90 protein-coding genes and 3 tRNA genes (1 of these 93 running past the window's edge) are annotated in these 102,201 nt (G+C 64.8%); 53 read left to right on the top strand and 40 right to left on the bottom strand.

Annotated elements, in window-relative coordinates:
• Positions 1-308: 308 nt before the first annotated feature.
• Complete coding sequence (locus ACFV4R_RS10685; protein ID WP_377202499.1) at positions 309-1,103, bottom strand: LysR family transcriptional regulator substrate-binding protein; 795 nt, start codon at positions 1,101-1,103, stop codon at positions 309-311.
• On the opposite strand from ACFV4R_RS10685, the gene ACFV4R_RS10680 reads away from it, so the two are divergent.
• Positions 1,102-1,500 (top strand): DUF5997 family protein, encoded by a 399-nt coding sequence (locus ACFV4R_RS10680; RefSeq protein WP_043793645.1) that lies wholly within the window; start codon positions 1,102-1,104, stop codon positions 1,498-1,500. The two genes, ACFV4R_RS10685 and ACFV4R_RS10680, sit on opposite strands and share 2 nt — an antisense overlap.
• 111 nt (positions 1,501-1,611) lie before the next feature.
• Here ACFV4R_RS10680 and ACFV4R_RS10675 read toward each other — a convergent pair whose 3' ends face one another.
• From ACFV4R_RS10675 to ACFV4R_RS10665, 3 genes are read right to left on the bottom strand one after another with little or no spacing between them, the layout of a single operon-like run.
• Positions 1,612-1,992 carry a VOC family protein gene (locus tag ACFV4R_RS10675; RefSeq protein ID WP_377202489.1) on the bottom strand — a complete coding sequence of 127 codons (381 nt, stop codon included), beginning with the start codon at positions 1,990-1,992 and terminating at the stop codon, positions 1,612-1,614.
• Between the two features lie 27 nt (positions 1,993-2,019).
• Positions 2,020-2,502, bottom strand: a complete 483-nt coding sequence (locus ACFV4R_RS10670) for a hypothetical protein (RefSeq protein WP_377202488.1) — start codon at positions 2,500-2,502, stop codon at positions 2,020-2,022.
• A complete protein-coding gene (locus ACFV4R_RS10665) occupies positions 2,499-5,012 on the bottom strand; it encodes a molybdopterin oxidoreductase family protein (RefSeq protein ID WP_377202487.1) in 2,514 nt (837 codons plus the stop codon). The genes ACFV4R_RS10670 and ACFV4R_RS10665 overlap by 4 nt, the downstream gene beginning before the upstream one ends.
• A 236-nt stretch (positions 5,013-5,248) precedes the next feature.
• Between ACFV4R_RS10665 and ACFV4R_RS10660 the strand changes: the two genes are divergently transcribed.
• From ACFV4R_RS10660 to ACFV4R_RS10650, 3 genes are all read left to right on the top strand, one after another.
• On the top strand, positions 5,249-5,887 hold the full coding sequence (locus ACFV4R_RS10660) for a hypothetical protein (RefSeq protein WP_377202486.1): 639 nt from the start codon (positions 5,249-5,251) through the stop codon (positions 5,885-5,887).
• 54 nt (positions 5,888-5,941) lie between these two features.
• Positions 5,942-6,544: a DUF6919 domain-containing protein gene (locus tag ACFV4R_RS10655; RefSeq protein WP_377202485.1), complete on the top strand. Its 603-nt coding sequence runs from the start codon at positions 5,942-5,944 to the stop codon at positions 6,542-6,544.
• Between the two features lie 347 nt (positions 6,545-6,891).
• Entirely contained in the window at positions 6,892-7,365 is a 474-nt protein-coding gene (locus ACFV4R_RS10650) for a hypothetical protein (protein WP_377202484.1), read from the top strand.
• Positions 7,366-7,376: 11 nt separating this feature from the next.
• Here ACFV4R_RS10650 and ACFV4R_RS10645 read toward each other — a convergent pair whose 3' ends face one another.
• The 3 genes from ACFV4R_RS10645 to ACFV4R_RS10635 all read right to left on the bottom strand — a co-directional run bounded on the left by ACFV4R_RS10645 (position 7,377) and on the right by ACFV4R_RS10635 (position 10,268).
• Positions 7,377-8,090 carry a hypothetical protein gene (locus ACFV4R_RS10645; protein ID WP_377202483.1) on the bottom strand — a complete coding sequence of 238 codons (714 nt, stop codon included), beginning with the start codon at positions 8,088-8,090 and terminating at the stop codon, positions 7,377-7,379.
• Positions 8,091-8,261: 171 nt separating this feature from the next.
• Positions 8,262-8,744: a pyridoxamine 5'-phosphate oxidase family protein gene (locus ACFV4R_RS10640; RefSeq protein ID WP_377202482.1), complete on the bottom strand. Its 483-nt coding sequence runs from the start codon at positions 8,742-8,744 to the stop codon at positions 8,262-8,264.
• A 78-nt stretch (positions 8,745-8,822) separates the two neighbouring features.
• Positions 8,823-10,268 carry a flavin monoamine oxidase family protein gene (locus ACFV4R_RS10635; RefSeq protein ID WP_377202481.1) on the bottom strand — a complete coding sequence of 482 codons (1,446 nt, stop codon included), beginning with the start codon at positions 10,266-10,268 and terminating at the stop codon, positions 8,823-8,825.
• An 82-nt stretch (positions 10,269-10,350) separates the two neighbouring features.
• Between ACFV4R_RS10635 and ACFV4R_RS10630 the strand changes: the two genes are divergently transcribed.
• The 3 genes from ACFV4R_RS10630 to ACFV4R_RS10620 all read left to right on the top strand — a co-directional run bounded on the left by ACFV4R_RS10630 (position 10,351) and on the right by ACFV4R_RS10620 (position 13,083).
• Positions 10,351-11,094, top strand: a complete 744-nt coding sequence (locus tag ACFV4R_RS10630) for a TetR/AcrR family transcriptional regulator (protein ID WP_377202480.1) — start codon at positions 10,351-10,353, stop codon at positions 11,092-11,094.
• 109 nt (positions 11,095-11,203) lie between these two features.
• Complete coding sequence (locus ACFV4R_RS10625) at positions 11,204-12,331, top strand: mandelate racemase/muconate lactonizing enzyme family protein (RefSeq protein WP_377202479.1); 1,128 nt, start codon at positions 11,204-11,206, stop codon at positions 12,329-12,331.
• Between the two features lie 23 nt (positions 12,332-12,354).
• Positions 12,355-13,083, top strand: a complete 729-nt coding sequence (locus ACFV4R_RS10620; protein WP_091716990.1) for a FadR/GntR family transcriptional regulator — start codon at positions 12,355-12,357, stop codon at positions 13,081-13,083.
• 64 nt (positions 13,084-13,147) lie between these two features.
• Here the strand turns inward: ACFV4R_RS10620 and ACFV4R_RS10615 are convergent, their stop codons facing one another.
• On the bottom strand, positions 13,148-14,086 hold the full coding sequence (locus ACFV4R_RS10615) for a LysR family transcriptional regulator (RefSeq protein ID WP_377202478.1): 939 nt from the start codon (positions 14,084-14,086) through the stop codon (positions 13,148-13,150).
• 131 nt (positions 14,087-14,217) lie between these two features.
• Here ACFV4R_RS10615 and ACFV4R_RS10610 point away from each other — a divergent pair, with 131 nt between their 5' ends.
• Both ACFV4R_RS10610 and ACFV4R_RS10605 read left to right on the top strand, forming a co-directional pair.
• Positions 14,218-15,519, top strand: coding sequence for a glucarate dehydratase family protein (locus ACFV4R_RS10610; protein ID WP_377202477.1), 1,302 nt, complete (start codon positions 14,218-14,220; stop codon positions 15,517-15,519).
• Positions 15,516-16,544, top strand: a complete 1,029-nt coding sequence (locus ACFV4R_RS10605) for a 2-hydroxyacid dehydrogenase (protein ID WP_377202476.1) — start codon at positions 15,516-15,518, stop codon at positions 16,542-16,544. The genes ACFV4R_RS10610 and ACFV4R_RS10605 overlap by 4 nt, the downstream gene beginning before the upstream one ends.
• On the opposite strand, the gene ACFV4R_RS10600 is transcribed toward ACFV4R_RS10605, so the two are convergent.
• The 6 genes from ACFV4R_RS10600 to ACFV4R_RS10575 are packed head-to-tail and all read right to left on the bottom strand — an operon-like array spanning position 16,516 to position 22,935.
• Positions 16,516-17,241 carry a sulfite exporter TauE/SafE family protein gene (locus tag ACFV4R_RS10600; protein WP_377202475.1) on the bottom strand — a complete coding sequence of 242 codons (726 nt, stop codon included), beginning with the start codon at positions 17,239-17,241 and terminating at the stop codon, positions 16,516-16,518. The genes ACFV4R_RS10605 and ACFV4R_RS10600 overlap by 29 nt on opposite strands.
• Positions 17,238-18,278, bottom strand: a complete 1,041-nt coding sequence (locus ACFV4R_RS10595; protein WP_377202474.1) for an ABC transporter ATP-binding protein — start codon at positions 18,276-18,278, stop codon at positions 17,238-17,240. The genes ACFV4R_RS10600 and ACFV4R_RS10595 overlap by 4 nt, the downstream gene beginning before the upstream one ends.
• Positions 18,271-19,404: an ABC transporter ATP-binding protein gene (locus ACFV4R_RS10590; RefSeq protein WP_377202473.1), complete on the bottom strand. Its 1,134-nt coding sequence runs from the start codon at positions 19,402-19,404 to the stop codon at positions 18,271-18,273. Before ACFV4R_RS10590 ends, ACFV4R_RS10595 begins: the two co-directional genes overlap by 8 nt.
• The gene (locus tag ACFV4R_RS10585; RefSeq protein WP_377202472.1) at positions 19,401-20,408 is read right to left on the bottom strand and encodes an ABC transporter permease; all 1,008 of its coding nucleotides are present in this window, start codon (positions 20,406-20,408) and stop codon (positions 19,401-19,403) included. Before ACFV4R_RS10585 ends, ACFV4R_RS10590 begins: the two co-directional genes overlap by 4 nt.
• An 8-nt stretch (positions 20,409-20,416) precedes the next feature.
• Complete coding sequence (locus ACFV4R_RS10580) at positions 20,417-21,346, bottom strand: ABC transporter permease (RefSeq protein WP_056080190.1); 930 nt, start codon at positions 21,344-21,346, stop codon at positions 20,417-20,419.
• A gap of 26 nt (positions 21,347-21,372) precedes the next feature.
• Entirely contained in the window at positions 21,373-22,935 is a 1,563-nt protein-coding gene (locus ACFV4R_RS10575; RefSeq protein ID WP_377202471.1) for an ABC transporter substrate-binding protein, read from the bottom strand.
• 307 nt (positions 22,936-23,242) lie between these two features.
• Between ACFV4R_RS10575 and ACFV4R_RS10570 the strand changes: the two genes are divergently transcribed.
• On the top strand, positions 23,243-24,193 hold the full coding sequence (locus ACFV4R_RS10570; RefSeq protein ID WP_377202470.1) for a 2-hydroxyacid dehydrogenase: 951 nt from the start codon (positions 23,243-23,245) through the stop codon (positions 24,191-24,193).
• 76 nt (positions 24,194-24,269) lie between these two features.
• Here ACFV4R_RS10570 and ACFV4R_RS10565 read toward each other — a convergent pair.
• Positions 24,270-24,352, bottom strand: a tRNA-Leu gene (locus ACFV4R_RS10565).
• A 374-nt stretch (positions 24,353-24,726) separates the two neighbouring features.
• Between ACFV4R_RS10565 and ACFV4R_RS10560 the strand changes: the two genes are divergently transcribed.
• Genes ACFV4R_RS10560 through pknB form a run of 7 tightly spaced genes read left to right on the top strand, consistent with a single transcriptional unit; the run spans position 24,727 to position 34,198 of the window.
• A complete protein-coding gene (locus ACFV4R_RS10560; RefSeq protein ID WP_377202469.1) occupies positions 24,727-25,470 on the top strand; it encodes an FhaA domain-containing protein in 744 nt (247 codons plus the stop codon).
• Positions 25,467-25,949, top strand: coding sequence for an FHA domain-containing protein (locus tag ACFV4R_RS10555; RefSeq protein WP_045731270.1), 483 nt, complete (start codon positions 25,467-25,469; stop codon positions 25,947-25,949). Before ACFV4R_RS10560 ends, ACFV4R_RS10555 begins: the two co-directional genes overlap by 4 nt.
• Before the next feature lie 2 nt (positions 25,950-25,951).
• Positions 25,952-27,655, top strand: coding sequence for a PP2C family protein-serine/threonine phosphatase (locus ACFV4R_RS10550; protein ID WP_377202468.1), 1,704 nt, complete (start codon positions 25,952-25,954; stop codon positions 27,653-27,655).
• Complete coding sequence (locus ACFV4R_RS10545; protein ID WP_045731268.1) at positions 27,652-29,040, top strand: FtsW/RodA/SpoVE family cell cycle protein; 1,389 nt, start codon at positions 27,652-27,654, stop codon at positions 29,038-29,040. The genes ACFV4R_RS10550 and ACFV4R_RS10545 overlap by 4 nt, the downstream gene beginning before the upstream one ends.
• A complete protein-coding gene (locus tag ACFV4R_RS10540) occupies positions 29,037-30,497 on the top strand; it encodes a peptidoglycan D,D-transpeptidase FtsI family protein (protein ID WP_377202467.1) in 1,461 nt (486 codons plus the stop codon). The genes ACFV4R_RS10545 and ACFV4R_RS10540 overlap by 4 nt, the downstream gene beginning before the upstream one ends.
• Positions 30,494-32,233: a protein kinase gene (locus ACFV4R_RS10535; protein ID WP_377202466.1), complete on the top strand. Its 1,740-nt coding sequence runs from the start codon at positions 30,494-30,496 to the stop codon at positions 32,231-32,233. Before ACFV4R_RS10540 ends, ACFV4R_RS10535 begins: the two co-directional genes overlap by 4 nt.
• Before the next feature lie 12 nt (positions 32,234-32,245).
• Positions 32,246-34,198 carry a Stk1 family PASTA domain-containing Ser/Thr kinase gene (gene pknB / locus ACFV4R_RS10530; RefSeq protein WP_377202465.1) on the top strand — a complete coding sequence of 651 codons (1,953 nt, stop codon included), beginning with the start codon at positions 32,246-32,248 and terminating at the stop codon, positions 34,196-34,198.
• 55 nt (positions 34,199-34,253) lie between these two features.
• Here pknB and ACFV4R_RS10525 read toward each other — a convergent pair whose 3' ends face one another.
• Both ACFV4R_RS10525 and ACFV4R_RS10520 read right to left on the bottom strand, forming a co-directional pair.
• On the bottom strand, positions 34,254-34,895 hold the full coding sequence (locus ACFV4R_RS10525) for an aminodeoxychorismate/anthranilate synthase component II (RefSeq protein ID WP_377202464.1): 642 nt from the start codon (positions 34,893-34,895) through the stop codon (positions 34,254-34,256).
• Positions 34,896-35,064: 169 nt separating this feature from the next.
• Positions 35,065-35,847: a class E sortase gene (locus ACFV4R_RS10520; RefSeq protein WP_377202463.1), complete on the bottom strand. Its 783-nt coding sequence runs from the start codon at positions 35,845-35,847 to the stop codon at positions 35,065-35,067.
• Positions 35,848-36,012: 165 nt separating this feature from the next.
• On the opposite strand from ACFV4R_RS10520, the gene ACFV4R_RS10515 reads away from it, so the two are divergent.
• A complete protein-coding gene (locus ACFV4R_RS10515; RefSeq protein ID WP_091716962.1) occupies positions 36,013-36,264 on the top strand; it encodes a cell division protein CrgA in 252 nt (83 codons plus the stop codon).
• A gap of 48 nt (positions 36,265-36,312) precedes the next feature.
• Entirely contained in the window at positions 36,313-36,921 is a 609-nt protein-coding gene (locus ACFV4R_RS10510) for a DNA-3-methyladenine glycosylase I (RefSeq protein WP_377202462.1), read from the top strand.
• A gap of 794 nt (positions 36,922-37,715) precedes the next feature.
• Here ACFV4R_RS10510 and ACFV4R_RS10505 read toward each other — a convergent pair.
• Positions 37,716-38,594 (bottom strand): rhomboid family intramembrane serine protease, encoded by an 879-nt coding sequence (locus ACFV4R_RS10505; protein ID WP_377202461.1) that lies wholly within the window; start codon positions 38,592-38,594, stop codon positions 37,716-37,718.
• A gap of 9 nt (positions 38,595-38,603) precedes the next feature.
• Positions 38,604-39,149: a peptidylprolyl isomerase gene (locus tag ACFV4R_RS10500; RefSeq protein ID WP_377202460.1), complete on the bottom strand. Its 546-nt coding sequence runs from the start codon at positions 39,147-39,149 to the stop codon at positions 38,604-38,606.
• A gap of 155 nt (positions 39,150-39,304) precedes the next feature.
• Here ACFV4R_RS10500 and ACFV4R_RS10495 point away from each other — a divergent pair, with 155 nt between their 5' ends.
• Positions 39,305-40,291: a hypothetical protein gene (locus ACFV4R_RS10495; protein WP_377202459.1), complete on the top strand. Its 987-nt coding sequence runs from the start codon at positions 39,305-39,307 to the stop codon at positions 40,289-40,291.
• Between the two features lie 138 nt (positions 40,292-40,429).
• On the top strand, positions 40,430-41,305 hold the full coding sequence (locus tag ACFV4R_RS10490; protein WP_377202458.1) for a glycosyltransferase: 876 nt from the start codon (positions 40,430-40,432) through the stop codon (positions 41,303-41,305).
• A gap of 19 nt (positions 41,306-41,324) precedes the next feature.
• Here ACFV4R_RS10490 and ACFV4R_RS10485 read toward each other — a convergent pair whose 3' ends face one another.
• The 12 genes from ACFV4R_RS10485 to dnaA form a co-directional block, all read right to left on the bottom strand.
• The gene (locus ACFV4R_RS10485) at positions 41,325-42,263 is read right to left on the bottom strand and encodes a DMT family transporter (RefSeq protein ID WP_377202457.1); all 939 of its coding nucleotides are present in this window, start codon (positions 42,261-42,263) and stop codon (positions 41,325-41,327) included.
• Between the two features lie 86 nt (positions 42,264-42,349).
• A tRNA-Ala gene (locus ACFV4R_RS10480) sits at positions 42,350-42,425 on the bottom strand.
• 72 nt (positions 42,426-42,497) lie between these two features.
• Complete coding sequence (locus tag ACFV4R_RS10475) at positions 42,498-42,614, bottom strand: DLW-39 family protein (protein ID WP_208858419.1); 117 nt, start codon at positions 42,612-42,614, stop codon at positions 42,498-42,500.
• Positions 42,615-42,682: 68 nt separating this feature from the next.
• Positions 42,683-42,756 (bottom strand) — tRNA-Ile (locus tag ACFV4R_RS10470).
• 98 nt (positions 42,757-42,854) lie between these two features.
• Positions 42,855-43,523 (bottom strand): DUF3566 domain-containing protein, encoded by a 669-nt coding sequence (locus tag ACFV4R_RS10465; protein WP_377202456.1) that lies wholly within the window; start codon positions 43,521-43,523, stop codon positions 42,855-42,857.
• Entirely contained in the window at positions 43,520-46,150 is a 2,631-nt protein-coding gene (gene gyrA / locus ACFV4R_RS10460; protein ID WP_377202455.1) for a DNA gyrase subunit A, read from the bottom strand. Before gyrA ends, ACFV4R_RS10465 begins: the two co-directional genes overlap by 4 nt.
• A gap of 53 nt (positions 46,151-46,203) precedes the next feature.
• On the bottom strand, positions 46,204-48,291 hold the full coding sequence (gene gyrB / locus ACFV4R_RS10455; RefSeq protein ID WP_377202454.1) for a DNA topoisomerase (ATP-hydrolyzing) subunit B: 2,088 nt from the start codon (positions 48,289-48,291) through the stop codon (positions 46,204-46,206).
• 382 nt (positions 48,292-48,673) lie between these two features.
• Positions 48,674-49,231, bottom strand: a complete 558-nt coding sequence (locus tag ACFV4R_RS10450; protein ID WP_056080245.1) for a DUF721 domain-containing protein — start codon at positions 49,229-49,231, stop codon at positions 48,674-48,676.
• Positions 49,215-50,423, bottom strand: a complete 1,209-nt coding sequence (gene recF, locus ACFV4R_RS10445) for a DNA replication/repair protein RecF (protein WP_314212640.1) — start codon at positions 50,421-50,423, stop codon at positions 49,215-49,217. Before recF ends, ACFV4R_RS10450 begins: the two co-directional genes overlap by 17 nt.
• Before the next feature lie 44 nt (positions 50,424-50,467).
• A complete protein-coding gene (gene gnd / locus ACFV4R_RS10440; protein ID WP_377202453.1) occupies positions 50,468-51,352 on the bottom strand; it encodes a phosphogluconate dehydrogenase (NAD(+)-dependent, decarboxylating) in 885 nt (294 codons plus the stop codon).
• 96 nt (positions 51,353-51,448) lie between these two features.
• Complete coding sequence (dnaN, locus tag ACFV4R_RS10435) at positions 51,449-52,573, bottom strand: DNA polymerase III subunit beta (RefSeq protein ID WP_045731249.1); 1,125 nt, start codon at positions 52,571-52,573, stop codon at positions 51,449-51,451.
• A 528-nt stretch (positions 52,574-53,101) separates the two neighbouring features.
• Complete coding sequence (gene dnaA, locus ACFV4R_RS10430) at positions 53,102-54,523, bottom strand: chromosomal replication initiator protein DnaA (RefSeq protein ID WP_056080258.1); 1,422 nt, start codon at positions 54,521-54,523, stop codon at positions 53,102-53,104.
• A gap of 470 nt (positions 54,524-54,993) precedes the next feature.
• On the opposite strand from dnaA, the gene rpmH reads away from it, so the two are divergent.
• The 9 genes from rpmH to ACFV4R_RS10385 all read left to right on the top strand — a co-directional run bounded on the left by rpmH (position 54,994) and on the right by ACFV4R_RS10385 (position 62,447).
• Positions 54,994-55,131 (top strand): 50S ribosomal protein L34, encoded by a 138-nt coding sequence (rpmH, locus tag ACFV4R_RS10425; protein WP_003800212.1) that lies wholly within the window; start codon positions 54,994-54,996, stop codon positions 55,129-55,131.
• 41 nt (positions 55,132-55,172) lie between these two features.
• Positions 55,173-55,583, top strand: a complete 411-nt coding sequence (rnpA, locus tag ACFV4R_RS10420; protein WP_377202452.1) for a ribonuclease P protein component — start codon at positions 55,173-55,175, stop codon at positions 55,581-55,583.
• Positions 55,576-55,968, top strand: a complete 393-nt coding sequence (yidD, locus tag ACFV4R_RS10415; RefSeq protein ID WP_377202451.1) for a membrane protein insertion efficiency factor YidD — start codon at positions 55,576-55,578, stop codon at positions 55,966-55,968. Before rnpA ends, yidD begins: the two co-directional genes overlap by 8 nt.
• Before the next feature lie 15 nt (positions 55,969-55,983).
• Positions 55,984-56,964, top strand: coding sequence for a membrane protein insertase YidC (yidC, locus tag ACFV4R_RS10410; protein WP_377202450.1), 981 nt, complete (start codon positions 55,984-55,986; stop codon positions 56,962-56,964).
• Positions 56,965-57,531, top strand: coding sequence for a protein jag (locus tag ACFV4R_RS10405; protein ID WP_377202449.1), 567 nt, complete (start codon positions 56,965-56,967; stop codon positions 57,529-57,531).
• A 19-nt stretch (positions 57,532-57,550) separates the two neighbouring features.
• Positions 57,551-58,201, top strand: a complete 651-nt coding sequence (rsmG, locus tag ACFV4R_RS10400; RefSeq protein ID WP_377202448.1) for a 16S rRNA (guanine(527)-N(7))-methyltransferase RsmG — start codon at positions 57,551-57,553, stop codon at positions 58,199-58,201.
• A gap of 88 nt (positions 58,202-58,289) precedes the next feature.
• Entirely contained in the window at positions 58,290-59,357 is a 1,068-nt protein-coding gene (locus ACFV4R_RS10395; protein ID WP_377202447.1) for a ParA family protein, read from the top strand.
• Between the two features lie 59 nt (positions 59,358-59,416).
• Positions 59,417-60,733, top strand: a complete 1,317-nt coding sequence (locus tag ACFV4R_RS10390; protein WP_377202446.1) for a ParB/RepB/Spo0J family partition protein — start codon at positions 59,417-59,419, stop codon at positions 60,731-60,733.
• A gap of 1,585 nt (positions 60,734-62,318) precedes the next feature.
• Complete coding sequence (locus tag ACFV4R_RS10385) at positions 62,319-62,447, top strand: hypothetical protein (protein ID WP_377227108.1); 129 nt, start codon at positions 62,319-62,321, stop codon at positions 62,445-62,447.
• A 3,744-nt stretch (positions 62,448-66,191) separates the two neighbouring features.
• Here the strand turns inward: ACFV4R_RS10385 and trxA are convergent.
• The 5 genes from trxA to ACFV4R_RS10360 form a co-directional block, all read right to left on the bottom strand.
• Positions 66,192-66,518 (bottom strand): thioredoxin, encoded by a 327-nt coding sequence (gene trxA / locus ACFV4R_RS10380; RefSeq protein WP_015939073.1) that lies wholly within the window; start codon positions 66,516-66,518, stop codon positions 66,192-66,194.
• Between the two features lie 37 nt (positions 66,519-66,555).
• Positions 66,556-67,512, bottom strand: a complete 957-nt coding sequence (gene trxB / locus ACFV4R_RS10375; protein WP_377202445.1) for a thioredoxin-disulfide reductase — start codon at positions 67,510-67,512, stop codon at positions 66,556-66,558.
• 198 nt (positions 67,513-67,710) lie between these two features.
• Positions 67,711-69,360 carry an ABC transporter substrate-binding protein gene (locus tag ACFV4R_RS10370; RefSeq protein ID WP_377202444.1) on the bottom strand — a complete coding sequence of 550 codons (1,650 nt, stop codon included), beginning with the start codon at positions 69,358-69,360 and terminating at the stop codon, positions 67,711-67,713.
• Between the two features lie 163 nt (positions 69,361-69,523).
• Positions 69,524-71,671: a murein biosynthesis integral membrane protein MurJ gene (murJ, locus tag ACFV4R_RS10365; RefSeq protein WP_377202443.1), complete on the bottom strand. Its 2,148-nt coding sequence runs from the start codon at positions 71,669-71,671 to the stop codon at positions 69,524-69,526.
• Between the two features lie 67 nt (positions 71,672-71,738).
• Positions 71,739-72,287 carry an NUDIX hydrolase gene (locus tag ACFV4R_RS10360; RefSeq protein WP_377202442.1) on the bottom strand — a complete coding sequence of 183 codons (549 nt, stop codon included), beginning with the start codon at positions 72,285-72,287 and terminating at the stop codon, positions 71,739-71,741.
• 159 nt (positions 72,288-72,446) lie between these two features.
• On the opposite strand from ACFV4R_RS10360, the gene ACFV4R_RS10355 reads away from it, so the two are divergent.
• From ACFV4R_RS10355 to ACFV4R_RS10285, 15 genes are all read left to right on the top strand, one after another.
• Complete coding sequence (locus ACFV4R_RS10355) at positions 72,447-73,955, top strand: CCA tRNA nucleotidyltransferase (protein WP_314212664.1); 1,509 nt, start codon at positions 72,447-72,449, stop codon at positions 73,953-73,955.
• Positions 73,952-74,536 (top strand): histidine phosphatase family protein, encoded by a 585-nt coding sequence (locus ACFV4R_RS10350; RefSeq protein ID WP_377202441.1) that lies wholly within the window; start codon positions 73,952-73,954, stop codon positions 74,534-74,536. The genes ACFV4R_RS10355 and ACFV4R_RS10350 overlap by 4 nt, the downstream gene beginning before the upstream one ends.
• A 597-nt stretch (positions 74,537-75,133) precedes the next feature.
• Positions 75,134-75,280, top strand: coding sequence for a hypothetical protein (locus tag ACFV4R_RS10345; protein ID WP_377202440.1), 147 nt, complete (start codon positions 75,134-75,136; stop codon positions 75,278-75,280).
• Between the two features lie 50 nt (positions 75,281-75,330).
• Complete coding sequence (locus ACFV4R_RS10340; RefSeq protein ID WP_377202439.1) at positions 75,331-76,791, top strand: glycosyltransferase family 87 protein; 1,461 nt, start codon at positions 75,331-75,333, stop codon at positions 76,789-76,791.
• Positions 76,784-78,232: a phytoene desaturase family protein gene (locus ACFV4R_RS10335; protein ID WP_377202438.1), complete on the top strand. Its 1,449-nt coding sequence runs from the start codon at positions 76,784-76,786 to the stop codon at positions 78,230-78,232. The genes ACFV4R_RS10340 and ACFV4R_RS10335 overlap by 8 nt, the downstream gene beginning before the upstream one ends.
• An 83-nt stretch (positions 78,233-78,315) precedes the next feature.
• Positions 78,316-80,304, top strand: coding sequence for a penicillin-binding transpeptidase domain-containing protein (locus ACFV4R_RS10330; RefSeq protein WP_377202437.1), 1,989 nt, complete (start codon positions 78,316-78,318; stop codon positions 80,302-80,304).
• Between the two features lie 89 nt (positions 80,305-80,393).
• Positions 80,394-82,076, top strand: a complete 1,683-nt coding sequence (locus tag ACFV4R_RS10325) for an ABC-F family ATP-binding cassette domain-containing protein (protein WP_377202436.1) — start codon at positions 80,394-80,396, stop codon at positions 82,074-82,076.
• 87 nt (positions 82,077-82,163) lie between these two features.
• The gene (locus tag ACFV4R_RS10320; RefSeq protein ID WP_377202435.1) at positions 82,164-83,357 is read left to right on the top strand and encodes an MFS transporter; all 1,194 of its coding nucleotides are present in this window, start codon (positions 82,164-82,166) and stop codon (positions 83,355-83,357) included.
• 36 nt (positions 83,358-83,393) lie between these two features.
• On the top strand, positions 83,394-84,890 hold the full coding sequence (locus ACFV4R_RS10315; RefSeq protein WP_377202434.1) for a bifunctional phosphatase PAP2/diacylglycerol kinase family protein: 1,497 nt from the start codon (positions 83,394-83,396) through the stop codon (positions 84,888-84,890).
• A 193-nt stretch (positions 84,891-85,083) separates the two neighbouring features.
• The gene (locus tag ACFV4R_RS10310) at positions 85,084-86,043 is read left to right on the top strand and encodes an ABC transporter ATP-binding protein (RefSeq protein WP_377202433.1); all 960 of its coding nucleotides are present in this window, start codon (positions 85,084-85,086) and stop codon (positions 86,041-86,043) included.
• A gap of 5 nt (positions 86,044-86,048) precedes the next feature.
• Positions 86,049-86,945 (top strand): ABC transporter permease, encoded by an 897-nt coding sequence (locus ACFV4R_RS10305; protein ID WP_377202432.1) that lies wholly within the window; start codon positions 86,049-86,051, stop codon positions 86,943-86,945.
• A 13-nt stretch (positions 86,946-86,958) separates the two neighbouring features.
• On the top strand, positions 86,959-88,332 hold the full coding sequence (locus ACFV4R_RS10300; protein ID WP_377202431.1) for a sensor histidine kinase: 1,374 nt from the start codon (positions 86,959-86,961) through the stop codon (positions 88,330-88,332).
• A complete protein-coding gene (locus tag ACFV4R_RS10295) occupies positions 88,329-89,021 on the top strand; it encodes a response regulator (RefSeq protein WP_377202430.1) in 693 nt (230 codons plus the stop codon). Before ACFV4R_RS10300 ends, ACFV4R_RS10295 begins: the two co-directional genes overlap by 4 nt.
• A gap of 58 nt (positions 89,022-89,079) precedes the next feature.
• Entirely contained in the window at positions 89,080-90,006 is a 927-nt protein-coding gene (locus tag ACFV4R_RS10290; RefSeq protein ID WP_377202429.1) for an intradiol ring-cleavage dioxygenase, read from the top strand.
• Positions 90,007-90,016: 10 nt separating this feature from the next.
• On the top strand, positions 90,017-91,324 hold the full coding sequence (locus tag ACFV4R_RS10285) for a M18 family aminopeptidase (protein WP_377202428.1): 1,308 nt from the start codon (positions 90,017-90,019) through the stop codon (positions 91,322-91,324).
• On the opposite strand, the gene ACFV4R_RS10280 is transcribed toward ACFV4R_RS10285, so the two are convergent.
• Positions 91,321-91,992 (bottom strand): NeuD/PglB/VioB family sugar acetyltransferase, encoded by a 672-nt coding sequence (locus ACFV4R_RS10280; RefSeq protein ID WP_377202427.1) that lies wholly within the window; start codon positions 91,990-91,992, stop codon positions 91,321-91,323. The two genes, ACFV4R_RS10285 and ACFV4R_RS10280, sit on opposite strands and share 4 nt — an antisense overlap.
• 14 nt (positions 91,993-92,006) lie before the next feature.
• Positions 92,007-94,694 (bottom strand): AAA family ATPase, encoded by a 2,688-nt coding sequence (locus ACFV4R_RS10275; RefSeq protein ID WP_377202426.1) that lies wholly within the window; start codon positions 94,692-94,694, stop codon positions 92,007-92,009.
• Positions 94,695-95,141: 447 nt separating this feature from the next.
• Between ACFV4R_RS10275 and ACFV4R_RS10270 the strand changes: the two genes are divergently transcribed.
• The 5 genes from ACFV4R_RS10270 to rplI all read left to right on the top strand — a co-directional run bounded on the left by ACFV4R_RS10270 (position 95,142) and on the right by rplI (position 98,578).
• Complete coding sequence (locus ACFV4R_RS10270; protein WP_377202425.1) at positions 95,142-96,560, top strand: amino acid permease; 1,419 nt, start codon at positions 95,142-95,144, stop codon at positions 96,558-96,560.
• A gap of 220 nt (positions 96,561-96,780) precedes the next feature.
• The gene (gene rpsF, locus ACFV4R_RS10265; RefSeq protein WP_013602900.1) at positions 96,781-97,086 is read left to right on the top strand and encodes a 30S ribosomal protein S6; all 306 of its coding nucleotides are present in this window, start codon (positions 96,781-96,783) and stop codon (positions 97,084-97,086) included.
• 73 nt (positions 97,087-97,159) lie between these two features.
• Entirely contained in the window at positions 97,160-97,741 is a 582-nt protein-coding gene (locus tag ACFV4R_RS10260; RefSeq protein WP_015939035.1) for a single-stranded DNA-binding protein, read from the top strand.
• 127 nt (positions 97,742-97,868) lie between these two features.
• Entirely contained in the window at positions 97,869-98,108 is a 240-nt protein-coding gene (gene rpsR / locus ACFV4R_RS10255) for a 30S ribosomal protein S18 (RefSeq protein WP_003800144.1), read from the top strand.
• Positions 98,109-98,125: 17 nt separating this feature from the next.
• Positions 98,126-98,578, top strand: coding sequence for a 50S ribosomal protein L9 (rplI, locus tag ACFV4R_RS10250; protein ID WP_015939034.1), 453 nt, complete (start codon positions 98,126-98,128; stop codon positions 98,576-98,578).
• 64 nt (positions 98,579-98,642) lie between these two features.
• On the opposite strand, the gene ACFV4R_RS10245 is transcribed toward rplI, so the two are convergent.
• Positions 98,643-99,065 (bottom strand): DUF1801 domain-containing protein, encoded by a 423-nt coding sequence (locus tag ACFV4R_RS10245; RefSeq protein ID WP_377202424.1) that lies wholly within the window; start codon positions 99,063-99,065, stop codon positions 98,643-98,645.
• 72 nt (positions 99,066-99,137) lie between these two features.
• On the opposite strand from ACFV4R_RS10245, the gene ACFV4R_RS10240 reads away from it, so the two are divergent.
• Both ACFV4R_RS10240 and ACFV4R_RS10235 read left to right on the top strand, forming a co-directional pair.
• On the top strand, positions 99,138-99,974 hold the full coding sequence (locus tag ACFV4R_RS10240; RefSeq protein WP_377202498.1) for a PhzF family phenazine biosynthesis protein: 837 nt from the start codon (positions 99,138-99,140) through the stop codon (positions 99,972-99,974).
• Between the two features lie 137 nt (positions 99,975-100,111).
• A complete protein-coding gene (locus tag ACFV4R_RS10235; protein ID WP_377202497.1) occupies positions 100,112-100,738 on the top strand; it encodes an FMN reductase in 627 nt (208 codons plus the stop codon).
• 46 nt (positions 100,739-100,784) lie between these two features.
• On the opposite strand, the gene ACFV4R_RS10230 is transcribed toward ACFV4R_RS10235, so the two are convergent.
• Positions 100,785-101,357 (bottom strand): hypothetical protein, encoded by a 573-nt coding sequence (locus ACFV4R_RS10230; protein WP_377202423.1) that lies wholly within the window; start codon positions 101,355-101,357, stop codon positions 100,785-100,787.
• A gap of 806 nt (positions 101,358-102,163) precedes the next feature.
• Here ACFV4R_RS10230 and dnaB point away from each other — a divergent pair.
• Positions 102,164-102,201, top strand: the 5' portion of a protein-coding gene (dnaB, locus tag ACFV4R_RS10225; protein WP_015939029.1) for a replicative DNA helicase. The gene runs 1,348 nt beyond the window's last position; only the first 38 of its 1,386 coding nucleotides appear in the window; the start codon lies at positions 102,164-102,166; its stop codon lies beyond the right edge, outside the window.

Below are 102,201 nucleotides of genomic sequence, written 5' to 3'. Positions count from 1 at the left end.
GAACACGTCAAAACCGACAGCCAAGACGCCGCCACCGACGTCAAAGACCGCGCCACCAACGCCAAAGACACCATCCAAAACACCTAGGCAGGCGCAACACAGCACCGGGGCCGTCTTTCCTCTTCGGAAGGGCGGCCCCGGTGTCTCCATCCGCTACAGCAAAGGAACTGCCATGAAGAAGTTGCTCTTCGCCTTTTTGCCCGCCATCATCGGGCGCATCCTGCGGGCCAGGAAAGCCCGGCAAACGGGCGCCGGCCAGGTCCCGCCGAGGAACCGGTACTGACAGCAGGCCGTTACGAAGGGTGCGCCTAGCGCTTGCCCTTCTTGCGGGAGCCCTTGCCCCTGCCCTTGTCCGGGTTGGGGGCGTACCTCTGGGCCACCTTGGGTGCGGCCTTCTTCCCGCCGGAACCGCGGCGGTCGGGTTTCGGGGCCTTCTTTTCCTTGACCGGCTGCGCGGAGGGCTGCCGTGAGCTCTGCGCCGTCCGGCCGCGGACGATGCCGATGAACTCTTCCAAAACCTCGTCTGTACTGTCCGTGGCCCAAACCAGGGCGATCTCAGTACCGGGCGCATCGGTGGCGCGGCGGGCCACAGTGTCCTTGACGTTGAAGTGGCGGGCCACGGACATGGGCAGGATCACCAGTCCGGCGCCGGAGGCCACCACCTGCAGGGCCGGCTCAGGGCCGCCGAGAGCCGCCACGTCCAGGAAGGACTCCTGGTCCAGGTCCGCCAGCGCCACTTCCTCGAACACCGAAATTTCGTGGCCCTTGGGAGCGACCACCACGGCCTGCTCCTCGTAGAGGGGAATGACGCTGAGTCCTTCACGCCCGATCGGGAGCCGGACGAAGGCCATGTCCGCGGAACCGCCGCGGACCGCCTCAGCCGGCCCGCCGCCGTCGTGCATCTCCGCGTGAAGGGGAATGTGCGGCATGCGCTCTTCCCAGCGGCGGATCCATTTGCCCGGCGTCACGCCCGGAACATACGCGATGCGCAGCTCGCGCGGCGCTTCGGCGGGAATGTCACCGGTGGAAACGGCGTCGTCTGGGGAGGAGGTTGTGGAGGGCACGTCTTCACAGTACCCGCCGCCCGGATACCCTTGAAGCATGACCTCTGCAAACTCCCAGTCCATGAAGCCGGCCACCGTTGCCAAGAAACTTGGCATCTACCTGCCCGCAACACCGCAGGAGTTCCAGGATTCGACCATCACCCGCGAGGAATTCGCCGAACTCCAGGCGAACCCGCCGGAGTGGCTCGCCGAGTTGCGCCGCAACGGTCCGCACCCCCGCCCCGTGGTGGCGCAGAAGCTGAACGTCTCAATCAGCGGCCTGGCCCGCGGCGGCGTCGAGGATGCGCTGACGACGGCGGAAATCACCGCTCTGCTGCAGGCTCCGCCGCAGTGGCTGGTCACCGAGCGCTCCACCCACGCAGCAGTCCGCGCGGAGGCGCAGCGGGTGAAGGACGAGGCCGCAAAGAAGGAAGCCAAGCGGGCCCGCGCCAACTGACGCCACCGCTCGATGGCAATCAGAAGCTTGTCCGCAGATCCGAACCCTGAAGGGCCCGGATCTGCGGACAGGCTTCTGTTGTTTCCGGTGTGCTCCCCTTGTAAGGGCGGCTCAGTCCTGGTGCAGCTGGATGTAGTTGCCGCAGCCGTCGTCGAAGACGGCACTGATGCCGGACGGGTCCTCGGCCGGCGGGCTCTTGAAGCTGACGCCCGCGGCCACCAGGCGGTCATATTCGGCCTGGACATCCGGTACGCCAAACACGATGGCCGGAAGCCCTGCCTCATGGACCGCGTTCATGTAGTCGGCCCCGATGGGGTTGTCACTGGGCTCCAGGAGAAGTCCCGCTGAGTTGTCCGAGGCACCCGGGTCCTTGATGATGTACAGGTTGTACTCCGGCATGGCCATGAGGGTGTCAAAGCCCAGCGTCTTGGTGTAGAAGTCATGCGCGAAGGCCGGGTCCTTGACGTGGATACTGCACATTTTGATTCGCATGGACCCCAACTTACCCTCGCTGCGCGCTTAGCTGACAAGGATCTGGGTGGCGGATTCTTTGAGCTTTCCGTTGGCCCATTTCATCTGCCGGATGTTCTGCGCGTGGCAGCGCTCTGCCACCTCCAGCAGGTCCTTGTGTTTGATGCCCTGGGCTGCCTGCGCCACGAGCTCCCAATCTGCGGAGACGCCGCAGGCCTTGATGTAGGCCTCCCGGAGGTCGCGCAGGAGCAGCAGGCCCGCCTCGGCGTCTCGGCCCACCAGTTCGCTGCCCTTCTCGCGGATCTTCTCGAGGAGCGTGTTCTCGCCCTTGGGTTCGGGATCCAGTTCCTGGCCGTAGCGGCCGGCGATGGCGGCGATCTCGCGGACGTGCTGCTGGGACCATTTCGCAAGGTCGCGGGCCAGGTGGTAAATCTCGTGGTCCACTTTGTGCCGCTCCGAGACGCGGAGAAGGTGTTGGGCGAGGTCGTTCTCGTCGCGGTGGAGCTGTGCCAGTACCAGTCCAATTTTCACAACGATGCCTCCCTTTCGTGGGTGCCACTGCCATCGTGGCCGTCCTCGGGACCGGCGCCGTTCCCGGAGATTTCCTCGTCGGCCAGGGCGGACGGAATGCCCCTGGTCCGAGCCTCTGCCGGGAAATCGCCGGCAGGGGCGGAGGCTGTGTTGGTGGGTGCAGGGGCGGGTCCGTCGCCAGACCGAACCTTTAAAATCCGGGCAGCCGCGGTCTTGAAGATGGGCTGCTTGGAGGCGGCGTCCCAGTCCGTGATGGTCAGCTCGTTGGCGGCGCGTCCTGCGCCGTCAGGTTCGTGCCCGCCCGGCGTATCCCAGTAGCCGTAGTGGAACGGCAGGAACACCACGCCGTCCCTGATGCCGCCGATCCGCACCTTCGCCTGCACGGACCCGCGCGGAGTGGCCACCTCTGCAAGGTCCCCTTCGGCAAAGCCGTACGTGCCGGCGTCGTGCGCGGACAACTCAACCCAGACGTCCGGCGCCGCTGCCTGGAGTTCCGGCGCCCGCGCAGTCTTAGTCCGGGTGTGGAAATGGAACAGGGTGCGGCCGGTGATCAGCTGCAGCGGGAACTCCTGGCTGGGGAGCTCGTGCGGCGGCACGTATTCGGCGGCTTTGATGATGGCACGGCCCTCCGGATTCAGGGCCTTGTACTCGGTGGGGTCCACGGGGGCGCCGGTGATGAGGTCGCGGCCGTAGGTCTCGCAGTAGTCCGGGTGGGCCCAGAACTTCCCGTCTGCGTAAATGCGTTCGGTGCCGTCCGGGTTCTCCTCGTTGCACGGCCACTGGATGCCTGAGCCGCCGCGCAGCTTGCCGTAGGTGATGCCGGTGTAGTCGCACGGCCGCCCGCGGGTGCACTCCTTCCATGCCTCGAACGCGGACTCGGGGCTGTCCCACTTGATAAGTGGCTGGCCGTCCTTGTCCTTCAGCCCCATCCGGTGGGCGTATTCAATGAAGATGTCCAGGTCCGTGCGGGCCTCCCCCGGCGGGTCCACCGCCTTCTCGGACAGGTGCACCGTGCGGTCCACGTTGGTGAACGTCCCGGTCTTTTCACCCCATGTGGCGGCGGGGAGCACCACGTCTGCCAACTGGGCCGTCTCGGTCAGGAAGATGTCCTGCACCACCAGAAACAGCCGGTCCTGCTCCAGGATGGAGCGGATCCGCCGCAGTTCCGGGAGCGAGACGGCAGGGTTGGTGCCGCTGACCCACAGCAGCCGGATGGAGCCGTCCTCCGCGTAGCGCATCATCTGCATCAGGTGGGTGGGCGGAGAGTAGTGCGGGATGGACATGGGGTCCACGTTCCATACGCGCGCCAGGTCCTTGATGTGGGCATCGTTGGACCAGTTCCGGAACGCTGCGAGGTCGCCGTCCGCCCCGCATTCGCGGGTGTTTTCGGCCGTCGGCTGGCCGTTCATCTGCAGGATCCCGCACCCCGGCTTGCCCAGCATGCCGCGGATGATGTTGATGTTGTTGACCTGGACGGCGGCGGCGGTGCCCTGGTTGGACTGGTAGAAACCCTGCAGCGCTGTGGACAGGAGCCGCTCCGCGTGGCCAAGGATCCGCGCCGCTTCCTCGATTTTTCCAGCCGGAACACCCGTAATTTCGGCAGCAAGCGCGGGCGGGTACTTCGCCACCTCCTTCGCCAAATCCTGGTAGCCCACCGTGTGCGCCTTGATGTAGTCCTGGTCCACCCAGCCGTTGGCGATGATGTGGTGGAGGATGGCGTTCATGAGGGCCACGTTGGTGCCGGGCCGGGGCGCCAGGTGCACCGTTGCGGCCTTGGCAACCTCGGTGAGGCGCGGATCCACGCAGATGATTTTGGGCGGAGTGGGCCCGGCCAGGCGGTCCAGCATCCGGGTCCACAGGACGGTCTGCGTTTCGGCCACGTTGTGGCCGTAGAGGGCGATGACATCAGCGTGGTCCACGTCCGTGTATGAGCCCGGCTGGCCGTCGCAGCCGAAGGATTCCTTCAGTGCTTCCGCCGCCGTGGCGGTGCAGAGCCGGGTGTTGCCGTCCACGTGGTTGGTCCCGATCCCGCCGTGGGCAATGGTCCCCAGGGTGTAGTACTCCTCGGCGAACAGCTGGCCCGTGGTGTAGAAGCCAAGGGCGCTGGGGCCCTGCTCCGCCAGCAGCGCCTTGGACCGGGCCACGACGCGGTCCATGGCCGTTTCCCAGTCCGTCTCCACGAGTTTTCCGCCTTCCCGGATCAGCGGCCGGGTCAGCCTGTCCGGGGACGCGTTAGCCTGCCAGCCGTACAGGTCCTTGGGACCGAGCCGGCCGCGGTTCACGCGGTCCGAGGCACGGCCGCGCACGCCCACAACCCGGTTGTCCTTGACGGCGATATCCATGGCGTCGCCGTTTGAATGGAGGACGGAGGCGGTCTGGACCCAGCGGTCCACGGAGTCCGCGTCAACTCCTTCGGCCAGGTGGGTGTCCACGCGCACCGGCCACGTTCCGCCGCTGCCGTACGGGGTCCTGGTACCCCACGGTTCTGCGATCCGGTCAATCCGACCCATCGGTTCATCTCCCGTCCCAAAGCGCCCGGAACACCCCTGGGGCGCACATCAAGCCTGCGCACCCAAGCCGCGCGGCAGCGCTGCACCTGCAGTACAGGGGAAACGTACCCTTCCCTGCGGCGGCAAAACGCCCGCATGCAGCCGGCATTGACCGCGCAGCCGGAACAGGGTGCAATTGAATGACCAGCCCGGGATTCCGCGGCCCGGGCGCACGCTGGAGGTGCCAGGTGGCAGCCGTGACGGAAGGACTTGTGCAGGGACTCGTCGAGGGGGCCTGGGCGCTGGTGCTGTGCGGGCCGGTGCTGGTAGCCAGCGTTGCCGCCACGGTTTTCGTGGTGCGGCGCAGGACTCTCTTGGCGTCCGACGGCGGGGGGCAGCGTTCGGACCAGCTCTTCTGGGACCTTTTCCTAGGCTCGTGCGTGGCGGTTCCCGCGCTGCTGATTCCTACGCTGATTTCCCCTTGGACGGGCCTGTTCCTGGCCGGCGCCGCCGTGGCAGCGGGCATCGGTGCGTACCGCTGGACGCCGCGCTACCTGGCCGGGCGCTCACGCCGTCGGGAAGATCTTGCCCGGGAGGCAGCACACCAGGCTGCGCGGGCCCGGCACGATGAGCTGATGGCCCGGTGGAGCCGCTACGAGCTGGATCCTGCGTGCAGCATCGACTACCCGGCACTCACCGATGTCCGCCTTCCCGAAACATCCGCGCTCATCAAGGCCATGCGCGCGGCTGAGGAGCTTCGGAGCGTTCCCGGCCACAGCAGCGGCTCCGCCGGTGGGAAGGAATACCCCGACGCCGTCACCAGCCTGGCTGCCTCCCTCGCCGATGCCGAACGGGCGGCGGGCATTCCGGCGGGCCAGGCGCAGGGGCCAGGTTAAGTGGTGTGTCGGGGGCGGTGGAGCGCCCACCGCCAGCGGGGATAGCATCCCAGAATGAAGCCAGAGGAAATACCAGCCCGCGACCAGTACGGCCGGCTGCTGGAGGACCGTGGGGTCTGGCGGCAGGCCACCACCCTTGAGGCTGCCGGTGAGCTGACCGCGCGCTGGCTGGAGGGCGGAAGTTCCTACCAGCCCGGGCACTTCGCGGCAGACTACGACGACGAAACCAACCCGATCGCCGCCGCCTTGGCGGAGCTGAACCGGAACGGGCTGTTCACCAAGGAATCCCAGCCCGGCATCCAGGACGGCGCCGCAGCGCAACGGCAGTACGTCACCGGGTTCTGCAGTGCAGCGACGGCCGGCGAGCTGCTGGCTCTGTCCACCCGCACGGAGCTTGTAACCATCGCCCACGCCCCGGGCGAGGCCAGCAGCGCCGCCATCCCCGTCACCCTGGACGGTTCTGAGGTGGTGACGGTGCTCGGGTCCAGCGAGAACCCGGTGAACGAGGATCAGATCAAGGCCTGGGCAGACGAAACGAACGATTCCCTGGCCCTGCTGCTGGCTGATTCCTGGTACGTGGAAATCCTGGATCCGGTGTGGGGCCGCAACGACGTCCTCCTGCCTGCGGTGCTGGGTGCGCTGACGGGGCAGAACTAGCGGGAAGTTGTCCCGGTCTTCGCTTCGCCTTGCCTATTCGACATCCCGTTTTGAGCCACCCGGATTTAGGTTTGCGAATGGCTCGGGGTGTCTTCGACAACGCGCTGGCAGCTCAAGGTTGGTCAGCAGAGGCTGATTCTCAACGAGCAAAGATCACTGGAATGCTTCCGTCAGGGTGGACACCACTGCGGCGCTAACTTCCACCACCGTAGGCGTGCCTGATAACAGTGGGAACTTGCCCCCGTGGTGGGTGGCGCTGCGGGCACATCGCAAGAACCAGGCCGGGGGCAGTTCCTTTCCATATCGTCGTATCGTTGTGCCCACAGCTATGGAAAGGAGTAATTGTTGTGAAGGCAGGCGAGGTGACCTTGGGATGTTATCCGCGCGATGACGTCTCATGGGTGAAAGACGGCAAGGTTCGGGAAGGTCGCGCGACGATATTGGTCCGCCAGGCTGACGGGACTTTGAAGCACGCTGGCGAAGTTTCCCTGGGCGATTTGAGGATTCTGCGTCCTGACGTGGAGGTCGGTGGCGAATTCGTCGTTGAGCTACGCGCCCGCTTCGAGTCGGAGATATTCGACCGCCGGGTGACCTTTACCGCCAGTGGTGACGAGAGCAGCGACGTCTTCGTATCGGCAGTCGGGCCCGGCGCGCGCGCTGAACCCAAGGCTGGCCTATTTAAACGGACGCGGTATTCAGGCTTCGAGTTTGGTGTGCTGGTAATGGCCGCCACCACTGAGCAGGGTACGCGCGTCAGCCGCACGTCGGGCCCGCTTGTCGAGCATGGACCCGACGACGGCGTAGCGGCTGGTGCGATTTAGCGCTGCTGGCTCTAAAGGTCGTGGGGACAGATTTCCGTGCCAACCAGTCCGGATCGTCCCTGTCCGTAGGAGGGGTCACCGTCATTCCCCGCCCAGATCACGCCACCCCGCGGGCAGGTCATCACATCGAATGCCCTGCCGTTTAAATGCGCCCGCAGATGGTGACCGTCGTCCTCGACCACTTTCCATCCTGCCGCCGTCAGTTGAGCGCGATAATGCTGCAGCACGTCGACGTCCCCCGAGAGCTTGAACCAACGGGTACAACCGCCCACGCCACTCATGCCCCCGCCGTTGAATTGGCCCACGTGGCTGATGGAATCAAACACCTGCTGGGCTGCTCGATCCGCCGAGGCCATGGGCTCAGCCGTCCCCTCTGTCACGCACTGTGGAGACGAGACGTACTGCGTCTCGAAACGCTGCCCCAGGGCCAAGGGCGTGACAGCAAACATGCCGATCAGCATAAGGGCCGGAATAGCCACAGCCGTCAGCCGCATCCACCGCCTGACCGAAAGCACGAAACCAATAAGGGCGAAGAGGGTTACCAGCAGGAGCGCCAACTTGGAGGGACCGGCCGTCAACCCCCACATGAGTCCATCGAATGCACTGCCCGTGACATCGCCGTAGACACTCATGAATCCGTAGTGGACCAGCACACCCAGAACCGCCAGTCCTGCCCCAATAACGAGCAAGACCGCGGCGGTTACGGACCGGCCGGTCTGGCGCATGGCTCATAGTAGGTTCGGCCCGAGCGAATGTCTACGGGCCTTTCGCAGCCATCCCGGCAACGGCCAGGTTACTCCACAAATCACTTCTGATGGCACAGACGGCGCCACATACGAAAGGTGCGGGGCAGCGCCGTCCGCTGCCCCGCACCTACCTCAAAAAAAACAGTGGCTCTACAGCTCCACGGTGCCGCTCTCGCCGACGCTCATGCGGCTGTTCGTCACCTTGGACTTGACCCACTGCAGCACCGTGGCTGCCGTACCGCCCGGGCTGGTCCAGTACTCTGCAGAGTCCGAATCCACCCGGAGCAGGCATACTTCGGGGGTGTCCGGCCCGTCGGGGAACCATGCCTCGACAACCTGGTTCCACATTTCGTGGATCTTGGCGCGGTCCGTGACCACCTCGGCGGTCCCGGCGACGGAAACCCACTCGGTTTTCTTACCAAAGGAGACGTTCACGCGCGAGTCCGCGCGGACGTGCGCAACCTGCGAGGTGCCGAGCCCGGTGAAGAACCACATGTCGCCGTCGTCCTTGACCTCCTGGACGGCCAGCGGCCGGCTGACGAGGGCGCCTTCTTCGTTGATGGTGGTGACCATTCCGATCTTGGAATCGTTGATGATCTCAGTAACCTTGCTGATGCTCTGTGCGTCAGTCATGCCTCACCTCGTTCGTCTGGAGTCGGGGACACTCCCCACCGCCAGCCTATTAGTAAGCATGCTTATTTGCCAGTACGGTCAGGCTCCCGCGGGAACGGATACCCGCGCCACTTCCGCGATACGCTCCGCGGTGCGGCGGCCCATCCGGATGGCACCGTCCACGTGCTGGTAGCCCTCGGCAGCAAGGTCGGAGGAGGACCAGTAGATGGGGCCCACCGGGGCGTGCTGGTCCTTCCCGTACCGGTGCAGGCCGCCCAGGTCGTAGCTGGCTGCATAAGCGCCGCGGGTCCATTCCTCGGAGCCCCAGTCGGATTCGTAGTACACCTCGGGCGTGAGCGCCTCGTCGCCGAGGTAACCGGCGACTGACGCAAGGATCGCCTTCCTGCGCTCTTCGGCACTCAACTCGAAGACGGCGTCGGCCTTCTCATCTGACACGAAGCCCACCAGGGTGCCGCGGGCATCGCCGTGGTTGGTGTTGTCGTAGACCTCTTGGACCAGGGCATCGGCGCCGAAGCCGGTGCCGGAGAGCCCCCTGGCGCGCCAGAAGGGCGTGGCGTACACCGCGTGGACCTTGATGACCAGGCCCAGGGACTGGTGCTGGTGCATCTGGTGCTGGCGGCGCGGCAGCGGCGGGTTGAACGAGACGCGGGAGTACAGGTTGGGCGGGACGGCCATGATGACGAAGCGGGCGTTGACGGTGGCGCGGTCTGATTCAACGGTGACGCGGTGCCCGCCCTCGGCGTCGGGCTCCCAGTTGACGGTGCGGACCGGGGAACTGAGCACGACGTCGTCGCGCAGGTCCTGCGCCAGCAGCTGCGAAACCTGCTGCATGCCGCCCACCACGCGGCGGTCCAGGATGAAGTCCTCGTCCGTGAGATTGGTGAAGGAGCCCGCGGACGCTGCCATGAGGACGGCCTGCAGGGCCGAGAAGGAGTGCGCGGGCTTGGTGAGCATCCCGCCGGCGATGAACAGGCCGATGTTCTTGCAGGCTTCCTCATTGGCCGAGTTCTGCCGCAGCCAGTGGTGGAACGAGATGGTGTCCAGTTCCCGGGCCTTCGGGTGCGCCCACGGCTCGGCGGGCCCGATCTCGGCGGCGAGCTTATCCAGGATGGCCACCAGGCGGTCCATTTCGACGGCGGTTTGCGGGTCCACGGGGAAGGTGTCGCCGGTGTAGCGCACGGGGACGCCGTCGGCGCCGATGTAGACGGACTCACCGTCACGGTAGCGCGGGTAGGTGTCCAGGTTCAGTTCCTGGAGCAGCTCCAGGAGTGCCTCCTGGTCCGGGGAGACCCACTGGCCGCCAATTTCCAGCATGGCGCCGTCCACATTTCCGGTCCACGTGCGCCCGCCCACCCGGTCACGGGCCTCGAGTACGGCGACGCTGAGGCCGGCCTTCTTCAGTTCGCGGGCGGCCGTGAGTCCGGACGGCCCGGCTCCTACGACAACGACGTCGCGGTTCAGGTTCAGCATGATGTCCTCTCTGCGGCCCCGGGTGATGGAAACCACTAAATGAATGGCATTCATTTAGGAAAACTATAGCCCTTCCGGGCGGGCAGCGGAAGTGCCTGGTGCAATAATGCGGAGGACACCGAGGAAAGGGCAGAATTTGCCGGCAGTACCAGCAGCACAGCAGCGTCCGGCTACCGACGGCGGCGTCCGGAGAAGGCGCGCCGGAAGACCCTCCTCGGCGGTACTGGACAAGGCGGGCATCACCTCGGCGGCCCTGGAGCTCGTCAGCCGGAAGGGGTACGACGGTTTGACCATGGCCGCCCTGGCCAAACTCCTCGAGGTGGCACCCTCAGCCCTCTACAACCACGTGTCGTCGAAGCAGGACGTCCTGCTGCTGGTGGAAGACCACCTGATGTCCCTGGTGGATGTATCCTCCTTTGGCGCCGCCGCCTGGGATGACGCGGTCCGCACGTGGGCCTGGAGCTACCGCAATGTTTTCGCCGAGCACACGCCGCTGATTCCGGTCATTGCCGTACTGCCGGTCACTGACGCACCCCAGACACTTGCCATGTACGAGACAGTCAGCAAGGGATTCCTCGACGCCGGCTTCCCCCAGGACCGGATCATCTCCGCCATCGTGGCGCTCGAGTCGTTCATTTTTGGCTCCGCGTACGATGTCACCGCGCCGGAGGATATCTTCGACCCCGGCACCATGGCCGAATCCACGCCGTATTTCACCGCCGCAGTCCGCGGGGCTGCGGGCACCACCCTCCATGGACACGCCCAAGCTCCCGAGGACAGTGAAACGGCCGCGAAACCCCCGCGCGCCGCCGACGCCGCCTTCGCGCTGGGCCTGGATGCCCTGGTGGCCGGGTTGGGCGGACTCCGGAAAGCAGACTGAGCCGGAAGCCAGCAATCACGGCTTGCCGAATCATGCTTGTAGTACAAGTTTTAAACTTGTATCCTAAGAAGGTGGGCGAAGGAGCCCAGTCCCGCCCTTAGGAGAATCAATGAGCACCGTCGACCTGATCCGGCACGTCAAGCTGTCCACTGCCCGCCTTCCCCTCGCCGTTCCCATCAGCGACGCCAAGGTCTTCACCGGCCGGCAGAAGCCCATGACCGAGGTGGTCTTCCTCTTCGCCGAAATCACCACCGAACTGGGCCACTCCGGCATCGGCTTCAGCTACTCCAAACGCGCCGGCGGCCCCGCCCAGTACGCCCACGCCAAAGAGGTGGCCGAGGGCATCATCGGCGAAGACCCCAATGACATCGCCAAGATCTACACCAAACTCCTCTGGGCCGGCGCCTCCGTGGGCCGCTCCGGCGTCGCCACCCAGGCACTGGCCGCCATCGACATCGCCCTTTATGACCTCAAGGCCAAGCGCGCCGGCCTCCCCCTCGCCAAGTTCCTCGGCTCCCACCGTGACTCCGTGCAGACCTACAACACCTCCGGTGGTTTCCTCAACGCCTCCCTGGACGAGGTCAAGGCACGCGCCACCCAGTCCATCGAGGAGGGCATTGGCGGCATCAAGATCAAGGTGGGCCTGCCGGACTCCGCCGAGGACCTGCGCCGCGTGGCCGGCATCCGCGAACACATCGGCTGGGACGTTCCGCTGATGGTGGACGCCAACCAGCAGTGGGACCGGGCCACGGCCCTGCGCATGGGCCGCCGCCTCGAGGAGTTCAACCTCATCTGGATCGAAGAGCCGCTGGATGCCTACGACTTCGAAGGCCACGCCCACCTGGCGCAGGTCCTGGACACCCCCATCGCCACCGGTGAAATGCTGGCCTCCGTGGCCGAGCACAAGGGCCTCATCGCCGCCAACGGCTGCGACATCATCCAGCCTGACGCCCCGCGCGTCGGCGGCATCACCCAGTTCCTGCGCCTCGCCGCCCTCGCGGACGAACGCGGCCTGGGCCTTGCACCGCACTTCGCCATGGAAATCCACCTGCACCTCGCCGCTGCCTACCCCCGCGAACCGTGGGTGGAGCACTTCGACTGGCTGGACCCGCTGTTCAACGAGCGCCTCGAAACCAAGGACGGCCGCATGATCGTTCCGGACCGCCCGGGCCTCGGCGTGACGCTCAGCGACCAGGCCCGCGCCTGGACCACCGATTCCGTGGAGTTCGGCGCATAACGCTGAAGCCGTAACCTTGAGCCATGAGCCGGAACCTCACCGCGGACCTCGCCGCCGACCTTCGCAACCGCATTGTTGACGGCATCATCCAGCCGGGTGAGAAGCTTCCCAGCGAAAACACCCTGATCAGCGACTTCGGCGTGAGCCGGACCGTGGTCCGTGCCGCGCTGACGAGGCTCCAGGCCGAAGGGCTCGTGGAAACCGAACGGGGGCGCGGCAGCTTCGCCCTCACGCCGCCGTCGGATGGGCCCCAGGCTGTACCCGGGGCCCGTCCGGTGGCCACCACCGAGGACCGGCTGCACCTGCTGGAGTTCCGGATGGGTGTCGAGACGGAGGCCGCGGCCCTCGCGGCGCGCAACCACACCGAGCGGCAGCTGCGGGCTGTGGGCACTGCCCTGGAGGCTTTCACCGAGAGTGCAGGCCACCCGTCCCATGCCATGAAATCGGACTTCGACTTCCACCGCGCGGTGGCGGCGGCCTCCGGCAACCCGTATTACTCCGACTGCCTGGCGGCACTGGGCCAGACGATGATTGCCATGCCGCGCACCCGGCTGATGACCGGCGTCGAGCACTACGCCCGGGACCACTTCGACCAGGTGGTCCAGGAGCACCGCTCCATCCTGGACGCCATCGCTGACGGTGACGAGGCTGCCGCCGCCGCGGCGATGCGCAGCCACCTGGCCAACTCCCGACGCCGGTTCAAGGCATCCGCGCGGCCGTCCGGCGAGCCGGGGCCCAGGCCCGAGTCCTAAGCCTGTTCGCGGATCCGAGCCTTCTGGGCACTGATCCGCGAACAGGACCCTGACGGGCGGGGCGTCACCCCGCCGGCGCCCCCGCGGCCGGCATGGTCTCCCCAATCAACTCCAGGAGACGCAGCACCGCAGGATTTGCCGTTTCCTCGTTCCAGGCCAATTCCAGGTCCACCCGGTTCAGTTCCTGCATGCCGTGGCGGCCGTCGATTTCGTGGAACTCCACCCCTGGCGGGGCGAAGGCCATGGCCGAGGCAGGAACCAGGGTCACTCCGAGTCCGGCCTGGACGAACGCCAACAGCGCCGGGACCTGGCTGGCGTACTGGGTGATGTTCGCGTGCGCGCCGGCGCTGGCGAACAGCCGGAGCACCAGGTCGTGGAAGTACCGGGCCTCCTTGGTGGAGTACATCAGCAGCGGCCGCCGGTCCAGGGATCCCAACGGCAGCGGCTGGCCGTCGGCGATTCCGGTGTTGCCCAGGATCGGGTTACCCTCCGGAACTGCCACCACCAGCCTGTCCTGCATCAGCGGCCGGAACACCACCCCCGGCCGGGCAACGATGGGCCGCAAAAGGCCAATGTCCACACTGCCTTTCACCAGCCCGTCCATCTGGTCAGTGGACACGAGCTCCCGGAGCACAAAGGACACCCCGGGCATGCCTTCGGCCGCCTTCCGGAGCATCATGGGCAGCGCGCTCTGGCCGGCAATAGCCGTGTAGCCCACGGTGATGGTCCCTGCCTGCCCGGAAGAAACCCGGCGGACGTCCATGTCCGTCTTAATGCACATGTCCAGGATCTGCCGCGCCCTGGGCAACAGGGTGGCGCCGGCCGCTGTCAGTTCCACCTTGCGGCTGGTACGGCTGAACAGCGTGGTGTTGAGCTTCTTTTCCAGCATCTGGATCTGCCGGCTGAGCGGCGGCTGGGTCATGTTGAGCCGTTCGGCAGCGGCGCCGAAATGCAGTTCTTCGGCCACGGCCACGAAGGCTTCTAACTGGGGCAGCGAGAACATCAATACCTTTACTGGATTGTCGAGTGCATAAATTGGCTTGGACCTGTATCGATCGCTTCCCATATCGTCTGTGAAGAGGACCACACAAAGCAACCCCACCAGGAGCCCCGCACCATGAAGAGCACAGCGCTGTGACCACTACCCCCGATCCCGCCCAGCACCTCGGCCAGGTCCGCATCACCGGCGTGACCATCACTCCCGTCGCGTTCAAGGACCCGCCACTCCTCAATACAGTCGGCGTCCATGAACCCTTCGCCCTGCGCGCCATCATCGAGGTCCTCACGGACTCTGGCGTCTCGGGCTTCGGCGAAACCTACGGCGACGCCGGACACCTGGTCCGGTTGCAGCTGGCAGCCGCATCACTGGCGGGCGTGGACGTCTTCAACATCAACACCCTCCGCGGCCGCATCGCCCAGGCCCTCCGCGTGGACACCATCGAGGGCGGCCACGGCATGAGCGGCATGGTCACCGGGTCCAGCACGGCGGACCGCGTCCTGTCCGCCATCGACGTCGCGGCGCTGGATATCCAGGGAAAGCTCCTGGGCCGTCCCGTTAGCGACCTGCTGGGCGGGGCGGTCCGGGAATCCGTGCCGTTCAGCGGTTACCTGTTCTACAAATGGGCCGGGCATCCCGGCCAGGAAGCGGACCGGTGGGGTGCCGCGCTGGACCGGGAAGGCATCGTCCGGCAGGCGCGCACCATGGTGGACGGCTACGGCTTCGGCGCCCTGAAGCTGAAGGCCGGCGTCTTCCCGCCCGAGGAAGAAATCGCCGCCATCCATGCCCTCCGCGCGGAGTTCCCGGACCTGCCGCTGCGCATCGACCCCAACGCCGCCTGGACCGTGGAGACCTCCATCCGGGTGGGGAAGGAACTGGACGGCGTCCTGGAGTACCTGGAGGACCCCACCACGGGGATCGAGGGCATGGCAGCAGTCCGCCGGGAAGTGGGCATGCCGCTGGCCACCAACATGTGCGTTGTCAGCTTCGCGGACGTGGCCCCCGCCGTCGCGGCCGGCGCCGTGGACGTCATTCTCTCCGACCACCATTTCTGGGGCGGGCTGCGCCGCAGCCAGTTCCTTGCCGGGATCACCGAAACCTTTGGGCTGGGCCTGTCGATGCACTCCAACTCCCACCTCGGCATCAGCCTGGCCGCCATGGTCCACCTTGCTGCGGCCACCCCCAACCTCGACTACGCCTGCGATACGCACTGGCCCTGGAAAGACCCGGAGGAGGACGTCATCGAGGGCGGCGTCCTCCGGTTCACGGACGGTGCGGTGGGGGTCCCCACCGCACCGGGCCTCGGCATCACGGTGGACCGCGACGCCCTGGAGCGCCTGCACCGCCAGTATCTGGACTGCGGGCTGCGGAGCCGTGACGATACCGGGTACATGCAGCGCCTGCACCCCTCCTACCAGCTGCAGAGCCCCCGCTGGTGAGCGCACCGGCGGAACCGGACAGTATCCAATCCCTGCGGATCGTGGTCACCGATCCCATCATCAGCCGGTTTGCGGAGGCGTTAAGGTCCGACGGCGGCGCACACCACTGGGACATGGCTGCGGCTTGGTCTCCGGAAAGGCGGGCCGCCGCACTTGCCGGCGCCGACGTCGTCGTCTGTTCCGCCCTTCCCCCGTCTGAAGCGGAAGCCGCGGGCAACGTCCGGCTGGTCCATGTGACCGGCGCCGGCTACGACAAGATTTCCTTTCCGCACCTGGCTCCCGGGGCGGCGGTGGCCAACACCTTCCACCATGCCCGGCCCATCGCGGAGCATGTCCTGATGGTCACCCTGATGTTGTCCCGGAACGTGGTCCGGGCAGACCGCGAGGTGCGGAACGGCCAGTGGCGGACCATCGCCACCGCCCCGGACGTTCCATTCCATCCCGTGCTCAGCGACCTGGTGCTCGGCGTGGTGGGGCTGGGCTCCATTGGTGCGGAAGTGGCGCGGGTTGCCGCTGCCATGGGGATGAAGGTCCGGGCCGTTCGCCACAACCCCACTGCACCGCTGCCCGCCGGGGTACAGCTGGACCAAGTAGGCGGCAACGCCGACCTTCCGGCCCTCCTGGCCGGTTCCGACGTCGTGGTGGTCACGGTACCCCTGGCGGAGGACACCCGCGGCCTGATCGGCGCTGCGGAGCTGGGCGCGATGAAGCCCTCCGCAATCCTGGTCAACGTGGCGCGCGGCGCCGTGGTGGACCAGGCAGCACTTTACGCCGCCCTCTCGGAGCGGCGGATCGCCGGCGCCGGCCTGGACGTATGGTGGGGTACGCCTGCCGAGGGCGTGGTTCCACCGGCCGAGTGGCCGTTCACGGAACTGGACAACACTGTCCTCACGCCGCACCACTCGGGCCATGCGCGGGTGACGTTCGACCGCCGGGCCCGGGACATCGCAGCCAACATCGGACGGCTGGCCAGCGGAATGCCGCTGCACAATGTTGTCAGGACGAGCCCAGTACCAGCTGGGTGACCAGCAGTGCGCTCCCCAGGGCGGACGCGGCAAAGGCGAGCTTCTTCAGCCGCGCCGGGCTGAGGAACCGGTTGACGTAGCGGGATGCCGCATACCCGGCGATCACCGCCGGAACCATCCACAGGGCCAGGACCAGCATGTGCTGGGTGACGGTGCCCGCCAGCCACAGCATGCCCATGGAAATAGCCGATCCCACCATGAAAAAGGCACTCATGGTGCCGCGCAGCCGCGGCCCCTCATGGCCCTGCCAGATCAATGCCATGGGTGGGCCGCCGATGGATGTGGCGGTGCCCATGATGCCTGAAGCGGCCCCCGCCACCACCAGGTTGGTCCGCCGTGGCCGCGGTGCCCAGCCACGGCCCGCGAGGACCAGGCCGGCGAGCACCACTGCCACCACCACCCAGGCCATCCCTTCCTTAGAGGAGGCCGCCACCAGCCACGCGCCAACCACGCTGCCCGGCACCCTGCCCGCCAGCGCCCAGCCCGTACCGCGCAGGTCCAGGCTTTGCCGCTCGGTCACCGTCACCATGACGGTGACCAGCAGGGCGAGCAGGATCAGGGTGGCAGGCAACAGCTCCGGATCGATAATGGCAATCACCGGCGCCGCCAGCATGCCCATGCCGAAGCCGCTGGAGGCCTGCAGGCAGGCTGCCAGGAAGATGGCTCCGGCGATGATGGCGTATTCGGCGCCGGTCACAAGGCGTTGGCGGTTTCCGCTGCGGCCGCGGCGCCGGTGAGGCCCTTGATGGTGTCGAGCGGGAAGTGGCATTCGGCCAGGTGCCTTCGGCCGTCCGGGGCTGTCAGGACCTGCGGCTCCGGGGCCACCTCGGCACAAATGTCCTGGGCCTTCCAGCACCGGGTGCGGAAACGGCATCCCGACGGCGGATCCAGCGGGGAGGGCAGCTCGCCCTGGAGGACAATCCGGTCCCGCTTGGCGCCGGTGACGTCGAGCTTGGGCGAGGCGGACATCAGCGCCGCGGTGTAGGGGTGCCGGGGATGGTCGAAGACCTCTTCCGTCTCCCCTGTTTCGATGATCCTGCCCAGGTACATGACTGCCACCCGGTCGGCGACGTGCCGGACCACAGTGAGGTCGTGGGAGATGAAGATATAGGAGACGCCCAGTTCCTTCTGGAGCTCGTTGAGCAGGTTGAGGACCTGGGCCTGGACGGACAGGTCCAGCGCGGATACCGGCTCGTCCAGGATGATCACGTCCGGCTTCAGGGCAAGCGCCCGGGCGATGCCGATGCGCTGGCGCTGCCCGCCGGAGAACTCCTGCGGCGACTTCCGGGCGTCGGAGGCCCGCAGCCCCACCATCTGCAGCAGTTCCTTCACCCGTTCATCCCGCTCCCGGGACGTGGGGTAGAGGCTCCGGTGGGTGGCCCAGGGCTCGGCGATGATGTCGCCTGCGCTCATCCGGGCGTTGAGCGATGCGAAAGGGTCCTGGAAGACCATCTGGACCCGCCGGCGCCATGCCAGCAGTTCCTTGCCTTTGAGGCCGAACGGGTTGGTGCCCTCGAAGCTGACCGTCCCTTCATCAGGAGTTTCCAGCATCATCAATGTCCGCGCCAGGGTGGATTTGCCGCAGCCGGACTCACCCACCAGGCCCAGGGTTTCCCCGCGGCCCACGCTGAGGCTGATGCCGTCCAGGGCCTTGAGCCGGGTGTTCCCGCTGGCACTTTTAGCCACGTGGAAGGTCTTGGTCAGGCCCTCAATGCTCAGAAGCGGTTCAGGCATTGGTGATCTCCTCGCTGAAGTGGCACGCGGCCGCGCGCACGGGACGGACTGTTGCGCCGCCGTCGTTGGTTCCTGCGGACGTGGCCTGTTCCAGGTCCCCCGCACCGGTCGCAGCGCCGCTTGGCGTACGACGGCGGCCTGCCGGGCGTAGTGCCGGGCGCTCGGCGCGGCAGATGTCCTGGACCATGGGGCAGCGGGACTGGTAGACGCAGCCGGACGGGATGTCGTGGAGCTCCGGCGGGCTGCCCGGGATGGACTTGAGCTGGTCGCCGCGTTCCAGGTGCACGGGCACGGATTCCAGCAGGCCCTTGGTGTACGGGTGGCGGGGATCGGCGAAGACCTCGGCCACCGGCCCGCTCTCCACCACGTTTCCGGCGTACATCACGGCCACTGAATCGGCTTCCTCGGCCACCACCGCAAGGTCGTGGGTGATGAGAATGACGGCCATCTGGCCCTCCTCGCGGAGCTTGCGCAGCAACTGCATGATCTGTGCCTGGACCGTGACGTCCAGGGCGGTGGTGGGCTCATCGGCGATCAGCAGCCGCGGGTTCAGCGCCACTGCCATGGCGATGAGGATGCGCTGGCGCATGCCGCCGGAGAACTGGTGCGGGTAGGAATTGACCCTCGACTCGGGTTCCGGGATTCCCACGCGCTTCATCAGGTCGATGGCTTCGGCGCGGGCCTGCTTGGCGTTCAGGCCCCGGTGGATCCGGAACGCCTCCCCCAGCTGGGTGCCCACCGTATATACGGGGTTCAGTGCGGTCAGCGCGTCCTGGAAGACGATGCCCAGCTCCGGTCCGGCAAACTTCAGCCGTTCCTTCGGGGTCAGCGCGGCAAGGTCAGTTCCGTTGAGCATGATCTGCCCGTCGGCCAGGTCACAGACCGGGTCCATGATGCCCGCCAGTGCCTTGGCCGTCATGGACTTTCCGCAGCCTGATTCACCCAGCAGGGCCAGGGTTTCCCCGGCCCGGGCTTCGAAGCCCACGCTGTTGACGGCCCGGACGGTGCCGCGGTGGGTCCTGATGTCCACTGCGAGGTCGCTGACCTGCAGGACCACGTCATGCGCCTGGGCGCCGGCCGGGCCCCGGGTGTTCTGGAGCGTAGATGGGTCGGCAGCTGTTTTCACGGCTGTGCCTCCTTGGCAGGAATACGGGCGATCAGCCGTTTGCGGGGAAGGGCCAGGCGCCAGCGCTGGGCGGGATCGGTGGCGATCCGGAGCCAGGCTGCCAGCACGTTGGCGGCGATGGTGGTGACCACGATGGCCACGCCCGGGAAGATTGACAGCCACCATGCGGTCTGCAGGTACTGCCGGCCCTGGGAAACCATCAGGCCCCAGCTGACATCCGGCGGCTGGATACCGATGCCCAGGAAGCTCAGCGAGGATTCGGCCAGCATGACGTAGCAGAATTCCAGGGTGGCCAGGGTCAGCAGGGTGGGCAGCACCACCGGGATGACGTGCCGGAAGATGATGGCGTTGGGCTTGGCCCCGAAGGTCCGGGCAGCGTCCACGAAGGTGCGGCTTTGCAGTTCGGCCGATTCGGCGCGGGCGGTGCGCAGGTAGATCGGGATACGCGTCAGCGCCAGGATCAGCACGATGTTGGCTGCGGAGGGGCTGAAGACGTAGAGGACCACCACGGCGAGCAGCAGTGAGGGGAAGCTCATGATCACGTCTGCGACGCGCATGGAGACGTTCTCCCGCCAACCGCGGTGGTAACCGGCCCAGACGCCCCACAGCGAGCCGATGAGCAGGGCCACGGCGACGGCGGGAAGCGCCACGGACAGGGTGGTCCTGCTGGCCACCACCAGGCGCGCCAGCATGCTGCGGCCCAGGGAATCGCTGCCCAGGAAGTACTCCCAGCCGTGCGCCATGGTGAACGGCGCCTTGTTGGCGAACAGCAGGTTCTGCTTGGTGGCGAGGTCGCCCATGAGCGCGGGCCCCACCAGAGCGGTCAGGCCAACCAGCAGCAGCACAAAGGCGGCGACAGCGGCGAAACGGTCCTTGAGGAGGAGGCGGAACAGGCCCGGCTGGCCGTCCCGGGGGTCCGGTGCGTTCCTGGTGGGCGGCTGGCCGGCCGTTTGCCGCTCTTCCTGGCCCTCTGGGGCGGCGCCGTCAGTCAATGAACTCGTCATGGTTCCTCCTAGGCCTTGACCGTCACGGGACGGACGCGCGCATCCAGCAGCGCGTACCCCATGTCGATAAGGATGTTCAGGGCAAAGATCGCGACGGCGGTCAGCAGCACCGCCGCCTGCAGCACGGCGAAGTCGCGCTGCAGGATTGAATCGATCATCAGCTTGCCGATACCCGGCCAGCCGAAGATCGTCTCCACCACAACGGCGCCGTTGACGAGGCCCACGGTGAGGTCACCGGCCACGGTCAGGGCCGGCGCTGCGGCGTTCCGCAGGGCGTGGTGGGTGACCACCCGCAGCTCGCCGGCGCCGCGGCTGCGGGCCAGTTTGATGTACGGCTCGGAGAGCGCTGACACCATGGAGCCGCGGACAATCTGCACCAGCACACCAAACGGCCGCAGGAGCAGAGTGGCGATGGGCAGCACCCAGGCGCTGGCCCCCGACACCCCCGAGGTGGGGACCCAGCCCAGGGTGATCGCGAAAATCCAGATACCCACGATGGCCAGCCAGAAGTCCGGGATCGATGCCGCGGCCATGGAGATGAAGCTCGAGATCCTGTCCGCAACACCGTTCGGCTTCAGGGCAGCCCAGCAGCCCACGATGACCGCCAGCACCACGGCCAGCACCATGGTGGTGGCCGCGAGCTGGAGGGTGGCCGGGAAGGCACGCAGCGCCATGGCGGCCGCGTCCTGCCCGGTCCGCAGGGACTGCCCGAAGTCGAGCCGGAGCACACCGCCGAAGTAATCGGCCATCTGCACCAGGAGCGGCTGGTCCAGTCCGTTGCGGGCTGTGAAGTCGTCCCGCATCTGCTGGGTGGCGTTCAGCGGCAGGTACAGGCTGGCCGGGTTGCCGGTCATCCTGGCCAGCGCGAAGACGCCCACCACTACCACCACCAGCGGCAGGGCGCTGGAGATGATGCGCTTTCTCAAGTAGGTCAGCATGGCCGTCCTTTCTGTGGGAGAGGAGGTTAGCTGGCCGGGGTCATCTCGGAGATGCGCAGCTCGTCACCGCTGGACGAGTTGGGCGTGTAGGAGACGGACTTGGCCTTGCCCAGGATGCCTGTCTGGTGCGAGATGTGTGCGAACTGGACCACCTTGTCGTTCTGGTAGGCGAAAATCTCCTCGAAGGCCTTCTGCCGGGCATCGCCGGAGGCGGCGTCCGCCTTCCGGATCATGGCGTCGAATTCCGGGGTTCCGAAGTAGCTCTGGGCCCCGGTGGAGAGCATGTACTGGTCCACGGTGAAGGCGGCGTCGCCGGCCTGGTTTCCGTGCTGGGTCATCAGGGCAACGGCCCCTTCATCCTCGGCAAACGGGCGGACCTGGTAGGTCAGGTGCTGGCTGGTTTCGAGCATCTTCAGCTTCACGTTCAGGCCTGCCTGGCTGAGCTGTTCCTGGAGTACCTGGGCCAGTTCGGTGATCTTGGGGAACTGGGCACTGCGGACCACAAGGGAAATCTGCTTGGAGGTGTCAACGCCGTCGGCCTTGGCCTCTGCCACCAGCGACTTTGCCTTCTCAAGGTCGAACGGCCAGCCCTTCAGCCCGGAGTTGTGGCCCACGATGCCTTCGGGGACCAGCTGCGCAGCCACCTGGTGCTTGCCCTGGTAGAGCGAGTTGACGATCCCTTCCTTGTCGATGGCGTAGTTGACCGCCTGGCGGATCCGGATGTCATTGAGCGGTGCTTCGTTCGCGTCCATGCGCAGCGCCACTGTTTCGTTGTTGGGGTAGTCAACGCCGAGGTCGCCGATGTTGTCATCCGGGCTCAGTCCCATGGCAATGTCAGCTTCACCGCTGGTGATCATGGCGGCACGCACCGAGCTTTCGGAGCGCCACTGGTACTCGGCCTTGGCGTAGGCAGGCTTGTCGCCCCAGTAGCCGTCCCAGCTGCTGAGCGAAATTTTCTGGCCGGCGTCCCAGGAATCGATCTTGTAGGGGCCTGTTCCAATGGGTTCGCGGACCTTCTCGGTGGTGCTGGTGGACGTCGGCACCACCTCGAGGAAGGAGAGCCTCAACGGAAGGATGGGGTCCGGTTCCGGGGTTGTCACGGTCAGGGTGGTGGCATCGACGGCCTTGACGTCAAGGTCGGCGTCTCCGAAGACGTAGCCCTCAACGTTGCAGCCGAGTTTGGAGTTCACCGCCCGGTCGATGGTGAAGGCTGCCGCCTCGGCGTTGAAGGGTGTTCCGTCCTGGAAGTTGACTCCCTCCCGGAGTTTCAGGGTCCATTCCCTGTCGCTGGTGGCCTTCCACTCGGTGGCGAGCTTGGGTTCGAGTTCACCGCTTTGCGGATTGCGTTCAATCAGGGGCTCGGTCACGTTGGAGCGAACCACAACGCCGGTGGAGGTCAGGTTGGACTCACAGGCCTCGAGTGTGGGCGGTTCCTGGCCCAGCACTACGCGAACGGTGTCCGCCGCGCCGCCTCCGGCGCTGTCCGAGTTGGCCACGCTGCAGGCACTGAGGCCAAGCACCGCCACGGCCGCGAGGGCCGGCCACCTCAGTGCGGTGGCCTGGAAGGGAAGCTTTGAAGAAGACGTCATTGGGTTCCTCCGGTTGGAAAACTTGGTGCGCAGTGCCCCGGCACCGTCTGACGCATCGGCGAAAGGATGCTTGGCGGGGCTGCGCTCGACTCAAGCTAATTGAGCTGATGGGGGCCCACAAGGGATTTGGCACAGGCCACCGGTGCCGTTGCGGGGGCGATGGGTGCTTTTGGCAGTTGTGATCCGCACCACTGATGCGCGGGATCCGCGCCATTCCGCCGGAGCCGGCCCATCAATACAGTTCGGGCATTGATCCATGCCATTTACATGTTGGACCTGTATGGGTCCGAAACCTAGGGTGCTGGATATGAAGAACATCGCTGTCCTCCAAGTAGGGCCCCTCATGCCAGTCGTCCAGGAAACGATCATCGGCGACTACGGAGCGGTCCGGCTGCCCGATACCCCGGAAGAGCGGACGGATTTCCTCCGCCAGCACGGCGGCACCTTCGACGTGGCGGTGACCTCAGGGAAGTTCGGGGTGGGGACGGACCTGATGCGCGCCTTGCCCAACCTGCGCGCAGTCATCAATTTCGGCGTCGGCTATGACACCACGGACGTGGCACAGGCGTTCGAGCGCGGCATCATCGTCAGCAACACCCCGGATGTCCTGAATGACTGCGTTGCTGACACCGCCATTGCCCTGTACGTGGATGTCCTGCGCGGAATCAGTGCCGCTGACCGGTTCGTCCGTCGCGGTGACTGGCTCAGCAAGGGCAACTTCCCGCTGACCACCAAAGCCAGCGGCCGCAAGGTGGGCATCCTTGGACTGGGCAGGATCGGCAAAGTGATCGCCCGGCGCCTGGAAGGCTTCGACTGCGAGATCAGTTATCACAGCAGGAACCCGGTAGCCGGCGTCGGTTACCGGTACGCGGCCTCACCGCGTGAACTCGCCGCAGGGTGCGAGGTACTCATCGTGGCCGCGGCCGGCGGACCGGGTTCGACGGGTCTGGTGGATGCGGAAGTCATTGAAGCGCTGGGCCCCCGGGGCTACCTCATCAACATTGCCCGCGGATCGGTAGTGGACCAGGACGCCCTGGTGGACGCACTGCTGTCCGGCAGGCTGGGAGGAGCGGGCCTGGACGTCTTCGTTGACGAACCGAAGGTTCCTCAGGACCTGCTGGAGCTGGACAACGTGGTCCTCCTGCCGCACCTGGGAAGCGGCACCAACGAAACCCGGGCTGCGATGGCAGACCTGACCCTGGCCAACCTGCGCTCCTATGCCGAGACCGGCTCCGCGGTAACCCCCGTGCACCCGTAACGGCAGTATTTACCAGCGGGCAAGGCTAAAAACAAGAAGAGCCCCGATCCTCAGATCGGGGCTCTTCTCAATTGCGTGCGCGAGGGGGGATTTGAACCCCCACGCCCTTTCGGACACTGGCACCTGAAGCCAGCGCGTCTGCCGTTCCGCCACTCGCGCGCAACTTCTTCCACGCCACTACGGCCGGTTTCCCGATTCGCAGTCTTGTAAAAGCAGCGAGATCAAGCATAACGGACACATACCGCAAAACACCAATTGAGCAGTGGAAGCCCTCCGGACCCGGCCGCAGAACGCCAATTGCCCGAACCCGGCCACCCGCCGCCAGGGCCTTTCCGCCAAGGACCGGAGGTGCCGCGGGCCGAACTTTTGAAAGCGGCGGGCCGTTGTGGATTAAGGTCATTCGCAGGCCATCCCAGTAGTATCGGATGTAGGAGTGGCTGCCGTGTGCAGCCATACCAGCGAGTGTCTACTGAACGCCGGGTGAAGTTCCGGACTGCGAACTGCCCCTCAGCCGGAGGGAAAGGAGGAGAACCATGGGTCTGCTGGACAAAGTGGAGCGCGGCATCGAAAAGGCCGTTCGTGGCGTCTTCTCCACCGGCTCAAAAGCGCAGGTCGAACCCGTGGAAATCGCCAGCAGGCTGCGCCGGGAAGTGGACCACAGGGCCCTTACCGTTGCGGCCGGACGCACCCTCGCCCCGAATGTTTTCGATGTCCAGCTCAGCGACGACGACTTCAAGCGGGCCCAGGAATGGGGAACCCCGCTGGCCGAGGAACTCTGTGACGTCGTCATCAACCACGTCCGCAGCCAGGGCTACACGCTGCAGGGATCTGTCCGCATTTCCTTCCGGCGTGATTCCGAGCTCCGGGCCGGGGACTTCGAGATCGCTTCCTCCACCGAAAAGTCCAAGGGCAACGGCAGCGCCCAGCCGTCGCGCCCCGCAGTGCCGGCCGCTCCCAGCCGCCAGCCTGTCAGGCTGCAGCCGGTCCTGGACATCGACGGCCAGCGCTACTCACTGAACGCCCCCTCCATCGTGCTGGGCCGGTCATCCGAGGCCGATATCCACGTGGAGGACACCGGAGTTTCCCGCCGGCACCTGGAAATCCGCACGTCCAACGGTGCCACCAGCGCCGTGGACCTGGGCTCCACGAACGGAAGCTACGTCAACGGGCAACGGGTTTCGGGCAGCATTGAACTTACCGACGGCTCCACCATCACAATGGGACGGACAAAGATCATTTTCCGCCTGCTTCCTGCCAACCCTGGTGGCCACGCATGAGCGACCTGACCATTACCGCACTGCGGTTCGGCTTCCTGCTGCTCCTGTGGGTGCTCATCTTCAGCATTGTCTCCGCCATGCGCCGGGACCTGATGGTGGGCCGCAAGGCCGCCTCCGGAGCCCCCACCGCCCGTGAGGTCCGCAAGAACCCGGATCTCGCCGAAGCCCCGCCGCAGCCGGTGAAGCAGCAGGCCAGGCAACTGGTGGTGGTAGAGGGACCCCTGAAGGGAACCACGCTTCCGCTGGCCGCCAGCCCGGTCCTGCTGGGCCGCGCCCAGGAAGCCACCCTGGTACTCGAGGACGACTACGCCTCAGGCCGCCATGCGCGGCTGTTTCCGCAGGGCAGCCGCTGGTTCATCGAAGACCTTGGATCCACCAACGGCACGTACCTTGCGGACCAGCAACTTACCCGTGCCCTGCCCGTTGAGCCAGGTGTACCTGTGAGAATCGGCAAGACGGTCATCGAATTGAGGCCGTAGCTGTGGCCGTTTCCGAAAACCCCGCAACCGGGCCCCAGCCCGCGCCGCGGCCCCTCATCATGCGCTACGCGGCCCGGTCCGACGTCGGCCGGATCCGCTCCAAGAATGATGACTCCGCCTACGCGGGCCGGCACCTGGCCGTCGTAGCGGACGGCATGGGCGGCCATGCCGGCGGCGACGTCGCCTCCGCCGCCACAGTCCTGGACATGATCCACCTGGACCGCGCGGACTATGAGGGCGACGCCGGCACCATCCTCGCCGACGAGATCCAGACAGCAAATTCCCTGCTCTCCGAGCTGGTCCATATCAATCCCAAACTCGCCGGGATGGGCACCACCGTGACAGCGCTGCTGCTTGCGGAAGGACAGCTGCATTTCGCCCACATCGGCGATTCACGCGCCTACCGCCTCCGGGACGGCGAATTCGAACAGGTCAGCGTGGACCACACGTTCGTCCAGCGGCTTATCGATGAAGGCCGGCTCAAGCCCGAAGAAGCGGAAACGCATCCGCACAAGAATGTGCTCATGCGCGTGCTCGGTGACGTGGATGCCAGCCCCGAGCTGGACCTGGACACGTTGGAGGCCCGGCCGGGTGACCGCTGGCTCCTCTGTTCCGATGGCCTCAACTACGTCGCCGGCCACGCCGTGGAACGGACAGTCAAGGAAACCCCAAACCTCCGCGAGTGCGTGGAAACACTGGTGGACCTCACCCTGGAGGCCGGCTCCCCGGACAACGTCACGGTCATCATGCTCGAGATCGCGGAAGAAACGCCCGACGACGTCAGCACTGCCGCCGTCGACGTCATTCCGGCCGCGCGGGCCACGCAGCCCGCTGACGCGCCTGCCGCGTCTGCCGCACCAGCGGCGGGGACCGCGGAAGCCTCGGACTCCGACACAAAGGATGCCCTGGACCCGGAGGCCAAATCCCTGCCGACGGATGCCAGGACGTCCGGCGGCAGCGAACCCGGCTCCGGGCCCTCGGAAGACAAGACACCGGACCCGGGATCCACCGATCCCCACCTCGGGGAGCACCTGTCCGCTGAAGTCCTGCGCGAAGAACTGTCCTCGCGTCCCCATGAACTGGTGGGCGCCGCGGCAACCGCCGCCGAGTCCGGCTCCATCCCCACCATCGCCGGACGTACCGTGGCCCGCAGGGCCGCCACAGTTCTCACGCATAAGGCTGAACCGGCCGCTAATGACGACGATGAAACGCTGGTGCCGCTGAAGCCGCGCCGCTGGATTACCTGGTCCGTGGCGGCAGCTGTTGTGGTGGTCCTGGGTATTGGACTGTGGCTTGGCTATGCCTGGACCCAGACCCGCTACTACGTGGGCGAGTCCGACTCCCGTGTTGCCATCTTCAACGGGGTTTCCCAGCGGCTTGGCCCCATCCAGCTCTCCAGCCTGGAAACCGTGACGGATATCCGGATGGATTCGCTCCCCCAGTTTTCCCAGCAGCGGGTCCGCCAGACCGTCCCCGCCAGCGACCTCTACGACGCGCAGCGGATCGTGAAGAACCTCGAACTTACCGGCACCACGTCGCCTGAAGAGGAGTGCCCTGCAGCTACGGCATCGCCGTCGCCCACCCCTGTGCCCACCACGCCCGCTCCGTCAGCTACGGCGTCAGCGGCTCCACCGTCCGCCGCCCCGGCATCCGGCAGCCCCACTCCATCGCCGAGCCCCACCGTCAACTGCGAGGGAGCCAAGTGAGCCAGCTCAGCACCGCCCTGAAGCCGCGCCGCAATGTTGAACTTGCGTTGCTGGTCCTCGCCCTTGCCGTGGGCATCGGCGCCAACATGATGGTTGGCGTTGACAAGGAAAAGGCCTTCGACTCCGATTTCTGGTTCCAGTCGAGCCTGCTCGCGGTGGCAGCCCTGGCTTTCCACGGCGTCCTGCGCTTCCGCGCAAAGTATGCCGATCCGGTTATGCTTCCCTTGGTAGTGGCGTTGAACGGACTCGGCCTGGCCATGATCCACCGCCTGGATCCGCCGGGCGCGGACACCGGCAACAACCAGCTCCGCTGGACGCTGATCGCCATGGCGGTGGCCATCGCCGTCATCTGGTTCCTCAAGGACCACCGGATCCTCCGCCGTTTCACCTTCATTTCCCTGGCCGCCAGCGCCCTGCTGCTGGTCCTGCCGCTCGTTCCCGGCATCAGCGCCGGGGAAATCCTGGGTGCCCGGGTGTGGATCCGGCTCGGCCCCATGACGTTCCAGCCGGGCGAAGTCGCCAAGATCACCCTGGCCATATTCTTCGCGGGGTATCTTTCCTCAAACCGGGACCTGATCCTGCTGGCCGGCCGCAAGATCGGCCCCCTGCAGTTCCCCCGGTTCAAGGACATGGGACCGATGATCGCCGCGTGGCTGGTCAGCATCGGCGTGCTGATCTTCCAGCGGGACCTCGGTTCGTCGGTCCTGTTTTTCGGCCTGTTCATCGTCATGATCTACGTTGCCACCAGCCGGATCAGCTGGGTGGTCATCGGCCTGGCCCTGATCCTCGGCGGCGGCTTCGTGGCCTCCCGGGTGTTCTCCCACGTGGAGCAGCGCATCAACGGTTGGATCAACGCCTTCACACCCGAGGTCTACGAAAACGGCAGCCGGCAGGTGATCCAGGGCCTCTTCGGCATGGCCAACGGCGGCCTGGTGGGTACCGGACTGGGCCAGGGCCGTCCGGACCTGGTTCCCTTCGCCAACAGCGACATGATCATCGCGTCCCTCGGCGAGGAACTGGGACTGATCGGTATCTTCGCCATCGTCCTCATGTACCTGCTGCTGGTGACCCGCGGTTTCCGCGCGGCGCTTGGCACCCGGGACGCGTTCGGCAAGCTCCTTGCCTGCGGCCTCTCGTTTGCCGTGGCCCTCCAGTGCTTTGTGGTGATCGGCGGCGTTACCCGCCTGATTCCACTGACCGGCCTCACCACGCCGTTCCTGGCGGCCGGCGGATCCTCCCTCCTGGCCAACTGGATCATCGTGGGTCTGCTGCTGCTGATTTCGCACACAGCCCGCGGCCCGGTGGACACCACTCCGCTGCCACCGTCCAAGAGCGCAGACACTACAGGCATTGATACTCCAACCGAGGCGGTGAAGCAGGCATGAACCAGGCCATACGACACTCATGGATAGCGGCGGTCGCCATGTTCGCCCTGCTCTTCGGCGCACTCAGCTTCGTGCAGGTGGTGGGCGCCGACGAACTGAAGGCCAACCCCCTGAACCAGCGCGCCATCCTGCAGAACTACTGCAGCGACCGCGGCGCCATCATCGTGGGCGGAACCCCGGTGGCCGAGTCTGTGGAAACGGGCTCCGAAACCTGCAAGTTCCAGCGCACCTACCCGCAGCCGGAACTGTATGCCGGCATGACGGGGTACTTCTCCCAGAACTACGGCGCCACCGGACTGGAGCGGGCCATGGGTGAAGTCCTCACCGGCGACTCCGACCAGCTGTTCCTGGACCGGGTAGGGCAGCTCTTCCTCGGAAACCAGCCCAAGGGTGCCTCCGTTGAGCTCACCATCGATCCCCAGCTCCAGCAGCTCGCCTATAGCCTGATTCCTGATGGCCAGCGCGGATCCATCGTGGTTACGAACCCCAAAACGGGTGCCATCCTGGCCATGGCATCGAAGCCGTCCTACGATCCCAACAAAGTGGCCGTCCAGGATCCCGAGGCGGAAAGCGCCAGCATCAACGAGTTCCTCAAGGTGCCCGGAATCAACCTGAACCAGAATGTCAGCGGCCCCACGGGTGAGCTGTTGGCCCCGGGCTCGGTTTACAAACTGGTGGACACGGCGGCGGCCCTTGCCTCCGGGAAGTACAACGCGGACAGTGTCCTGCCCAACCCGGCCGAAATGCCCTTCGACGGTATCTCCTACCGGCTTCCCAACTATGCCGGCGGCAACTGCTACACCAGGGACACCGCCAGTTTCGCGTTTGCCCTGCAGCAGTCCTGCAACACCCCCTTCGCGAGCATCGCCCTGGACCTGGGGCGTGACGCCATCGCTTCGCAGGCACAGAAATTCGGCTTCGGCGAGGACCTGGGGGACCAGCTCAAGCTCGGCTACGCCCGCGGCAACGGCTTCCCGGACGAACTGGACGCACCTGGCCTGGCCCAGTCAGCAATCGGCCAGAAGGATGTCCGGGCCACCCCGCTGCAGATCAACATGATGACGTCCGCGATAGCCAACGACGGCGTGCAGATGCGGCCCAGCCTCATCAAGACCCTCCGCTCCCCGGACCTGCGGGTCATCGACGAGCCGCAGCCCGAGCAGCTCCGGACCTCCACCACGCCGGAGATCGCCAACCAGATCACCGATTGGATGGTCAGCGCGGTCAGCGAAGGAATTGCGAACCGCGCAGGCGTCCCGGGCGTCCAGGTGGCGGGAAAGACCGGAACCGCGGAGCTGGGCAACGGCACCAACAACTCCTGGTTCACCGGATTCGCCCCCGCAAACAACCCGCAGGTGAGCGTCACCATCGTCATGGAGGGCGTGGACATCACCACCGGAGCACAGCTGACCAGTCCGAACGCGAAGAAAATTTTTGAGGCGGTGTTGAATAAGTGAGGCCTACAACCGGAATCACCCTCGGCGGCAGATTCCAGCTGACCACGCGGATCGCGATCGGCGGCATGGGCGAAGTCTGGAAAGCAAAGGACCTCGTCCTCGGCCGCATCGTCGCGATCAAGGTGCTGAAGGAGGAATACACCGGGGACCCGGGCTTCCTGCAGCGGTTCCGCGCAGAGGCCCGCCACACCGCACTCCTGAACCACGTGGGGATCGCCAACGTCTTCGATTACGGAGAGGAGGAAGGCTCCGCCTACCTGGTCATGGAGCTGGTGCCCGGCCAGCCCCTCAGCAGCATCATCGAGCATGAACACGTGCTGTCGCCGGACCGCACCCTGTCTATCATGGCCCAGACGGCGCGGGCGCTCTCTGTTGCGCATGCCCAGGGCCTGGTGCACCGCGACATCAAGCCCGGCAACCTCCTCATCACGCCGGACGGACGCGTGAAGGTCACGGACTTCGGCATCGCCCGCCTGGCCGACCAGGTGCCGCTCACCCAGACCGGCCAGGTCATGGGCACCGCCCAGTACCTGGCGCCGGAACAGGCCACGGGACAGACCGCCACGGGATCTTCGGACATCTACTCCCTCGGCGTCATCGGGTACGAGTGCCTCACCGGCCACCGGCCCTTCTCCGGCGAATCCCAGATTGCGATCGCCCTGGCCCAGGTGAATGACGCACCGCCGCCCCTGCCGGAGACCCTGCCTACACCGGTCCGTGCGCTCCTGATGTCCATGCTGGCCAAGGACCCCAAGAACCGGCCGGCAAACGCCATCAAGCTCGCCGAGGCGGCTGAGGCCATCCGCAACGGGGACGTTGGCGCAGCCCGCGCCGCAGTACCCGGCATGCTGCTCTTCGACGCGCCGGACACCGGCCCCATCACCGCCCCCGTGGACACAGCCACTGCACCCACCGGCGTGATCGGTGCGCAGCGGGATTCCTCACCCACAGCCACCTCCGCGCTCCCGGTGGTGGGAGCCGCGGCCGCCGGAGCCGCTGCCGGTGCTGCCGCAGCGAACGCTGCTGACGGCGACGCCGCGGACGGCAACGCACCGCAGGGACCGCTGGCCCGCGCCAACGCGCTGGCCGCCGAGCGAAACTGGCACCAGGAAGAGACCACGTACGACGACGAGCCGGCCGATGAGCCGCAGCGCAAGGGCCGCAGCCCGTGGACGTGGCCCCTGATCGCCTTGATCCTGCTCGTCCTGTTCGCACTGGTGGGCTTCCTGCTCAACAACATGGGGGTGTTCTCACCGTCCAACAGCCCCACGTCGGTTGCCACCTCAAGCAGCCCGAAGACCACCAGCGCCACACCCACCAGGAGCACGCCGCCTCCCAGCCCGACGCCGACGCGTGACACCCCCACCCCGACGCCCACGCCCACCCAGGAAACGGTGAACGTGATCCCGGATGCCTACCTGGGCAAGGACTACAGGACGGTCCAGTCAGAACTGTCTGCGCTGGGGTTGGTGGTTAACGGCGTCCAGCAGGAGAGCACCGAAGATCCCGGCACTGTCCTGGATTTGAACCCCACGGGCCCCGTCCCTGCGGGTTCAACCATCACGGTCACGTACGCCATCGCTCCGCCGTCGGCGCCGGCGCCCACTTCAGCCGCTCCCACACCAGTGCCCACGACGGCCCCGTCCACCGCACAGTCGGCTCCCTCCCCGCAGCTGCCGCTGCCCACCTGTTCCACCGGCCAGGAGCCGGGCACCCCGCCCACCTGCGCACGGTAAACGGACCTGAACGTGAACGAGTCATCGCGCGCACCGCTCCACCGGGAGGACAATGTCCCGGTGGACAACAAGCGTGTCCTGAGCGGCCGCTATGAGCTCGGCGGCCTCATTGGACGCGGTGGCATGGCGGACGTGTACAGCGGCACGGACACCAGGCTGGGGCGGACGGTCGCCATCAAGATCCTGCGGCCCGATATGGCCCGGGATCCCCAGTTCCAGGCCCGCTTCAAGCGTGAGGCACAGTCCGTTGCCGCCCTGAACCATTCGTCCATCGTGGCCATCTACGACACCGGTGAACAGCAGGTCCACGACGGTTCAGAGGAATCCGTCCGGCTGCCGTACATCGTGATGGAGTTCGTGGACGGCAAGACGCTCCGGGACCTGATCCGGGCCAAGGACGTCAGCATCGGGCAGGCGATCGACTACACGCTGGGTGTTCTCGGCGCCCTCGAATACAGCCACCGGGCCGGCATCGTGCACCGGGACATCAAGCCCGCCAACGTCATGTACTGCAAGGCAACCAATTCCATCAAGGTGATGGATTTCGGGATCGCCCGCGCCATGGCAGACTCCTCGGCCACCATGACCCAGACCCAGGCCGTGGTGGGCACGGCCCAGTACCTTTCGCCGGAACAGGCCCGGGGCGAAACCGTTGATGCCCGCAGCGATCTGTACTCGGCTGCCTGCCTGCTCTACGAAATGCTGACCTCGAGGCCGCCGTTCATCGGCGACAGCCCCGTTTCCGTGGCATACCAGCACGTCCGGGAAATCCCCGCGCCGCCCAGCAGCATCAATCCCGAGGTCTCAGCGGCGCTCGACACCGTCATGGCCAAGGCGCTGCAAAAGAACCGTGACGACCGGTTCCAGGATGCGGCAGCCTTCCAGCGCGCGCTCCGGGCAGCCCGGTCCGGCGTTGCCGTGCCCGCCGTGCCGGCATCCGAAGCCCCCACGGACCCCAACGACCATGTGCCGGCACCGGACAGCCCGCCAACGGAGGCCTTCGCTGCCGCCGCGGGCGCCGGTTTCCTGGACGATGCGCCCACGGGCCGCCTCGCCGTCACAGGCGGAGACAACGGCGGCACCCGGGCACCGCTGAGCGTTGCGGACGAGCCCGCCGATGCTGAGCCCCTTCCGCTTGGCCTCTCCCCGGAACGCGAGCCTTCCCCGCGGCAGAAGTCCCGGCGTCGGGCATGGATTGCAACCCTGGTGATCTTCACCGTGCTCATCCTTGCCGGCGGCGGCCTGTGGGTTTACAGCGTGGTGAACCGGCCTGCGCCGCCCCCGCCGAAGGTGGATATCCCGGCGGTGGCCTCCATGACGGAGTCGGCAGCCCTGCAGGAGCTGTACAACGCCAACCTGAAACCGAAGATTACGCGTTCACAGAACGACGCCATACCCAAGGGCATCGCGATCGGCACCGACCCGGTGTCCGGCCAGAAACTCGATCCCGGCGCAGAAGTGATCCTGAACATTTCCGAGGGCCCCAGTGCCGTAAAAATCCCGGAGACCATCCCCGGCTCCACGGAGGCGGCGGCACGTGACGTCCTGCGCCAGGTGGGGTTGGTGGGTGCGCCGTCAACCACCACGGCCAACAGTGCAACCGTGCCGGCCGGCATCGTTATCACCACCAGTCCCGCACCGGGGCAAAGCGTAGGGGTGGGTACCACCGTTGAACTGGTGGTTTCCACCGGCAAGGTGGCAGTTCCCGAGCTCCGCGGCCGCACCCGCGAGGAGGCGGAAGCAGCGCTCAAGGACCTGGGCCTGGTGCCGAACGTCGTTGAAGCGGAAAACGGCCAGGTTGAGGCGGGCCGGGTGACGGACCAGAGCGATGCCGTCAACGCCGCAGTGGAACAGGGAAAGACCATCACCTTCGTGGTGGCCAAGGCTCCACCGCCGCCGCCAACCGCCACTCCAAGCCCCACACCCACGCCGACATCAACCAGGGGCAACAGGGACCGGGACTAACCGGTCCCAACCTGGTCAATGTTGGATCGGGCGGGTCAGTGTTGGAGCGGGCGGCTCAGTGCTGGATCAGCGGGCTCAGCTTGGCTGCCCGCGCGGCCGCGCCCGCCATTCCCAGCGATTCGAGCCAGTTGCCCAGCATCTGGTAGCCGCCTTCGGTCAGGACCGATTCGGGGTGGAACTGCACACCGCACAGCGGGGCCGTCCGGTGCTGCAGCCCCATGACCACGCCGGATGCCGTCTGTGCAGTGACTTCCAGGACGTCGGGAATGGACTCACGGACGGCAGCCAGGGAGTGGTAACGCGTGGCGGTGATGGGGGAGGGGAGGCCGGAGAACACGCTGGTTCCGATGTGTTCCACCTGCGAGGTCTTGCCGTGCATGAGTTCGGGGGCGTGCGTCACGGTCCCGCCGAAGGCCTCTGCCAGTGCTTGGTGGCCCAGGCATACGCCGAACATGGGGACGCTGTTTTCACCGCACCACTTGATCAGTTCAATGCAGATGCCCGCCTCGGCAGGGTTGCCGGGTCCCGGTGACACCAGGACGCCGTCGCGGGTGCCGGCAAGTTCGATCGCTTCGGCGAGGGTGACGTCGTCGTTGCGGACAACCGTGGTCTCGGCGCCGAGCTCCTGGAGGTAGCCCACCAGGGTGTAGACGAAGCTGTCGTAGTTATCCACCACGAGGATCTTGGTTGTGGTCATGGCTGGCTTGCTGCACCAATCGTTGAGTCAGTGAATTGGGTGTACTCGGACATCCAAGGAAACAGGAACTGGACCATCAATACCAGTGCGGCCGCCAACAGCACCACTGATGTGACGATCCGCAGCCAGAGGGGCCCCGGAAGATGGCGGAAAATCCAGCCGTACATGCTCAGCCCTTCCCGATCGCAGCGGCCACCTGCGTGGCTATTTCGGCGGGCGGTCCGGCCGAGCCGGGGCGCCAACTGTCCATCAGGGCGTAGGCGATGATGCGTTCCTCCGCACCAAACCGCGGGTTGCAGCTGGTCATGGTGAGGAACCTTTCCGTGGGGGCCACGCCCTGGAGGGTGGGCACCGGGGCCAGGACGTCGGTGCGCGAGGGCATCACAATCTGGTTGTTCCGGAAAATATAGGTGTAGTAGCCGTCCTTGGTCTGGACGTAGATCTTGTCTCCCGGCACCAGCGTGTGGATGTTGTCCAGCACCGCACCGTGGGTCTGCCGGTGGCCGGCAACGGCGAAGTTGCCTACGGCCCCTGGCATCGCAGTCGAGTCGTAGTGGCCCAGGCCAAGGGTGTCCAGGACATCCTGGCTGGTTCCCTGCACGATGGGCCGGGTGTAATTGGGGCCGAACCTCGGGATGTACATGATGCCGATGGTTCCGGCGTGGCCGGGGGCGGCACCCACCACGGGCTCACCGAAATCCTCGCCTTCAGCGGGCGGGGCTGTGGGCGCCGGAGCCGGCGCAGCGCCGAGATCCTGGGCGAATTCCTTGATGACTTCGCTTTGCTTGGCGTCTGATTCAACGTTGGTCCACCACAGTTGCCATGCCACGAACAGTAAGAGGATCACGCCGGCGGTGATGAGCAGCTCGCCGACCACCTGTACAACACCGCGAAGGATAACGACGCAGGCAGTGGGCGGGGCGGCGGGCCTCGCCTTCTCCTGCAATACCACGCGTTCTCCTCGGGGGCGGTTCCGCTGGGCACCGGCGGCCCCGGAACTCCGGCTAGAATTGGCTGCTAGTAAGAATTGACCAAGATCGAGCAGACCGCTGGCAATGTCCTTCTTGCAGGATATCAAGCCCGGGACGCCGCGCTTGACAGCCGCCAAGGAGACCCAGTGCCCGAGTCAAAGCCCCGTAAAAAGACCGCCAGCACCGCAGAGAAGGCCGCGCCAGCCGCCTACAAGCCGAATCCGGTGTGGTTCAAGCCGGTCATGTTCGGGCTGATGATCATCGGCCTGTTCTGGATCATCACGTTCTACATCAGCGAGGGCCGCTTTCCAGTCCAGCCGTGGGGCTCCTGGAACATCGTGGCCGGCTTCGGCATCGCGATCGTGGGCTTCATGATGACCACCCGCTGGCGCTCCTGAACCATGCACGCCACGTACCGCCGCAATCGTTCCTGACAAGGGCCGGGCATGTCACCAAGTGCTGACCTGACAGTGGGCGACGACGGCCTCGCGCGTCCTGCGTGGGCCTCCACGGATCCGCTGATGCGGACGTATTACGACCAGGAATGGGGCCTGCCCGTCCGGGATGAGCACGGCCTGTACGAACGGATCTGCCTGGAGGGCTTCCAGGCAGGCCTCTCCTGGGCCACGATTCTCCGGAAGCGGCCAGCGTTCCGCACTGCTTTCGCTGATTTCAACCCCGATGCCGTGGCGTTGTACACAGACGGCGACGTGGACCGCCTCCTGCAGGACACCGGCATTGTCCGGAACCGGCTGAAGATTGTTGCCACCATCAAGAATGCCCGCGCCACCGTCGCGCTGCGGGAAGAGGGCGGCCTGGTGGATTTCGTCTGGGGATTCCAGCCTCCCACCACCCCCCAACCTCTGGTGCACACGGATATCCCCACACAGTCGGTGGAATCCGTGGCACTGTCCAAGGCCCTTCGCCGGAAGGGGTTCGCCTTCGTGGGCCCCACCACCATGTTCGCCCTCATGGAGGCCATCGGCATGGTGGACACACATCTTGTGGACAGCCACCGCCGGGGCTCCTCAGGCGTGTGGCCACACCCTTCCTGAGTTTGGTCCAAAACCCCCGTCGCCGGAGATCGGCAGCGGGGGTTTTGTTGTCTCCGGCGCTTTTGCCTGTGGGGAAAGTTATCCACAGTGTTGATAACCGTTGACACACCCTTGCCTGCGTCCTCAACCCCCGCGGACGCCGGGCTTTCTCGGAAACCCGCGCCTTGGATGCAGTTATTAACACTGTGGAATACCCTGTGGATAAGCCAACACCCCCAGAGTTACCCGCCGGTACCCACAGGACTGCGAGGTTCTATCCCCAGCTCCGTGCACCCGTTCCGAATCCTGGCTGCCAGATTCGCGGGTGCCCAGCAGGACCTGCAGCTTTTCCACTTACCAACACTGCGATACCCACAACTTATCCACAGCTGTGGATTTCTTGGCCGCAAGATCCCATGAGTCGCCCCGGACCCTTGTGATACGGGGGATTTCCAGCCGCGACTTACAGGTCTGTGACTTATTAACAGTGTGCAAAAGGCTGTTGATGGATGGCACTCAGGCGTTTCCATGCGGCCCGCTGAAGCCCAATCCGGCGAAGTTATCCACAAGAGGGCCCGTAATCGGCGGTTTTGTCCACTTAAGCACAGCCCTATCCCCAGAAGTTATCCACAGTTGTGGAGAAAATCCGCCTCTGTACCGCCCCAGCCCTGCGAGCAGGCCGTTGCATAGCGTCGCAAGCCTGAACTACACGCTTGTAAGTTACCAACACTGTGGATAAGGGCTGTGGATAAAAAAAACCCCCAGCCTCCACAAGGAGGCTGGGGGTTTAGGACGTGAGGCCCGTGCAGGCTACATCAGACGGAGACGCGCACCCATACTGCCGCTGCGAGGAGCACCAGGACCGCGAGCAGGCCCGCGGCCTGGAGAAGCCCCCGCCGTGGACCCCGAGGCGTGTACGCGATCACGGCGGCGCACAGGGCGCCTGTGACCAGCCCGCCGAGGTGGGCCTGCCAGGCGATCTGCGGGACCAGGAAGCCGATGGCGCCGTTGATGGCAATCAGGATCCACAGCTGCCGTGTATCCCCGCCACGCTGGCGCTGCACCAGGAGCATGGCACCGAAGAGGCCGAAGATGGCACCGGACGCGCCCACCACTCCATACAGGGGCTGGCCTGGAACGTAGAGGGGAGTGAGGAGCAGGTACCCCACCGAACCGCCCAAGGCGGACAGCAGGTACACCGCAAGGAAACGGACACGGCCCAGGAGGGGCTCCAGTGCCTGCCCGAAGATCCACAGCATGTACATGTTCAATGCAATGTGCAGGATGAATCCCTGGGAATGCAGGAATGCTGCCGTGAGCATCCGCCACGGCTCAAACTCGCCGTACCGCGGTTCGGCGTAGATGTTGGCAAAACCCAGGCTTTGGTAGACGGCGTCGTTGGGGATGATCCATTGCAGGACATACAGCACCGCGCAGGCGGCGATGATCCCGAACGTCACCATGGGCTTGCCCGTGGCAACGGTGCCGCCGTAGACGGACCGGACCTCCGGCGTCGTAGACCTTGTTTCGTTGACGCAGTCAACGCATTGGAATCCGACGGCGGCCGCCCGCTGGCAGTCGGGGCATGCGGGACGCCCGCACCGCTGGCAGCGCACATAGGAGGGCCTGTCAGGGTGCCGGGGGCATACCGGGACCTGGGCGGACGGCTCGGCCGACGGAATTCCGTAACTCATGGTGCGGGATTACAGCTGTTCGATATCGATGCTGTTGATGGTGACATCCTCCACCGGGCGGTCGCCCATGCCGGTGCGGACGCCCTCGATGGCGTCAACGACCTTCTTGGATTCGTCATCGGCCACTTCACCGAAGATGCTGTGCTTGCCCTGCAGCCAGTCGGTGGGGATGGTGGTGATGAAGAACTGTGAACCGTTGGTGCCCTTGCCCATGCGGATTCCGGCGTTGGCCATGGCCAGCTTGTACGGGGCGTTGAAGCTGAGTTCAGGGTGGATTTCGTCGTCGAAGTTGTAGCCCGGTCCGCCAACGCCACGGCCGAGGGGATCGCCGGCCTGGATCATGAAGTCCTTGATGATGCGGTGGAAGATGGTCCCGTTGTAGAGCGGGGTGCCGGTCTTGGCCTCGCCCGTTTCCGGGTGGGTCCAGTCCTGCTCGCCCGTGGCGAGTCCAACGAAGTTCTTGACGGTCTTGGGCGCGTGGTTGCCGAAGAGGTTTACCACGATGTCGCCGAGGCTGGTGTGGATGGTTGCTTTTGCGGTTGCGATGGCAGTCATAGGGCCCATTCTTCCATGGCGGACTATGACGTTGGCGGCCCCTGTACCAGTTCCGCGCTGGGTGAAATCGCCCTAAAATCCGCAGAGTGAATAGCCCGTGAAGTCTCAGGCACGTAGGCTAACCACAGAACCGTCACATTAATCGGGAGGTAGTTGTGAAGAAGTCTGATCGTATTGCCCGTGACCTTGAGCAGTCGGTCACCCATGCCGTGGAAAATGCCAAGGACTGGGCAACCCCCCGTGTGGAAGCCGCTGTTGACTGGGCAGTTCCCCGCCTGCAGCACGGCCTGGACACAGCATCACCCAAAATCCAGGAGGGGCTGAAGTCCGCCGCCCATAACCTTGCCGACGGCGTTGCCACCGTGACCCCTCGCCTCCAGGACGGCCTGGCGCAGCTGGCGCCCAGGATCAATGACGTGGTCGAGAACGCATCACCCAAGCTCCATGAGGCACTGGACAAGGCCACCCCTGTGGTCCTCAACGCGCGCGACCGCGTGGTGGTTGAATACCTGCCCAAGCTCTCGGACCAACTCGGCGTCGCCTCGGAGGCCGTGCACCGCACCCTCGAAGGCGCTCCGGCCCGCGTTGACGCCGTCGCCCAGCGGCTGGGTGACGCCGGAATCGTTCACACCATCCAGGAGCAGGCGCAGGCCACCGGCACCCAGCTGAAGGCAGCTGCCGCCGAGGCCGGCCGCAGCGTGGGCATCCAGCTGGCCCAGCCGGAGCCGAAAAAGAAGCGCGGATGGCTGGTGTTCGGCGTTATCGCCGCCGCAGTCGCTGCCGGAGTTGCCGCCTGGAAGGCCTCAAAGCCCGTCGAGGATCCGTGGAAGACGCCCTCTCCGGTGACGCCCACGCCTGCCCCGGTTCCGGCCACCACGGTTAACGAGGTCAAGGAAACCACCGCCGACGCCGCCGAAAAGGCATCGGATGCAGCAGGTTCCTTCGCTGCCGCCGGCGCCGACAAGGTAGCCGAGTCCGCTGATGCAGCCAAGGAAAAGGCGGAGGACGCAGCCGACAAGGCCAAGCATGTTGCCGAAGATGCATCCGATGCCGCTCCCAAGGTGGCCACCGATGCAAAGACGGCCACCCGCAACATCGCCAACAGCATCCACAACGGGGATAAGGGCTCAACGCAGGCCTGATCCCGGTCCAGCAGGTCCACGGCAGGGGTCCCGTTCTTCGGAACGGGGCCCCTGCTGCTGTTTCCGGAGGCCGCGACGCTGTTTGGGGGGTGGCCGCCGCTCCCGGCCGGGGAGGGCGGCAATGCTAGATTTGGACTGATGTCAGCCGATCAATCCTCTGGGGATCCCTTGAACGACGCAGCCGAGTTGCCCCGCGTGTCCGTTGTGATCCCGGCCTACAACGAGGAGAGCGTCATCCGGCAGTGCCTCATCGCTGCCATCTACCAGTCCGTCCCCGCCCACGAGATCATCGTGGTGGACAACCTCTCCACGGACCGGACCGCCGCCATTGTCCGGCAGATGCAGCTGGAGTATCCGGAAAGTCCCATCCTTCTGCTGAGCCAGGACCGGGATCAGGGCCTCATCCCCACCCGGAACTTTGGCCTTGACCATGCCACCGGGGACGTCCTGGGCCGGATTGACGCGGACTCGGTGGTGGAGCCGGACTGGGTGGAGCAGGTCCAGAGGGCATTCCAGGACCACTCAGTACAGGCGGCCACCGGCCCGGTGGTCTATTACGACATGCCTATGCGGCGCTTCGGGCTGAAAGCCGACGACAAGATGCGCCAGCTCATGCTGAAATTGGCGAAGCACCAGTACCACTTCCTGTTCGGCTCCAACATGGCGCTGCGGTCCACCGCGTGGAACACCATCCGTGCCGAAACCTGCCGGGATGAAAAGGACGAAATGCATGAGGACATCGATTTGTCCCTGCACCTGGCCGAACACGACCTGAAGGTCCAGTACGTCCCGCAGATGGTTTCCGGGATGTCCGCGCGCCGGCTTGAGGACTCCCCGCGGGACTACCGCTACTACGTCACCCGGTTCGACCGCACGTACAAGGCGCACAACGTCAAGAAGATGGCGCTCAAGGCACCCATGGTGGTCTTCTTTTCGGTCTACTTTCCCGCCAAGCTGCTGCGGGCCATCCACACGGTCAACACGGCCCAGCCCGTCCGGCGCGGGGGCCAGTAGCTCCTGCCTTCGCAGGTCCCTAGTCCGTGCCGAGCTCCGCTATCCGGTCCGACGGCGGTTCGGTGCCGGGTGCCTCGCTGCGGAGCTGTGCCCTTCCGGACCTTTGCCCAGCCACCACGACGGCGAGCCCCACCATGATCAGGCCCAGGCCGGCGTAGGTACCCGCCGGCAGGGTCTCACCAAGGAACACGGACGCCAGGAGGGCCGCGCCGGGGATCTCCAGGAGGATGATCATCGAGACCAGCAGCGGGCTCATGGTCGCCAGGAGGTGGTTGAAGGCTGTATGCCCCACCAGTTGGGCGCACACGGTGATGGCAAGGATCCCCAGCCAGCCTCCGGCGTCGAACCCGGAGAGCGGCTGCCCGGTGGCCAGCGCGAGTACCGCCACCAGGGCAGCACACATGCCGTAGCAGAGCGCTGTGTAGGTGCCGGTGGTCATGCTCTGCCGGGCCTTGCCGCCCGCCAGGGTGTACAAACCCGCCAAGGCTCCGCCGGCCAGGGCCAGCATGTCACCGAGCAGCGCCTCAGGCGATGACCCCATGTCGAATCCAGTGATGGCGACGACCCCACCGAAGGCGATTCCCAGTCCTGCAAGAACCTGCCAGCGGTGCCGTGTGCCGCGCAGCAGCTGGAAGATGGCGATCCAGGCCGACTGCAGGCAGACGAGGGCCGTGGCGGCGGCCACGGAAGTGAGCTGGAGGGAGGTGATAAAGCAGGCGAAGTGCAGGGCGAGGGCGACGGCGGCAAGAAGGGACCAGCGGAACTCGCGTCCGGTGATGCTGCCGAACCTGCGCGGCTCGCGGACCAGGGTGGGACCGGCCATCACCACTGCCGCGATGGCGTTCCGCCAGAAGGCGATGGCCAGGGCACTGACGCTGGTGGCTCCAAGGGTGGCTGCGATCAGCGGCCCGGACGACGCAACGCCCAGGACACCCATGGCTGCAATGAACAGGGTCACCGCACCACCCTTTCACACCGTCAACAGGGACAAGGCTGACAAAGCAAAAGTCCCGGTCCGCATTTCCGCGGACCGGGACTTTCTTATGGTGGAGGCACGGGGACTCGAACCCCGAACCCCCTGCTTGCAAAGCAGGTGCGCTACCAATTGCGCCATGCCCCCATAAGAAGCAACCCGTCAATCATACCCCAGAACCCGGGAGCCTTTGACCAGCTTCCAGGCCGGGCGTCTGGCCTAGTTCACCGTGTCGGTGGACTTGCTCCAGACATCTTTCCGGGCTTCGGATTCCTGTGCTTTCCGGTAGAGCAGGACGCCTGCGATCGCCGCTGCCAGTACAAGCAACTTCTTCACATGCTCCCCGTTCCGGCCTGCTGCAGTGTTCCGCAGACAAACCTCAACTTGAACCTGCACAGGTTCCGTGGGCGTACCAGGACTTGAACCTGGGACCTCTTCGTTATCAGCGAAGCGCTCTAACCGCCTGAGCTATACGCCCCGATGCCTCATCGGGCCGAGACATGACTTTACAGCACATCCCGGCCCGATCTCAAATCGGGCGCTTCCACCGGCTCCGGGGCCGGTGGAAGCGGTGTCCTAATCGTCGGTGAGGGTCACGCCGATGCCGCCCACCAGGGTGGCAGAGATGTTGTAGAGGACAGCCGAGAGCATGGACAGAGCGGTCAGCAGGACCACGTTCACCACGGCGATAATCGTGGCGAAGGACGCCACCTGGCCCAGCGATGCGACCTTCTTCAGTTCGAACCCGCCGCCCTCGGAACCGGCCAGCGTGCCCAGCAGGCTGTCCACCTGGTCGAAGATACCCGTGAGGTCCAGGACGGTCCACAGGACGATGGCAGCCACGACCGTGACGATGCCGAGGGCCACAGAGAGCAGGAACGCCATCTTCAGGACGGACCAGGGGTCCACCTTGCTGATAAGCAGGCGGGCACGGCGTGCCTTGGCTTTCGGCGCCGGCTTCACGAGGCCCGGGCCGCCCTGGCCAGGGGCACCCTGCGGACGGGGTCCCGCAGAGGCAGGGCGTTGTCCCTGGGCCGGACGCTGGCCGGGCTGGCCCTGCTGGCTTCCCTGGCCGGGATGGGACGGACGCTGTCCGGGAACCGAAGGACGCTGGCCGGGGGCACCGGCGGGCGCGGAAGGCCGCTGCTGCGGACGGACAGGGGCATTCACCCGGGGTGCCGCCGAGGGCCGGTTACCATCGGGAACGGTGCTGTTCGGCTTGGGAAATGAGTCGGAATTACTCACTCGGTTACCTCCGTGTTGTCGTCGTTCGGCTCAGCGTCGCCCGAGGCGTCCTCTGACTCAAAGGCCGGTGATTCTTCAGCCAACGTTACGTCATCCTCCGCTGATTCTTCGTCCTCGAGACCGCGTTCGCTGTTGCGGGCAACCTCGATGATGCGGTCGTTCTTGTCCGGCTTGGCAAAGATGACGCCCATGGTGTCGCGTCCCTTGGCAGGGACACCGGCGACGGAGGAACGGACAACCTTGCCGCCCTCCATGACCACCAGGACTTCATCCTCTTCCTGGACAATCAGGGCGCCCACGAGGTGCCCGCGTTCTTCCTGGTACTTGCCAACCTTGATGCCCAGGCCACCGCGGCCCTGCAGGCGGTATTCCTCCACGGCGGTGCGCTTGGCGTAGCCGCCTTCGGTCACGATGAACACGAAGGACCCGTCAGTGACCACATCGGCGGCCAGCAGTTCATCATCCTCCCGGAACTTCATGCCGGTCACGCCGGATGTGGCACGTCCCATGGGACGCAGCGCATCGTCGGTGGCGGTGAAGCGGATCGACTGGCCCATACGGGATACCAGGAACAGGTCGTCGGTCTCGGAGACCAGCTGGGCGGAGACCAGTTCGTCTCCGTCCCGCAGGTTGATGGCGATGACGCCGGCGGAGCGGTTGGTGTCGTAGTCCTCCAGCCTGGTCTTCTTCACCAGTCCCCGCTTGGTGGCCAGCACCAGGTACGGCGATTGCTGGTAGTCCTTCAGGTCCAGCACCTGGGCAATGTGCTCGTCAGGCTGGAAAGCAAGGAGGTTGGCCACGTGCTGGCCCTTGGCATCGCGTCCGGCTTCCATCAGCTCATAGGCCTTGGCGCGGTAGACGCGGCCCAGGTTGGTGAAGAACAGAAGCCAGTGATGGGTAGTGGTGACGAAGAAGTGCTCCACAACGTCGTCACCTCGCAGCTGGGCACCCTTGATACCCTTGCCGCCGCGCTGCTGGGAACGGTAGTTGTCGCTCCGCGTCCGCTTGACGTAGCCGCCGCGGGTAATGGTGACCACCATCTCCTCTTCGGGGATGAGGTCCTCCATGGACATGTCACCGTCAAAACCCATGAGGATCTTGGTGCGGCGGTCATCGCCATGTTTGTCCACGATTTCGCCCAGCTCGGTGCTGATGATCTCGCGCTGGCGCTCCTCGGAAGCAAGGATCGCGTTGTATTCGGCAATCAGGGCTTCGAGTTCGGAGTGCCTGTCCTGGATCTTCTGGCGTTCCAGGGCTGCGAGACGGCGCAGCTGCATGTCCAGGATGGCCCGGGCCTGCAGTTCGTCGATGTCCAGCAGTTCCATCAGGCCGTCGCGGGCTGCTTCGGTGGTGTTGGATGCGCGGATCAGGGCGATGACCTCATCCAGCATGTCCAATGCCTTCAGCAGCGCCCGCAGGATGTGTGCTTCTTCTTCGGCCTTGCGCAGGCGGTAGCGGGTCCGGCGTGCAATGACGTCCATCTGGTGGGTGACCCAGTGCCGGATGAAAGCATCCAGGCTCAGGGTACGCGGAACGCCGTCCACGATGGCCAGCATGTTGGCTGAGAAGTTGCTCTGCAGCTCCGTGTGCTTGTAGAGGTTGTTCAGCACAACCTTCGCCACGGCATCGCGCTTGAGGACAATGACCAGGCGCTGGCCGGTGCGGCCGGACGTCTCATCGCGGAGGTCGGCAATGCCCTGGATCTTGCCGTCCTTGACCAATTCGGCGATCTTGATGGCGAGGTTGTCGGGGTTGGCCTGGTACGGCAGTTCAGTGACCACCAGGCAGGTGCGGTTCTGCAGCTCCTCGACATTGACCACGGCACGCATGGTGACCGAGCCGCGGCCGGTGCGATACGCATCCTCGATGCCCTTGTGGCCGAGGATGGTGGCGCCGGTGGGGAAATCCGGTCCCTTCACGCGGCGAAGGAGTTCCTCCAGCAGTTCCTCGCGGGTGGCAGCCGGATTGGCCAGGTACCACTGCACGCCGTCCGCAACTTCGCGGAGGTTGTGCGGCGGAATGTTGGTGGCCATGCCGACGGCGATGCCCGAGGATCCGTTGACCAGCAGATTGGGGAAACGGGCCGGCAGGATGGTGGGTTCCTGGTTCTTGCCGTCGTAGTTGTCCTGGAAGTCGACGGTTTCCTCGTCGATGTCCCGCACCATCTCCATGGCCAGTGGGGCCATCTTGGTTTCGGTGTAACGGGGTGCAGCCGCGCCGTCGTTGCCCGGCGAGCCGAAGTTTCCCTGGCCGAGGGCCAGCGGGTACCGCATGGTCCAGTCCTGGATGAGGCGGACCAAGGCGTCGTAAATCGCAGTGTCACCGTGCGGGTGGTACTGGCCCATGACCTCGCCCACCACGCGGGCACACTTGTTGAAGGAACGGTCAGGCCGGTAGCCGCCGTCGAACATCGCATAGAGCACGCGGCGGTGCACAGGCTTGAGCCCGTCGCGGACGTCCGGGAGGGCCCGTCCCACAATGACGGCCATGGCGTAGTCCAGGTAGGACCGCTGCATTTCCGTCTGCAGGTCCACCTGCTCCACGCGGTCGATCAGCACATCGCCTTCAAGAACGGTTTCCGGAATCCCGGCGTCGGGGGCCGGGTTCTCGGGTGTTTCGTCGCTCATTTTTTATTTTCCGTTTCAGGTATATGTCGGTTGTCGAATGTAGGAGCTATGTCCTAGATATCGAGGAACCTGACGTCCTTGGCGTTCTGCTGAATGAAGTTGCGCCGTGACTCCACGTCTTCGCCCATCAGGACCGAGAAGATCTGGTCGGCTGCGAGGGCGTCGTCCATGGTGACCTGGAGCAAGGTGCGGTTGTCCGGGTCCATGGTGGTGTCCCACAGCTCCGTGTAGTCCATTTCACCGAGGCCCTTGTAGCGCTGGATGCCGTTGTCCTTGGGAATGCGGCGGCCTGCTGCCTGGCCGGACACCAGTTTGGCGTCGCGTTCGCGGTCACTGTAGACGTAGTCGTGCGGAGCGTTGGACCACTTGATGCGGTATAGCGGCGGCTGCGCGAGGTAGACGTAGCCGTTCTCGATCAACGGCCTCATGTAACGGAACAGCAGCGTCATCAGCAGCGTGGTGATGTGCTGGCCGTCAACATCGGCGTCGGCCATCAGCACGATCTTGTGGTACCGCAGCTTGGAGAGGTCGAAGTCTTCGCCGATGCCCGTGCCGAAGGCTGTGATCATGGACTGCACTTCGGCGTTGCCAAGAGCCTTGTCCAGGCGCGCGCGTTCAACGTTGAGGATTTTTCCGCGCAACGGAAGGATGGCCTGGGTTTCGGGGTTGCGGCCGCGCTTGGCGGAACCGCCTGCGGAGTCACCCTCCACGATGTAGACCTCGCACTTTGCCGGGTCCTTGGACGAGCAGTCGGAGAGCTTTCCGGGCATGCCGAACGATTCCAGCGGGCTCTTCCGGCGGGCGTTGTCGCGGGCCTTCCGTGCGGCCATGCGCGCCTGGGCGGCCGAAATGGCCTTCCGGATGACATCCCGGGCCGGGCCCGGGTTGCGTTCCAGCCAGTCACCCAGGCCGTCCGTGACTACGCGCTGGACGAAGCCCTTGACCTCGGAGTTGCCGAGCTTCGTCTTGGTCTGGCCTTCGAACTGGGGCTCGGAGAGCTTCACGGAAATGACGGCGGTAAGTCCCTCGCGGATGTCGTCTCCGGTGAGGTTGTCGTCCTTTTCCTTGATGATGCCCTTTTCCCGGGCGTAGCGGTTGACCAAGGAGGTCATGGCCGCGCGGAAGCCCTCTTCGTGGGTGCCGCCTTCGTGGGTGTTGATGGTATTCGCGTAGGTGTGGACACTCTCGGAGTAGGCATTCGTCCACTGCATCGCCATTTCCAGCGCGATTTTGCGGTCCTTGTCCTCGGTTTCGAAGGCGATGACGTCCTCGTGGACCACATCAACCTTCTTGCCGGAGTTCAGGTGCTTGACGTAGTCCAGCAGGCCTTCGTCGTACTGGTACACCACCGTGCGGTGCTCGGCGCTGATCTCGCCTTCGGTGACCATGCCGTCCAGGTCCGGATCGGCGTCGGCCTCGTCTTCGGTGGCCGCTCGCTCATCGGTAAGGGTGATGCGCAGGCCCTTGTTGAGGAAGGCCATCTGCTGGAAGCGTGCGCGGAGCGTTTCGAAATCGAACTCGGTGGTTTCGAAGATCTCTGCGTCGGGGTAGAAGGTCTGCGTGGTGCCGGTCTGTTCCGTTTCCTCGCCCTGGACCAGGCTGCCCTGAGGCTTGCCGCCGTTGGCAAAGGACATCCGCCAAACATGCCCTTGGCGCCGGACTTCCGTATTTACCCGGCTGGACAGGGCATTCACCACGGAGATGCCAACGCCGTGGAGGCCGCCGGACACGGCATAACCGCCGCCGCCGAACTTGCCGCCGGCGTGCAGGATGGTCATGACCACTTCAACCGTGGGTTTGTGCTCAGTGGGGTGCATGTCCACGGGAATACCGCGGCCGTCATCCACTACCTTGACGCCGCCGTCGGCCTGCAGGACTATCTCGATGTGGGTGCAGTAGCCGGCCAGCGCTTCATCGACCGAGTTGTCCACCACTTCGTACACCAGGTGGTGGAGGCCGCGCGGACCGGTGGAACCGATATACATGCCGGGGCGTTTGCGCACCGCTTCGAGGCCTTCGAGGACAGTGATGTCACTGGCGCCGTACTCCCGTGGGGTGGCCGCTTCCGCCGTTGCGTCAGGACCGCCGGCGTCACCGGCTGCGGGGTCAACTGCCAGAATATCTGTATTGTCGTTAGCCACAGGCGCTGTCGACTCCTCGTTCTCGATGATGGCCGGCCGGTTCCTCCCTGGGTAAATACAGGAAGTCACCTGCCAACAGGCACAAACTTATGGCGCCGGTGACTTGTTGACGTTGTGGGGAGCCGCAGACCGCGGACCGGAGTGCGCGGAAAACGGACTCAGTCAACGTCTCACCCGCGCCCAGTTATCTGCAACAATTCTACCGCGAAGCGCCCCATATCCCCGCATTCCAGGGGCGTGGACGCGGTGCCGTGTGGCCATGGCAGGCCGCTGGCCCCGCCTAGGGCGCCCTAACGGAACCGCCTCTTGGTGCCTATACAGGCCGCGGCCCTTGCAGGCGCCTACACGGCCGCAGGCCGATTATCAAGAGATTGGCGACGGACTATCCGTAAGTATCCCGTGGTCCGCGACCGTTGACACTCCTGCCGCCCTTGCGCCAACTGGGCGCCGACGGGCCCAGAACCTGGATGCTGGTGACCACGCCGTCTCCCAGTTCCACCCTGAATTTCTCCAGCAGGCTGGCACTGAGGAGCCGCAGCTGGGTGGCCCAGGCGGTTGAATCGCACCTCACGTGCAGGGTGGTATCGGTAAAACTTTCCGGGGTGCAATGCGCTGAAATTTCCGGACCCACCAGGGTGGCCCATTCCGCCATGACGGAACCGACAGCCACGGGCGATGTCCAGCCCCGCTCGGCCACCAGCCGCCCCACCACCTTGCCGAGCCCCAACGGATCGCGGCCTGTGGCATGGAACTGGCTGAACCCGCGGGTGTCCCGGATGCTGCCCCTGGTCTTTTGTTGTCCGGGCCGTTGCGCCTTACGGCGGATCTCGCCGCGGGCTGCGGCGGCTTCGCGCATCCGGTTGAGCGCGGCCTGCGGAGCATCGATCTGGTCAGGATCCCGTCCGGGCTGCAGCCCGCCGGCGTCACTCTCCCTGCTCATCAATGCCTCCCGGGACCACTTTCACCCGCCGTCCGGACAGTTCTTCCGGGATATCGGCGTCGACGGCGGCGGTCACCAGGACCTGTTCCGCGCCGGAAACTATTGCGGCCAGTTTACGCCGCCGCTGGACGTCCAGCTCGGCAAAAACGTCGTCAAGGATCAGGATGGGGGCGGAGCCGCCGGTACGCGCATCATCAAGCATGACGTAGTAGGACGCCAGCCGCAGGGAGAGGCACATGGACCAGGTTTCACCATGGGATGCATAGCCCTTGGCGGGCGCCTGTCCCAGCACGAGTTCAAGATCGTCCCGGTGCGGACCCACCAGCGAGATGCCTCGCTCAAGCTCCTTCTTCCGTGATTCGCCGAACGCGCGGATATAGCGCTGGGTCAGCTCCTCGATACTGAGGCCGCGCAGGTCTTCGGCAGCGGCCGTGTCCCCCGGCCCCGGCCGGCCTGTGGCACCCAACGATGCGCCGTCGTCGTCCATCTGGTTCTGCAGCGTGGACCGGTAGATCGCGTCAGCCGGCTTGGACGCGTCGGTCAGCTCCGCATAGGCGCGGGAAAGGTGGGGCCGGAGAAGTTCCACCAGCTCGAGCCGTGCGTGCAGAAGCTCGGCCCCGGCCTTCGCCATGTGCTGGTCCCACACATCGAGGGTGGCTTCGTGGGCGGCGGTCACCCGCCCGGCACGGGCCGATTTCAGCAGGGCGTTGCGCTGTTTCAGCACGCGGTCGTAGTCGCTGCGGGTTGCGGCATGGTGCGGGACCAGGCTGGCTAGCAGTTCGTCCAGGAACCTGCGGCGGTTGGACGGATCACCCTTGACCAAGGCCAAATCTTCCGGCGCAAAGAGCACCGTCTGGCAGATGCCCAGCAGGTCCCGCGCCCGGACCGGATTGCTGCGGTTGATGCGGCCGCGGTTGGCCCTGCCGGCATTGATCTCCAGCTCCAGTACGGTGGTCTGGCCGTTGCGCACCAGCCTGGCCCGGACCAGTGCGCGTTCGGTGCCGAACCGCAGGAGCGGGCCGTCCGAACTGACGCGGTGGGAGCTGAGTGTGGCCAGGTAGCCGATGGCCTCCATCAGGTTCGTTTTGCCGATGCCGTTGTAGCCCACCAGCACCGTGACGCCGGGGCTGAGGGCAAGGTCCACCTGGGCGTAGCTGCGGAAATCGGTCAGGGAGAGGTGTTCCAGATACACGCGGGTTTCGACAATTCTGGGGACAGCGGGGTCCCCGGTGAGTGCTACTTGGCGGGACGGGTGGCGTGCCCGCCAAACTGGTGCCGGAGTGCGGACACCATCTTCATGGCAGGCGAGCTGTCCTCGCGGGACTCAAAACGGGCGAAGAGCGCTGCCGTGATCGCGGGAGCCGGGATGGCGTTGGCGATGGCTTCCTCAACGGTCCAGCGGCCCTCGCCGGAGTCCTCCACGTAGTCATCGATGTTATGCAGGCCGGGGTCCTCTTCCAAGGCCTTGACCAGGAGGTCGAGCAGCCACGACCGGACCACAGTACCTTTTTGCCAGGCGCGGAAAGTGCCGGGGAGGTCGCTGATGATGTCTTTCGAAGCGAGCAGCTGGTATCCCTCGGCGTATGCCTGCATCAGGCCGTACTCGATGCCGTTGTGGACCATCTTGGCGTAATGGCCCGCGCCAACGCCGCCCACATGGACGAAGCTGTCTGCGCGATCACCTTCCGGACGCAACGCATCGAAGACCGGCAGGGCCAGTTCCACATCCGCAGCGTCGCCGCCGGCCATCAGGCCATAGCCGTTCTGCAGGCCCCAGACGCCGCCGGAAACACCGCAATCCACGAACCGGATGCCTTTTCCGGCGAGGAGTTCACCATGTTTCTGGTCCTCGGTGAAACGGGAGTTTCCGCCGTCAATCACCAGGTCCCCCTGGTCCAGTTTGTCCGCGAGTTCGGTGATGACTGCATCTGTGACTGCGCCAGCGGGAACCATCACCCAGATCAGCCGCGGTGCGGGAACGGCGGCCAGGAGCTCATCGACAGTAGCCACGTCGGTCACATCGGGGTTCCGGTCGTAACCCGTGACCTCGATGCCGCCATTGCGCAGCCGCTCACGCATGTTGAATCCCATTTTGCCAAGGCCGATCAGTCCAATGTGCATGGTGGAACTCTTTTCTGGGCTAGTGGGTGGCGGTGGTTGGGGCCCCATAGGCGAGGGTCCAGGCCTGAGCCTGAGAAGGCTGGGAGCCGATGGGGACTAGTTGGGGAGACGAACCGGCATCACCAGGTACCGGTAGTCATCCTGGTCCTCGCCGTCGGCATCAGCCTGGGCGGTGATCATGGCCGGCTTGGGGGCTGACGTGAATGAGAACCGGACGAACTTGGTTTCAATCACGCTGAGGCCTTCCACCAGGTAGTGGGGGTTGAACGCCACGGTGATGTCGTCTCCGGAGAGCTGCGCTTCGAGTTCCTCGGATGCCTGGGCGTCTTCGCCGGTGCCTGCATCCAGGTTCAGCAGCCCGGCGGTGAACGCCAGGCGGACCGGGGTGTTGCGTTCAGCCACCAGGGACACACGGCGGACGGCTTCCACCAGTTCCTGGGTCTGGACCGTGGCGTGGATGGGCGTGGATTCCGGGAAAAGTGACCGGATCTTCGGGTAATCCCCATCCACCAGCAGGGACGTGGTGGTGCGTCCACCGCTTTCGAAGCCAATCAGGCGGGTGTCGTCATCGGACAGTGCCAGGCTGATGTCGCCGCTGTTGCCCAGTGTTTTGGCCACTTCGTTGAGGGTTTTGGCCTTTACCAGCGCACTGGTGGAGACGCCGGGAGTGACAGGCTTCCACGGTACCTCGCGCATCGCAAGACGGTAGCGGTCGGTAGCCAGCAGCGTGATGAGGTCGTCTTCGATTTCCATGCGCACCCCGGTGAGGATGGGCAGGGTGTCGTCCTTGCTGGCGGCAATGATCACCTGGGAAACGGCCTGTGCAAACGCATCACCGGGAACGGTGCCGCTGATGGCTGGAAGCGCGGGAAGCGGCGGGTATTCGGCCTCGGGCATGGTGGCGAGGTGGAAGCTGCTTCGGCGGCAGGTGAGAGTGACTTTGTTTCCGTCGGTTTCGACGTCGACGGGCGCCGAAGGCAGGCTTCGGCAGATATCCGCAAGGAGGCGGCCCGATACCAGGATGGTGCCCTCGTCACGAATATCGGCAGCAATCTCAAGGCGCGCCGACGTTTCGTAATCGAAGCTTGAAAGGCTGACGGTTCCGGCTTCTGCCTTGAGGAGCAGGCCGGAGAGGACTGGCACTGGCGGCCGCGGAGACAACGAGCGGGCTGTCCAGGTAACGGCTTCTGCCAGGACGTCCCGATCGACTCTGAACTTCACGGAGGGATGCCGCCTTTCATTGCTGCTGCCAAGTAGGCCGGAACCTCCGCAAGGGTGATTCCGGAAAATGATGCACCCGATTCCGGCAGGTGCATGGTCCGCGCTGAACGGAAACCACACAAAAACCCGGGGATGGGAGCGCTGCTGACAGCTTAGCCGGAAGATCCGGGATTAACCCATCCCCCAAAACCTCCCAGGCCCCTTCAGGGGGCCGATGGTCCCTGCACGGCACGAGGGGAAGGATCTTGTTGTTTGAGGGATTTTCAATTTTATGGGATTCGTAGTGTTAATAACTGCTGTGGAAACTGTGGATAACCCCGTCTCGCGGCGGAGATCCGCGGTTAAGCCCTGTTCACGGACTGTGAGTTAACTGGGTTTTAAACAGGGTGTGGATGGGGACAACCCAGAAGCCGGTTTTTAACGATCCACAGACGCCTTAAGGGTTTTAAGCCCATTAAGCGCGCTTGTCCCCTTAACTATCCACAGGCTTATCCACATGCACCTGTTAATAAGGTATAGATGCGGGGATCAGGAGTCGCGCTGCTGCTGCTTGATGCGGTTGGTCAGCTCCGTGACCTGGTTGTAGATCACACGCCGCTCGGCCATCAGTTCACGGATCTTCCGGTCTGCGTGGATGACTGTGGTGTGATCGCGGCCGCCGAGTTCCTGGCCGATCTTGGGGAGGGACATGTCCGTCAGTTCGCGGCAGAGGTACATGGCGATCTGCCGGGCGGTGACCAGTGTCCGGGTCCGGGACTTGCTGCAGAGCTCTTCCATGCTGAGTTTGAAGTAGTCAGCCGTCTGCTGGAGGATCTGGCCGGATGTGATTTCCTGGGCGCCGTCGTCGGTGATGAGATCCTTCAGGACCATTTCGGCCAGGGCAACATCCACGGGCTGCCGGTTCAGGCTGGCAAATGCGGTGACGCGGATGAGCGCGCCCTCAAGTTCGCGGATGTTGCTTGAGATCTTGGATGCGATGTACTCCAGCGCGTCGTCCGGGGCGGACAGTCCCTCGCTGAGGGCTTTCTTGCGGAGGATGGCGATGCGGGTTTCCAGTTCAGGGGGCTGGATGTCCGTCAGCAGGCCCCACTCGAAGCGCGACTTCATCCGATCCTCGAAGCCGGCAAGCAGCTTGGGCGGCTGATCGGAAGTGATCACCACTTGCTTGTTGTTGTTGTGCAGCGAGTTGAAGGTGTGGAAGAACTCTTCCAGCGTCCGGTCCTTGCCGGCCAGGAACTGGATGTCGTCAATGAGCAGGACGTCCACGTTCCGGTATGTGGTCTTGAAGCTGGCGCCCTCGTCGTCTCGGATCGAGTTGATGAAGTCGTTGGTGAACTCCTCGGAATTCACGTACCGAACCCGGATGCCGCTGTAGAGCCGGCGGGCATAGTGCCCGATCGCGTGCAGCAGGTGCGTCTTGCCCAGGCCGGAGTCGCCGTAAATGAACAGCGGATTGTAGGCCTTGGCAGGTGCTTCGGCGACGGCTACGGCGGCCGCGTGGGCGAAACGGTTGGATGAACCGATCACGAACGTGTCGAAGACATATTTGGGGTTGAGCCGGCCAAATTCGTGGGAGGTGCTCGGCAGCATGGGCTGCGGCTTCTGCTCGATCAGCTGGTCCTGCGCATAGGCAGGCTCAACCACGGGCTCAGGCTCTTTGTGGATGGGGACCAGATCGGTGTCGACGTCGATTGCGCACCTGATGTCCTCGGAGAAGACGTTGTGCAGGGCGTCGTCAAGGGCGTCCTTGACCTGCGTCTGCAGCACCTCGCGGGTGAGCTCGTTGGGAACGGCCACCAGGAGGGTGGATCCGATCAGGCCTTGGGCCTGGGCGAGGATGACAAAGCCACGCTGGCGCGGTGTTACCCGGTGGTCTTTCTCCAGCAGGCTGATAACGCGCCGCCAGGAACTTCCGACAGTATTGGCGTGGTTGGCTTCGTCTACTGTCATCAATCGGTTCCCTCAAAACTTGCTTTGCCCTGCATTACCTGCAGCCCCGGACCCGGAACCAAGATGCTGGCCCAGCTTCATCCACAGGGTTATGCACAGTCCGTGGATAATCGGCTACTGAGCCACTCTAGGGGATCAAAAGCCTAGAAGATAGCTGGGAAACTGCTTGTGGATAATTACACTGGTGTGGTTCGCTTTTGGCGCCTGTGAGCCACTTCATCCACAGGTGGTGGAGGGTAGTTAGACACAGCTGGGGATAGTGGTGGGGACCCCGCCCGGTTTGACTGCAGGGTCCAAATTGCCCTAACGTTGTGAAGTCCTTTGTGTCCGCTTTTTGGCCCCGACTGATTCTCCCAAGCGCACTGCGCCTGGGCAGCAGGGGGAAGCGTGCATATACAAAACTTAGCGTCGGCCAGTTCTTCCCCATCTTGATCGGGTGGACGCACCTTTGATCCACTGGAGTAACTAACGTGAGCAAGCGGACTTTTCAGCCGAATAACCGCCGTCGAGCCAAGAAGCACGGCTTCCGCCTTCGTATGCGTACCCGTGCCGGCCGCGCCATCTTGGCAGCCCGCCGTGGCAAGGGCCGCACCGAGCTGTCGGCTTAGATAACTGACTTGTCGGTAGATACCTTCCTTGCGAGTTTAAGGTGCTGGCCACCCGCAACCGCCTGAGGACTTCCACCGACTTTTCAACAACCGTACGTTCCGGTGTCCGCAATGGACGCCGGAACGTAGTGTTATATGCGGCAGCCATCGCTGCCGACGAACCCAGCCGGATCGGGTTCATCGTTTCCAAGAGTGTCGGGAACGCTGTGGTCAGGAACCTCGTTAAGAGGAGACTACGGGAAGCAGGTGCTGCGTCGCTGCGCGAACACGGCACCGGCCTCGCCATAGTGGTCAGGGCGCTGCCTGCGTCCGCTTCCGCCAGCTGGGACCAGCTGCTGGAGGACTATAACGCTGCACTTGAGTCGACGCTGAACCGACTGGCCGGCCGCCCTCGAAGGGCTGCTGCCAAGGGTTCGGCTGGTACAACACAGAAGGGGACACCGCGTGCCTAACGCCACCGCCGTCGTCGCCCATCTTCATCCTGTTCCCGCCGCCGTCCTGCTGTTTCTCTGGAACGCGCCCCGGAACATCCTCATTCTCCTGCTGAAGGCCTACCGCAAGGTGATTTCACCCTTGTACGGCCAGGTCTGCCGGTTTTTCCCTTCATGCTCGGCTTATGCCCTTGAAGCTGTCACCGTCCATGGCGCTGTTAAAGGAACCTGGCTGGCCGTTCGCCGCCTGGGCCGCTGCCACCCATGGAACGCCGGCGGAGTGGACCACGTCCCCGCCGGCAAGCGGGAATGGCCTGAAAACCAGACCCCCACAATTGTTGTGCTGAACAATCCGGACAGGTACCTGGTTGCTCGGACTGATGAAGAAGGCCGCAGTGCGGCCTGACGAATAGGGATAAGTATGGACTTTTTCGGAACAATCATGGCCCCGTTCAAGTGGCTGGTTTCCATCATCATGATTGGATTCCACGATGGGCTGAGCACCATCGGAATGCCCGCAGCGAACGGCTGGACCTGGACGCTGTCCATCATTGGGCTGGTGTTGGTGATCCGTGCCGCCCTGATCCCGGTGTTCGTCAAGCAGATCAAGGCCCAGCGCGGCATGCAGTTGCTGCAGCCTGACCTGAAGAAGCTGCAGGACAAGTACAAGGGCAAGACCGATCAGCTCTCCCGCCAGGCCATGGCGCAGGAGCAGATGGCCATGTACAAGAAGCACGGTACCAACCCGTTCTCGGCCTGCCTTCCCATGCTGATCCAGATGCCCTTCTTCTTTGCACTCTTCCAGGTGCTGTCGGGAATCTCCCAGGCCAAGGACCAGGGCAACGGCATTGGCGCCATGAGCCACGAGCAGGTTGTCGAGTTCGATGCGTCGAGCATTTTCGGAGCTCCGCTGTCGGCCTCCTTGCTGCACGGAGGCGGTGAGGGTAACCAGACTGCCGTCTGGATCCTCTCGATCGTAATGATCCTCGCCATGACAGCGTCGCAGTTCATCACCCAGAAGCAGATCATGGCCAAGAACATGTCTGAAGAGGCCATGGCCAGCCCGTTCATGCGCCAGCAGAAGATGATGCTGTACATCCTGCCCATCGTCTTCGGTGTGGGTGGCATTAACTTCCCCATTGGTGTCCTGATCTACTGGACCACCACCAACCTTTGGACGATGGGGCAGCAGTTCTTCGTCATCCGCCGGATGCCCACGCCGGGTTCGCCCGCCGCCAAGGCGCTTGCTGAACGTCGGGCCGCCAAAGGCCTGCCCGCGTTGTCCATCTTGACCGGAAAGAAGGACGCCGCCGCCGAGGCTGAGGCCGAAGCCGCGGCCGCGATCGCCGAAGCCAAGGGACAACGCGTACAGCCACAACGTAAGAACAGGAAGAAGAAGTAGATGTCAGCCGAGAGCACCGAACACGCCCTTTCCGAAGACGTGGTCGAGGACCGCGACGAGTCCGGCACTGCGGACAGTTCGCCCGTAAAATCTTCCGCTGCCAGCCGGCTGGAAGAAGAGGGCGACATCGCGGCTGACTACCTCGAGGAACTGCTGGACATCGCTGATATCGATGGCGATATCGACATCGAGGTCCGCAACGGCCGCACGTACATCTCCATCGTCGCCGAAGAGGAGACCGAAGGACTGGAGAGCCTGGTGGGTGAGGACGGTGAAGTCCTGGAGGCTCTGCAGGAACTGACTCGTCTTGCAGTTCTGTCTGCCACGGAAAGCCGCTCGCGCCTGGTGCTGGACATCAACGGTTACCGGCAGGAACGTACCGGCCACCTGCAGAAGATTGCCGAAGACGCTGCTGCATCGGTCAAGGAGTCCGGCAAGCCGGTCGCCCTTGAGCCCATGAGCGCCTACGAACGCAAGATTGTCCACGACGCCGTTGCCGACCTGGGACTCGTGAGCGAGTCCGAAGGCGAAGGCAACGGCCGTCATATCGTTGTATCCGCTGACTAGAGAATTGCTGCCGCTAACCATGGTTGACATCACGGCTGCCGAACTTCGGGCTGCTGAGAAGATTTTCGGCGATCGGCTGGATCTGGCAAAGCGCTACGTTGAGCACTTGGCAACCTCCGGAACTGAACGGGGCCTTATCGGCCCTCGGGAAATTCCACGTCTCTGGAGCCGCCACGTCCTCAACTGTGCCGTCATCGAAAGCGAGATTCCGCAGGGAAGCCACGTGGCGGACGTCGGAAGCGGTGCCGGGCTCCCGGGGCTGTGCCTGGCGATAGCCCGGCCGGATCTTGAACTAACCCTCATTGAACCCTTGGAACGCCGGGTAATTTGGCTCCAGGAAGTGGTTGATGACCTCGGCCTGGACAACGTCACGGTCATGCGCAGCCGCGCCGAGCTTGCCGTGGGCCAAGTCGAAGCCGACGTCGTGACTGCCCGGGCCGTATCTGCCCTGACAAACCTTGCCGGACTGACCATCCCCTTGCTTGCCGGCAAGGGCGAAGTGATCGCCATCAAGGGCCGCAGTGCCGGTGAAGAGATCGAAAAAGCCGCCAAGGCCATTCGGAAACTGGGTGGCGTGGAGACATCGGTACTCACTGTGGGTGACAACCTCCTGGAGGAGCCCACCACGGTAGTACGCATCGTTGTAAACAAGCCCCAAAAGAAGTCCTAGTAAGGGCCCGGTGACCTCGGTCTGCCGGGTGCAGCAGTTAGGCTAGACAACGGCAGCAAATTGGCTGAACGAGAGTGAGTGTGCCCCAGTGACAAGTAGTGAAGCCTCCACACAACGGATACCACCGTTTGTGACCCTGGGGTCCGCACGTTCTGTCTCTGGCCCCGTCAGTATTCCGGGACGAGGCGGAAACCACCCGAAGCCGGTTGCGAGCAACTCCTCCGCGGTACTTGTTTCACGTGAAACAACCGCTGCGGGTCGATCGAACGTTATCGACGCCATTGACGATTCCAGCCCCATTGCCCGCGAGCTCGCGCATGAGACCAAGCGCCGCGAAAAGCTGATGGGCCGCCGCCTGCCGCGACCCGAGAAGACCCGGATTTTCACCGTGTCGAATCAAAAGGGTGGTGTCGGCAAGACCACCACTACGGTGAACATCGCCGCCGCGCTGGCGGCTGCCGGGCTGAACGTGCTGGTCATCGACATCGACCCGCAGGGCAACGCTTCCACGGCCCTCGGCATCGAGCACCATGCCGACGTGGACAGCATCTACGACGTCCTCATCAACGACGTGGCGCTGGCAGATGTAGTGGCGCAGTGCCCCGACATGGAGAAGCTCATCTGCGCTCCTGCCACCATCCACCTCGCCGGGGCCGAGATTGAACTCGTGTCACTCGTGGCGCGCGAACAGCGGCTTCGCCGGGCCATCGATGTCTACGCCAAGACCCGGGAAAAGAACGGTGAGGAGCGGCTCGACTACATCTTCATCGACTGCCCGCCCAGCCTGGGTCTCCTGACAGTCAACGCGTTCTGCGCGGCCAATGAGGTCCTTATCCCCATCCAGTGCGAATACTACGCACTGGAGGGACTGAGCCAGCTGCTCAAGAACATTGAAATGATCCAGAAGCACCTGAACGCCGACCTGGTTGTTTCCACCATCCTGCTCACCATGTACGACGGCCGAACCAACCTTGCCGCCCAAGTTGCGGCCGAGGTCCGGACGCATTTCCCTGAGCAGGTGCTCTCCGCAGTGGTCCCCCGCTCGGTCCGCATCTCTGAAGCTCCCAGCTACCAGCAGACAGTCATGACGTATGACCCTTCCTCCAGCGGTGCCCTGTCCTACCTGGAAGCCGCTGCTGAAATAGCAGAACGCTAAAATCTTCAATACTGCATCGACCGGAGCCGGGACGGCTCTACCACTGGAGGGATTTACCCATGAGCGAGAAGCGACGGGGCCTTGGCCGCGGTCTTGGCGCGCTGATTCCTAGTTCGGGCGCGTCCAACGGTCAGGGCAACGGTGCCGCTGCGTCGCGTCCGGTGGATCTCTTCTTCCCGGAAGGCCGTAAGAAATCAGAGCCCGTTGAAACAGAAGGCACGGGCAAACCGGACGCTCCGTCAGTTGCAGCCCCACGTGAATCCGCGCCGGCCACGAAGAAGGTAGCCCCCGCGAAGGCTCCAGCGCCGAAAAAGCCTTCCGGCGCTGCGCGGGTAACAGGCAACACCTCAAAGAAATCCACAGCTGCTGCTGATGTTCCCGCGGTCGCGGATGCCGCATCAGCCGATGCGGATACAGTCCAGGCCCAGCCGACGTCCGTCACGCCGGCGGCGACTCCCGCCTCCGATGAGGCTCCCACTTGTCCCTCAACGGACAGTTCCCCGTCCGGTGACGAGGCCGATGTCCGCGCCTCTGACAACGGGGTTGACTTGGTGGAGGTGCCTGGCGCCCACTTCGCTGAAATTTCCGTTGCCGACATCCATCCCAACCGGAAACAGCCGCGTTCAGTCTTCGACGAAGATGATATGGCGGAGCTTGTTCACTCTGTTCGTGAAATAGGCGTCCTCCAGCCAATTGTTGTCCGTAAATCAACCGAAGAAGGTATCGAGCCGTATGAGCTTGTCATGGGCGAACGCCGGTGGCGGGCAGTGCAGGCAGCCGGCCTGGACACTATCCCGGCAATCGTCCGTGAAACGACTGACGATGACCTTCTTCGCGATGCCCTGTTGGAGAACCTGCACCGCAGCCAGTTGAACCCGCTCGAAGAGGCAGCCGCGTACCAGCAGTTGTTGGAGGACTTCGGGACAACGCATGAGCAGCTGGCCGACAAGATCGGCCGTTCGCGACCCCAGGTATCCAACACCCTGCGCCTTTTGAAACTCCCCCCGCTTGTACAGCGGCGGGTAGCGGCGGGTGTCCTCTCGGCCGGCCATGCGCGGGCACTGCTGGCCCTGCCAGACGCTGCTGCGATGGAGCGCCTGGCCCAGAAGATCGTCGCTGAGGGAATGTCTGTGAGGGCCACGGAAGAGGCTGTCACCCTGTACCAGGACCCGGCCACCCCGGCCAAGAACAATGTCCCCCGCCCCGGCGCGCGGCACGAACGCCTGGATTACCTTGCATCGTCTCTCTCCGACCGGTTGGACACGAACGTCAAGATTTCCTTGGGCGTCCGTAAGGGTAAGGTCAGCATCGAATTTGCCAGTGTTGAGGACTTGAACCGCATCATGGACGTTTTGGCGCCGGATTCGGCTAACTAGCTGTAGCAAATAACAGGAGGCTCGGTTCTTTGAACCGGGCCTCCTGTTTTGTCTCACCGTGAGTTCAGATGGAAAGATGCGCTCGGGCGGAACTTCCTGGCCGCCAATAGATCCGATCACCTGCTGTTGTGTTTGCGCGGACGGACTGGCACTCCTCGTTTGCGCACTGCGGCAGCGCTGTATCGGGGACAGGCGGGGTAGCCATACAGTTCATCGTCGATTCCACGAACCTGGTGCCGGTGAGTGCTGATCCTCTTGGCACCCGGGTGTTTCACGTGAAACACCACTCTTGTTCATAGGCGCAGTGCGTCGACTCCATGCTTTCTGCAGCAGACCATCGGCTGTTATGTAGATCCTGTGGAGTGAGTGTTTGAGTGCAGCCTGGATCATCGTGGTCTTAGGACAGCAGTCCTGCCCTGATAGGCGAAGTGTGAGAGTGGTCGAAAAAGTCAGTGCGCCGCCTTCCGCCGCCGGGAAGGAATCCACCCGCGCCGAATGCATCCACTAGCGATCGCGCAAGAGGCTCGCAGAAGATCCCTACGAAGCTCTTGGATGGAAGGCTGAATGTCATCTTCAAAGCTCCTGAGCCTCCCCGCCACGTGCGCCGGTGAATGCGTAGTCGGTTACGGAGACGCATTCCACGTAACCTCTGAAGGCTCCACCGTCCTCGAATCACAGTGAAGATGCGATCCCCGATACTCGCATCGGTGCCAAAGTCAGCAACCGGAGTACGGGGTAGAGTCGTGAGGCGACGGTGGTAGATCTCGATGCCGCAAATAGTCCGGAAGCAGCGATATCGTTCTGCTGGGTTTTCGATTGCTTCAGTGGTTCCCTTCAGTCGGTAAAGGCTGGAAATTGGATTCTTAGGGCCTGGCTAAGCGACTCTACTCGCGGATCTGGCGGCAGTCTCCGAGCTCAAGTCGATAGTACTATTCCCTATTGGGGCTCTTCCCGACGCTGCGTCCGGGTACGAATGTTGCGAGGGGCGGACTACGTCAATGGTAGGAGCTGTCTGCGTCCAGTACCGAAGTCCTAGATTCCGGCCGGGCCTGGTAGCCGCCCCCGGAACTTCGGTCCCAGGTACGGCTCCGAGAGCAGACCACGCGACCTAAGGGATGGTCGATACGGAGACTCCAGGAAGTACCCCACGGTGTTTCACGTGAAACACAGAATCTTGAGGAGTAGGTTCCCAGGGCCGTGAGTGATTGCGGTATGGCAAGCCTACTCGGAAACCCAGCTCCCACCCTGATGTTGGTGGTGAGTTGGAAGTCATGACCATGCTTGGCGTGAAACGGCGGCGTTCAGAGAATGAGGCGCCGACCATGGCTACTGACAGCGGGGCGGCATCTCTCAATGTCACATCGCCAGTGTCATACGGCGTAAGGGTGCCTGATGTTGTTGGGTCCGTGTTTCACGTGAAACAGAGACCGAACACTCGCCCTCTCACCGCATCAGGCATGAGGGCCTGGCCTCTGTTCCGCCGCGCCTTCTGGATCCCAAAAGGTGTAGCCTGTTACGCCCATCGCAGTGCTACCCCAGCTGATCCGGCCAAGCTCTAGACCATACGTGCGCCACGGTGCTGTCGATGCTCACGGCAACAGGCAACAGGCAACAGGCAACAGGCACCAGGCACCAGGCAACAGGCAATGGGCAGCAGGCAGCAAAAGGCACCCCCGGGCACCTGGGGCAGGGCGGCACCGTGACGGCCGGATAGCCTGCATGCTGCCCTCCTGGGGCGCCCTGGGGCCCTAGGCTTGCCTCAGCGAGCCCCACGGGCCCTCTCAGCTCCTCCGACGATAAGGTCTGCCGCGAACGTCGCAATGCAGAGAGTGCAGCATTGGCCTCACTCATCAGTCATCGAGTGCAAGACGGAGCACCTCTTGAGGCTGAGCTCCCGTTGTACAGGCTCCCGGCCGGGCGAGCGGGGCAGGATGTCAATGGTTGACGGTTCGAGCCAGTGGACAGAGCCCCAAAATAGACATCGGAGTGTAAGCCGAAGCTCCTCCTGGGTGCTCGGCCGATTGTCGTCTAATCTATAGCGATGTTGGGCCTTCCACTCCCCTGTTCCCCACGGCGTTCCACGTGCCGTCGGCCCTGCGCTGCGGACGATGTGCTCCAACTTCCCGGCCTCAGGAGCGAGCTCTCGGTCTGAGGGGGTGTTCCAGGATCCTACGGCTCTATCGAGCAACACGAGCATACTCGTGATCAATCCTGGGACCGTGCACAGATCGTTGAGCTAAGCCTCGTGATGCACAGGAGCCGCGACGGAGACAATAGGCGGGAGCCGCGGCGGGTCACTGCCAGTCCACCTCTACAACGGTGGTAGTCGTTTTGGCCAAGTCTCTGTCGGGGCTGAGGGCTGCATCAGGATGGGAAAGTTGGCTCACTTTCAATCCACATTCGGCGGTGGATAAGCCTGTGGATAACGTTGTGGACAGCTCTGTGGACAAGACCGGGCTTCGTCGTCGCAAACGTGTTCCTGTCGTGGATTGTCGGACGGCTTCTCGCGAGCGTCCGGCGCCGAACGATGGATAGTTTCACGTGAAACTAGACATGCAGTTGAGGCTCCATAAAGAGACGCCTGATGGAGTGTGTTTTGCGCCGAGAGTAGCCTCAATACGGGTGATCTCGCTGATCTCGGTGCATCACTGCCCTGAGCCGATAGGGGGCACTAGACCCGTAAAAGTCGTCGGTCATTGGTGGCTATTCCCGTTGCCCGGCTGACGGTACTTCCGGCGGTCTGGTAGGCCCCTGTGACGCTGGGAGGAGGGTGTGGATATGTCTGTGGATAGCAAGCACGGAGCCTGTGGATAAACTTGTGGGAAAGAACACACGCCTGGTCGTGTGCTTGCGCCCGCCGGCCGATGCGTCCGCTGACCGGAACTGCCCTCCTCGTGGCGGACGGACGGAAATTTGAACGCTGCGATCGCCGTTAAGTCTTGTGGTTTGCTGAGCAAGTACCTGTCTCTTGCCAGGCGTGCGGCTCTTCTATCGATTCGTCCGGCATGGCGTTGTGGGCGACCTCCCGGTCCAATGGGGTGTGGTGAGGACCTTGCGAGCTCGCCCGCATACGGCACTCACGCCCCTCTCCCGTGGGCCGCTACTCCGGGTACACGTGGCGAAGTTTGAGCTGGTGAGCTGCTGTTCGGTGGGGGGACGTGAACCTGCGGGACCGTGGCACCCGGCTGTACAGCGAAGTGGTCTCAGCTGGCACTTGGAGAGTTGTCCTGGATGCAGGCAAGTAATCTCGGTGGAGTCGCAGTACGGCCGCTCTTCTAGTACGCACCACTCCCTGTTAGGCCCTTGCTCGGGGGCATTAGTCGTCCGACAGCATGTTGGTTGACCTGATCGGGCAGTCTGCTGGTACTACCCAGGGAAGCTCGTAAGGTGCGCCAAGTTTTAGAGTAATGCGATTGTGTGCCCCGTGTTCCGGTGACTGGGTCATGGGGGGATGGAGTGAGGCAGGAATCTCGAGGTTTCGGAGTCCCATACCGCAGAGTCGCTGTGGCGTGGAGCTCTCGAATGGCGTCGATTTCCTCCCACCGATGTAGGGACAGAGCGATGTGGCACTGCTTTTGGTGCCCGTCTGGCTGGTAAACAGTCTGCTGCAGCTCCCCCATTTGGAATCTGGCTGTCGGCGTACTGGCACTCTCAGTGTCCGTCCCGTGGTCATCTGTGAGATTTACGAGCGAGTCGCTCGCTGCGCCGTTGATGACTTCGATTCACCTCCAACCAAGCACCTCAACAGTATTAGTAGTTGGGCCGGTGGTGATTCATGCACCGAGAATGGCTCCGCTCGTTTCGTAGCGTCCATCCTCTCTGGTCTTGATCCGCCGCGGAGACATGTTTCACGTGAAACGCGTGCTATCGGGTACCAAGACCGAGGACCCGCATGCTGGGAATACTGGGTCAGTGCGGGGCCTCTGTTTCACGTGAAACATTCGATGACCTCCTCGGCGTGGCCGTGTAAGTCCCCGACGCTCTGGACAGGCTTGCGGGTTGGATGTGGTCGCCCTATGTGTAACTGCCCTGCAAGTACTGAGACAGCACCAGATGTCTCAGTACTGAGGGGCTACCAAGGTCAACGCGCAGGAACGCGGTAGTGGCGGGTGTAGGAAGCGGATGTATGGCCGTCCGATTCGTATCGGTGTTTCACGTGAAACGTACCTGATGAACAGCCGCTGCCAGAGGAGCCATGAGGATTCTTTGTCTCGATCACGACGGCCTGGGCGGATCACGAGCGCAGATGCTGTGGGAATCCGCGTTGCCAACCGTAGAGCACCCATATTGCAGCTCTACGAGAGTGGCTGAGTATGGGAGGTTGGTCGATGGGTCTTGTTGACGTTGGCGCACCGCTCTGCCTCATGGAGGGTGACGGAACAATCTTCGTCAGTCGTCGCCAGGTGTAACCGGGCGACTGGTGGGCTCCTCAGGCGGCCATTGATCAGCACTGTTGAGGGCTGCCATATGATCGGAGGCCTCAAGAAGTACGTCATTGGATTGCATAGCCCTAGCCAACTCCGATTGCGCTGCCGGCACAACGGTTGCCAAGCCGCCGAGGTACCTGCGTCGGTCGCATCATCGCGTGAGCACCTGCAGACTCAACCGTCCTTCTCTACGGAACGGACAAATACTACTCGCACTCAATGGGCTGTCGTTTAGAGCCTCAGCACGAGACCAGGCTCATTCCGCGGCATGGGCAGGCACGACGCATCACACGCCATAGATGATGTGCATTGTAGGATTCCAATTGCCCGGGATCTGGGGAGCTGGCTGGGGAGGGACTGTCCACGCGGTCACTGTGAAGGTCGTCTTCGATGGGCGGGGTTGGTCCGGTGGGCTGCTAGATGCGCCATCGCCAATACCTATAGGCAAATCCGCCCCAATCTTCGCAGGGGATGTTTGTGGCCCGAACCCGTTCGCTGCCTGTGTAGATGTTTCACGTGAAACGCGACGCACCGCCCCTTGCTAAGGAGATTCAGCCTCAATCGCAGGGCGGTCAGATGTTGATACGCTTTCCGCTGACCAATGATTGTCGCAATGTAAGACTTCCACGCGCGGAACAAAGAGCTGGACGTGCAGACTAGCGCGTGGCACCAGCAGTCCAGCATTGTGGGTTGATTTCCATTCGTCACTGTCATGGCGCCCCTGCCGTACTTCTAGGGGTGGAGAGGGTCGCTGTTTCGCGACCGCGACCCCGGCAGCGCCTGCCGGAGGAGTCCAATCGAACATGGAGCAATCTCGGTGATGTTTCACGTGAAACGCCACCCATTGAACGACAGTTCTCCAGATAGCCGGTGGTGGTCCATTCAGGTATGCAACTTCAGGAGGCAGCGAATTACCATGTCCGTTGCTCCTCGAAGCTAAAATAGGATGATCGAGTAAAAGAGAGTGGCCACCGCCAAAGGGCGATGGCCACTCAAGAAGGTATCAACTCCCATTACAGGGAGTAAACAGCCTAGGAAAGAACGTCAGCAAATTCCTTTTCGAAGAACTGCTTCGGCTTTGCACCGATGACAGTGTTCTTCACTTCGCCGCCCTGGAAGAGGTAGACGGCAGGGATGGAGGTGATGCCGTACTCGGCAGCGATGGCGGGGTTGTCATCGACGTTTACCTTGACGACGTCAACCTTCTCGCCGTACTCCACGGAGATCTCATCAAGGATGGGACCCAGCTTGCGGCAGGGACCGCACCACTCTGCCCAGAAGTCCACGATAACCGGCTTCTCCGAAGACAGTACGTCGGTGCCGAAACTTGCGTCAGTTACGTCTTTAGCGTTGCTCATAGCCACTCTTTCTTCTCGGTATGTTTTTCGTCAGTGCCTAGGCGGGAAGGTCCGCCAGGTAGTGTTCTACGTCGATTGCGGCCACGCAGCCCGAACCGGAGGCGGTGATCGCCTGCCGGTAGGTGGGGTCCACGACATCGCCGGCAGCGAAGACGCCGGGGATGCTGGTCTTGGAGCTCCTCCCCTGGACGGCGATGGTGCCTTCCGGAGTGAGGTCGAGGACGTCCTTCACCAGGTCGGTCCGGGGGTCATTGCCGATGGCAACGAACACACCCGTAACAGCGAGGTCAGTAACGCTGCCGTCCACCAGGTTCTTCAACTTCAGCGAGGTGACTTTCGATTCGCCGACGACGTCTTCCACAGTGCTGTTCCAGATGAACTTGATCTTGTCGTGGGCCAGGGCGCGGTCCGCCATGATCTTGGATGCCTTCAGGGAATCGCGGCGGTGCACCACGGTCACGGACCTGGCGAACTTCGTGAGGAAGAGAGCCTCCTCCATGGCGGAGTCGCCGCCACCAATGACGGCGATATCCTGGTCCTTGAAAAAGAAACCGTCGCAGGTTGCACACCAGCTCACACCGTGGCCTGACAGCCGCTTTTCGTTGGGCAGGCCGAGCTCGCGGTAGGCGGAACCAGTCGAGAGGATGATGGAGCGTGCCTTGAAGGTCTCCCCCGTTGCGATGGTGACCGTCTTGACAGCACTTTCGAGGTCGAGGGCGGTGACGTCCTCAAACTGGATCTCGGTTCCGAAGCGGGTGGCTTGCTTTTCGAAGTTTTCCATCAGGTCAGGACCCATGATGCCCTCGGGGAATCCCGGGTAGTTTTCCACGTCGGTGGTGTTCATGAGCTCGCCGCCGGCGGTTACCGAGCCTGCGAACAGCAGGGGCTTGAGGTTGGCACGGGCAGTGTAGACGGCTGCCGTGTAACCCGCCGGGCCTGAGCCGACAATGATGACATCACGTACTTCGGACGCGGTGGTTTCTGCGATGGTCACTGAACGGTGAACCTCTTCCTTGTTCGACGCGCCTCCGTGTGGAGGCCGGCCACATGGCACAACTGCTTCTGAATGCTGAATATTCCGGCGTCCGGGCAGAGAAGATCACAGACAGACGGAATGGAGCTATCTCAGCAGGACGCTCTTTCCAGATTACAGTGCGTGTCCGGACTGGGACGCAGAGGTTACCGTGACCGGCTACTGAACCTTGATCTCGGCGAGGCGGAGGCCGTAGCCGTACCGGGTCTTGGGTGCTGCGAGCTTGGGAAGCGCATTGATTGCGACGATGACGTACTGGGCCTTGACGGGTTCAGCCAGCGGCAGGTTCAGGTCACCGGAGGTGAAGCTGTTGGTTCCCACGGACTTGGCGCCATCAAGCGATGGCCGGTCGTTGGTGTAGACGGTCATGCTTCCGCCCGATCCCCCAAGCTGCGAGAGCGTGATGGAGGAAACGGTGGCGGCACTCTTCAGTTTGACCGCAAGCGTCACGCCGTCGGGAGCGAGTCCGCCCCAGTTCTCGGTGGCGAATTCCATGTCCGACCAGTAGCTGGCGGCGTTGCCGTCATAGGCCTTGACCAGGTCGCCGTCGAAGGTGGCAGCAAAGTCGAAGTTACCCTGGCGGGTCACACTTTCAATCGCCGGAGGAACTGCTGGTGCGGCGGACGTAGGCGCCTGCGTGGGAGCTGCCGACGCCTCGGGAGCACCAGTTGTAGCTGCGGGTGCGGGGCTTCCGGCCTGCGGCTGCGTGAAGAGGCTGCCCAGGTTTGTCACGGCAAAAATCAGTCCGGCAATGAGGACAACTGCCAGGAGTCCGCCAACGAGCCACCGCATGGACCGCGGTTCACGCCCTGCGTCGTCCTGGTCGTCGTCGTAGTCATCGCGGTCGTCGTCATCATCGCCGCGACCGGCGAAGGACGCGCCAGCGGCGGCCGGTGCTGCTGCCCTGGCGAAGAGTGCGCCCCTCTTGTTGGCCGGCGCGCGCTCCTCAACCGGCTCTTCCTCGTACTGGTAGTCGTAGTCGTCCTGGGTGTCCGCCTGCGCGTAGTCGTCGTCGGACCACAGGGAAACCTTCGGGCGCCCGGATTCAGAGGCCCCGGTAGGCCCGCTACCGGTGGTTTCGGGGGCGGAACGGCCTGCAGACGGCTGCACGGGATGAGCGGCAGTGGCTTCGGGGTCAGCCGGCGCAGAAGCCGGCGCCCGGCCAGCAGCCCCCGTTCCACGAGCACCCGCGGCCGCACCGGCAACACCCGCGGCCGCGCCAGCAGCCCCAGCACCGGCGGCAGCAGCAGCGCCGGAACCGTTGTTGCGGGCGGCGGCAGGTGCAGCATTCGGTGCCGCGGCGGGACGCACTGGAGGCTTGGGCGGCGCAGCAGGAGCATCCCGGTAGGGATCCACCTGGCTGGGGTGCGTCTCCGAGTAATTGATGTAGCCGGCCTCGACGTTTTCTTCGTCGTCATACGGTTCCGGCTCGTACGAGCGGGCCTGGCCGAAGATCTCGCTGCCCAGCGTGTCGGTGAAGAACGGCTCCACATAGGGCGGGTTGGAAGCCACCACGAGGTCCAGCAGGTCTGCGGCGGACGTGTGGTTGGTAATGAGGTACGTGGCGGCCTCGGTGACACCAAGATCCAGCACCTGTACGGTGCCGGGGCGTTCGCCGGTGGCTACTTCGCGTGCGCTCTGGGCCACCTGTTCGGTGTTCTGGGGTCCGGCAACCAGGATGCTGACCGGGCGGTTGAGGACCTGGTCCACACCATCCAGCACCAGATCGTGGTCATGAGAGGTCAATACCGTGGTGGTGACCTTGTAGCGGCCGCCCAGTACTGATCCGACATCGATCGGGTTGGACACGTGTTCCTCCTAGATTTTCCGGGATTTCCGGCATGGATGACCCTGCCGTCCGCGGACGGCAGGATGGCTGTCTCCCGGATACAACTTCCCCCTGTACCTCTCCGATCCTAGCCGATTGAGGGTGGGCGGCTGCGGAGAACGAAGCGCCGAAACAGCCTCAAAGTCACTTTTTCCGGGGGCGCCGGTGGCTGAAATAGGGGTTCTGGCCCGCCTTGCCCTGGAAAGTGCGCCGGCCCGGCAACGGAATTTGCTCGCGGAGCAATCCGCCGCGCGCGGTGCTGGACTGGTCCTCTCCAGGCAGGTAGCTGTCGTCGTCCGGTCCCGAGGCGCCGTCGTCGTAATGCGCGCTGGAGGGCTCCCGCTCAGGCTCCGGACCTGCCCTGAACTGCACGGCATCAAACTCACCGGAAATCCGGGGAATGAGGCCCGTATCCACCGAGGTGGTTGCACGGGCGGGACGCTCCGCTGCCGGCCCGGCTTCCACTGAGGGGGTGCCCTCGGGAGCGGACGACGGCGGGACCCCGCCCGCCGCAGCGGGCGCCACTTGGCCACCACGTCCAAGCCGTCCCAGCAGGGGCCGCAGCATGTCCGTCAGCTCGGAGACGCGGAACAGCCGGAGGAGCAGGAAGTACACAGCCAGCATCACTGGCCCCACGACGGCAAGCGTCACGAGTGCCTGGAGTCGCCCGCTCCAGGCGAAGCCGTCCGGGCTGTAGCTGCCCATCAGCCACAGCGCACCAGCGCCCGCGATCGCCGCACCCAGGGCGGCGTAGCCCATGCGGATGTAGGCGTTGGCAATCCGCGGACCGTCCAGGCTGCCGAGGAGGCGCCGCAGGAAGAACGCGCTGATCACCACGGAGAGGATATTGCCCACCATGTACAGGACGGCGATCGCGTAGATGATCTGGCCCACCGGCATGAACTGGATGGCAAAGGCGCCCACCACGTAGACCACCGCCAGCAGCAGCTGGACGTAGAACGGGGTGCGCGCATCCTCATTGGCGTAGAAGACACGGGACATCATGAAGTTGGCACTCATGAAGGGGGTGCTGAGGGCCAGGATCGTGAGCGTCTGGGCCAGCATTACGCCGTCGTTGCGCGAGCCGCCGGAGAAGAACATGCCCAGCGGCCCGGCCAGGGCAAAGAGTGCCAGGGCACCGAAGACAGTGGCGACGGCCATGGTCCGCAGCCCGTGGGAGAGGGCATCCCGCAGCTCCGCCCGGTTGCCGTCCTGGGAAGCCCGGGTCATCCGGTTGAAGAGGACCGTGGCCAGGGACAGGGCGATGATCGAGTGCGGCAGCAGGTACAGCTGGCTGGCCACCTCCAGCACGGCGTTGCCGGGCAGCATATCCGCGGCTGGATTGTCCGCCTCCGCGAGGCGGAGGCGTTCGGCACCCGGAATCGTGGCGATACGCATGACATACAGGAAGGCGAGCTGCCCGACGGCGGCCGTCAGCAGGGTCCACACGCTCAGCTTGGCTGCCTGGCCCAGTCCCACGCCTCGCCAGCCGAACCGGGGGCGGAGGCCAAGCTTGAGGCGGAAGACCGGGATCATCAGGATGGCCGTCTGGGCCAGCACACCGATGGTGGAGAACCCTGCAATGAACAACGTCTGAGTTGACCCCCAGTTGGCCAGGGTGTGCGGGCTGAACTCGTTGGTGCCAAAAATCCAGATGAACATCCCCAGGCCGGCAATAGCCACCAGGTTGTTCAGGATGGGCGCCCACATGGCAGGCCCAAAAGCCCCGTTGGCATTGAGGACCTGGGTGAGGAGGGCATACAGGCCGTAGAAGAAGATCTGTGGAAGGCACCAGAACGCGAAGGTGACGGCCAGGGCCTTCTGCTGCGGACTGTATCCCTGCGTGGTGACGTCGATGACCAGAGGCGCGGCCAGCGTCACCAGTGCCGTCAGGCCCAGCAACAGCAGGACTGCAAGGGTCAGGAGGCGGCTGATGTAGTCCGCTCCCCTGTCCGGAGCCTTGCTGGCCTTGATGATCTGCGGCACCAGGACCGCGTTGAAGACACCGCCGGCCACCAGCAGGAAGATCAGGTTGGGCAGGTTGTTCGCGTTGATGAACGTGTCGTTGACCGTGGAGCCGAGGCCGAGGGCCGTTCCGAGCATCCAGGTCTTGCCGAAGCCCAGGAACCGGGACACCAGGGTGCCGGCGGCCATGATGGCGCTGGACCGGGTTTCGCTGGCTCCTGAAGAGGCTGGCGCGGTGGCCGGAGCCGCGGGTTCTTCGGGGAGGCCTTCCGGCGCGGCATTGCCGGTCCGGCCCGCTTTGTCGGAAGGAAAGTTGGTAGCTGACATCGAGTTCATCGTCTCACCCGGAGGCGCTTAACACCGCAACGCCGCTGTGGGCTGGGCGGGCCCGGCGTCAGAGGTGGCCGGGCAGGACCTCGCGTGCGAGGTCGGCGATGCGCCGCTCATTCGGGAATGAAAGCTTCCTGGCCAGCTCCTGGATGGGGACCCAGGCAACGTCCACGGCCTCCTGGTCGGGATCGTTCTCGATGGTCAGTTTACCGCCGGTGGCACGCAGCAAGTAGTGGTGCACGGTCTTGTGGACCCGGTGGCCGCTGACGGTAAACCAGTAGTCGATGCTGCCCAGGGGTGCCAGGATGGTGCCCTCGATGCCGGTTTCCTCGGCGATTTCGCGGACCGCGGCCTCTTCGTTGTTCTCTTTGCCTTCCGGGTGGCCCTTGGGCAGGCACCACTCGAGGCGTCCCCCGCGGTTAAGGCGGGCGATGATCGCAACCCGAAGCTCGGCGTCGGACGTGTCAACCACCACGCCGCCGGCGGAAACTTCCTCCACCGTTGGCAGCGAGGCCGGCGCCGAGTGCGGGGCAGGGGCAACGTGCGCACCGATTGCCGACGGCAATGGTGCGTTTGTCCTCCTGCCTGGAGCGCTCGGTACTGGATGGGCCATGGAGTCCACTCTAACGACTGTTGCCCGTTCGTGATGACCGGAACATGACGCAAACATGGACGGCATATGACGCACTTTCGCGGCGGCCCGGGAATCCCACGGATCTTGACGGACTTTTTGGCCTGCCGTGCCCCCGGTTTCTGCCAAGCTTAAGTAACTATGGCGCACGCACATCACAAGACTGATTCCCACACCGTCGATTTCCAGGTGGACCCGGTGGTCCTGGAGCTTGGCCAGCGCTTCGTCGACGCCGGCCACGAACTGTCGCTGGTGGGTGGGCCCGTGCGTGACCTCTTCCTGGGCCGGACCTCGCCGGACCTGGACTTCACCACCGACGCCACCCCGGACCAGACGGTTGCCCTCATTAAGAAGTGGGCGGACAACTTCTGGGAAATCGGGCGTGCCTTTGGAACCATCGGCATGCGCAAGGCCGGATTCCAGATCGAGATCACCACCTACCGGGCCGAAGCCTACGATCCGGACTCCCGGAAGCCCGTGGTGGCCTTTGGCTCATCGCTGACTGACGACCTGCTGCGCCGAGACTTCACCATCAACGCCATGGCACTCAAGCTGCCCACCATGGAACTGGTGGATCCCTTTGGCGGGGTCCGCGACCTCCATGCCTCGGTGTTGGCGACCCCGGGCTCGCCGGAGGCGTCCTTCTCCGACGATCCGCTGCGGATGATGCGGGCCGCCCGGTTCGCATCCCAGCTGGGTGTTTCCGTTCACGACGACGTCCGCAAGGCCATGACCGGGATGGCTGAACGAATCACCATCATCTCGGCCGAGCGGATCCGCGATGAACTGGTCAAGCTCATTTGCGGCGCCCGCCCCCGAGTGGGCGTTGACCTGCTGGTGGACACGGGCCTGGCCGAGTTTGTGCTGCCCGAGGTGTCCGCGCTCCGGCTCGAGTCCGACGAGCACCACCGGCACAAGGACGTGTACCAGCATTCGCTGCAGGTCCTGGAGCAGGCGGCGGCCCTGGAAACGGACGCGGAGGGACCCGTGCCCGGCCCCGATTTCGTCCTGCGGTTCGCTGCACTGATGCACGACGTCGGCAAGCCGGCTACGCGCCGCTTCGAACAGGGCGGCGCGGTGAGCTTCCGGCACCACGACATGGTGGGTGCCAAACTCACCACGAAGCGGATGAAGACCCTGCGCTTCGACAACGACACCATCAAGTCCGTGGCGCGCCTGGTGGAGCTGCACATGCGCTTCTACGGCTACGGGGATGCCGGGTGGAGCGATTCCGCCGTCCGCCGCTACGTCACCGATGCCGGACCCCAGCTGGAGCGGCTGCACCGCCTCACCCGCTCCGACGTCACCACCCGCAACCAGCGCAAGGCCGACAGGTTGTCCTTCGCCTACGACGATCTCGAGGAACGAATCGCTGCGCTGCGTGAGCAGGAGTCCCTGGAGGCGGTCCGCCCGGACCTGGACGGGGCGCAGATCATGTCCCTGTTGGGCCTCAAGCCCGGACCGGTGGTGGGAAGGGCCTACAAATTCCTCCTCAATGAGCGGATGGAGCATGGCCCCCTGCCTGCCGACGACGCGGAGGCCAGGCTCCTCCGCTGGTGGGCCGAACAGCCCGAAGCAGCACCTGCCGAACCGGCGGACGGAGAGTCCCCCGCCGGAGTCGAACCTTCCCATGTTGAGGAGTCCAAGTGACCAATCCCGCCCTCGCCCCGCGCCCCCAGCTCTGGATCCTCCGCCACGGTGAAACGGAGTGGTCCAAGAGCGGCCAGTACACCGGGCTCACGGACCTGCCGCTCACCGTTGAAGGTGAACAGCAGGCCGTTGAAGCCCGCAAAGTACTGGACGGCGTCGACTTCGACCTGGTTCTCACGTCCCCGTTGCGCCGGGCCCGCCGGACGGCTGAGCTGGCAGGCTTCCCCGACGCCCAGCACGAACCCCTCGCCGTCGAATGGAATTACGGCGACTACGAGGGCATCAGCTCCGACCTCATCCGCAAGGACAACCCGGACTACCTGATCTGGACCAACGGCGTGCCCAATGGCGAGAGCCTGGACGAGGTGGCGGCGAGGGCTGACAAGATCATCGGCCGCGTCCTCGAATCGGGGATGGACAACGTGCTGGTGGTGGCCCATGGGCATTTTTCCCGCATCCTGACCGCACGCTGGCTGGAACTGCCTCCCGTTGAGGGGCGGCATTTCGTCCTCGGTACAGCCAAGGTATGCACCCTCGGGTGGGATAAGAACACTCCCGCAATTGTCCGCTGGGGACTCTGAATACCCGTTTCCAAAGGAATTTCACTTTTTCCACGCACAAAGGATGGTCGCCGCGTAATTCGTGGTGTACCTTTATTCCTAGCCCCAGGACTTTTCTGCCGGGGCGTTGCCCGTGCCGCAGCATCCACACGATGCCGCTAATGAAAGAAGAGGAGGTTGGGAGAATGATGACTTTGACTGGCGAATGGAATGTGGCCGTCAATGCTGCCCCGGCCTCCGCGCACGAGGTGCACTTTCCGCAGGGCCGCACCGGCCACTAGCCCGTGATTCCGCTGCACAGGCGGCGGAATTTCTGATACCGGACCTGCCGGACGCTTGAGTGCAATGTCGCTGAGTGCCGCCCTGTGCATGCCGCCTGTATTGGCGTGCAGGGTCTGCCTTGGCCTCCCGTGCACCGGTGCCCGTACTTCCCGTACCCGCATGTGGCAGAAGCCTTCCTGCTGACGGTATTCCCGTTTATTCAGGCGCGCATTTAATTGCCGCCTGCATCACCGAATTTCAATGCGCCATTTTTCGGTGATTCTTTATGCCCAATTTCCTTTTTGGCAATGGCTTTATTTGCCGTGCCCAAAATCTTCCTTGCGCCTTCCAAAGGGGGTGAGTACCTTGATCCGAATAGTCCGCAAGCTCCTGACCCGAGTCCGCAGGCGGCCAGCCCAGGCCGGGTTCAACAGCCGGCTGCTGGAACAGCACCGCGACGACGCCTTCGCAGTGATGCACCAGCAAATAGGAGGCCTGCGCTGACACCCGCCCCCGGGGCTTCCTGCCCGGGGGCGGGCTGTAAGCTCGGGAACATGCAGGACACCGAGCCCCGGGGGCACCGTGGACGGTCCAGGCTGGTTGTTCCCAGCCGCAGCGACGTGCTGCTCCGGAACTTCACCGAGCTGGTGGGCGGACCACTGGGGCGCAGATCGGAACCGGGCGTGGTGTCCCCCGGACCGTTCACCGTGGACCGTGTGCTGATCCTGCTGACCCTCGCTGCGGCCCTTCTCGGGGTCCTTGTTAAGGGGTACTGCCGGGCGTACGGATGGGAATCCCCCACACAGTTTTATGCCACCTGCTATTCCGACCTTCCCGAGCTGTTCCGCAACCGGGGCCTTGCCGACGGTTCCTTCCCTATCGTCAGCAGCCCCTTCGAGTACCCCGTGGTGGTGGGCCTTGTTGCCGGGGTGACCTCACTGCTGGTCCCGGGCCAAGGTATTTCCGATGCACGGGTGCTGGCATTCTTCGATATCAACGCCGTCCTGCTCGCCGTGGCGGCAATGATTGCCGTTCTTGCCACAGCCCGGATTTCTGCGCGCCGTCCGTGGGACGCGGCCATGGTGGCGGTGGCGCCCGGCCTGGTCCTGGCGGGCACCATCAACTGGGACCTCTGGGCTGTCTGCCTGCTGGCCGTGGGCATGTACTTTTTTGCCGCCCAGCGTCCCGTCGCCGCCGGAATCCTGACCGGACTGGCGGTGGCAGCCAACGCCTACGCCCTCCTGTTCCCCGCTGCCGTCCTGCTGTTGGCGGTGCGGACCGGAAAATTCCGGCCGCTGCTTGCCACCGCATCCGCCGCCGCCGTCAGCTGGGCAGCGGTCAATCTTCCGTTCGCAGCCGCGAATCCCGGCGGCTGGGCCTATTACTTCCAGTTCAACGCCAGCCGGGACGCGGGCTATGGTTCGCCGTGGTTCGCCTATAACCTTGTGGCGGCCAAGCTCCAGCGGCCAGTCGTCAGCGCGGAGGCAGTTGACCTGCTTTCCGCCGGGCTCTTCGCCCTGGCGTGCGTCCTGGTTGCCGTTGTTGCCCTGTCTGCTCCCCGCCGGCCGCGCCTGGCGCAGCTGATGTTCCTGCTGGTGGCCGCCTTCGTCCTGACGGGAAAGGCCTATTCACCCCAGTTCGTGCTCTGGCTCATTCCGCTGCTTGCGCTGGCCCGTCCGAAGTGGCGGGATTTCCTGGTGTGGCAGGGAATCGAGGGCCTGCACTGGGCCGCGGTGTGGATGTACCTTGGACAGGTGACCAGTGCGGGTTCCTCCCAGCACAACCTGGACATGCCCTACTACGTGCTGGCGGTTGCAGCGCACATGCTCGCGGTGGCCTATCTCATGGCCCGGGTTACCTGGGACATCTACGACCCGCACTACGACCCCATCCGCCGGCACAACCTTGATGATCCGCACGGCGGGCCCTTCAGCAACGCACCCGACCGGCTCCGCCTGGACTTCCGCCGGACGTCCGGGTCGCTGCTGCACTGGAAGGAATCCACCCATGCCTGATGTCAACGTGGTCGGCGCCGGACCCAATGGACTTGCAGCTGCGGCCATCATGGCGCGCGCGGGCCTGTCCGTGGAAGTGTTCGAGGCGGCCGGGTCAATCGGCGGCGGTACGCGAACCACCGAACTCATGCAGCCGGGACACTTCCACGACGTCTGCTCGGCTGTCCACCCGATGGCGCTGGCCTCCCCCTTCTTCCGCGCCTTCGAGCTCGCACGCCGGGTGGACCTTGTCACGCCTGAACTGTCCTTCGCTTCGCCGCTGGACGGAGGCCGGGCCGCCCTGGCCTACCGGTCACTGGACAGGACGGCGTTCGAGCTGGGAAAGGACGGCGCTGCGTACCGGCACCTCATGGCGCCGCTGGTTGCCCGGACCGCGGACATCATGGATTTCACCCAGGACCAGCTGCTGCGGATCCCCAAGAATCCGGTGGCTGCCGGGATATTCGGAGCGCGGACGGCCGAGCAGGGATCCTTCCTGTGGAACCTCAGGTTCCGGGAAGACAAGGCCCCGGCGCTCCTGAGCGGAGTGGCCGCCCATGCCATCTCCCACCAACCCTCCTTGGCCGCTTCCGGTGCAGGCCTGATGCTCGGAGCCCTGGGCCACGCGGGCGGATGGCCCATTCCGGTGGGTGGTTCCGCAGCCATCGCGGCGGCCCTGGCACAGGACATCCGGGACCACGGCGGGCTCATCCACACGGACACCCCGGTGGAACGGCTCACCGACCTTCCGCGCGCGCGGGCATCCCTGCTCAACGTTTCCCCACGAGGGTTCGCCGGTATGGCCGGCGACGCGCTGCCGCATCGCTACCGCTCATCGCTCGAGTCCTTTCGGTACGGAAACGGCTCCTGCAAGGTGGACTTCATCCTGTCCGGTCCGGTTCCCTGGCAGGCAGCCGGATTGGCTGATGCCGGAACCGTGCACGTGGGCGGGACACGCGAGGAACTGGCGCGCTCAGAAAACGAGGTAAGCGCGGGCAGGCATCCGGACCGCCCGTATGTCCTGGTGGCACAGCCCTCACGCTTTGACACCACCCGCGCCCCCGCAGGACGGCACACACTGTGGACGTACTGTCACGTCCCTGCCGGATCCACCCAGGACATGACCGAGGCCGTGACAGCCCAACTGGAACGGTTCGCTCCCGGATTCCGCGACCTGATCGTCGAATCCCACACCGTCACCGCGGCGGAGCTTGCCCGCTATAACCGGAACTACATTGGCGGGGATTTCAGCGTGGGGACCATGGACCTCAGGGGACTCATCCAGCGGCCCGTGCTGTCACCCGTGCCGTGGCGGACCCCCTTGCCTGGGGTGTACCTCTGCTCCTCTGCCACGCCTCCCGGTCCCGGAGTTACCGGGATGCCAGGGATGCACGCCGCCACGTATGCCCTCAAGGACATGTTCGGCCTGGGGCTCCCGGCACTCGGCCTGGGCGGTACGTAGGCCCCGCAGGGTCCTGCCGGCCGGCCTGTCCGGCGTCGCCGTGGCGTGGGGAAAGCGCATCCAACTCGGTGGATAATGGCGCCATGGGGAAATCAACAAAACTTTCGCTTGCCGTAGCTGCGCTCATTCTCGGAACGTCGCTGGTGGCGTGCGACGACGGACGGGGCGGCGCTGAAGCCGCAGCCCGGCAGCTTGCATCAGCCGTTTCCGGACTCGATGTTGGCGGCGTCGCCTTTGACGGCAAAGACGCTGCGGCGGCAAACGAGCAGCTGAAGAACGTTTTCGCCTCCCTGGACCCGGCCAAGCCCACCGTTGAGGCGGGGGACATCACCCTGGACGGCGAAAACGCCTCCGCGCCCTTGACCTACAGCTGGAAGATCGCCGACAGCGACTGGAAGTACACCACGTCCGCTGCCTTCCGGAAGTCCGGAGACAAGTGGCTGACGGTCTGGAACCCGGCCAGCCTGGTGCCGGACCTCAATGACTCGGAGATCCTCACTAAAGGCACCAGGTCGCCCCAGCGTGCCGACATCCTTGGAGCAGGAGACGCCCCGCTGGTCACCTACCGGCCGGTGGTGAACGTGGGGATCGACAAGCCGCAACTGGGAGCCGCTGATCCGGCAGACTCCGCCGCCAAATTGGCGGCCCTCGTGGGAGTGGACCCGGCCGGCTACACGCAGCAGGTCAAGGCCTCGGGCGCGGAAGCATTCGTCCCCGCCATCACCCTGCGCGAAGAAGGCCGCACCGTCACCAACGAACAGATTGCTGCCATCCCCGGTGCCCGTGCCATTCCGGACTCGGTACCGCTCGCGCCCAACAGGACTTTCGCCCGGGCCGTGCTCGGGTCCGTCGGCCAGGCAACGGCCGAGCAGATCGAAGCCTCGGAAGGCAAGCTGACCGCCGGCGATGCGACCGGCGTCGGCGGCCTGCAGCAGCAGTACGACGAGCAGCTCAGGGGAACTGACGCCGTCGTGATCCGTGCCCAGCGCGCGGACCTGACACGCGAACAGATCCAGTCCGCGGCCACGGACCCGCGCCGGGTGCTCTTCGAAATCGCGCCCCAGCCGGGCATTCCGCTCAAGACCACCCTGGATCCGCGCCTGCAGACCCTTGCCGAGACCACCCTCCAGGACGTGAAGCCGGCCTCGGCGATCGTGGCACTGCGTCCATCCAGCGGTGCAGTCCTTGCCGCCGCCTCCGGTCCCGGCAGCAACGGCTACAACACGGCCATGCTGGGACAGTACGCGCCCGGTTCGACGTTCAAGATGGTTGATTCGCTGGCCATGTTCCGCAACGGGCTGACGCCGGATTCGAAGGTGCAGTGCACCCCCACGCTGAATGTCGACGGGCGCACGTTCAAGAATGCCGAGGGCTACCCGGAAGGCTCGCTCGGCTCGGTGACCCTCCGGGATGCCTTCGCGCATTCCTGCAACACGGCCTTCATCGCCGCCCGGGATTCCGTGTCCCAGGGCCAGCTGGAAGCAGCGGCGATGGCCATGGGCCTCGCCGTCGAGGCACCGTCCCTTGGAGCCGACGCCTTCCTGGGATCCGTTCCCGCGGACGCCGCAGGAACTGAGCACGCCGCCTCCATGATCGGCCAGGGCAAGGTGCTGCTCTCCCCGCTGGCCGCCGCGATGATGGCCGGCGCGGTGGCCAAGGGTGCGCCGGTTTCGCCCCAGCTTGTCCTTAACCCCGACGGCGGTGCTGCCGCCGCCGGGACAGCCAGCGGATCCGCTGCACCGTCGGCCCAACCCTCCGCGACAGCAAGTGCCGAAGCCCCGTCAACGGCGTCCGACAAACCCATCACCGCCGCAGAGGCAGCCTCCCTTGCCGACATGATGCGCGCCGTGGTGACCTCCGGCCACGCCGGATTCCTGTCCAGCGTTCCCGGCCAGCCGGTGGGAGCCAAAACCGGAACCGCGGAATTCGGCAACGAAAACCCGCCCAAGACCCACGCCTGGATCGTGGCCGTCCACGGTGACCTCGCCGTGGCAGTCTTCGTGGAGGACGGCGGCCTCGGCGCCACCACCTCGGGCCCGCTGCTGAAGGCGTTCCTCACCGCCGCCGGCTAGGGCATCTGGGCGGATACCGGGACTTCAGTGCCGTTCAGGCCCTGGTATCTGCCCAAAAACTCCGCGGCGGGCGTGGGAAGATGGAGCCCGTGGCTCATATTGACGTTTCCGGCATCGACTACTTCCTCTCCGACGGCACCCAGCTGCTGAACGGGGTGACCTTCAAGGTTCCGGACGGCACCAAGACAGCCTTGATCGGACCGAACGGCACGGGAAAAACCACACTGTTCCGGATCATCGCCGGCGACCTGGTCCCCGACGAGGGCGTGGTGGGCCGCTCCGGGACCATGGGCATCATGCGCCAGTTCGTGGGCCAGGTCCGCGACGGCTCAACCGTCCGTGACCTGCTGGTCTCCGCAGCTCCCCCGGCCCTGGCCGCCGCCGCCCGTGAGGTGGACGAGGCGGAGCTGGCCATGATGGAGAACGACGACGAGCCCACCCAGATGCGGTACGCCCAGGCCATCGTGGACTGGGGCGACGCCGGCGGATACGACGTGGAGACCGTGTGGGACGAGGTATGCATGGCCGCGCTGGGCCTGCCGTTCGACCGCGCGCAGCACCGCCCGGCGTCGAGCCTTTCCGGCGGCGAACAAAAGCGCCTGGTCCTGGAGGCCCTGTTTGCCGGCCCGGACGACCTGCTGCTCCTCGACGAACCGGACAACTACCTTGACGTGCCCGGCAAGCGCTGGCTGGAAGACAAGCTCAATGAATCCCGGAAGACCGTCTTCTTCATTAGCCACGACCGGGAACTGCTGAACAACGCCGCCGGGCGCATCGTCACCCTGGAACCCGGCATCAGCGGTGCAGGCGCGTGGATCCACGGCGGCGGGTTCGGCTCCTACGTGGAAGCCCGGGCAGACCGCAACGCCCGCTTCGAGGAGCTGCGCAAGCGCTGGGACGAGGAGCACGCCAAGCTCAAGGAACTCGTCAACATGTACAAGAACAAGGCGGCCTTCCGCTCGGACATGGCCAACAGGTACCACGCAGCCCAGACCCGGCTGGCCAAGTTCCTTGAGGCTGGCCCTCCCGAGGCCCTCCCGGTCGAACAGAACGTGCAGATGAGGCTCAAGGGCGGCAGGACAGCCAAGCGCGCCATCGTGGCCGAGCGGCTGGAGCTGACCGGGCTGATGAAGCCCTTCTCCACGGAGGTTTGGTTCGGCGACCGGGTGGGAGTCCTGGGCTCCAACGGGTCGGGCAAGTCCCACTTCCTGCGGCTGCTCGCCACCGGCGGCACGGACCCGGAACGCGAGCACGTGCCGGTATCCGATGTGGAGATCGCGGAGGTCCCGCACGAAGGAACCGTGAAACTGGGCGCGCGCATCAGGCCCGGTTTCTTCGCCCAGACCCACGTCCGGCCAGACCTCCTGGGTAAGACGCTGCTGGAGATCCTGCACCGGGGGGACGAGCACCGTTCCGGCCTGGGCCGGGAAGCGGCGGCCGGCGCCCTGGATGGGTACGGCCTGGCCGGCCAGTCGGAGCAGAAGTACGAATCGCTCTCCGGCGGACAGCAGGCACGGTTCCAGATCCTGCTCCTGCAGTTGTCCGGCGCCACACTCCTCCTGCTGGATGAGCCCACGGACAACCTGGACCTGCACTCGGCCGAGGCGCTGGAACGGGCCATCGACCACTTTGAAGGGACCGTCCTTGCCGTAACGCACGACCGCTGGTTCGCGCGGACCTTCGACCGCTTCCTGGTTTTCGGTTCCGACGGCAAAGTTTACGAATCCGCGGAGCCGGTGTGGGATGAAAAGCGCGTTGAACGTGCACGCTGAACCCCTGCCGGAGGCATCAGCAGGCAGGCGTGACAGCGCACAGTTATACCCGGGCGGCCGCAGGAATCCAGTGGAAGCAGTGAACGTATGAACATCAATACCGGCACGGCCCGGGAGGCCGGAGTGAGGGCTGCCGCCGCGGCCACCTTCGTGGTTTTCGGCATCAACGGACTCGTCTTTGCCAGCTGGGCGGCACGCATCCCGGCTGTAACGGAAATCCTGCAGATCACGTCAGGCCAGATGGGAACCCTGCTCCTGTGCACCGCGGTGGGATCCTTGCTGGCCCTGCCCACAGCGGGCCTGGTGGTGGGCAGGATCGGCACGGCCAACACTGTCCGCTTCGGCGGCGTGCTGGCGGCGGCGGCAGGTGTGGGCATTGCCTTGTCCCTCTCCGCCGCGTCAATTCCGGGAACTGCCATTTCCCTGTTCTTCTTCGGGATTGCCATCGGCCTCTGGGATGTCTCGCAGAACATTGAGGGCGCCGACGTCGAACACCGGCTCCGGCGCACCATCATGCCCCAGTTCCACGCGGCCTTCAGCGGCGGAGCCTTTGTGGGTGCGCTGGTGGGTGCCGGGTTGTCCAACCTTGGCGTAGGGTTGCCGCTCCACCTGCTGGTCATTGCAGGCGTGGTGCTGCTGGCAACACTGGTTGCACCCCGCTACTTCCTCCCCCATGTGGCCGCCGCCCTTCCCGAGGGCGAAACCAAACCGGCCAAGGGACCCTCCGCCTGGCGGGACAGCAGGACGCTCCTCATCGGCGTGGTGGTCCTGGGTGCCACCCTCACCGAGGGCGCTGGCAACGACTGGATTGCCAAGGCCTCCGTGGATGGGCTGGGAACCGCTGATTCGACCGGCGCGCTGATGTTTGCGCTCTTTGTCCTGGCCATGACGGCGATGCGGTTCATGGGCGGCCGCGTCATCGACGCCTACGGCAGGGTTGCGGTGCTGCGTGCCAGCATGGCAGCGGCGGCTGCAGGCCTGGGCCTGTTCGTCCTCGCGGACAACGTCTGGATAGCAGCAGTGGGCGCAGCTCTCTGGGGCATCGGTGCGGCGCTGGCCTTCCCCATGGGCATGTCAGCCGCAGCTGACGACCCCGCCCGCGCTGCGGCGCGCGTCAGCGTTGTATCCACCCTGGGGTATATATCCTTCCTGGCGGGACCGCCCCTGCTGGGATACCTCGGTGACGTGGTGGGCATCCACCAGGCACTGCTGGCCATCCTGGCCCCCATCCTCCTCGCACTGCTCCTGGCCGGAGCCGCGCGGCCGCTCAAAACCGACTAGCAGCCGGCCCCGGGCGGGCGGCGGTAGGGTGTGGGAATGCAGAGCACATGGCGGGGCAGCCACCGATGGATCAGCCGGATGGACAGGTACCTTGTCCGGCATGTTTCAAACCTGCCGGGCGGCAGCCATGACGACTTTTTCCGCCGGCTCTCGGCTTCCGCCAACAATGGAAAGCTCTGGATAGCCATCGCCGCGGGCATGGCAGCCTTCCCCGGCAAGACCCGCAGGGCAGCAGTCCACGGCCTCCTGGCCCAAGCCGTCGCCTCTACTGTCACCAACGTCATCTTCAAAACCCTGCTGCCCCGGACGAGGCCGCTGCCGGAACATCTTCCCGTGTTCCGGTTCGTACATCCGCAACCCACCAGCTCCTCGATGCCCTCCGGCCACTCTGCGTCCGCCGTGGCCTTTGCTGTCGGCGTGGGCCTGGTGCGGCCCGCCATTGGGGCCGCCGTCGCCCCCGCTGCGGCGGGGGTTGCGTACTCCCGGGTCCATACCGGCGCCCACTGGCCGTCCGACGTCCTGTTCGGCTCTGCCCTTGGCGCAGGCGCCGCCCTGGTCACCCGCCACTGGTGGCCCGTGCGGCCCCCCATCCCCAAGACCCAGCGCACCACGGCCTCCGCCCCGGAACTGCCCAGCGGCAAGGGACTCAGCATCGTGGTAAACGCACTGGGCGGCTCCTTCACCGATGAAACGGCCGATGCGCTGCGCGAAATATTCCCTGAGGCGCATATTGTGACGGTTCACCCCGAGGGTGACCTCGTGGAGCAGATCAGTGCAACAGCGGACACTCCCGGAACCAAGGCCCTGGGAGTGTGGGGCGGAGACGGTACGGTGGGGGCAGCGGCGGCTGCCGCCATCGAGCGGTCCCTCCCTCTGCTGGTGCTCCCCGGCGGCACCCTCAACCACTTTGCCCGGGATGCCGGAATCGGGAACCTCCAGCAGGCGGTGACCGCGGCGTCCAATGGCGAGGCGGCTACGGCGGACATCGGGTTTGTCACGGCCGAGCGCGGCCTTGCCGGATCACCGGAAGTGTCCGAGCTGATCATGCTGAACACCTCCAGCATCGGCCTCTACCCCAACCTGGTGCGGAGGCGCGAACAGCTGCAGCCGGCCCTCGGAAAGCCGCTGGCGGGAGTGGTGGCCATGTTCCGGACGTTCGCCGCCGGAACGCCCATCACACTGACTGTGGACGGTACCCCGCACCGGGTGTGGATTGCGTACGTGGGCCGCGGCCGCTATTACCCCCGGGACCATGCGCCGCTGCTCCGGCCCGTGCTGGACGACGGCGTGCTGGATTTCAGGATCTTCTCGGCTGATGAATCGTTCGCACGGTTGAGGCTTCTTTGGGCGGTGCTCACCGGTACCGTGGCCAGTTCCAGCATCACGCACCTCCGTGAAGCAACCGAGGTCACCATCCACGCCAACGGCGCGCCGATGGCCCTGGCAGTGGACGGCGAAGCGCTGGCCGGGGTGCGCAAGGTGCACTACCGGGTGGTTCCCAGGGCGCTGGTCTACTACTCACCGCAGTCTTAAGGCCGGTTGCAGCACCCTTGCCTGTGGGCCGCAGACCGGATGCCCTGATCCGGTCATCCGTCGGGACTACCCTGATTCGCCCCTGAATCATCCCTGAGACCGGCGAAAAGCCGTGCAGGCGTCGGTAGCGTAGGGGGTACCACCTCCCTAAACGCATTCCGCAGCCCAGCGCTGCCGATCAAAGGAATACTCCATGATTGAGGCAACAGACCTGGCCAAGGCCTACGGCGGAAAGACTGCCGTGGCCGGGGTCAGTTTCACAGTCCGGGCCGGACAGGTTACGGGCTTCCTGGGACCCAACGGTGCCGGGAAGTCCACCACCATGCGCATGATCATGGGACTGGACCGGCCGACGTCGGGCTCCGTCACGGTGAACGGACTGCCCTACGCCCAGCACAAGGCACCGCTGCACGAGGTGGGTGCCCTGCTGGACGCCAAGGCGGTACACACCAGCCGCAGCGCCTACAACCACCTGCTGGCCATGGCTGCAACGCACGGCATCCCCAAGGCACGGGTCCACGAGGTCATCGAGATGACCGGCCTGGAGGCTGTGGCCAAGAAGAAAGCCGGCGGCTTCTCGCTGGGCATGGGACAGCGGCTGGGAATCGCCGCCGCCCTGCTGGGTGATCCGCAGACACTGATCCTTGACGAACCGGTCAACGGCCTGGACCCCGAAGGCGTGCTGTGGGTACGCAACCTGGTCCGCTACCTTGCGAACCAAGGCAAGACGGTGTTCCTGTCCTCGCACCTGATGAGCGAGATGGCCCAGACCGCGGACCACCTGATCGTCATTGGCCGTGGCAGGATCATCGCCGACGCACCCGTGAAGGAAATCATTGCCGGAACCCGCCAGGCCAAGACCCTGGTCCGCACCGACGACGCACCGTTCCTGCAGTCGCTGCTGGCAGGAAACGGCGTCACCGTGGACCAGAGCGAGCCTGAAACCCTGACCGTCACCGGCCTTGACCCGCGGCAGATCGCCCGGTTGGCCCTGGACAACGAGGTGCTGGTCTACGAACTCACCCCCAAGGTGTCCTCGCTCGAAGACGCCTACTTCGACCTCACCAAGGACGAAGTGGAATACCACTCGCACCTGGCAGGCGGCCCGGCGGGCAGCCAGCCGCAGCCGGCCCCGGCGACGGCAGGAAAGTAAGGACCATGAGCACAACAATTGACAACGCCCCCGCGTCGCGTTCCGCTGCCGGTACCCGGCACAGCCTGAGCTTCGGCGGCGTGCTGCGCTCCGAATGGATCAAGCTGTTCTCCCTGCTGTCCACCCGCATCCTGCTGGTGCTGACGTTCGCAGCCATCATCGGCGTCGGTGTCCTGACCGCGTTCGTCCGCTACAACATCCTCGATTCCATGGCCGCCAACGCCAGGGCCCAGGGTCTGGAACCGTCCTCCGACATGCTGGAGCAGTCCATGCCGCCGGGTTCCGGCCTGGACCTGTACAACCTGCCCAACGCGGGGCTTCAGATCGGCATCCTGATCTTCGGTGCCTTGGCAGTCCTGTTCATGGCCTCCGAGTACGCCACCGGCATGATCCGCTCCACCATGAGCGCCGTTCCGGCCCGCACCCCGGCCTTCGCGGCCAAGGCCATCATCCTGGCGGTGGTGTCCTACGTGATCACCACTGTGGCCGGTGCCGTCACCTTCCTGCTGTCCGTCCCCATGTTCCAGGGCCTGGGCCTTGACCTCTCCTGGTCCACTGACGGTGTGGTCTACAGCGTCTTCACCGGCGGCCTGTACGTGGCGGGCGTTGCCCTCATTGGCCTGTCCCTGGGTACCCTGCTGCGCAATTCGGCCGGCGCCATCACCGTGCTGGTGGGCATCTTCTTCGTCATCCCCATCGCCGCGGGCTTTGCCTCACTTATCCCGGGCGACTTCTGGAAGTACGTGCCGCAGTACATTCCGAGCGAAGCGGGCGGCCGGTTCCTGGCCATCGGCGAAATCGACGCCTACATCGACCCCTGGCAGGGCGGCCTGCTCTTCCTGGGTTACGTCCTGCTGTTCCTGGTGCCGGCAATGATCGTGCTCAAGAATCGCGACGTCTGACCCTACGGACAGCATGAACGAAGCATCAACGGCAAAGGACGCGCTGGTCGCCGGCAACTGGCAGGCCGCCGCGTCCTTTGCCGAGCTTAACGAGAGGCGCCGGGGCAGGATCCGGCGCTACCTCTACGAACACCCGCGCGTCATGGACGCGGTGGTGGCGCTGAGCTACATCCTCCTGGTGGCACCCACCGCCGTGGATGCCCTGGTCTCCGGCAAGTGGCTGGCCGCCGCACTGCTGGGTGCCGTTGCCGGGGCGCTGTTCCTGCGGCGCTTCCACCCGGTGGGGCTGGTGGCCTTCGTGGCGGTCATGGAGGTGGCCGTCACGCTGCTGCACCCCTGGGGGTCCAACGTGTCCACGGGCCTGTGGTTCTCGCTGTATTCCGTGGCGGTGGTGCACACCCGGCGCTTCGCGCTCATCACCATGGCGGCAGCCACGGCACCGCTCGCCCTCCTCTACCTGCTGGCCGCCGTCGGGCCCATGGAAAACTCCTTCGTCCAGGACCAGGGCGCCAACCCGGCGGACTTCCACCTGCTCACCAGCATCGCCACCGGTGCCACCATCGCACTGTCCAACGTCATCGCCACGGGCATCGGCATCGGGGTGAAGCAGCGCCGGGAACATGAGCAGCAGGTTGCCGCGTGGGCCGCGCGGACCGCCCGGCTTGCCTCCGTCAACGAACGGAACCGGATCGCCCGGGAAATGCACGACGTCGTTGCCCACTCGCTGACGGTGATGATCAGCCTCTCGGACGGCGCCGGCGTCGTGGTCCGGAAAAGCCCTGAGCGGGCCGGCGAGGTGCTGGGCGAACTGTCCCGGACGGGGCGGACAGCGCTGGCGGACATGCGCCGGGTGCTGGGCGTGCTGCGAGACGACGCCGGAACGGCCGCCCCGAGGACTCCGCTGGCGGCGGGGCAGAGCCTGGCGAAGCTGCTGGAGGGTTTCCGCACCGCCGGGCTGCCGCTGCACTATTCGCATACCGGCCCGGCGCTGCCCAACGATGCCGCATTCCAGCTCACCGTGTACCGGATCGTCCAGGAATCGCTCACCAACGTGCTCCGCTACGGTCGATCCCTGGGGCGGGTGGACGTGGACATCGCCCGGCAGGGCGCCACGGTGACCATTGACGTGCACGACGACGGCGCAGGCGGGAGTGCCCACCGCACCGATGACGGAGGTGCCCAGGCCGACGCATCGCCGGGATCGGGCCTGCCGTTCGGGACCGGACAAGGGCTCGCCGGCATGGCCGAGCGGGCCCGGATCTACTCCGGTACGGTGACCGCCGGGCCGGGCGGGCGCGGCTGGCGCGTCCACGCGGTCCTGACCTGCCCGGCCGATGACCGACCTGAACCGATCTCCGCACCCCCCGAACTGCAAGGCAAGGCATGACTGAACACGCACCGATCACCGTCCTGCTGGTGGATGACCAGCCACTGCTGCGGATGGGATTCCGCCTGATCCTGGAAGGGGAGGACGACCTGCACATCGTGGGCGAAGCCTCCGACGGCGCCGAAGCCGTCAAGCTCGTCCGGAACCTCACCCCGGACGTGGTGCTCATGGACGTCCGGATGCCGGTGCTGGACGGCATAGAAGCCACCCGCGCCATCACTGCCGAAGGGTCCCCGGCCCGCATCATCATCCTCACCACCTTCGATGTGGACGAGTACGCGTTCGCCGGGCTGCAGGCAGGGGCGTCCGCGTTCCTGCTCAAGGACGTGGCGCCGTCGGAACTCATCCAGGCCGTGCGCGTGGTGGCCAGCGGGGACGCCGTGGTGGCGCCGAGGGTCACCCAGCGCCTGCTGGAAACCTACGTCCGCGGTGCGGCAGCCCCGGCCCCCGCCGCGCAGGCTCCCGACCCCCTGCTGGGGGACCTGACGCCGCGGGAGACCGAGATGCTCGAGGCCATGGCGGAGGGGCTGTCCAACGCCGAGATCGCGCACCGGTACTTCCTGTCCGAGGCAACAGTGAAAACGCATGTGCGCCGGATCCTGACCAAGCTGCACCTCCGGGACCGGGTGCAGGCGGTGGTGTACGCGTACGAAACCGGGCTGGTGGTGCCCAGCAACCCGGACTACTGACAGCCGGTTCACAGGAAGGCCCTATGCAGGACATAGGGCCAGGGCCTTTGATGGATTCATGACTTCGCTTCCGCCCCATGAATCCGGCCCTGAGGAACAGCACCCCCACCCGAACCACGACCGGGGGCTGGAGTTCGACCTGTCCACAATGCTGAGCCGGCGGTCGCTGGGACTGTTCCTTGGCGCCGGCGGTGCCGCGGCTGCCCTGGCCGCCTGCACGCCGGGCGGTTCCTCCACGGCCAGCCAGCCGGCGTCGTCCGACCCCACCGTGCCAGCCACGGCGTCTGCTTCCCCGTCCGCGGCGTCGTCCGCCAGCGCCACTCCGTCCCCCACGCTGACCCGCGCCATCGCCGAATGCGGTGTGGAGATCCCGCAGGAAACCGCCGGACCGTTCCCCGGGGACGGTTCCAACGGCCCCAACGTCCTCGAAGCGTCCGGAGTGGTCCGCAAGGACATCACCTCGAGCTTCGGCTCGGCCTCCGCCACTGCGGAAGGCGTCCCACTGACATTTACGCTGACCCTGCTGGACAACGCCAACGGCTGTACCCCCATGGCCGGCGCCGCCGTCTACGCGTGGCACTGCGACCGGGACGGAAAGTACTCTATGTACGATTCGAGCCTTACCAACGAGAACTACCTGCGCGGCGTCCAGGAAGCCGATTCGAACGGCCAGGTCACGTTCACGTCCATCTTCCCGGGCGCCTACTCCGGCCGGTGGCCGCACATCCACTTCGAGGTGTTCGAGTCCATGAACAACGCGACAGCGGCAGGCCAGGTGCTGGCGGTTTCGCAGATTGCGCTTACCAAGGCCGCATGCGACGACGTCTACGCCACGGCCGGGTACGAACGCAGCGTCACCAACATGTTGCGCACCACCCTGCAGTCGGACAACGTGTTTGGTGACGACGGCGCCATCTACCAACTCGCCACGATGGCAGGTTCGGCGGCGGCGGGCTACACGGCGGGGCTCAACGTCACCATCTAGACTCGGGAGCATGCCTAACCACTCCCCTGCCACAGACCACATCCAGGACCTTGGCGCATTCGTCAGCGCGTCGCCGTCGAGCTTCCACGCGGCCCACGAGGCCGGACGGCGGCTGGCGGACGCGGGATTCACCCGGCTTGACGAGCTGGAGCCGTGGGACGGCGGGGCCGGCCAATTCTTCATCATCCGGGACGGCGCACTGATCGCCTGGGTGGTTCCGGAGAGCGCCGGTCCCACCACCGGGTTCCACATCCTGGGCGCCCACACGGACTCGCCGTCCTTCAAGCTCAAGCCCAAGCCCACCACCGGCGCCTACGGCTGGCTTCAGGCCGGAGTGGAAGTCTACGGCGGCCCCCTGCTGAACTCCTGGCTGGACCGGGAGCTGCGGCTGGCCGGCCGGCTGGTGATGCTGGACGGCACCGAACACCTGGCCGCCACCGGACCGCTGCTGCGGTTCCCCCAGCTGGCCATCCACCTGGACCGTGCCGTCAACGACGGGCTGACGCTCGACAAGCAGCGGCACATGAACCCGGTGTGGGGACTGGGAAACCCGGCAGACTTCGACGTCCTGCGGGTTTTGGCCTCCTCCGTGGAAGGCGCCTCCGTTGATCCGGCCCGCATTGGCGGGTACGACGTCGTCATCGCGGACACGCAGGCACCCGCGGTTTTCGGGGGATCGGGTGAGTTCTTCGCATCCGGGCGGTTGGACAACCTTTCCTCCACGCACGCGGGACTGGCCGCGCTGATTGCCCATGCTTCGTCCGGTTCCGCTGACGCTGCTGCACCGATTGCCGTGCTGGCCGCGTTCGACCACGAGGAGATCGGTTCCAATTCGCGCTCCGGTGCCTGCGGGCCGATCCTCGAGGACGTGCTGGTGCGGATCTCCGACGGCCTCGGCGCCTCGGTCAGCCAGCGGCGTCAGGCCCTGGCGGCGTCGTTCTGTGTTTCCGCCGACGCCGGCCACGCCGTCCACCCGAACTACGCCGAGCGGCACGACCCCGCCAACCACCCCGTGCTCAACGGCGGGCCGCTGCTGAAGATCAACGCGAACCAGCGGTACGCCACGGACGCACCCGGGGCGGCACTGTGGGCCCGGCTGTGTGGTGAAGCGGGAGTGCCCTATCAGGAGTTTGTGTCCAACAACGCGATCCCGTGCGGCTCCACCATCGGCCCCCTGACCGCCACGCGGCTGGGAATCCGGACTGTGGATGTGGGTGTGGCCCTGCTGTCCATGCACTCCGCCCGCGAGTTGTGCGGTGTGGAGGATCCCTGGCGCCTGGCCGCTGTGGCCGAGTTGTTCTTCCGCACAGCCTCCTAGAGCTCTCCGTCGCCCCGGGAACCGAACCGCATCCGGTGCCGGTCGATGGTTCGGGCCGGGACGCCGATCCAGGTTTCGCCGTCGGGTACGTTACTGAGGACGGCGGCGCCCATTCCTATCGTGGCGTAGTCCCCCACGCTGGTCCGCTCGCGGACGCTGGAGTTCATGCCCAGGTCAGCGGCCCGTCCGATCCTGACCCCGCCGCCCAGGGAAACGCCTGCTGAGAACGTGGCGAAATCGGCAGCGTCGTCGTCGTGGGTGAACGTTACCGACGGCATGGCCACCACGTGTGCGCCGAGCGTAACGCCAGCCGTCAGGGTCACGTTCCTGAGGAGTATGCTTCCCCGCCCGATCCGGCAACCGTCAGGGTACTGGACCGTGGGATCAATGGCGGTGGCGTACCGGGATTCCTGGACGCCAACGCTCCGCAATCGGTCCACCACGGACTCGCGGGCCCGTCCGGAGGCGAGGCAAACCAATAGGAAGGCGTGCCTGAAACTGACGGCATCCTCAACCCTTCCCAGCACCGGGGCTCCATCCACCGTGGTGTCCGCCAGCTGCCTGTCGTCATCAAGGAATCCCACGACGTCGTACTGCCCGCTGCCCCGGACCATGGCCAGGACCTCCCTGGCCAAGCCGGTCGCCGAGACCAGAATCAGCTCGCTCATGTTACCGACCGCCCCTAGACTATCGGCAGGACATAAGGTTCGGTGGGGGTGCTGGACTTGCCGGCGGCCAGGGCAGTCAGTTGTGCCCGTGACTCCACGCCCAATTTCCGGTAGATGGCCGTCAGGCGCACCTCCACTGTACGTACCGACACGTAGAGGGTGCCCGCGATTTCCTTGTTGCGCATCCCCCGCGCCACCATCTTGGCAAGTTCGAGTTCGTGGTTTGCGAGCAGCAGCAACGCCGGGTTCCCTTGGGGGCGTTCCTCGCGATCATCCATGAGCAGCACGTCCACATGCCGGGCCCATGAAGCTGCACCGGCCTCATCGAAGAGCACCTTGGCCCTCAGCAGGGCATCCCGTGAGTCCCGGATCCGGCCGAAGGCGCTCAGGCGTTCCGAGTAACACAGCAAGGTCCGGGCCCGCTCCACCAAAGGGACGTGACCCATCCCGGCTTCAATGGCCTGACTGAAGAGCTGAAGGGAATGTTCCCCGTCAGCGAGCATGGCGCGGCATCGGGCCAGGGCTTCCACAAGCCAGAGGGAGCGCAGACCTGCCGGATGGGCCTCCAGACGCTGCAGAACCTGAATCGCCTCCCGATGCCGTCCCAACCGGACCAGGACTTCCACCAAGTCGGCTTCACACCTCAGCAGCACAGGGTTGGCGAATGACTGGCCCAGCTCTGAGGCCCGGGAGAGGTACGCACAGGATTCTGCGAGGTCACCGCGGAGTAAGGCGAAATGGCCCTGCATGGTTGCGAACTGGGCAGCGATGGCTGGATTGTTGCCCAAGGCCGCGAACTGCTGTGCCTCCGCCGCATAAACCTTTGCCTGGGCTTCATCTCCCAGCGCGTGCGCCCGCCACACCCGAAAGAGGCACCGCTGTCCGCGCTGGTACTTCAATTCCGGGTCGCCGCGCTCGAGATCGTCTATGAGGCGGATAGCAGCTCGGACGTTGCCGGCACGGATTTCGTTGTCCACGGCCAGGACCAGGGCCGTTTCCCGCCACAGGGTATTGCCGGATTCAGGATCACCGGCGACGATCGCGAAGGCCTGCCGGGCTTGTGGGTACGCTTCGGCGTAGCTGAGTGCCCGGCCCTGCACCAGCAGGCTTACCATTCGGGCCTTTCCGGCAGGTTCGTGTCTACGGGCAAGGCCGGCTGTATCGCCCCGGATGGCATTGGCCAGGGTTTGTGCGCGGTCGGCAATGGCAAGGCACTCCGCCGACGCCGCGTCCCGGTAAGCCGCGCCGCACCGGAGTACCTCGGCCGCGTCCGCCAGCTCCCACCGTTCCGCATAGTAGAGGGCTGCACCGGCCAGTAGGGTCGCGGTATATGCGGGGTCGTGCCGGCCGAACTCCTTGGCCAGGCGCAGCACCATGCTCGAGCGCACCGAGGCGCCCTGGGCGAACTGGATTTCAAAGGCCAGCCCGGTCAGCCGAAGGATGAGGGCCGGGTTGCGGGTGACCCGGCGGGCCCAGTCCAGATATCGGCGGGCGTTTACGAATTCGCCGAGGCTGAAGAGGAGTTCGGCAATAGCGGCGAGGCGTGCAGCGGTTTCGGCCTCCCAGGGGTTGAGGGTCAGCGCGCGCTCAACATACTCGACGGCGAACGGCACATCTCCGCCGCGGATCAGATCCACCGCGTGCCGCAGCAGGCTGAACGGCGTTTGGCGCTCCAGTGCCGTGTAGCTCAAGTGCCAGCGCCGGGCGTACGGGTCGGAAGACTCTGAGGCGTGTGCCAGCGCACGGTGGCTGGCGGTCCTCGCCGCAGGGGTCATGGTGGAAAAGACGTAGCCGCGCAGCAACTGATCGCGGATCCGAAGGTGGGCCCCCGTTCGGCTGACCAGCCCTTCGGACAGCAGTTCGTCGACGCCGGACCATACGTCCCCGTTGACCTCTTCCAGTGCTCCGATGTCGGTCCGGCAGGACAGCGAGAGAAGGTCGAGGATGCCGCGGGCCGCCGGAGTCAGCCGGCCCACCACCGCCGCAAATTCCGTTTCAAAGCTGCCCCTGCAGGGCAACGGGATGGGCATGGCGTACTTCCCATCGGCCTGCCGCTCCAGCAGGTGATGGTAAAGCTCGACGGCGGCGAGCGGATTTCCCGGGGTGGCAGAGGCAACTGCGTGGGCGGCCGCCGTCGTGGCCTGCTTTGCGGGGATGGCCTCCAGCATCCGCACCGTCTCGTTGTAGCTCAGTGGATTAAGTATGAGCGACTCCAGTCCGTTGAACGGGCTCTCAGGAGAGACGCCGCGGGCACTGAGGAACAGCGCAATGTCGGTTCCGGTCAGGCGCCTGGCCAGGAAACCGATCACTGCCTGGCTTCCGGGATCGAGCCGGTCGGCGTCGTCGATGGCGATAACCGTCCGCGATGACGAGCGCTGGAGCAGCCCGGCCAGGAGCGTCGCCGAGAAAGCGGGGACGTTAAGGGTGCCCGCCGCGTCCCGCAGGAGCTCGTCCGCGATCCGGTTCAGGACCGGGTCGTCCATCCTGTTCAGGAGGGCCGTGACTCCGGAGAGCGGCCAGTCGGACTCGGACGCGCTGGCGCTGAGGAACACCGTTGGGTACTCGCACAGGGCGGAAATTTCGGCAAGGAGTGCTGATCTTCCGGCTCCCCTGCTGCCGGACACCACCAGGGCGGAATCCTTGGGTCCACGGATCACCGACAGGATCCTGTCCAGTTCCTTGCTCCGGCCTACCAAAGACATGGGGTCCCCATCCTGTTAAGAAAGGAGACCGCATTCTTGCGCATGTGTATCCGGCACGGCAGCCGTACCGCCGGGTTCCCGCCCCGGAGGTCCGGCCCGGCTGGTTCCCGCCGCCAGCGCGAAACCCAGCCGTAAAAAGGAATATATAGCCGCCGCAGTTCGGGTTGCCATCCAAATAGGCGCTGGATTGGCTCAAGATTGGGCGGCGGGTTTCCTGCAGATTTCAGTGTTGCCTTGCATGCATCTTTTGATGCCCTCCGATGTCCGCAGCTGGAGAAAGTTCTGATTTGGACACTGCGAGCTTGTGCCGATGCACATAATCGCGGGAGCCGGAGCGGGTCTAGGGTGGGAGAAACTTGTGATCCACCGCACTGGAAGGGCCCCGGGAAACCTCCGCCGCCGCCAGTAGCCCAAACTCCACGCAATAACCAGAAGGACGGCGCACGCATGCCCGCTGACCAGCAACTGTCCAAGTCGCTCAAACCACGGCACCTTTCCATGATCGCCATTGCCGGCGTCATCGGCGCCGGACTCTTCGTCGGATCCGGCGCCGCCATCCAGCAGGCAGGCCCGGGCATCCTGGTGGCCTACATGGCCGCCGGCATCGTGGTCATCCTGGTGATGCGCATGCTCGGCGAGATGGCCGCAGCCCACCCTGAGACCGGCTCATTTTCCACCTACGCAGACAAGGCGCTGGGCCGCTGGGCCGGATTCAGTATCGGCTGGCTCTACGCATGGTTCTGGATCATCGTGCTGGGCATCGAAGCCACAGCCGGGGCGGCCATCATGCACCGGTGGATTCCGGGCATCGACCAGTGGGTCTGGGCCCTGATCCTGATGGTCCTCCTGACGCTGACCAACCTCGGTTCGGTCAAGTCCTACGGTGAATTTGAGTTCTGGTTCGCCTCCATCAAGGTCACTGCCATCATCCTGTTCCTGCTGTTCGGTGTGGCGGCCATCCTGGGCCTCGTTCCCGGCGTGCCCGCTCCAGGCCTTGACAACCTGCTGAACAACGGCGGATTCATGCCCAATGGCCCCGGCGCCGTCCTGGCCGGAATCCTTGTGGTGGTGTTCTCCTTCTTCGGCGCCGAAATCGCCACCATCGCCGCCGGTGAGTCCGAGAACCCGGTGGACGCAGTCAAGAAGGCCGTCAAGTCCACCGTCTGGCGGATCCTCGTTTTCTACATCGGCTCCATCGCCATCGTGGTCACCCTGCTGCCGTGGAACGATGCCAGCGTGGCCAAGAGCCCCTACGTTGCGGTCATTGAGCTCTTCGGAATTCCGGGCGCCGGAACCATCATGGACATCGTGGTGCTGACCTCGGTCCTGTCCTGCCTGAACTCCGGCCTCTACACCGCCAGCCGCATGCTGTTCTCGCTGTCCAGGCGCGGAGACGCCCCTGCGTCCTGGACGAAGATTTCCCGGCGCGGCGTGCCGGTCGCTGCGGTGCTCTCCTCCACGGTTGTCGGCTTCGTTACCGTTGGCCTGAACTACATCGCACCGGACACGGTATTCCTGTTCCTGGTCAACACCTCAGGCGCCATTGCGCTGTTCGTCTGGCTGGTCATCGCCTCCTCGCAGCTGATCCTCCGCAAGCGCATGGGTGCCGCCGCCAAGGACCTTGCCCTGAAGATGTGGCTCTTCCCGTACCTGACCTGGCTGTCGATCGGCAGCATCGTTGCCCTGCTGATCGGCATGGTCATCCTGGACTCCACCCGGGAATCCCTGTTGCTGTCCGTGGCGCTGGCCGGAGTTGTGGTGGCCATCGGAGTCCTGCGCTACCGCCGGCGCGGAGCTTCCGCAGGCCAGGCCGGGGACGGGCTTGAAGCCGGCGATGTCCCGGCCAAGGCGGGCCCGGCGTCGTAATCTGCTGTTTTTCCACATAGGAGAGCCCGTGCTGCCGGCAGCACGGGCTCTAGCCTTGAGTCAAGCGCGAATCGCCTATCCCGTCCACATGCACTAAGATATTGAAGTCTGTGCTGCGCCCCAGCCACCGTTCCGGCGGCGGGGCTTGCATGGAATCGCAAATGAACCTCCTGTTACGGAAATGCCGTAACCGCTTAGCCCAAAGGAGGTGGGTTCACATATGCGTCCTTACGAATTGATGGTAATCATCGACCCCGAGGTCGAAGAGCGTACCGTTGAGCCGTCGCTTCAGAAGTTCCTGAACGTCATCACCAACGATGGTGGAACCATCGAAAAGGTTGACATCTGGGGCCGTCGTCGTCTGGCTTACGAAATCAAGAAGAAGTCCGAAGGTATCTACGCCGTGGTGAACTTCACCGCCAAGCCGGAAACCGCCAAGGAACTTGACCGCCAGCTGTCTCTTAACGAGACCATCATGCGCACCAAGATCACCCGCCCCGAAGAGCAGAAGGTTGTTGCCGAGTAATTTCGGTACCACCCTTCATTCTTCACCCCGCAGGACTCGAATCTTCACCCAGGATCGAACAAGGAGGCAGTAGATGGCAGGCGAGACCACCATTACGGTCATCGGTAATCTCACCAATGACCCGGAATTGCGGTTCACACCGTCAGGTTCGGCAGTAGCGAACTTCACCATCGCTTCCACCCCGCGTACCTTTGACCGCCAGTCCAATGAGTGGAAGGACGGGGAAACCCTGTTCCTCCGCGCTGCGGTGTGGCGTGAAGCGGCCGAGAACGTAGCGGAGTCCCTGACAAAGGGCATGCGCGTCATCGTTACCGGCCGCCTGAAGAGCCGTTCCTACGAAACAAAAGAAGGCGAAAAGCGCACCGTTATCGAGCTTGAGGTCGATGAAATCGGCCCCAGCCTGCGCTACGCAAACGCCAAGGTCAACCGTACCCAGCGCTCCGGCGGTCAGGGTGGCGGCGGCTTCGGCGGAGGCAACAGCGGCGGTGGCTTCGGCGGCGGCAACTCTGGTGGAAACCAGGGCGGCAACTCCGGCGGTAACTGGGGTGGCGGCGGCGGCAACCAGCAGGCTGCACAGGACGATCCCTGGGCAACGCCCGGCGTCTCCAATGCAGGTGGCTGGGGCAACGGCCCCGACTCCGAACCGCCCTTCTAAAAAATCATCTCGGCCCGGCGTCGGGACCGCATCACTGTGCCTGTCGGCATGGTGGCGGGTATCGCCGTCGGACCACCACCATCCCGTGGATCAATATCCACGGGCTCCCTAGAATAGGAGCTCCACGATGGCTAAGGCTGAACTCCGTAAGCCCAAACCAAAGTCCAACCCCTTGAAGGCCGCTGACATCACTGTCATCGACTACAAGGACGTAGCATTGCTGCGCAAGTTCATCTCCGACCGCGGAAAGATCCGCGCCCGTCGCGTCACCGGCGTCACGGTCCAGGAACAGCGCAAGATCGCACAGGCAATCAAGAACGCCCGCGAAGTTGCCCTGCTGCCTTACTCCGGCGCTGGCCGCGGTTAAGGAAGGGATTTACTAACATGGCAAAGCTCATTCTGACCCACGAAGTCACCGGTCTCGGTGCTGCTGGCGATGTTGTCGAGGTCAAGGACGGTTACGCACGTAACTTCCTGCTGCCCCGCAACTTCGCCCTGACCTGGACGAAGGGTGGCGAGAAGCAGGTTGAGTCCATCAAGGCTGCCCGCGCCGCCCGCGAGCACGCTTCCCTGGAAGATGCTCAGAAGCAGGCCGCTGCACTGCAGTCCAAGCCTGTCCAGCTGGTCGTCAAGGCCGGCGAAACCGGACGCCTGTTCGGCACCGTCAAGCAGGCCGACGTCGCCAACGCTGTTGAGGCCGCAGGCCTGGGCAGCATCGACAAGCGCAAGGTTGAACTGCCGGTCCACATCAAGTCGGTTGGTTCCTACCAGGCCAACGTCCGTCTCCACGAGGATGTTGCCGCTGTGATCGAACTCGACGTAGTAGCCGGAAAGTAATTTCTGACTGCACCGAAGACCCCCGCTGCCGGATAACGGCGGTGGGGGTCTTTTGCATCTGCGGTCAGGGCCGGTGGAGTTCGGCCATCACATGCTGGTAGCCGCTCCTGATCATTGCCTCCAGTACCTGGCGGTCAACATCTGCCAGCCTGTTGATGTACAGGCAGGCGGCGCCGGTCTTGTGCTTGCCGAGGGCATCAAGGTGCGGCCCGGCATCGGGTCCGTACGTCAGTCCGTACAGGGCAAGATTGGCCTTCCGCGGGGAAAACCCGACGGCGGCTGCGTCGCCTTCCCGGCCGGTGGCATACCTGTAGTGGTAGCTGCCGAAGCCCACGATTGTGGGTCCCCACATCACCGCCTCCTGGCCGGTGATGTCCCGCATCAGCTCCATCAGCTCGAAACCATCGGCCCTGCGGACCGGGTGCTCCACCCTTGCCAGGAATTCGCTGACGTCAGCCCCGGTAGGGGCGGTCTTGTTCTCTGCCATGGACGTAGTCTGGCAGACGCCGCCGGGGTGCGGCCACACCGGTGATAGCCTGCACCGGTGACCAACCAGAACATGCGAATCCGTCCGTTCCACCAGGCTGACGTCTTTTCCGCCGAACCGTACCGCGGCAACCCGCTGGCCGTGGTGGTTGACGCCGAAGACCTGTCCCCGGAGCAGATGCAGCACTTCGCCAACTGGACGAATCTCTCCGAAACCACGTTCCTGCTGCCGCCCACACACCCTGAGGCGGACTACCGGGTACGCATCTTCACCGGCACAGAGGAGTTCCCTTTCGCCGGCCACCCGACGCTGGGTTCGGCGCACACCTGGCTTGAGGCCGGCGGCGTGCCGAAGTCGGCCGACCGGCTGGTGCAGGAGTGCGGGGCCGGGCTCGTGCGGATAAAGCGCGACGGCGGGCGGCTCGCCTTCGCCGCGCCGCCGCTCACCCGCTTCGAACCCGTGGACAGCTCTGTCCGCCGGCAACTGGCCGCCGCTCTTCGGCTGCCCGGGCCCCACATCCTTGATGCGTCCTGGCTGGTCAATGGTCCCGAGTGGATTGGTGTTTTGCTGGGATCCGCTGAGCAGGTCCTGGCCCTCGAGCCGGACCTGGCTGCCATGGGGAGCCTGAAGATCGGGGTTATAGGTCCGCACCAGCCGGGTGGGGACGCCGACTTTGAGGTCCGTACCTTCATCCCGGGCGATGCCATGGTGGAGGATCCCGTAACGGGCAGCTTCAACGCAGGTGCTGCGCAATGGCTGATCGGAACCGGGCGGGCGCCGGAGCAGTACGTGGCTGCGCAGGGCACCGTGCTGGGCCGTGCAGGCCGCGTCCACATCTCCGCCGAGGGGGCGAACATCTGGGTGGGCGGCCACTCCGCCACCTGCATCCGCGGGACTGTCACGCTGTAGGTTCCTTCTTTGGGGGATGGCTTCTAACCGCAGCCCTGCTGAGGGATCCTGCGCAGGGAATACTCCAGAAGCGACGCCTGTTCAACAAGTAGATGCAAATGCATGTACGATCAGTGAACCAGCAACAGGAGAACGCCATGGAAACCCGCCGCATCACCGTCCTTTCCGCCGGACTCGGCGTCCCGTCGTCGAGCCGTCTGCTTGCCGACCAGTTGGCGGCGTCGGCCAAGCGGCAACTGGAGGCGGCCGGATACAGCGTGGAAGTGGAAACCGTCGAGCTGCGGGACCTGGCGGTGGACATCGCCAACAACTTTGTCACCGGCTACGCAGCCCCGCACCTGGCCGACGTGATCGCCGCGGTTGAAGCTTCAGACGGCATCATCGCGGTGTCCCCGGTGTTCAGCGCCTCGTACAGCGGGCTTTTCAAGTCGTTCTTCGACGTGCTGGACCCCAAGTCCCTGGATGGCAAGGCGGTCCTGCTGGGTGCCACCGGCGGAACGGACCGGCACCAGATGGTTCTGGATTACGCCATGCGCCCACTGTTCAGCTACCTCCGCACCCGGATTGCAGCCACGGCCGTGTTCGCCGGGCCGCAGGACTGGGGCGCCTCGAGCGACGCCGGCACCTCCCTGGCCAGCAGGGTGGACCGGGCATCCGGCGAGTTTTCGCAGCTCCTGGAAGGACTGCAGCCGGGCGGCAAGCTGGCGCCCATGGAATCCCTTCCGTTCGAGCATCTGCTCGCGGGAATTTCCGGAACCAACTGAGCAACCGATCGGCTCTGAACCGGTTGGCCTGCGGGCTGGCCGGCGCTTAGTTTTCGAGGAGTTCGATGAACTCCCGCGCCTGCTTCATGGAAATGTCTGAGTGGCGCGTCAGGGCTGCAGCGGCTGCCTCTGCATCCCCGTTGCGGGCCAGCGTGCGGATCCTGCCGTAAATCTCATCATTGAGCATGTTGCTGCTGACTTCGCGGGTCACGTCGCCCTTGCTCGCTATGGCCCGGTATCGGTACGGGAAGCGCTGCGGCTCGTCGTCTTCGTCGTCCTCCGGAGCGCTTCCGGGGGCTGCCGGGCTGCGGTAGGGCTGCGGGTGGGAGGCCAGGGCCCCGACGGCGTCGCGGGAGGCACGCAGGCCGTCTCCGGTCGCCTCGTAGTACAGCTTGATGGCGGCCATCGCCTGCCCTTGCGCGATCAGTGCATATATCCGCCGGTGTTCCGCTTCGGAAAGCTTGGCGGCTGCGGTCCGGGCAAGCTCTGCGGCGCCGGGGGCGGCCTGCTGGGGAGCGGCGTCATGCGCAGCCTTCCTCTTGCCCAGGGCGCGGGAAGCCAGCACGACGGCAACTGCCACAGCCACGAGGATGAGGGCGGGGATGACTAGCGATTCCATGGTTCTAAAGCCGTTCTCTATCTACCTGCTGCTGCGGATATGGACGGGGTCGCTGCGGAAAGGGCCCGGGGCCGGCGGACGTCACAAGACCCCACATAATCACCACCGGGACAATCGCAGGCAACAGAACCAGGAGTAGTTCGCCCATACCTACGAGCTTAGGGCAGATCCGGGTTATCCACAGCAATATTCACCGCGCTGCATGCTCGGCCCACCGGCCTGCCGGGCAGTCTTTCGGGGGAATATGAAATCCGTCCAGGCGACCCGGATGAGGTGTGTCACGGATGCCGGCAACACGCGCAGGAGCGGCATGTTCCGACACGCCGCTGTGGATGAAATTCCACAGAAGAAATATTTGCTCCACATGCCGTGTGAAGAGTTTTCGCAGGTCAGAGCCGTTAAGTGGCCCAAACTTTTTTCTTTTCCACAACTTTCCACACAGGCTGTGCACAAGCTATGCCGGTTAGTGCACAGGTTATCCACAGGCGGCCCCGGCAGTGGACTTTGCGGTGGGGCCGGGGGCCGCTAGCGTGGCGGGGTACCTGTTCCGGGGATCAATTGCGGCCCGCGGACCTGCATCGGAGGCAGGCCGGACAGCTGCGGTAAACCCCTGGGGAGGGGTCTCTGTGGAAAACCTGTGGATTTGGGGATAACTCCTGTGCACAAGTCGCGTCGGAGGCCAGGTCAGCCGCAGTGTCGGACCCTGCCGGTAGACATTGGACAGGTGGCGGAGCCCGGATTTCCGGCGAAGCCTTTGCAGGACGGCAACCACCGGGCGCACCCGGTAACTATGGAGGACGGCAGCTTTGTCAATCGCGCATCTGGACGAGGTCGAAACTACCCG

The organism is Pseudarthrobacter sp. NPDC059871, from assembly GCF_042731175.1.
In the GTDB taxonomy this organism is placed as follows: Bacteria; Actinomycetota; Actinomycetes; order Actinomycetales; family Micrococcaceae; genus Arthrobacter.
This window is presented reverse-complemented; position numbering and strand designations above follow the sequence as displayed.

Excerpts from the sequence above, each read along its gene's own strand:
- ACFV4R_RS10240 (WP_377202498.1), top strand. The coding sequence starts at position 99,138 with ATGCGAATCCGTCCGTTCCACCAGGCTGACGTCTTTTCCGCCGAACCG.
- ACFV4R_RS10295 (WP_377202430.1), top strand. The coding sequence starts at position 88,329 with ATGACTGAACACGCACCGATCACCGTCCTGCTGGTGGATGACCAGCCA.
- ACFV4R_RS10330 (WP_377202437.1), top strand. The coding sequence starts at position 78,316 with ATGGGGAAATCAACAAAACTTTCGCTTGCCGTAGCTGCGCTCATTCTC.
- ACFV4R_RS10315 (WP_377202434.1), top strand. The coding sequence starts at position 83,394 with ATGCAGAGCACATGGCGGGGCAGCCACCGATGGATCAGCCGGATGGAC.
- gyrA (WP_377202455.1), bottom strand. The coding sequence starts at position 46,150 with ATGAGCGACGAAACACCCGAGAACCCGGCCCCCGACGCCGGGATTCCG.
- ACFV4R_RS10655 (WP_377202485.1), top strand. The coding sequence starts at position 5,942 with ATGAAGCCAGAGGAAATACCAGCCCGCGACCAGTACGGCCGGCTGCTG.
- ACFV4R_RS10285 (WP_377202428.1), top strand. The coding sequence starts at position 90,017 with ATGCCTAACCACTCCCCTGCCACAGACCACATCCAGGACCTTGGCGCA.
- ACFV4R_RS10560 (WP_377202469.1), top strand. The coding sequence starts at position 24,727 with ATGGGTCTGCTGGACAAAGTGGAGCGCGGCATCGAAAAGGCCGTTCGT.
- ACFV4R_RS10615 (WP_377202478.1), bottom strand. The coding sequence starts at position 14,086 with ATGTTCTCGCTGCCCCAGTTAGAAGCCTTCGTGGCCGTGGCCGAAGAA.
- ACFV4R_RS10390 (WP_377202446.1), top strand. The coding sequence starts at position 59,417 with ATGAGCGAGAAGCGACGGGGCCTTGGCCGCGGTCTTGGCGCGCTGATT.
- ACFV4R_RS10245 (WP_377202424.1), bottom strand. The coding sequence starts at position 99,065 with ATGGCAGAGAACAAGACCGCCCCTACCGGGGCTGACGTCAGCGAATTC.
- ACFV4R_RS10235 (WP_377202497.1), top strand. The coding sequence starts at position 100,112 with ATGGAAACCCGCCGCATCACCGTCCTTTCCGCCGGACTCGGCGTCCCG.
- rpsR (WP_003800144.1), top strand. The coding sequence starts at position 97,869 with ATGGCTAAGGCTGAACTCCGTAAGCCCAAACCAAAGTCCAACCCCTTG.
- ACFV4R_RS10675 (WP_377202489.1), bottom strand. The coding sequence starts at position 1,992 with ATGCGAATCAAAATGTGCAGTATCCACGTCAAGGACCCGGCCTTCGCG.
- rplI (WP_015939034.1), top strand. The coding sequence starts at position 98,126 with ATGGCAAAGCTCATTCTGACCCACGAAGTCACCGGTCTCGGTGCTGCT.
- ACFV4R_RS10585 (WP_377202472.1), bottom strand. The coding sequence starts at position 20,408 with ATGACGAGTTCATTGACTGACGGCGCCGCCCCAGAGGGCCAGGAAGAG.
- rsmG (WP_377202448.1), top strand. The coding sequence starts at position 57,551 with ATGGTTGACATCACGGCTGCCGAACTTCGGGCTGCTGAGAAGATTTTC.
- ACFV4R_RS10595 (WP_377202474.1), bottom strand. The coding sequence starts at position 18,278 with ATGCCTGAACCGCTTCTGAGCATTGAGGGCCTGACCAAGACCTTCCAC.
- ACFV4R_RS10555 (WP_045731270.1), top strand. The coding sequence starts at position 25,467 with ATGAGCGACCTGACCATTACCGCACTGCGGTTCGGCTTCCTGCTGCTC.
- ACFV4R_RS10260 (WP_015939035.1), top strand. The coding sequence starts at position 97,160 with ATGGCAGGCGAGACCACCATTACGGTCATCGGTAATCTCACCAATGAC.
- ACFV4R_RS10570 (WP_377202470.1), top strand. The coding sequence starts at position 23,243 with ATGAAGAACATCGCTGTCCTCCAAGTAGGGCCCCTCATGCCAGTCGTC.
- ACFV4R_RS10450 (WP_056080245.1), bottom strand. The coding sequence starts at position 49,231 with ATGAGCAGGGAGAGTGACGCCGGCGGGCTGCAGCCCGGACGGGATCCT.
- ACFV4R_RS10360 (WP_377202442.1), bottom strand. The coding sequence starts at position 72,287 with ATGGCCCATCCAGTACCGAGCGCTCCAGGCAGGAGGACAAACGCACCA.
- ACFV4R_RS10500 (WP_377202460.1), bottom strand. The coding sequence starts at position 39,149 with ATGACTGCCATCGCAACCGCAAAAGCAACCATCCACACCAGCCTCGGC.
- ACFV4R_RS10290 (WP_377202429.1), top strand. The coding sequence starts at position 89,080 with ATGACTTCGCTTCCGCCCCATGAATCCGGCCCTGAGGAACAGCACCCC.
- ACFV4R_RS10300 (WP_377202431.1), top strand. The coding sequence starts at position 86,959 with ATGAACGAAGCATCAACGGCAAAGGACGCGCTGGTCGCCGGCAACTGG.
- ACFV4R_RS10340 (WP_377202439.1), top strand. The coding sequence starts at position 75,331 with ATGCAGGACACCGAGCCCCGGGGGCACCGTGGACGGTCCAGGCTGGTT.
- ACFV4R_RS10665 (WP_377202487.1), bottom strand. The coding sequence starts at position 5,012 with ATGGGTCGGATTGACCGGATCGCAGAACCGTGGGGTACCAGGACCCCG.
- ACFV4R_RS10540 (WP_377202467.1), top strand. The coding sequence starts at position 29,037 with ATGAACCAGGCCATACGACACTCATGGATAGCGGCGGTCGCCATGTTC.
- ACFV4R_RS10645 (WP_377202483.1), bottom strand. The coding sequence starts at position 8,090 with ATGCGCCAGACCGGCCGGTCCGTAACCGCCGCGGTCTTGCTCGTTATT.
- ACFV4R_RS10355 (WP_314212664.1), top strand. The coding sequence starts at position 72,447 with ATGGCGCACGCACATCACAAGACTGATTCCCACACCGTCGATTTCCAG.
- dnaA (WP_056080258.1), bottom strand. The coding sequence starts at position 54,523 with ATGACAGTAGACGAAGCCAACCACGCCAATACTGTCGGAAGTTCCTGG.
- murJ (WP_377202443.1), bottom strand. The coding sequence starts at position 71,671 with ATGTCAGCTACCAACTTTCCTTCCGACAAAGCGGGCCGGACCGGCAAT.
- ACFV4R_RS10580 (WP_056080190.1), bottom strand. The coding sequence starts at position 21,346 with ATGCTGACCTACTTGAGAAAGCGCATCATCTCCAGCGCCCTGCCGCTG.
- rpsF (WP_013602900.1), top strand. The coding sequence starts at position 96,781 with ATGCGTCCTTACGAATTGATGGTAATCATCGACCCCGAGGTCGAAGAG.
- ACFV4R_RS10525 (WP_377202464.1), bottom strand. The coding sequence starts at position 34,895 with ATGACCACAACCAAGATCCTCGTGGTGGATAACTACGACAGCTTCGTC.
- ACFV4R_RS10310 (WP_377202433.1), top strand. The coding sequence starts at position 85,084 with ATGATTGAGGCAACAGACCTGGCCAAGGCCTACGGCGGAAAGACTGCC.
- ACFV4R_RS10280 (WP_377202427.1), bottom strand. The coding sequence starts at position 91,992 with ATGAGCGAGCTGATTCTGGTCTCGGCGACCGGCTTGGCCAGGGAGGTC.
- ACFV4R_RS10680 (WP_043793645.1), top strand. The coding sequence starts at position 1,102 with ATGACCTCTGCAAACTCCCAGTCCATGAAGCCGGCCACCGTTGCCAAG.
- ACFV4R_RS10320 (WP_377202435.1), top strand. The coding sequence starts at position 82,164 with ATGAACATCAATACCGGCACGGCCCGGGAGGCCGGAGTGAGGGCTGCC.
- ACFV4R_RS10335 (WP_377202438.1), top strand. The coding sequence starts at position 76,784 with ATGCCTGATGTCAACGTGGTCGGCGCCGGACCCAATGGACTTGCAGCT.
- ACFV4R_RS10575 (WP_377202471.1), bottom strand. The coding sequence starts at position 22,935 with ATGACGTCTTCTTCAAAGCTTCCCTTCCAGGCCACCGCACTGAGGTGG.
- ACFV4R_RS10625 (WP_377202479.1), top strand. The coding sequence starts at position 11,204 with ATGAGCACCGTCGACCTGATCCGGCACGTCAAGCTGTCCACTGCCCGC.
- ACFV4R_RS10685 (WP_377202499.1), bottom strand. The coding sequence starts at position 1,103 with ATGCTTCAAGGGTATCCGGGCGGCGGGTACTGTGAAGACGTGCCCTCC.
- trxA (WP_015939073.1), bottom strand. The coding sequence starts at position 66,518 with ATGAGCAACGCTAAAGACGTAACTGACGCAAGTTTCGGCACCGACGTA.
- yidC (WP_377202450.1), top strand. The coding sequence starts at position 55,984 with ATGGACTTTTTCGGAACAATCATGGCCCCGTTCAAGTGGCTGGTTTCC.
- ACFV4R_RS10620 (WP_091716990.1), top strand. The coding sequence starts at position 12,355 with ATGAGCCGGAACCTCACCGCGGACCTCGCCGCCGACCTTCGCAACCGC.
- ACFV4R_RS10230 (WP_377202423.1), bottom strand. The coding sequence starts at position 101,357 with ATGGAATCGCTAGTCATCCCCGCCCTCATCCTCGTGGCTGTGGCAGTT.
- ACFV4R_RS10505 (WP_377202461.1), bottom strand. The coding sequence starts at position 38,594 with ATGAGTTACGGAATTCCGTCGGCCGAGCCGTCCGCCCAGGTCCCGGTA.
- ACFV4R_RS10640 (WP_377202482.1), bottom strand. The coding sequence starts at position 8,744 with ATGACTGACGCACAGAGCATCAGCAAGGTTACTGAGATCATCAACGAT.
- ACFV4R_RS10510 (WP_377202462.1), top strand. The coding sequence starts at position 36,313 with ATGTCACCAAGTGCTGACCTGACAGTGGGCGACGACGGCCTCGCGCGT.
- gnd (WP_377202453.1), bottom strand. The coding sequence starts at position 51,352 with ATGCACATTGGACTGATCGGCCTTGGCAAAATGGGATTCAACATGCGT.
- ACFV4R_RS10635 (WP_377202481.1), bottom strand. The coding sequence starts at position 10,268 with ATGAATGCCATTCATTTAGTGGTTTCCATCACCCGGGGCCGCAGAGAG.
- ACFV4R_RS10405 (WP_377202449.1), top strand. The coding sequence starts at position 56,965 with ATGTCAGCCGAGAGCACCGAACACGCCCTTTCCGAAGACGTGGTCGAG.
- ACFV4R_RS10270 (WP_377202425.1), top strand. The coding sequence starts at position 95,142 with ATGCCCGCTGACCAGCAACTGTCCAAGTCGCTCAAACCACGGCACCTT.
- ACFV4R_RS10385 (WP_377227108.1), top strand. The coding sequence starts at position 62,319 with ATGCTCACGGCAACAGGCAACAGGCAACAGGCAACAGGCACCAGGCAC.
- ACFV4R_RS10490 (WP_377202458.1), top strand. The coding sequence starts at position 40,430 with ATGTCAGCCGATCAATCCTCTGGGGATCCCTTGAACGACGCAGCCGAG.
- ACFV4R_RS10275 (WP_377202426.1), bottom strand. The coding sequence starts at position 94,694 with ATGTCTTTGGTAGGCCGGAGCAAGGAACTGGACAGGATCCTGTCGGTG.
- ACFV4R_RS10305 (WP_377202432.1), top strand. The coding sequence starts at position 86,049 with ATGAGCACAACAATTGACAACGCCCCCGCGTCGCGTTCCGCTGCCGGT.